Here is a 115343-nt window from a genome sequence, read left to right as displayed (position 1 = left end):
ACAGGACGCAAGCTGCCACCAATGATACGCCAATGACTGCAATGCCTTTTAGCATCAGTGATTTGGCATAGTCGGCATGTTTATGTAGCAGTGAATACGGCAAACCTGCTACCCATCCTGACAACAAGATTGCTATGCCCCAAAGCCAATTGCGATTTCCCAAAGCAGTTAATGCCGCCACCATACTGCCAAATAGCAGCATGGTAAGCCCCGCTGAGAACAATATAATCAGCGGCATTAAAAATAACTGCTGAGATAAGTAAAACTCTACAAACGCTTTTTCTGTCATAAATTGACTCTTCACCCTGCCGGATAAAACCAGGCATTTATTATCAGGCCATCTTGTACTTCGTACACCACTACTACCTGATACGGCTGTTCGGCCATGCCGTATACTTTTTCATGGTCGATAACCTTATTACCCACCACCATGCGCTGCAGCACTTCGGCGCGCAGCGCGGCTATGGTAAAGCGCTCGGCTTTATAAAAAGCGGCCAGAGCTTCACGGCCTGTTAAAGCAGGCTCTGTTGCCGGCATGCGGTAAATAGCAATATCACTGTGGTAGCAGCTTATAAAAGCAGCGAGATCTTTAGCGTTGTAAGCATCCAGCTGGCGTTGTACCGGCAATACTGTTTGTTCGTTATTCATATCGTTAGCCATATCGTTAGCCATAGTATGGCAGCCTTATTCCAGCGTTTTTGTCATAAACGTACTGTTCGGGTCTTCCGGGTAATCGGCGAAGCGGCCGCAGTAATTAAAGCCGGCGCTTTGGTACAAGGTGCGGGCCGGCAGGAAAAACTCCATCGAGCCGGTTTCCAGAAACAGCTGTTTAATACCGCTTTGGCTGGCCTCTTTTAGCAAAAACTGTAATAAGGCGCGGCCTATGCCCTGCCCGCGTGCTTCGGGTGCGGTGCGCATAGATTTAATTTCTGCCATATCGTTGCTGTGTTGTTTAAGCGCCACACAGCCCAGTAAGGTGTCACCCTGCCAGGCGCCCCAGAAACGGATATCCGGCGCCTGTAGTTTACTGATATCCAGCGCGTGCACACTCTCTGGTGGAGAGGTGGCATACATATCGTCTAAATGACCCTGCAATAACTGCCTGACCGCCGGCGAGTCGAGCCGGCCGGGAATAATGTTCATCGTTAATCTACCTGAGAAAATGTGTATAAAGGTACAAGGCCGGTGCGCGCTGTTTTCAGCAACCGGCCTTACTCAGCTGAGAGTAAGCAACTGATAACATGCACTACAGCCTTAATCCGCGCCTGAAAGCGCGGCAAATAAAGTGCTTCGCGGCGATTGTAACTATGCTTTGACAGCATGGATAAAAAATTAGCCGCCGACAACATTTTTTTTCCTGCAAAACGTTTTGAAATCCTGTATATTACCGCACTATTTTCAAACCCTAGCTTATTGAGATTACTATGTCAGCAGATTTATCCTTATACAGAAACATTGGTATCTTCGCCCACGTTGATGCCGGCAAAACCACTACTACCGAGCGTATCCTGAAACTGACCGGTAAGATCCATAAGTTAGGTGAAGTTCACGAAGGTGAATCTACTACCGACTTTATGGAACAGGAAGCCGAGCGCGGTATTACTATCCAGTCAGCAGCTGTTAGCTGTTTCTGGAAAGGCTACCGTTTCAACGTTATCGATACCCCGGGCCACGTTGACTTCACTGTTGAAGTATACCGTTCATTAAAAGTATTAGACGGTGGTGTTGGTGTATTCTGTGGTTCAGGCGGTGTTGAGCCACAATCAGAAACTAACTGGCGCTATGCTAACGATGCTGAAGTATCACGTCTGATCTTCGTTAACAAGCTGGACCGTATCGGTGCTGACTTTATCCGTGTTACTGAACAGGTTAAGAAAGTTCTGGGCGCAAACCCACTGATCATGGTGTTACCAATCGGCCGTGAAGACACCTTCAAAGGTGTAGTTGACCTGTTAACACAGAAAGCCTACATCTGGGATGAAACCGGCTTACCGGAAAACTACACCGTAACTGACGTACCGGCTGACATGGCTGACGACGTTGAAATGTACCGTCAACAACTGATCGAAACTGCTGTAGAGCAAGATGACGACCTGTTAATGGCGTACATGGAAGGCGAAGAGCCGTCTCTGGAAGACATTAAGCGTTGTATCCGTAAAGGCTGTCGCGACCTGGCATTCTTCCCGACTTACTGTGGTTCAGCCTTTAAAAACAAAGGTATGCAATTACTGTTAGATGCGGTTGTTGATTATCTGCCAAGCCCGACTGAAGTTATTCCTCAGCCACTGACTGACGAAGAAGGTAACGAAACCGGCCAACACGCTATCGTGTCTGCTGACGAGCCGTTCCGCGCTTTAGCATTCAAAATCATGGATGACCGTTTCGGCGCCCTGACCTTTATCCGTATCTACTCTGGTGTACTGAACAAGGGTGATACCATCCTGAACTCTTTCACCGGCAAAACCGAGCGTATCGGCCGTATGGTTGAAATGCAGGCGAATGACCGTACCGACCTGACTACTGCTCAGGCGGGTGACATCATTGCGCTGGTAGGTATGAAGAACAACACCCAGACCGGCCACACTTTGTGTGATCCTAAGCACCCTTGTACGCTTGAGCCAATGGTATTCCCGGAGCCGGTAATTTCTATCTCTGTTACGCCAAAAGATAAAGGCTCAGTAGAGAAGATGGGTATCGCTATCGGTAAGATGGTTGCTGAAGATCCAACCTTCCGTGTTGAAACTGACGTTGACTCAGGTGAAACCATCCTTAAAGGTATGGGTGAATTACACTTAGATATCAAAGTAGACATCTTAAAACGTACTTACGGCGTTGAGTTAGTTGTAGGTCAGCCACAGGTTGCTTACCGCGAAACTATTACCCGTGAAATCGAAGACAGCTACACCCACAAGAAGCAATCAGGTGGTTCTGGTCAGTACGGTAAAATCGATTACCGCATTCGTCCGGGCGAGCAAAACTCAGGCTTTAAATTCATCTCTACCGTTGTTGGTGGTAGCGTACCAAAAGAATTTATGCCTGCTATCGAGAAAGGCTTTGAGTCTATGATGTCAACCGGTACCCTGGCTGGCTTCCCGGTATTAGACGTTGAAGTTGAAGTATTCGACGGTGGTTTCCACGCTGTTGACTCATCAGCCATCGCGTTTGAAATCGCCGCTAAAGGCGCTTTCCGTCAATCTATGCCTAAGGCCGGCGCGCAAATGCTTGAGCCAATCATGAAAGTTGACGTGTTTACCCCGGAAGATCACGTAGGTGATGTTATCGGTGATTTAAACCGTCGTCGCGGCATGATCTCTGGCCAGGAAGCAGGTGTTACCGGCGTACGTATCAAAGCTGACGTACCACTGTCAGAAATGTTCGGTTACATCAGTACTCTGCGTACTATGACGTCAGGCCGTGGTCAGTTCTCTATGGAGTTCTCGCACTACTCACCGTGCCCGGCTAACGTAGCAGAAACTGTTATCGCCAAAGAAAAAGAAAAGAAAGCTGCCGCTGCTAAAAACTAAGCAGTAACGCTTTAAAAAAAGCCCCGCCGGTTAACCTGCGGGGCTTTTTTCTGTCTGTTATTTATACTGTGGCATACCCCTTGCTGTATTTATTGTATCAGCCGTGCTGAGTTTAGGGTGCAGTACAAGGAGTTGCCGATGAGTGTAAAAAGTTTTACCCGTGGCGGATATCCGCTAACCGCCAACTGCTTTGATGAATTGGTTCATGACGATGGCAGCGTGCGCCCGCCGGCCGCTGCCATTGCGCGCTTTATTGATAAACATGGTGCTACTGAACTTTGCCAAAGGCAAATTCAGTTAAATCAAACTATTAGCGATATGGGAGTGTGCTTTACGCTGTACAGCGATGGCAGCAATATCGACCGCGCCTGGCCGTTAGATGTGATGCCGCGCACTATTCCCGGCTCCGAATGGCAGCGTACCAGCGCCGGTTTAAAGCAACGTTTAACCGCACTTAATCTGTTTATTGATGACTTATATAACGACCAACAGATCCTTAAAGACGGCATAGTACCGGCTGAGCTGGTGTTGCAATCGAAAAATTATCTTGCACCATGCCAGGGCATTTCGCCCCGTTATGGCGTCTGGGCCAACATTTGCGGCACTGATTTGGTTCGTGACGGGACAGGCCGTTTTCTGGTATTGGAAGATAACCTGCGCGTACCGTCAGGGGTGTCTTACATGCTGGAAAACCGTACCGTAATGAAACGGGTGTTCCCCGAGCTGTTTGCTGACTCAACCATATATCCGGTAGACGATTACACACACCAGCTGTGGCGCATGCTGGCATCACTGGCACCGCGCAGCAGCGATGTACCCTGTATAGTGCTGCTAACCCCCGGCATCTATAACTCGGCCTATTTTGAACACAGCTTTCTGGCGCAGCAAACCGGCATAGAGCTGGCCGAAAACACCGATTTATTTGTCGAAGATGACATTGTTTATTTGAAAAAGCTGCATGGTAAGCAACGGGTTGACGTTATCTACCGCCGTATTGACGATGTGTTTCTTGACCCACAGACGTTCCGTCCCGACTCGGTGCTGGGTGTACCTGGCCTGATTAAGGCGTGGGCTAAAGGCAATGTGGCTATTGCCAATGCGCCGGGATCCGGGGTGGCCGATGACAAAGTTATTTATGCCTATGTACCACAAATTATTCAATATTACTTAGGCGAGCAACCACTTATAGACAATGTAGAAACCTACCTGTGTCTGGAGCCGAAGCAGCGCAGTTATGTGTTAGCAAACCTGGATAAACTGGTGGTAAAACCGGCCAACGAGTCCGGCGGCTACGGCATTTTAATCGGCCCGCGCTCAACATTAGCCGAACAGCAACAGATGGCGGCCGCCATAAAGGCTAACCCACGCAATTTTATAGCCCAGCCTACGCTTAACTTATCTACCGCACCGACACTGTGCGACGGTGCGCTGGAGCCACGTCACCTCGATTTACGCCCCTTTATTTTGCAGGGCAAAGAGCTGTACTGCACCACCGGCGGTTTAAGCCGGGTAGCGCTGACTCGCGGCTCGCTGGTGGTAAATTCATCCCAGGGCGGTGGCAGTAAAGACACCTGGATTATCAACGATGAGGTATAACTTATGCTGCTGAAATCTGTCGATAATATTTTCTGGCTCGGTCGCTACCTGGAGCGGCTGGACGATACCGCAAGGCTGGTAAACGCCACCAGCCACCTGCTGATAGACAGCCACAAAGACACCCGCTTCAGTTGGCCGATACTGCTGGATGTAATGGGGCTGGACAGCAGCAGCACCCTGGCCGACTATCAGCTGCCGCCTGATGCCACGCCGGAACAAGCCAGCATTGAATATGCGGTAATGGCGCATTTAATCAGCAACAACGCCAGCAGCGTGTCTATCCGCCATACCTGCAGCCAACTGAAATACAACGCCCGCTCTGTACGCCAGTTGATCCCGCGTGATATGTGGGAAGAGTTAAATATGCTGGATAGTTTTATTCAACAACATTGCCAACAGCCCGGCGGGCGCCAACAGCGCTATAATCTGATGACAGAAGTAAGCCGGCGCTGTCAAATGGTGGTAGGTGTGTTAGACGGTGTAATGCTTCGCAGCGACGCCTTTGGTTTGTTTAATATGGGCCGCCACGTAGAGCGTGCCGATATGACCACCCGCATTATGGATGTGATGGTGCTGCAACAATTACAACCAACACAAATTAAACGGCCTAAATTTCGCTGGACCTCTATCCTTAATGCATTGGGTGGCATAGAGTCATATCATTATTATCTGGCGCATCAAAGCAGTGATGTTGATGCTATCGACTATCTGCTGACTTTTGCGGATTTCCCCCGCTCTATCGCCTATTGTTTTAACCGTGTTGCCGCTTCAGCCAAAGGCTTACCGCACAGCATCAACATTTTGCAGCAAGTGCATCAGTTGCAGACACTGCTTAAAGCCGCGCCACTAAGCGAGCTGTCAACCGAACAGTTGCATAGCCTGATAGACCAGATCCAGGCCGGTATTATGCAGTTACATCAGGTGATAACTGAGCCCGCTGCTGCGCAGCAGCAACAACTTTCTGCCTGAACTGATTTAACAGGAGCCGTATGTCAGTGAGCGTTACGCCGCACAATTTAGCTGAACAGCAACACTGGCAACAGCTGAAGCCGTGGCAGCATCTGCAGCACTGGTGGCAACAACAAAGCCCTGCCAGGCTGCAGCAACTGCAGGATGAGTTGCAACATCAGCTGCGTGAAAATGGTACCGCGTTTTCACCGGGCCAACAGCCGCAACGTCAGCTGGATTTAATGCCCTGGCTTATCAGCGAGCCACAATGGCTGCAACTGGAAAGCGGCCTGAGCCAGCGGCACCAGTTGTTAAACGCCATTTTACATGACCTTTACGGCCCGCAGCAGTTGTTACAACACGCTATTATTCCGCCGGAAGTGATCTTTTTAAACAAAGATTATCTGTTACCCTGCGTTAACTTAACCGGCAAACAGCCTTGGCTGCCCATGTTGGCCACCGATATCGGCCGCAACAGCGCCGGTAACTTCTGCGCCTGGGGCGATAACAGCCGCTTACCAGCCGGTTTGGGCTATGTACTGGAGCACCGGCTGGCATTTAACAACACCACCGGCGAGTTAAACGCAGGCATTAAAAAAAGCCAGTTAGCCGGCTTTTTCCGCCGTTTACAACAGTTACTGCAGCAAGGCTACCATGGCGATAACAGACAAAAAACCGCCGGCATCTTAACGCACCATAAACGCGATGCAGCCTATTTTGAGCACGCTTTTCTGGCCAACTACCTCGACATTGCCCTGGTACACGGTGCAGATCTGATGTTTAAAGACGGCCAACTGTGGTTAAAAACCTTAAGCGGCCTGCAGCCGTTGCAAAGCCTGCTGCGCTATCTGCCGGACAGCAGTTGTGATTCGCTGGAGCTGGATGCCGCCGGCAGTGGCAGTGCCGGGCTATTACAAAGTATCCGCCAACAACAACTGCTCTGTGTTAACCCACCGGGTACCGCACTGCTTGACTCGGGTGCTTTGTTGCCGTTTTTAGCGCCATGTTGCGAGTTTTTGTTGCAGCAGCCATTACTGTTACCCACTGTTGCGGCGTTGTGGTGTGGTGATAAGCAAGACCTGGCGCAGTTGCAAGCCAATCAACAGCAGTACTGCCTGCAACATTTACTCAGCGGCAAACAATGGTTACTGCCACAGCTTAACGTCGCAGAGCGCGCAGCGTTGTGGCAACAGCTGCTGCTGCAACCGGCGGCGTACATTGCAAGACAGTTATTGCCACTGAGCACTTTGCCGGTAAATAGCTTAGCAGACAGCTCGCCCGCCGATGCGCAGCTGCCACAACAAACGGGGGTATTGCGTCTGTTCAGCTTGCTTGAAAACCAAGCTGAAACCGGCATTGAAGTGCACGTTATGCCGGGCGCCCTGGGCCGTGTCAGTGCAAACGGCAACGCCTTGCAATTGACTGACAGTGCCGGTTTTAATCAGGCTTTCAAAGCCAAAGATGTTTGGGTACTGGCAGACAAAGCTCACGCTGTAAGTTTGCTGCAAAGCGCAAAGCAGCAAGTTACGCTGTCACGCCACTCCGGTTTATTGCCCAGTCGCGTAGCCGACCATTTATTCTGGTTAGGGCGCTACAACGAACGGTTGAACCTGATATGCAGGGCCCTGCGCGCGGCGCTCACCTTACTCAGCAGCAGTGAGCCCGCAACACAACAGGACGCCGCCTGTTTACTGCATTTTTGCCTGCAAGCTAACGGCAGTGGCGATAGCGCTGCACCCGCAAAGATAACTGCAGCACAAGTAACACTGGAAAGCTTATTTAATACCGCCAATCCGCACGGCGTGGCGGCCGTGTTGCAAAACCTGTTGTTTAATGCCCAGTCGGTACGCGAATATTTTAGTGAAGATACCTGGTATGTACTGGATAAACTGCAAACGGCCGTTTATCAGTGGCCGGCCCTCTCTGCTCAGCCGCAAATGGCAACGCTGCAACGTACACTGGACGAGGTAGTGCTGCTGCAAACAGCCATTTACGGCCTGAACAATGAAACCATGAGCCGTACCCAAACGTTGCGTTTTATGGATCTGGGCCAGCACCTGGAACGGGCACTGCAAACCTGCAGCCTGCTACAAGCTGTGTTTACTCATAGGCCACCGGGTGATGCTTTGCTTGAGGCCCTGCTACGCCTGGCGGATACATTACTCACCTACCGCCGGCGCTATCAGGCTGAGCTGTATGCTCCGGCTATTATTGACTTGTTATTGTTGGACGACAGCACGCCGCGTTCAGTAGGTTATCAGTGTGCCAGTCTGCTGCGACAAACCGAAAAACTTCCGGCACTGCAGGCTGGTGTGGGGTTAAAACCCGGCCGCGAGCAACGCCTGGCCATGGAATTGGTAGCCTTGTTACACCAATTAGATCCACAACAACTGTTTGACTCACAGCAACACGCAAAGCCGGATCTCAGTTTACTGCTACATCAGCTGCAACAACTGTTGCGTCAGCTGTCTGACAGCATTACACAGTCCTACTTTAATCATGCTGATTTAAGCAGCCAATGGCAGAGTTTCTAACAGGGTCTGTATACAATGAAATACCAGCTTAGCCACTGCACCGAGTACCGTTATACCCATATGGTAGCTAACAGCTACAACCTGGCCTGGCTAACACCGCGCAACCTGCCGTATCAGCAGGTAGAGCAGTTTGACCTTAGCGTTAGCCCTGCACCGTCTGAACTGCAACAGCACATCGACAGTTTTGGCAATATCCAACATTTTATTCATCTGCAACCACCACACCAACAACTTAGTGTAACAGCCCGCAGTGTAGTGCAGGTGCAGGCACGGCATAATGTATTGAAAATACGCGACGGCGCAGATATCAGCGAACTGACACACTACCTGGCGACCGATAGCAGCAGCGCAGCATTAGCGGCCAGGCTGTGTCTTAATGCCAGCCGGATGATCCCACTGCAGCCTGAAGCTAAAGCTCTGATCTTACCGCTGCTGCAAGCGGAGAAAAATGTACTGCAACTGGCGCAAGCGCTTAATCAGCTGATTTTTAAAGAATTTCAGTATGACCCTGAATTCAGCACTGTCATTACGCCGATTAGCGAAGTATTACAGCATAAAAGAGGCGTATGTCAGGACTTTGCCCAACTTGCCATCAGTTGTCTGCGTTCGGTCGGCGTGCCGGCACGTTATATCAGCGGTTATCTGCAAACGCGGCCACCTGAAGGCCAACCGCGTTTAGTCGGCGCAGATGCATCGCATGCCTGGTTTGCGGTATTTGACCCATCACTCGGCTGGATTGATTTTGACCCTACCAATAACGTGCTGGCCGACGAGCAGCACCTGACCTTAGCATGGGGCCGTGATTATGCCGATGTGGTACCACTAAAAGGCGTACTGCAAGGTAGCGGCGAGCACCAATTGCGTGTCGCCGTTGATGTTATACCTTGTAACCGGACAAAATAGTCACCAGAGTTTCGCACTGGCGCATTAAACCACTGCTGGTTTGCTGCGTCACTTCAGACTGCTGCGCACTGTCTTCTGCTAACTGACTAATTTGACGGGTTTTTTGGTTAATGTTTTCAGCCACTGTACTTTGTTGCTCGGCCGCGCTGGCAATGCCGGCATTCTGGCTTTTAATTTGCTCTACGGCAGCTTGCACCGCGTGCAAAGCCTTACGCGCCGCTTCGGCAAACTTTACGTTATCCAGCACGGTTGATTTATAACGGTTGTTAATCTCAGCCACCGACAACACCCCGGTTTCCAACCCGGCAATCATATGCTTTATCTCACCGGTCGATGCCTGGGTGCGGCTGGCCAAAGAGCGCACTTCATCGGCTACCACGCTAAAGCCACGGCCCTGCTCACCGGCCCTGGCGGCTTCAATGGCGGCGTTCAGCGCCAGCAAATTGGTTTGCTCAGCAATACTGCTGATCACTTCCAGTACTTTGGCGATATCAACGCTGGCTTTAGTTAGCGAGCCGATAGCATGCTCCGACTGATCCACCGCCTGCATTTGCTGTTGTGAATTCGTTACAGTGTTTTCAACCACCTGCATAACCTGCTGTGCCAGCGTAGCGACTTCCTGCGCCGCAGTTTCCGCGTTTAAAGCGCCCTGGGCTACCGCATGCGCCGTTGAGGTCATTTCTTCAATGGCGTGAGCAATCTCTGTTGTTTCCCGCGTTTGCCGGGTAATTTTTTGCAGCACCTGCTTAGCAGCCTGATCCATAGTGTCCGCCGATTGTTTCAAGCCTTTTGACACTTGTTGTACATCTACTATGGTTTGCCGCACACGGCTTAACAGGGCATCGAAACCGGCAGCCATAATGCCGATCTCATCTTTACGGGCAAAATTCAGCCGGGCGGTTAAATCGCCCTCGCCTTCAACAATATTCGCTAAAGAGGCATTAACCTTGTTCAACGGTTGGATCACCACTTTTTTCGTCAGAAAAAACACTAACGCAATCAGCAAAATGCCAAATAACACCACCAACGCAATAATGGGCCCCAGAGTTTGCCACACCAGGCTGCTTCTTTCCGGGTCAGAATATACCAGATGCACTTTGTAACCCCAGGGCGCAAACTCCAGTGTCTGTTGTTGCCAGCCCTCGTTTTTCCCGGCCAAAATTTGCTGCACTGTCTCAGCGGGAATGTTGTCAGAATTAACCCGCACTTTACCGCTGCGATCTTCTATGGCAACAAAACCTTGCGACAATATACGGCTTTGCATCACCAGACGGTTTAACGCATCTAAATCAGCACGATAGCCTACGTAGCTGATACCTATAACTTTGTTGCTGCTATCTTTTATAGGTTCATACCCGGTGACAAAGGGGTTACCTAAAATATCTACCACACCATAAAACGCCTCACCACGCCGGATAGCAGCAATAGCCAGACCCGTTGGCGCTAACACCGTGCCGATAGCCCTTTTGTCGTTGGTAATCACATTGGTAGAAATTCGCACAAAATCTTCATTATCGCGGCTGAACAGGGTTGCGGTTCCGCCCATAATTTCGGTTAGTGAGTCTACTAAGTCAAACCGGTTGGCCTGACCGGTATTATTCAACAGTAAATCGTTTACTTTGCGCCCGGCCACATCTACCGGCGGCCCTACGCTGACGTCACCGCTTTCGCTGATACGTTGATTCAGCAGGCGCATGCTGCTTTTTACCTGTGATAACATCAGATTGTCGGTCAGCGTGAGCAACGCCATGATTTCACGCCCCAACTGCGTGCGTTCTTGCTCCAGTTGCAGGGTGATTTTATCTGTCTCACGGCCGGAAATCAGCGCTATAACCACAATAGCGATGACAACAACCAGGCCGGTAAGCCAGACAATAAAGGTTTTTTGTAAGGTCATGACGTATCTCACTCAAAGTAATGATAGTTGTTGTCTGCTATTGTTAAGGCCAACAATCGGCCGGCCTTGTGTATATCAGGGTTCAATTAATACCGGATACTTCAGGTATTGCCGGTCGTAAAATGGCATTTGACGGTAAAACCAATTATAACGCTCACGCGGGTTTGTGCGCAGCGCCTCATCTTCAGCCAGCGCTTGCTCAAACTGCTGTTGCAGCTCGGGCTGCTGTGTCAGCATTTGTGCAATTAACGGCTCTATGGCATAGGGCTCGAAGTATTCGGTGCGCTCAAACATGCCGGGGAAAAAGCCCCAGCTGAAGAATGAATCCGGTGCTGTTGGCTCCAGCAACGCCACGGCTAAACGCCCCAACGGCTGATCAGTACTGACCTTCACCCAACCGGCAGTCAAATTACGGTTAACGGTGGCGCGGCTAAACACCGCCTCTGTCAGCATAAAGCGGCTTTCAAACGGCTTTTCGGCAAACTTATAGGCGGTTAGGCTAAGCTGCTGCGCACTGACTGTTTGCGGCTTTTCCAACACGCTGAGCTCAATGCCGTGTATTTTAAGCCGCTGTATTACGCTGTGTTGCTCCGGCGGCAGCCAGTAGGCTTGCGGTATGGCAACCTCTTTATCAACCACCTTATCCCAATACACCGGCAACTGCGGATACAGCTGCGGCTTGCCGGTCCAGGCAACATAAGTGTCGCCACTGATGGCCGATTGGCGCAGCTCGTAACTCATGCCTTTAAAATCGATACTATCGGCCTGCTCAGCGGCTTTAAAGCTAAGCGGCATGCGTTTGGGCCTGGCTTGTAAATCGGCCTGGCGGGCTAAAATCAGTGCTTTGCCCTGCTCATTTAACAGCGTTAAGCTTTGCTCCAGCAGCACATAGGTACCCAACACGCGCTGGCGGTAGGGTTTTAAACTGTGGTTTTCTACCAGCACTGTAGGTAAATGGCGCACATCACCATAGCCATTGGAAAAACGCGGGCTGGCAGTCCAGCCGCTGATGCCTTTGCTGAAGTCTTTACTGTCGATGCCAAACACCAGAGGTCCGGCAATATGGCCGGCTTTTGTTAACGCTGCGTTGACCGCCGGGCGATATAACTTTGCCAGCCAGCTGGCGCCATTGGCACTGACAGCAGCAAACGGCTCATTAAAACCATAGGTAATGTCGTACTGATAATCTTCGCCGTCGGTAACATGGACATCGATATACAGATCCGGCTGGTAGCGGTTAATCAGCGTCAGCAGTGCCTGCATTTCCGGCGCGTCAGCTTTGGCGTAATCGCGGTTTAAATTCAGATTTTGCGCGGTAGCACGCCAGCCCTGGTGCAGCGGCCCGCGCTGGTTCATCCGGTTATGCTGCGAACGGCGTTCATGGCCGTCGGGCGACAGCACCGGAATAAACAGTAAATCGGCATTGGCCAGTAAATGCGCTTTATCACCCTGTGCAATATCGCGCAGCAACATTAAGCCGGCATCTTTACCGTCAATTTCACCGCTGTGAATACCGGCCTGCACCAACAGTAACGGACGTTGTGGGTTTTGCGCAATTTTATGCAGTGCCCTGCTGGCTTTCACGACATACAACGGCCGGCCCTGCGCACTGACACCAAATTGCTCCAGCATTAGCAAATCGGAGCTATCCACCAGTGCGCTAAGGTATTTCAACGTGGCGGCATAATCGGGGCTGTCGGTAAGCCCTGTCAGTTCAGCCGGCGTTACCCAGGGCAGCCCCTTGCTTTTAATCAGCGCCTCACTGCTGCCCTGCCACGCCGGTAACGGCGGCAACCAGTCGGCTGCAGCCTGCGACACCGCCGGTAGCAAAATAGCAGCGCTTAGCAATAATGGCGAAAGCTTACTCATAATGATCCCTGAGTTGTTTTAATATTAAATACACTGCAATACAGCACCGGCAAAAACAGCAGAGTAAGTACCGTAGCAAAACCCAAACCAAACATAATCACCACCGCTAAGCTGGCAAAGAACTCATCGCCAAGTAGCGGGATCATGCCCAATATCGTGGTGATCGCTGCCATCGACACCGGCCGTACGCGGCTAACCGCACTGTCGAACACTGCATTAAAGGCGGCCTTGCCCTCTTCCAGCTCTAACTTGATTTGCTCTACCAGCACAATACAGTTTTTAATCAACATGCCGGACAAACTTAAAAAACCGAGCAAAGCAATAAAACCAAACGGCGCGCCCAGTAGCAGTAAACCAAAACTCACGCCGATAATAGCCAGCGGCACACAAGCCCAAATAACCAGAGCACTGCGCATCGAGTTAAACAGCAACACCGTGACGATAAACATCATTAAGTAGCCCAGCGGCAATGAGCTGAACAGCGCCTTCTGCGCTTTTTGCTGCGCTTCATATTCACCGCCCCAACTGAGGAAATAGCCGGTTGGCAATGCTATAGCTTCAATATCAGTTTTTACCCGGGCCAGCAGTGCTGAGGCGGTATCATCCGATAAATTATCGTGATCTGCCATCACTGTAATGGTTCTTTTGCGGTCACGACGCTGAATTTGTGCATCTTCCCATACCAGGTCAAAGCCGGTAACTACCTGAGTTATCGGCACATAGCGCTGCAGCTTGTTGCTGTAGACCTGCAAATCGTACAAGGCATTGGGGTTGTCACGTTCAGCCAGCGGTGAGCGTGCCACTATCGGTAACAAGTGGGTACCGTCACGATAAATGCCTACGGTACGGCCAGACATCGCCGTTAACAGCACATCGTCGATATCCTGCTTGCTGATGCCGGCGCGGCGAGCCATGGCCTCATTAAACAGCGGCCGGATCACTTTAGTGCGCTCGCGCCAGTTATCACGCACACTGACCGCCCGGCCATCGGCTAATAAGATGGTTTTCGCTTGCTCTGCCAGGCTGCGTAACACATCCGGGTCAGCGCCGCTAAAACGCGCTTCAATTTTTGCCGGTGTTGAGGGCCCTACTTCCAAACGTAGCAACTTATACTGCAAACGCGGTAACTGCGCCGTTATATACTCGCGGGTTTGCTGCATCAATGCCGGTAATTGCTCGCGCTGCTCTGCCCGCACTATAAGCTGGCTGTAGGCCGCAAAGCTTTTTTCCGGTTGATAGGTCAACATAAAGCGCTCGGCCCCGCGCCCGCTGGTGGCGGTAACATGGCTGATACCTTCCAGTGACGACAAATAATTCATCAGCGTTACAGCGTCCGCCGCGCTTTGGCGGATATCCGTGCCTTGCGGCTGCCATAAATCCACCAAAAAAATCGGCGTATTCGACGGCGGAAAAAATACCTGCTTTACCTTAGAAAATCCCAGCACCGCGGCGACTAACAGCAGCAGCGTAACGCTGTAGGTCAGCACACGATAACGTAAGGCTGCATTTAACATGATACGGTAGACATTAAACACCACGCCCTGATACAGCGCTTGCGGCTCAGTGTCTTGCTGTAACTGGTCTTTAAATAACATGCTGGCAAAAAACGGCGTTAACGTAATGGCGGTAACCCAACTGAGCAGCAGAGACACCAACAGCACCCAAAACAGACTACCGGCAAACTCGCCTGTGGCATCGCTTGACAGACCAATCGGCGCAAAGGCAGCAATGGCAATAACAGTAGCGCCCAGCAACGGCCACTGCGTTTGCTTAACAATTAACGCCGCAGCATCGGCCAGCTTAAGCCGGCGCTGCATACCGATTAAAATACCCTCGGTAATTACAATGGCGTTATCGACCAGCATACCCAGCGCAATGATTAACGCGCCCAGCGAGACGCGCTGTAATTCAATTTGCATTTGCTGCATAAAGATAAAGGTACCCAGTACCGTAAGCAGCAAAATAAGGCCGATTAAAATACCGCTGCGCAGCCCCATAAACAGCAACAACACCACAATAACAATGGCAACGGCTTCGGCCAGGTTAATAATAAAACCACTGACCGAATTAGCCACTTCATCCGGCTGGTTATAAATAGTGTGCAGCTCTATACCTACCGGTTTGTTGTACTCAAGCTCAGTAAGGCGCTGCTGCACCAGCTCGCCGGCTTCAACCACGTTTACACCGCCGGTAAAGGACACGCCCAGTGTTAAAGCATTTTCGCCATTAAAGCGCAGCAATTGAGTGGGCTCCTCAGCGTTTTCCCGATACACCCGTGCCACATCGCCAAGATAAATTAGTTCTTTCGAGTCCGGACTGGAGATTATCAGGCTCTCCAGCTCTGACACCGATTGAAATTCGCCGGTAGGATAAATACGCAGCCGGTCCGGGCCAACTTTAATCGAGCCGGCATTGGCGACCATATTCTGGCTTTGCAACAGCGAGGCAATGGTTTGCGGCGCAATACCCAGCGCAGTTAAACGCGGCCTGGAAATTTCAACAATCACCTGCTCCTGTTGCACCCCGCCTACCGCTACCTTGCCCACGCCGTTAACCAGCACTAATTCGCGGCGTAAAAAATCGACATAGTCGCGCAGTTCATCATCGCTGTAACCTGCACCGGTCAACGCATATAAAATGCCGTAAACATCGCCGAAATCGTCTTTTACCTGCGGGGTTTGTACACCGGGCGGCAACTGCGGCTGCAAATCGTTAACCTTGTGGCGCAGCTCATCCCATATTTGTTTTAGCTCTTTGGCGCGGTAGGTGTCTTTCATCTCTACCATCAGCTGCGATAACCCGGCGCCGGACACCGAGGTCACATGATTAACATAGGGCAATTGCTGAATGGCATTTTCCAGCGGATACGTCACCTCTTCCTCAACCTGAGTGGGTGACGCGCCCGGATACTGGGTAATGATCAATGCCTGCTTGAGCGTAAACTGCGGATCTTCCAGCCGGCCAAGGCCGAAGTACGACACTATACCGCCAAACAATAAGATAGCGGCAAACAACCATGAAGAGGTACGGTACTGAATAAAATAGCGGGCCACATTCATGCTTACAGCCCCCGCTCACGCACCCAGGGCCTGACCTGTTGCCCTTCCTGTAACTGCTGCACACCGGCGCTGACCACTTGCTCACCGGCAGTTAAGCCGGCGGTTACTGCGGCTCCGGCACTGGTTAAACTGCTAACCGTTACCGCGCGTTTGCTTACCACACCGCTATCGGCGTTATACACCCAAACATAGCTTTGCTGAGCCGCCAGCGCAGTATCATTTGGCATAAAAATAGCCGTGGCCGGAATAAACAGTGCGTCAACATAGGCGGCATTAATTTTACTGACTTCGGCAATCACATTGGCAGTCATGCCGGACAACACGTTAAATTCTTCCGGTGTCGGCATAGTAAACACCACTTTAAAGCTGTTGGTGGCCGGATCGGCGCGGGTATCCCATTCGCGAATGCGCGCGCGGTAACGTTGCAGCGGGTGCGAGTCGAACACCACCTCCGGCTGATAATCAAAGTCTTTGCGAACGTTGGAAATAACATCTTCCGGCACCTGGATCACCACATCGACCTGATCGCGTACCTGCAGCTCCATAATGGCTTGCTGCGCAGCAACGTTTTCGTGGTTCTCAACCAGTAAACGCGAAATATTACCGGCAAACGGCGCTTCTAACCGGGTATAACTCAGTGCCGTTTCAGCGGTGGATAAATCGGCCTGTGCTACCTGTAACTGTGCTTTAGACTCGTCAAATACGGCTTGCGACACCAGCTTTTGCGCCACCAGCTGCTCAGCACGGGTAAATTGGGTTTGCGCCAGTTCAAACCGTGCGCGGGCCTGGTCCAGCTTTAACTTAAAATCGGTGTCATCCAGTCGGGCCAGCAAATCGCCTTTTTGCACCATTTGACCGGGTCTGGCAATCAGCTGCACCAATTTACCGCTAACCCTGAAGGTTAAATTGGCTCGCTCGGTGGGCTCAACCACCGCCGGAAACTGTCGCACAGCCGCTGCAGACTCTGCGCCGACCGTATGCAGTTTAACCGGTCGTATTAAGGTTTCAGCGGTTTGAGACTCCGGCCCGGAGCAACCTGACAACAGTAATAAGGAACACAACAACGACAGAGTTATCGGCGGGACACGCAACATAGTTATCATCCTGAAACGTTAAGAGAACATAAAGGCAGTTAAAGCTTAGCCAAAGCTGAGCATAATGCCTTATTTAACATTAAAATCAGCGTACTAACAGTAAGTATTTTTATCCTGCACCAAAAAATGCCGGCACCACCGCGACAACGCAAAACCACGGTGGCGTGCAGGCTGTGCCCGGCTTTAAATTTCCAGCAGTGCTTGCTTTAGCAGATGCACTTTGTCACGCAGCTGTGCCGCTTGCTCAAATTCGAGATCACGGGCGTGCTGCAGCATTTTTTGCTCTAACTGTTTAATTTCAGCCTCTACCTGATATGGGGTTTTACCTTTAATCAAACGTACTTTTTCCGCCACCATCGGCAAGGCCGGGGCTGCATCCTGGCCCAGGTCCATAACATCGGCGATTTTCTTTTTAATCGCCGTGGGTGAAATACCGTGCTCGGTATTAAACTGCTGCTGCTTGGCACGGCGCCTGTCGGTTTCATCCATCGCCCGTTGCATAGAGCCGGTAATGCGGTCGGCATACAGTATTGCCCTACCGGTTAAATTACGGGCAGCACGACCAATGGTTTGAATTAATGAGCGCTCGGAGCGCAAAAAGCCCTCTTTATCCGCGTCCAGAATCGCCACCAGTGACACTTCCGGAATATCCAAACCTTCACGCAGCAGGTTAATGCCCACCAGCACATCAAATACGCCCAAACGTAAATCGCGGATAATTTCCATCCGCTCTACGGTATCGATATCCGAGTGCAAATAGCGCACTTTAACGCCGTGCTCGTTCAGGTAGTCGGTTAAATCTTCTGCCATACGTTTGGTTAAGGTGGTTACCAATACCCGCTCTTTGCGCTCTGCACGAATAAAAGCTTCTGATAATAAATCATCTACCTGGGTTGCCACCGGCCGTATTTCTATCTCCGGGTCAACCAGCCCGGTTGGGCGCACCACCTGCTCTATTACTTCACCGGCCGATTGCTCCAGCTCATACGCCGCCGGCGTAGCAGAAACATAGATGCGCTGCGGTGCTATGGCTTCAAATTCATCAAATTTCAGCGGCCGGTTATCCAGCGCCGAGGGTAGCCGGAAACCGTAATTCACCAAATTTTCTTTACGCGAGCGGTCACCTTTATACATGGCACCGATTTGCGACACGGTAACGTGCGATTCATCAATAAACATCAGGCCGTCGGCCGGGAAATAGTCCAGCAAGGTTGGCGGGGGCTCACCGTTGGCACGGCCGGATAAATAGCGCGAGTAGTTTTCAATGCCGGAGCAATACCCCAGCTCTACCATCATTTCAATATCAAACAAGGTGCGCTGACTTAAGCGCTGCTCTTCTACCAGTTTATTGTTCGCCAGCAGCTCGTCGCGCCGGTGTTGCAATTCAACTTTAACGTTGTCCACTGCCGCAAGAATTTTTTCCCGTGGCGTAACATAGTGCGTTTTCGGGTATACAGTGTAGCGCGTTACCACTTTTTCCACCGAGCCGGTAAGCGGGTCAAATATACTGATGCGTTCAATCTCTTCGTCAAACAGCTCTACCCGCACGGCGATGTCGTCGGATTCCGCCGGGAAAATATCAATTACATCACCGCGAACCCGATAAGTGGCACGTTGAAACTCGATATCATTACGGCTGTATTGCAGCTCGGCCAGCCGGCGCAAAATAAAACGTTGGTCGACAATATCGCCCACTTTTAAATGCAGCAGCATTTTCATATAGGACTCGGGATCGCCCAGGCCGTAAATCGCCGAGACCGAAGCAATAATCACCACATCGCGCCGCTCCATCAGGGCCTTGGTGGCCGACAGCCGCATTTGTTCGATATGTTCGTTAATAGAGGCATCTTTTTCTATAAAGGTATCGGTAGAGGGCACATAAGCTTCGGGCTGGTAATAATCATAATAAGAAACAAAGTATTCCACCGAGTTGTGCGGAAAAAACTCCTTCATCTCACCGTACAGCTGCGCCGCCAGTGTTTTGTTGTGCGCCATAATCAGCGTTGGCCGGTCTACTTTTGCTATCACATTGGCCATGGTAAAGGTTTTGCCCGAGCCGGTAACACCCAGCAGGGTTTGATGCGCCAGGCCGGCTTCCAGCCCTTCAACTAACTTAGCAATGGCTTGCGGTTGGTCACCGGCCGGCTGATAGTGTGATACCAGTTCGAATGCTCTTGTCATACTGCTGCCTCCTGCTGTGAACGCTGTACCGCACGGTTAAACCAACCCCACGCGATAGCAGCGGTAAAAATATTGCCCAGCACACAACCGATAAATAAGCCGGTAACGCCGAAAAGCTCGCCGCCCAACCAAGCCAGCGGCACATAAAACACAAATAAGCGCACTATGCTTAGCAATAAGGCACTGCCGGGCTGATGCAGCGCATTAAAGGATGAATTGGTTAAAATAATAATGCCCTGTAATCCATAAGACAGCGGTACTATCCAGATAAACCAACAAATAATCCGTATCACTTCGGGTTCATTGCTGAACAGACCCGCCAATGGCTGCGCCAATACAGCCAACAGCAGATACACGGCAAATTGCCACAGCATGACAAAACGGCCGCACAAGCGGTAGGCCTGCTGTACGCGGTGCAATAAACCGGCACCGTAATTTTGACTGACAAAAGGCGGTAAGGTCATCGACAGTGCCAATACCACCAGGCAGGCAATGCTTTCTAACCTGGCGCCGACACCAAAGGCAGCCACAGCCTCAGCACCGTAGCTGGCCATAATGGCGGTAAGCACTGCCATGGCCAGCGGAGTTAACATATTTGCGCCGGCAGCGGGCAAGCCAATACGCAGGATTTTCCGGCATACCGTCAACAGCGCTTGCCATGGGATCCAACCGGTGCTGATAAGGTCACGCTTCACCAGTAAAAACAAGATCAATGCTGAGCCAAACAACCACGATATAACGGTTGCCACCGCCGCGCCCTGCATACCAAATGCCGGCACAGGCCCGACACCGAAAATCAGTATCGGATCCAGCACCGCATTAACCAACCCGGAACAGGCCATAATAATCGACGGCGTTTTGGTATCACCGGCAGCACGCAGCACCGCGTTGCCCACCATCGGCAGCACCAGCAATACCGCGCCGGCAAACCAGATATCCATATACTGGCGAATATACAGTAACACCTCGCCGGCGGCGCCCATGGCACTGAACAGCGGCACGGTAAAGTAATAACCGGCCAATGCCAGCACAGCAACCATAACAGCAGATAAGCCCAGGGCTACCTGGCCGTCGGTGCGGGCTTCGGTTAAACGGCCGGCACCGAGGGCTTTGGCAATCACTGCTGAGGTGCCGATACTAAGGCCGATTGATAAACTGATCAGCGCAAACGACACCGGAAAGGTAAAACTGATGGCGGCTAATTGCGCCGTACCCAGCATACTGATGAAAAAGGTATCCACCAGGTTAAAGGTCATTAAGGTGATCATGCCTACCAACATCGGCAATGTCATGGCGACGAGGGTGGATTGAATATCGTCTTTTGTCAGTGAATAAGCAGCTTTGGTTGAAGTAGTCATAAATACAGGCTTAATAAAGCATGGCGCTATTGTAGAGAAAAGCGCCGACGCGGGCCACGCTATTTTAGTGCAATTGCGCATTATTGCGATTAATACGGCCCATGCTGCGGTATTTACTGCTAAAACAGTTCACAATTACGCCGTGCTTAATTTATGCCAGTTTGAAACAAAACAATATTTAATTTTGCCGACAACAAAATAACTATCTCATTGTTTTATATAGAAAAATATTTTCATCGCAAGTTGCTTGACCTAGTGCCAGGTCAACAGAATCAAGCCTTCCCCCAGGTAACACGCATTAAACTCACAGAGTTATCCACAGTTTCTGTGGGTAACTCTGTGTAATGCCCGCACACTATGGTTTTGCGCGGTTCGGATAAACAGCCGCACCAGGCGCTGCTTTTTTCAGCATAAACTGCTGGTCTAAAGCGCGCTTTGCTTAAACAATATGCAAGTGATTCAACAAGGCGAAAATCCCTGCTGCAAAGTGTTGACAGAGGGTATAGCTGGCATTAGTATTGCGCCCCGTTGAATGCTGTTCCCTAGTAGCTCAGTTGGTTAGAGCGGCGGACTGTTAATCCGTAGGTCACTGGTTCGAGTCCAGTCTGGGGAGCCAACAGCATTAAACAATGTTATATCTGTAGTACAATTCCCTAGTAGCTCAGTTGGTTAGAGCGGCGGACTGTTAATCCGTAGGTCACTGGTTCGAGTCCAGTCTGGGGAGCCAACAGCATTAAACAATGTTATATCTGTAGTACAATTCCCTAGTAGCTCAGTTGGTTAGAGCGGCGGACTGTTAATCCGTAGGTCACTGGTTCGAATCCAGTCTGGGGAGCCAACAGCATTAAACAATGTTATATCTGTAGTACATTTCCCGAGTAGCTCAGTTGGTTAGAGCGGCGGACTGTTAATCCGTAGGTCACTGGTTCGAATCCAGTCTGGGGAGCCAACAGCATTAAACAATGTTATATCTGTAGTACATTTCCCGAGTAGCTCAGTTGGTTAGAGCGGCGGACTGTTACTCCGTAGGTCACTGGTTCGAGTCCAGTCTGGGGAGCCATCCTGCATTACACAGCATCATTTTACCCACTTCCCTAGTAGCTCAGTTGGTTAGAGCGGCGGACTGTTAATCCGTAGGTCACTGGTTCGAGTCCAGTCTGGGGAGCCATCCTGCATTACACAGCATCATTTTACACAATTCCCTAGTAGCTCAGTTGGTTAGAGCGGCGGACTGTTAATCCGTAGGTCACTGGTTCGAGTCCAGTCTGGGGAGCCATCCTGCATTACACAGCATCATTTTACACAATTCCCTAGTAGCTCAGTTGGTTAGAGCGGCGGACTGTTAATCCGTAGGTCACTGGGTCGAGTCCAGTCTGGGGAGCCAGCCTGCATTACACAGCATCATTTTACACAATTCCCTCGTAGCTCAGTTGGTGAGAGCGGCGGACTGTTAAGCCGTAGGTCACTGGTTCGAGTCCAGTCTGGGGAGCCATCCATAGCACGCGTTTTTATTGTTACCCATCGCTAATATATATATTTCTCAGTATTTTTTTGATTTAATTAGCTTTCTATTGCGCGAGCCTAAAACTATAGTAAGCGTTAGGACAAGGAAACTGGTTATATCTGGTGGTCACTGCTTATGAGAATATTCCGAACTTTGCTTATCAGTCAATTGCTGTCTGCCCTTATACTTGCCATGGTGGCGTTGGTAATAATGGTTATTTACACTCAGCAACAACTGATTAGTAGTCAACAAAATGCCCACAAGGCAATCGAACAAATAATCAGTCATCATATTACCGGCGATGGCAAAATTTTAAGCCGGCAGCTTGATCGCAGCTTTGCATTAAAAAGCCTGCGGATCAGTCAACTGGATAACACCATATTGCATGAGCAAAACCTCAGCGGTAATAAAGCCCCGTTGGCGACAACCTTACTGCAATGGTTTGGCACTGAGTTTAAGCCGTATATCATCCGCAACCAGGAGCAGAACATTCAGGTGAGTTATCAGCTGGATTTTACTGAGCGCCTGCAGCAATTTCAGTTGATGCTGCTGGTATTATTTTTATTGCCGTTTATTATTGGCTGGCTGCCGGTATTACTAAGCAAAAGCAGTATTAGCCGCAGTTACCGGCGCACTACCGCCGCAGTAAACGACTTAATTGACCGCTTTATTACCGATCCGCAAAAAGCTGAGCCGGACTGGCAAAAAATACCGCCGGAGTTTTCCGACATTAATACTGCGCTGCAAAAACTGGCCAATTATACCCGCAGTCAGTACAACGAGATGGCATCTAATGCCCATCAGATTGCCGAAGAAGCCTACAAAGATCCGGTTACTGACTTGCCAAACCGTAATCGCTTTGTACAGCACTATGAAGAAAATATCCGCCAGAACGAACAAAATGACTTCGGTGTCTTTGCTATTACCCGCTGTACCGAGTTGCAAACCTTGAACCAAACCCGCGGCTATCAGGAAGGCGACAGTTATATACGAGAGATTGCCGACATACTGAAAAAACTGGCCGGTACCTATAAAGATTACCGGATTTACCGCTTAAACAGTTCAGACTTCGGTCTGTTGCTGCCGCGCGTTACGCCAAAAGAAGCTGAGAACTTTGCCCTGCAACTGCAAAGCCGCTTTAACGAATACCAAAAAACCTCAGAGCTCGACTCCGTTGCCTACACCGGCCTGGTAACTTACGAGTCCGGCAAAGCCCTGGGTGAATTGCTGGCCGTAGCAGATACCTCTATCAGCCTGGCGCAAACTAAACAGCCAAATGCCTGGCATTTGCAAAAAGAATCGGCCGGGCTGGAAATGGCCAGCGGCAGCTACGGTAATCAGAACTGGCGTAATGTGATAGACGATGTGTTAACTAACCATCGTATCAGCCTGTTAGTGCAGCTTATTCAGCCGTCTAACCGCTCTGCCAAAGCCTATTCTGAAATTCTGGTACGGTTTAAAACCCAGGAAGGCCAGATATTGCCTACCGCATCTTTTTTAGCCATGGCCGAAAAACTCGACCGCATCGTTGCTGTGGACAGGTTGATTATCGAAACTGCGCTAACCACAATAAAAAACAAAAACTTACAGGACCAGTATTTTGGCCTTAACCTGTCAGCCCGTTGTGTACATGACGATCAGTTTATTATCTGGCTGGAGCGACGGCTGTTAAAAGATGCGCATATCGCAGCCAAATTAATTTTTGAAGTCACCGAGTTTGGCCTGCAGCAAAATTTGAAAACCAGTAAACGCTTTATTGATATGGTACATCGTGCCGGCGCACGCATTACGGTGGAAAAATTCGGTGTCGGTATTACGTCCTTTAAGTTCTTCCGCGATTTAAAGCCGGATTTTGTCAAAATGGACGGCAGCTATACGCGGCATATTAATGAAGATAAAAATAACCAATACTTTATGCGCTTAATGATTGACCTGGCGCACCGCATTGGCGTTGGTGTATTTGCTGAAAGCGTGGAAACCCAGGAAGAAAAGCATATGCTGGAATCGTTGTTTATTGACGGTAATCAGGGCTACTACGTCGGCAAACCGGCGCCCATTTAAGCGAGGCTGCCATCTTAACGATAGTTAACCGCCGGTATTTCAGCCGGCGGCGGCTATAGCCCCACACTTTATCCGGTTGTGTCCTATCCGGCTTAATTGCATAATATAGCCCTTCTTTTTCCCTGAGCGATACGATGACTGAATTTCTGCTGTTGTTAATCAGTACCGTACTGGTGAATAACTTTGTGCTGGTAAAGTTTCTTGGCCTGTGTCCCTTTATGGGAGTGTCGGGTAAATTGGAAACGGCGATCGGCATGTCACTGGCGACCACTTTCGTTCTGACGCTGGCTTCGCTGTGCAGTTATCTGGTCGATCATTACCTGCTGGCCCCGCTGGATTTACTTTATCTGCGCACCCTGGCGTTTATTCTGGTCATCGCTGTGGTGGTGCAATTCACCGAAATGGTGGTACATAAAACCAGCCCGACGCTATACCGTTTACTGGGTATTTTTCTGCCGTTGATCACCACCAACTGCGCTGTATTGGGTGTGGCTTTGCTTAACGTTAACGCCCGGCATAACTTTGTCAGCTCTGTGGTGTATGGTTTTGGGGCTGCAGCGGGGTTTTCGCTGGTACTGATTTTGTTTGCTGCCATGCGCGAACGTTTAGCCGCGGCTGATGTACCGCTGCCGTTTAAAGGCGCCGCTATCGCGATGATCACCGCCGGGTTAATGTCGCTGGCTTTTATGGGCTTTACCGGACTGGTAAAAGCCTGATGACCTTACTCACTGCCTTAATTGCTATTGGCGTGCTGGCACTGATTTTCGGTGCGGTACTGGGTTTTGCTGCTGTCCGCTTCAAAGTAGAAAGCGACCCGTTAGTAGAACAAATTGACGATATACTGCCGCAAACGCAATGCGGCCAATGCGGCTACCCCGGCTGCAGGCCTTATGCCGAAGCCATTGCCAACGGTGACGACATTAATAAATGCCCACCCGGTGGTGAAAGTACTATCCGTAAGCTGGCCGATTTAATGGGTGTTGAAGCAACGCCACTGAACGAAGCGCAGACTGAAAGCGTAAAACGGGTAGCTTATATCCGCGAGGATGAATGTATCGGTTGCACCAAGTGCATTCAGGCTTGTCCGGTTGATGCTATTGTCGGCGCGTCGAAATTAATGCACACCGTACTGATAGATGAGTGTACCGGTTGCGACTTGTGTGTTGAACCTTGTCCGGTAGATTGTATTGATATGGTGCCGCTGGCCACCACACCAGAGCGCTGGAAGTGGGACCTGGCGGCCATACCTGTAAAGATGGTGGAGTAGTAACATGCCGGGTGTATTTCAACAGATCCAGTCCGGCAAGGTCTGGGATTTTCACGGCGGCATTCATCCGCCTGCGCGTAAAAGCCAAACCAACCAAAAGCCCATTGCGGTGCTGCCGTTGCCGGACCGGCTTTATATACCGCTGCGTCAGCATATTGGGGTGGCAGGACAACTTATCGTCCGCGTTGGTGACAGGGTATTAAAAGGCCAGGCGCTTACCAATGCCGATAATTCCATGGCGGTGCCTGTGCACGCCCCCACGTCCGGCACCGTGCTGAGCATTGAACCGCATACCAGCCCGCACCCTTCTGCCCTGCCCGAGCTCACGCTGGTGTTGGCGCCGGATGGCCTGGACGAATGGCGTCAGCGCGAGCCGTTAAATTTTGCTAACTGCGATAAAATGGCGCTGCTAAACCGGATCCAGGACAGTGGTATTGCAGGCATGGGCGGTGCAGGTTTTCCCACCCATTTAAAAACCGGTGTTGTGCAACCGGTAGACTACCTGATCATTAATGCCGTGGAGTGTGAGCCTTATATCACCGCGGACGATCTGTTGATGCAGGAAGCAGCGACAACCATTGTTAAAGGTATTGATATTCTGTGTCATCTGCTTAACCCCAAAGCCGTATTAATCGGTATTGAAGATGACAAACCCATAGCAAAAGCGGCTATGCAGGCGGCCTGCAGCCAGCGCGAGCATTACTATGTGCGTGCCGTACCCACCAAGTACCCGTCGGGTGGCGAAAAACAGCTTATTCAGTTGCTGACCAATAAAGAAGTACCCAATGGCCGCCGGCCGGTTGATATTGGCATTGTGATGCAAAACGTTGGTACCGCCTTTGCCATCGCCCAGGCAGTATTAGACGATCACCCGCTGATTTCCCGTATTGTTACCGTAGCCGGCGACACCCTGACCCAACCGCAAAATGTACTGGCGTTGCTGGGTACCCCCGTATCGGCAGTGCTTGATGCCTGTGGTTTTGCGCCGCAGCGGCAACAAAGAGTAATTATGGGCGGGCCGATGATGGGCTTTACCCTGCCCGACTTAAGTGTGCCTATCGTTAAAACAACCAACTGTATTTTGGCGCCCACGGCAGAAGAGCTGCCCGCAGCCACAGAAGAAATGGACTGTATCCGTTGCAGTGCCTGCGCCGATGCCTGTCCGGCCAGTTTATTGCCGCAGCAGCTGTTGTGGTACAGCAAAGCCAAAGACAGCGATAAACTGAAACAATATAACCTGGCCGACTGCATTGAATGTGGCGCTTGTGCCTATGTCTGCCCCAGTGAAATTCCGCTGGTGCAGTATTACCGTGTTGCCAAAGCTGATATACGCGAGCAGCAGCGTGAAACCCTGAAAGCCGAACAGGCCAAAGCGCGGTTTGAAGCGCGTAACGCCAGGCTGGAGCAGGAAAAACAACAGCGACTGGAGCGTAACCAGCAATTGGCTGCCGCCAGGCAGCAGCAACAGCAACAAAGCGGTGGCAATACTGCCGTAGCAGAAGCGCTGGCGCGGATCAAAGCGAAGCAGGCTCAGGCAGAAACTCCGGCGGCAGATGCCGGCGAAGCAAACAAAGCGCAAATTTTGGCCGAACGCGAGCTGAAAAAACAGCAAGCGCGCGAATATCAGCAACAAAAAGCACAGGCAGAAGCAAAGCCGGGCAATACTGATAATCAGCAGGATAACGTACCGGCTGCGGCAGGCGACAGTAAAGCTGCCGCTGTTGCTGCAGCATTGGCGCGTGCCAAAGCCAAAAAAGCACAGCAACACACGGCAGCGGCGCCGCAACCGGCCGGTACAACGCCAGACAGCGACAGCAGTGCAACGACAGAAACAACGGTGACGCCGGATGCTGATCCACGCAAAGCCGCCATTGCCGCCGCGATAGCGCGGGCCAAAGCGAAGCAGCAACTTACAGAAAACGCCACAGCTGACAGTTCAGGCAACAGTACTGACAGCGAACAGCCGGCACCTGCCACAGCCGCGGCAGAGCCGGTAACCGACACCAGCGCCGATCCACGTAAAGCTGCCATAGCCGCAGCAATTGCGCGGGCCAAAGCACGCAAACAAGCGGATAGCGAGAACTCATGAGTTTTAAAATTGCCAGTTCACCGCACCAGCATAATCAGCGCAGCACCGCGCAAATTATGTTTATGGTGGCCCTTGCCTGTTTACCCGGCATCGCAGTACAAGCGGTACTGTTTGGCTATGGCGTGCTGGTACAACTGGCTCTGGCCATCGTCACTGCCTGGTGCAGCGAAGCGCTGGTGCTGAAGCTGCGTGGTAAAGCCGTCTTAGTGCGGTTAAAAGATCACAGCGCCTTATTAACCGCAGTATTACTGGCAATTGCTATACCGCCTTATGCGCCCTGGTGGATAATCGTTATCGGCACCGCCTTTGCCATTATTATGGTAAAGCAGCTGTACGGCGGCTTAGGCAATAATCTGTTTAATCCGGCTATGGCAGGCTACGTATTGTTATTGGTGTCCTTTCCGCTGCAAATGACACAGTGGCTACCGCCGTTATCATTACAAAGTATCGAGCTGGCACCATGGGATGCCGTATGTGCCGTGTTCAGCCAATACAGTTGCAGTGGCTTTAGCTTAACTCAGTTGCAAACCAGTATTGACGGCGTAACTATGGCCACACCACTGGATACCTTACGTACTGACTTAAGCCGTGGGTTAACCTTAGATGAAAGCCGGCAAAATCCGGTATTTTATGGCTTTGCCGGTGCCGGCTGGTTATGGCTTAATTTGGCCTATCTGGCCGGCGGTTTGCTGTTAATTCAGCAGAAAATTATCAGTTGGCGTATTCCGGTGGCCGTGCTTAGCAGCTTATTCGTGTTATCCGCTATTGCCGCTCTGGCGACACCCGACACTATCGCCGGCCCACTGTTTCATTTGTTCAGCGGCGGCACTATGTTGGCAGCGTTTTTTATTGCCACCGATCCGGTATCGGCCTCTACCACCAATACAGGCCGGTTATGCTACGGTGCCCTGATTGGCCTGCTGGTGTTTTTAATCCGCAATTTCGGCGGTTACCCCGACGCTTATGCTTTTGCCATATTGCTGGCCAATATGGCAGTACCCTTGATTGATTATTACACCCGGCCGCGCACTTATGGCCACCGTACACGGAGTGAACTTAAATGATCCGTGCTATCAGTAAAAACGCCCTGGCACTGGGCGCAGCCGCCGCAGTCTGTGTTGCCATACTCAGTGTAGTGAACCAGCAAACCGCACCGCGGATCAGTGAGCAGCGGCTGGCTGCCAAGCTGGCAATTTTATCTGAAGTGTTACCCGGCGTTGAGGCCGGCCAAACCTTGTTACAGGATTGCCTGCAGGTAACGGATGAAACGCTGCTGGGTAAAAACACGGCGCAGACGTTGTATCGTTGGCGTCAGGATGGCGAGCTCAGCGCCTATATTATTGAAACCACAGCACCGGATGGCTACAGCGGTAATATAGATTTAATTGTTGCCTTGACCCCTGATGGTACCGTCTTAGGCAGCCGTGTGCTGAACCATAAGGAAACACCCGGCCTGGGCGATAAAATTGAGGCCAGACGCTCAGCATGGATTTTCAGCTTTAGCGGTAAGACCGTAACTGCTGATAATGCCAATGAGTGGGCGGTGCGCAAAGATGGCGGCAACTTTGACCAGTTTACCGGTGCCACTATTACACCGCGCGCAGTCATTAACGCCGTGCGTAATGCCGTGCTGTATGTGCAGCAGCATCCAGAGCTGGCCACCCTGCCGGCTAACTGTACGGATTAATAAGGTACAACACGCTGATGAGCCAATTTAAAGACTTAACCTTACAAGGCCTGTGGAAAAACAACCCGGGGCTGGTGCAATTACTTGGCCTGTGTCCGCTGCTGGCGGTAACCGCTACGGTAACCAATGCGCTGGGGCTGGGTGCGGCTACGCTACTGGTGTTGCTGGGTTCTAATGTCGCGGTATCCTTAGTGCGCAACCATGTCGCCAACGAAATACGCATCCCGGTGTTTGTGTTAATTATTGCCAGCCTGGTTACCGCAGTAGAATTGCTGATGAACGCCTACACCTATGACTTGTATCTGTCACTGGGTATTTTTATTCCGTTAATTGTTACCAACTGCGCCATTATCGGCCGCGCCGAAGCCTTTGCTTCAAAAAATGCTGTACTGCCCTCTGCCATTGACGGCATTATGATGGGGCTGGGTTTTATGCTGGTGCTGCTGGTGCTGGGCGCCATGCGGGAAATACTTGGCCAGGGCACCTTATTTGACGGTGCCGATTTATTACTCGGTGACTGGGCCAAAGCACTACGCATTGAACTGTTCAGTGTCGACAGCCACTTTTTACTCGCCATGCTGCCACCGGGTGCGTTTCTTGGTATGGGGCTGTTAATCGCGCTGAAAAATGTTATAGATAATAAACTTAAACAAAAACAAGCTATTGAAAAAGGCAGTATCGCCCGCGCCCGCGTTACCGGTGCGGCACAGTAACTATAATGAATAAACAAAAACGCATTGAAATCCTCAGCCGGCTGCGGGAAGCCAACCCTACCCCAACTACCGAGCTGGAATACAGCTCGCCGTTTGAGCTGTTAATTGCTGTACTGCTATCCGCTCAAGCCACCGATGTTGGTGTAAACAAGGCCACTAAGCACTTTTTCCCGGTTGCCCGCACGCCGCAGCAAATGCTGGATTTAGGCGTTGACGGCGTAAAGCACTATATTAAAACCATTGGCCTGTTTAATACCAAAGCCGAAAACGTAATTAAAACCTGCCGCATTCTGGTTGAACAACACGGCGGTGAAGTGCCTGAAAATCGCGAAGCCTTAGAAGCCCTGCCGGGCGTGGGCCGCAAAACCGCCAATGTGGTACTTAATACAGCCTTTGGCTGGCCCACCATAGCGGTCGATACCCATATCTTCCGCGTATCCAACCGTACTAAACTGGCACCTGGTAAAAACGTCGACGAGGTCGAACATAAATTACTTAAAGTAGTGCCAATGGAGTTTAAACTCGACGTGCACCACTGGCTAATCCTGCACGGCCGTTACACCTGCGTAGCGCGCAAGCCTAAATGTGGTTCTTGTATTATTGAAGACCTTTGCGAGTTCAAAGAGAAGACTGAATAGTGGCATTGCCGGTAACTTACGATACTCTATATATGCAGCCTTTAAAGCAGGTCAATAGTTGTCACATATTGACCTGAGAATACGTTTAATCTCTGCACAAATATTTATACTATTTTTATCACCACCTTGCCTTTGGCCCGGCCTTGCGCCAGATAGGCCAGTGCATCTTTTGCTTGTTCAAATGCAAACACTTGGTCGATCACTGGTTTAATTTGCTCAGTTTCGAGCAGTTTGCCGATTTCAGTAAGTTGAGCACCATCAGGACGCATAAACAGAAATGCATAGCTGACCTGACGTTTTTTCGCTTGCGCTATGATTTTACGGCTCATCAAACCAAAGACAAATTTCAACACAAAGTTCAACCGCTTGCTTTGCGCAAAGGCTTTATCCAGCGGGCCGACAAGAGAAACAATTTTGCTTCCGGATTTGAGAATGCCGATTGATTTCTCAATCGCATCGCCCTTGATAGTGCCAAGCACCATATCGTAATCCTGCAGCACTTTGTCGAATTCTTGTTGGGTATAGTCAATCACCTGGTCGGCGCCGAGGCTTTTTACTAATGCAACGTTTTTGCTGCTGGTGGTAGTAGCTACTTTCGCGCCAAAGTACTTTGCCAGCTGAATGGCAAAAGTGCCGATACCACCTGAGCCGGCCGGAATAAATACCTTCTGCCCGGGTTTAACTCCGGCCCGCTCTTTTAAGGCTTGCCATGAGGTAAGGCCGACCATAGGAATAGATGCAGCTTGCACAAAATCCAGATTTGCAGGTTTCAGTGCTGCCGCACTTTCAGCTACCACAGCATATTCGGCCACAGCACCAGTGCCGGTATCAAAAATGCTGGCAAATACCGCATCACCCACTTTGAAACGGGTAACCTGACTGCCTACTGCAGTTACCACACCAGCCAGATCGCTGCCTATAGTGGCGGGCAACTGAAAATGCAATACCGGTTTAAACATACCGGTCAGGATCATATTATCAATAGGGTTCAGGGCTGCAGCATGCACCTGTACCAGAATTTCGTTGGCTTTTAATGCCGCAGGGCGGGCAGTCGTGGCCAGTCCGACATCGGGCGACTTGCCATAACGCTTAAAGGTAAAAGCTTGCATGCTTTGATTCGTCATTTATTTATACTCCACAGCTATAGATTAAGCGGGTATGGGTTGAGCTGGCCATTGCTGATTTCGCCCTGTTATTTAGCTTTGTTACTTAGTAAAAACGCTACAGCTAAAAAAGCTTCAAGCACTACAGCGACCAGAATTTGAGCTGTGGCTGAGCCAGATTGCCATTCTAAAATTCCGAGTGTCGCCAATATTAAACAGGTCAGGCTCACCCCTTTAGCCAAAGCAAAGCGCGCTTTGGATGCTTCGGCATTTCTGGCTAGCAGCAGCATCAGAGCTATGCCGGCGTAAAAAGCGGCAGCACGACGACTGACTAAAACAGCGCCATCTGAATACTGCACTCCCCATTGCGTTAACATTAGCTCAGGCGCGGATATCCATACCGCACCTAAACCAAATAACAGCACTGAGCTGAGTATTGCTAAGTGCCGGAATGTCATACACCGTCTTCAACGGTATCAAGTTGCAGATTTTTACGCAGGCCTTTATCCAGTACTGAGGTTGGCGCAAACCGGCGTAGAAACCTGAGCTGACCTGCAGCTTTGCCAGCGGTATAGCGCCTTTTTGGCGTAGTTGCCTGAGCTGCTGTAACGACAACCTCTGCCACTACATCCGGGCTATCTCCGCCTTCCATCGCCTGCGCCACCACTTTAGCCAGCTTGGCGCGGATCTGGTCATACTCTGGTAGTTTGGCATCAGGCTCGACGTTATTGGCCTCAAACTGAGTTTTGGTAAAGGCAGGTTCGATCACTGAAACCCGGATACCACGAGTGCGTAATTCATGATCCAGCGCTTCTGAATAGCCTTCAACCGCATGCTTGCTGGCGGCATAAAGTGCCACGTAGGGCATAGGCACCAGACCGATGATCGAGCCCAGATTAATAATACGGCCGCAGCCCTGGCGACGCATATGAGGCACAACGGCACGGGTCATACGGACTATGCCGAAGAAATTGGTGTCAAAAATACTCTTGGCCTGTTCAAGTGAGCTTTCTTCAGCGCCTGCCGGTGCCACGCCAAAACCGGCGTTATTTACCAACAAATCGATGCGACCTTCCCGTCGTATCAATTCAGCAACCGCTGCTTTAACAGAAGCATCATCTGTGACATCAAGCGCCAGCATAGGGAAAAGCCCTTCGCCTGCTTTGCCACCCCGTCTGCTGGTGCCATACACAGTGTAACCAGCGGCCAGTAACTTTTTGGCCGAGGCTTCACCTATGCCAGAGGATGCGCCAGTAACCAGTGCTACAGCTTTAGTTTTCATAAGGTCTATTCCTTTAATACGTGATTGCTTAAGCAGTTTTGTAGCGCTCAGCGGCTTCTGCTTGTTTAATATCTGACAGCAGCGCCTGGCGTGTTGCATCCAGGTTATCCCAACGTTCAGCCTTGTGTAGTGGCGGTATGGTTACCCCTTCACGACGGTCAAAGCCAACCAGTGCTGCATCAACCAGTTCATCGACATGCATCATTTGGGAGAAATCACTGATGTCGATACCGGCACGTTGCCAAATCTCGGTATAAGTTCCGGCGGGCAGTACAGCCTGAACGTAAACGCCTTTTGCTGATAATTCCATACTCATACCCTGAGACAAGAACAGCACAAAGGCTTTGGTTGCACCATACACCGACATACCGAACTCAGGCGCCAGGCCCACCACTGAACTAATGTTGACGATCGAACCTTTCCCGGCTTGCACCAATCGGGGCGCTACAGCTGCCGCCAGCCGTGTTAAGGCTGTGGTATTCAGTGCAATCAGTTGATCGATGCTGCTTGAGGTTTGCTGAATAAAACCGCCAGACTGCGCTATACCAGCGTTGTTAATCAGAGTATCGATGCGGGGATCGTCTTGTAGCCGTTTTTCTACCTTGGCAAGGTCACCGGCTTTTGTCAGATCGGCCGGCAATACATCCACATGAATGCGGTAGTTTTGTTGTAAACGTGCTGCAAGTGCCTCCAGCTTGGCCTGGTCACGGGCAACCAGCACAAGATCATGGCCACGGCGGGCGAAGCGGTCTGCGTAGACAGCGCCAATACCAGTAGAAGCGCCAGTGATAAGAACGGAAGATGTTGTCATGTTATGTTACTCACAAATAGTTAGTTAAAGGCCAGCTTCGGCCAGTGTTGGGTAGTCTGTGTATCCTTTGGCACCCCCGCCATACAGCGTTGTGGCGTCCAGAGGATTTAAAGCGGCGCCGGTTTTTAATCGCTCGATCAAATCAGGGTTGGCGATAAATGGCCGGCCAAAGGCGAATAAGTCGGCCTTAGCTTCAGCTAGCTGAGCTGCAGCCAGCCCGACGTTGTAACCGTTATTGCCGATATAAGTTTGTTTGAAGCGTTGGCGTAGTGAATCGTAGTTAAAAGGTACGATATCGCGTGGACCACCTGTTGCCCCTTCGACAACATGCAGATACACCACACCCAGAGCACTGAGTTGGTCAGCAACATAATCGTATTGTGGCTGCGGGTTAGTGCATGAAATTGCATTGGCCGGTGAGACAGGAGAAATACGCACGCCGGTGCGTTGTGCTCCAATGGCTTTAATCACGGCCCGAGTCACTTCCAGCAACAGGCGGGCACGGTTTTCAACTGAGCCACCGTAAGCGTCAGTGCGCTGGTTAGCACCGTCTTTGAGGAATTGCTCCAACAGGTAGCCATTGGCGGCATGGATCTCAACACCATCAAAACCTGCGGTGATGGCATTGACAGCTGCCTGACGGAAATCTTCAATAATGCCAGGCAGTTCTGCCAGTTCCAGCGCTCGCGGCACTGAGACATCATGAAAACCGTTATTCACAAAGGTTTTTGTCTCTGCGCGGATCGCTGAAGGAGCCACAGGCGCTGCACCACCAGGCTGTAAATCAACATGAGAGATACGGCCAACGTGCCACAGTTGCACAAATATTTTTCCACCTTCGGCATGCACCGCGTCTGTTACTTTACGCCATGCATCGATCTGAGCCCGGGTGTAGATCCCCGGAGTATCCTGGTAGCCCTGAGCTTGTGCCGAAATTTGCGTTGCTTCAGTAATCAACAAGCCAGCTGATGCACGCTGTGCATAGTAGGTGGCGGCAAGCTCACCTGGTACTAAGCCTGATCCGGCACGATTACGTGTCAGTGGCGCCATCACGATGCGATTGGCCAGTTCGAGCGAACCAAGCATGTAGGGTTGAAATAAACGAGCGTTAGTCATGGTCTGGGTTTTCCATTTGGGTGCTGGTAATGGCCGTTATGATGATACTCATAATCTAAAATGTCAAACACTTTGATTATGATCATAATCAAAGTATACTGCGGCGATGATTTTTCAGAAGGTGCGAAAGCTATGAAAGTGACAAAGGCGCAGGCACGGGAAAACCGTGAGCGTATTGTGGAGACGGCCTCGATGTTGTTTCGCGAACGCGGTTATGACGGTGTTGGAGTCGCCGAGTTAATGGCTGCTGCTGGTTTTACCCACGGCGGCTTTTACAAACACTTTGGCTCTAAGGCTGACTTGATGGCTGAAGCCGCAGCGTGTAGTTTTGCCAGGTCGGCGGAACAAAGTACTGAGCTTAATATCGCCGATTTTATAAAGCAGTACTTGTCCCGTGAGCATAGGGATACGCCAGCCCAAGGTTGCACTATGGCTGCATTATGCGCAGATGCAGGACGTCAGTCAGAAGTGATCAAACAGACATTTGCAGTTGGAATCGAAAATCAACTGGCTACTTTGGCAGACAAAGATGCCGACTTGAGCAAAACTGAACAGCACCAAGCCAGAGCTAACAGAATTGCTGCTTTTGCACAGGTTGTCGGCGCTATAGTGTTGTCACGAGCTTGCCCGGATGACTCAGCTTTAGCGGATGAAATTTTGGATGTTTGCCGGACTAAAATTCTTGGTCAGTATGACCAATAGTTAAGCACTCGTCGCTGCCATGTAAGTCAAGAAAATATGTTAAGAACCGCTACCGCACTGCTATAGTGGGCTGGCCCACTATAGCGGTAGATAGGCATATATTCCGCGTATCTAACCGCACTAAACTGGCACCCGGGAAAAATGTCGACGAGGTCGAGCATAAATTACTTAGAGTAGTGCCGGACGAGTTTAAACTCGACGTTCACCACTGGCTGATATTGTATGGCCGCTACACCTGCGTAGCACGCAAGCCTAAATGTGGTTCTTGTATTATTGAAGACCTTTGCGAGTTTAAAGATAAGACTGAATAGTGACGATTCACACCTTGCCCAAAGATGAACCGATAGTCACTCCAAAACTCATGATAAGAACAGCAGCAACAAATACCGCTAACACGAACAGGCCAGTTTTATGGGCTTTTGGTACAGAGCTATCCTGCAGGGGCAGCAGAATATGTTACCATTGCCCCCTGCACTGCGAGTTGAAAGACAAAACTGATTAGGAGTTTGTATGAGAATGCTACATACCATGCTGCGCGTGGGTAACCTGGAAAAATCCATCGCTTTTTATACCGAAGTGCTGGGTATGAAGCTGCTGCGCCAGTCAGAAAACCCTGAGTATAAATATACGCTGGCGTTTGTCGGCTATGGCGACGAAAGCGAAAATACCGTATTAGAGCTGACCTGGAACTGGGATACCGATAGCTACGATTTAGGCAATGCCTATGGCCATATCGCTTTGGAAGTGGAAAACGTGTACGAGGCCTGCAATAAAATCCGCGCTAAAGGTGGTGTAATTAGCCGTGAACCCGGCCCGGTAAAAGGCGGTACTACAGAAATCGCCTTTGTGCGCGACCCGGATAACTACGCCATAGAGCTTATTCAGAAAAAAGAGCGTTACGACACGCTTTAATACTACGGCTACATCACCAGTATAAAGCCAGCGTCAGCTGGCTTTAGTACTTAGGCTGAGCGGCAAAATCTTCCAGCCGCTGAATAATCGCTTCAGCATACACCGGCTGATATAACTTACGCATAGTGCCATCACGGTAACTTTGCTCTAATGCCTGCTGCCAGCGGGCAATACGCTCATCAGTAATATCACGGGAAAAGGCCAGATAGCGTTTACGTTCGCTCAGGTATTTCACTAATACCAGTTGGCTACCTCCTGCGGCTACTGCGCTGATAAACTCAGGCAGTGACAGCTCATTAACAGCCGTTAAATCGACCCTGCCCAACAATAACATTTCCAGGCAATCGCCGGATTTGCTGGTTAAGATCAGGTTTTTACCTTCGCTAAAGCCCAGCCGCTTTATCTCTTCTACCGTAGCAGAATTGCGGTAACTGCAAGCAGTGTAATGCCGTGCTAACACATTAAGATCCGGTCGCTCACCCAGCCGCTCTTCTAAGCCATACAGCGAAATTTGATAATGCTTCAGCGGGCCAACCCATTTAAACCAATGCTCGCGTTCAGGCGTGCGCACCGTTTCAAACAACGCTGTATTGTTTGTTGTTCGGGCGATGCTAAGTGCCCTGCCCCACGGCATCAGGTGTATATTGCCGGGCTCAGCCAACCGTTGTTGCAGAATGCTGATAAGCTCTGTGGTAACACCGGCTACCTTGCCCTTTTCATTCAGGTATTCGCCGGGTGGATTGTGCTCGGTTAAAAAATGTATCGGCTGCTGCGCATAACAAGCTACAGATAGCAACGCCACAAGTAAACCTTTGCCAGCGTTTGAAAAAAATCGTCTTGCAGACTTCATTCAGCACCATTGGTTAACAGCATTAAACTTTCATAACAGTTTAATAACACAGACACCATTAAAAGAAAACCAAAACAACAACTTAGCTGTAAAGCATAAGGTAAATTAATCCAGTGTGATCCAGACTTTTTCGTTCAGTGACATGGCAAGATTATTATCGTAGTACGCCGCCTCATTGATAAAGGTTGGGTATACAGTAGTGTCACCGTCATAGTAAATCTCGGTGCCGTCAAACAGAGTAAAAATAGGGTCGCCCGGATTTATCGGCTGGTAGTCTTTGTCCTGCACATTTTTATGCACCATACCGAGGCGCTCACCTTTGTCATTCATTGGCAGTTTAATGCTGTGTAAATAACGAAAGGCTTCGGTTTGTTTCGGTAACGCCGGTAAGCTGTTGCTGTTATATAGTTCAGCAAAGTCGAGAATATGCTGTGTCATGCAGTCCATCAGCTCTAATACATCCTGGCGCAGCACTGATTGCGGTTGTGGGCCAACTTCAACTAACACGCCATAACGCCCGACAGTACACATCAGCGCGTGCTCTTCTGCAGCAAAGTGATCTTCATCACGCGAGATAATCGCCTCGGGCATCATCATCTTTACATAGGCCGCCAGTTGATTATAAAACGGGCCGGCTTGGGTCAGAATTAAACAGGCGCCCATATTACTGGTGGTGTTGTGTAAATCAATCAGCAAATCAGTTTTAGCATCGCCTTTGGGGCCTAATTGGGCATTAAGTACTTTAGCGCGGCTTTGCTCGTAATTGGCAAGCCGGGGGTTGGCTAAATCGGTATTTTTAAACTGACGGTTTAAATCACTGTGCAGATAGCGCTTATTGGCATAATGCGCCTCGGGATTGGCCCACACCAGTTCAGTATTAAAGCTGGCGCGACTGGCTAAATCTGGTTTAGCCTGATATTGCTTGATTAAATAAATACCCGAAAATTCATTGCCATGCACGCCACCGACGATGGCAACCTGTTTTATTTTATCCATAACTATGCCTATAACCGCTCTGTTATACCAAGCCTGTGCTTAGCCTAAATCAAGAGCGTTATTATGACCAGTGTGCTGAAGAAAAAGAATAGATTAAGAATTTAAATGCTAAAAATAAGCATATAAATGCACATCAGGCTGCAGGTTGCGCCAGTTCTAAGGAGTTGTCTGAAATATGCACTAATTCGTTATGCAAAATTTGTTGCGCCTGGCAGATACATTTACCACATTGGCTGCCAACACCGGTGCATATTTTCAGTTCGCGCATAGTCGATACACCTTCGGCCACCTTTTGTTTAATGGCTTTGTCAGTAACAGCTTTGCATAAACACACGTACATAACAGCACTCCGGATAACAGTACGCGAGCATTTTAATATTATTAAGAACCATTATCAATAGTATTTGTGAACTTGAATCGTTACTAATAACAACGCCAGCATAAAGCTGGCGTTGTACTGATGTAAAACTGATTCACTGAATTAACGAAACAGCACTTTTTCCTGTTGGAACCAATGTACACAAAAGCCGATAGCTACAGCAGCCAGCACCAGCGTAGAGCCGAAGATCAGCGCCAGCATAGCGTAATCGGCGGTGCCTTTAATCAACTCTTTAATGGCCAATGCCACGTTCATAATAGGTACCAGCGCCGTTTTACCGTTTAACTCAACACCCGGCATCATCGCGGCAACCAGCGGCAAAAAAATCATAATCGACAACGGACTGATATAGTTTTGCGCCTCTTTAAAGGTGCGGGCGTAGATAGAGATGGCCAGCAACAACGCAGCAAATACTGCGGAAATGGGCAGTAGCAGCGAGAAAATCAACAGCAGCTCAGTAATCGCAATGGCAGACATCGCCTCCTGCACCACGGCCATCCCACCAAAAGAGCCGATAATAGCCCCCCAAATCCCGAAGCTGCCCACAGTGATCAACGCCCCGACCAGGCCGGTGGTCAGTACCGTTAAAAACTTACCCAACACTATGCTGACACGGCTTATCGGACAAATCAGTAAGGTTTCCAGCGTGCCACGCTCTTTTTCACCGGCGCCCATATCAATGGCGGGGTAAGACGCGCCGAGCAAACATAGCGGAATTAAAATATAAGCGATAACAGCACCGAATTTTTCACCGATATTCTCCCGCTTCGCCGCGGTATCCACTTTTTGCACATCAACCGGTTTTATAATGGCCGCCAGCTTTGCCGGGTCGACATTTAACTGCGTTAAGGTGTCACGTTGCAGCTGTTCATTAAAATCGGCCAGCAGGTCGGTAAAGTAACGGTACATAAAATCAAATTGTGATGACTGGTTATAAATAACCTGCCACTGCGCTTGCTCAACCAGCTGGCGCTTAGCAGAAAAGTCTGCCGGTACTACTATTGCCACATCAAATTCGTCGTTGCGGATAGCGTCTACCAGCTCGGCTTCTGTGGTTTTGTCTGTCGTTAGCTGTTTAAAATTTTTGTGATAAAACAAGGCATCGGCAAACTCCGGTGCTTGCTGCGCGTTAATAATTACATAGCGGTGCTGCTCTTGCATGGCTTTGTTGGTGGTGCTGGACAACACCAGGCCCATTACGCCAAAGATCACCGGAAAGATAAAGATCGGCAGCAAAATCACAAAGATCAGCGTTTTTTTATCACGCATCAGTTCAGTAAGTTCTTTAAAATAAACCTGCCACATTTATGCTGCTCCTTGCTGTTGTGTGCTGACACTGCCCTGTAACACCGATAAAAACGCTTCGCGTAAATCACCGCTGCCGGACAAAGCTTTAAACTGCTGAATATCGCCGGAAAAGGCGCTGATACCTTTATCAATCACTACCACCCGGTCACACAAGGAGGCCACTTCATCTAAATGGTGGGTAGAAAAAATTACCGGCGTACCGGCTGCTTTTAAGCCTTTAATAAAATCCAGTACCGTTTGCACCGTCATAATATCCAGCCCTGTTGTGGGTTCATCCAGAATAACCACTTTCGGGCTGTGCACTACGGCACGGGCAATAGCAGTTTTTTGTTTCATGCCGGTAGACATATTGTCAGCCCGACGGTTAGCAAAATCATGCATATTTAACAACGTAAACAACTCATCGATGCGCTGCTTTAATGCGCTTTCGCTCATACCGTGCAAACGGCCGAAATAGGCGATATTTTCAAACGCCGTTAACTTACCGTATAAACCGGTATCCGCCGACAAAAAGCCAATTTGCTGCCGCGCTTTTACCGGTTGTTTCAGTACATCGACGCCGTTTAACAGCACAGAGCCGGCATCAGGTTTCAGCGCCGTAGACAGCATACGTAAGGTAGTAGTTTTACCGGCGCCGTTTGGCCCCAACAATCCCAACACCTCACCGCTGCCGCAGCTGAAACTGACATTACGCACTGAGTGAAAGGCGTCTTTGCTGTAACGTACATCTTGTTTTTCAGTATCTGATAACTTGTTGCTTTTACTAAGCACAAAGGCTTTGGCTAAATCCTGAATATCAATCATGCAACCATCCTGTTGTTAAAGCCGCTAAGTGCTGCGCTGCGGCCGGAAGTAGTCAGTATTGTGATAAAAACCGGTGCTTTCATTGTCGTTATACCAGCCCGGAACGCCCAGTAATGGCAAAGGCGTTAGCTGTTGATTATCAAGAAGTACTGCTTCGTTAGCAATTTGTTCATGCAATTTATCATCAACAAAACTGTAAGCAGCTGTTAAAGGCCAGCGGCTAAAACCATCCGGCACTTTAATAAATATCGTTTTAGCGGTTAAGCCGATAAAAGGCAATGTGGCCATCTCGTAAATAGCATGGCCAAATATCATTGGCCTTATACCCTGCCACCAGTCGCTGCGATTTGTGACAAAACTCTGCTGCCATTGGTGTTGGCGCAGCAGGTCAGCATGCTGGCTGGCTTTAGGTTCCAGGCAAATCACTACACCACACTCATCAAACAAGGTGAGTTTATTACGTAATTTACTGCGCTGCTTTAAACCATGCAGAGCAATTTCTGCCATATGTAGCTGATTTAGCAGCGCCTTGGTTTTCGGAAATAAACACCAGATCAGCGCACCAAAAAAGTCGTGCCAGTTGTCTTTGCGGGTAGGTATGCTCCTGGTGGCATAAATATATTCCTCATAATAACGGCCATCGCTACTAAGCGCGTCATTATCAACAAAACATACGCCAGATTGCGCTCTGTACTGATTAAGCCAATCAATATCGGGGTAGTGTGCCAACTGCTCAATAATGAAGTGCTTACAGAGATCAGCAAATATCGGGTTAGTTTGCAGCAGCGCGCTGTCCCAATCTGCAGGAGGCATAAAGCGGATTTTTACTTCAGTTTTTTGCATAAGCAGTCTTATTTGTTGCAGTTGCTGAAAACCCTCAGCATGAATTACTTACAAAAAGCGCGAAAAAGCGCTTGCAATTTTAGCATGGCATGGCACATTCAGGGGGTGCGTTTAGACGTACATACTGCCAAAACTAATTAATAGAGGTTATCATGTGTTCGATATTCGGGGTGCTTGACATCAAAACTGATGTTAAAGCCTTGCGCCAGCAGGCGCTACAGTTATCCAAGTTATTACGTCACCGCGGGCCAGACTGGTCTGGCGTGTGGAATAACGACAATGCCATTTTAGTGCACGAGCGCCTGGCGATTGTAGATACTGAAAATGGTGCCCAGCCTCTGATTAATGATAATCGAAATCACATTCTGGCAGTGAATGGTGAGATCTACAATCACAAGCAGCTCGAAAAGCAGCTGGCAAGCCCTTACCCATTCAAAACCAAGTCAGACTGTGAAGTGATATTACCGCTATATCTGGAGCATGGCGCTGACTTTATTGATCAGCTGCAGGGCATGTTTGCCTTTATTTTGTATGACGCTGAGCAAAATCGCTACCTGATTGCCCGCGACCATATCGGTATTATTCCGCTGTACTACGGTTACGACGAACACGGCCAGCTGTTTGTCGCGTCGGAGTTAAAAGCTTTAGTACCGGTGTGCAAACAAATTAAAGAGTTTCCGCCGGGTCACTACTTCGACAGCAAAATAGGCGAGCTGCGTAAATATTATCAGCGTGACTGGCAAAGCTATGAAGCGGTAAAAGATAACCCGGCCAGTTTAACTGAGTTAAAAGCCGCGCTGGAGCACAGCGTGAAAAGTCACTTAATGTCAGACGTACCCTACGGAGTCTTACTGTCCGGCGGCCTGGACTCTTCGCTTATTTCGGCTATTGCACAGCAATTTGCCAAACGCCGCGTAGAAGATAATGACGAGTCTGAAGCCTGGTGGCCGCGTTTACACTCTTTTGCTGTGGGGCTTGCCGGTTCGCCGGATTTACTTGCCGCGCAAAAAGTAGCCGATGCCATAGGGACAGTGCACCACACGGTACACTTTACTGTGCAGGAAGGCCTGGACGCGCTGCGTGATGTGGTGTATTTCCTTGAGACTTACGATGTCACCACCATTCGGGCCTCTACGCCGATGTATCTGATGGCGCGTAAAATTAAGGCTACCGGCATTAAAATGGTACTGTCGGGTGAAGGTTCTGATGAGCTGTTTGGCGGCTATCTGTATTTCCATAAAGCACCCAACGCCAACGAGTTCCATGAAGAAACCTTACGCAAGTTAGACCGGCTGCATATGTTCGACTGCAACCGTGCCAACAAAGCCATGTCGGCCTGGGGCATTGAAGCCCGCGTGCCCTTCCTCGACAAAGACTTTATGGATGTGGCCATGCGCTTAAACCCACAGGCAAAAATGTGCGGTGGTGGCAAAATGGAAAAACATATTCTGCGTCAGGCATTTGATGGCTTGTTACCGAATGAAATATTGTGGCGTCAAAAAGAACAGTTCTCTGACGGTGTGGGTTACAGCTGGATTGACAGCTTAAAAGCCCATGCGGAAAAAGAAGTGACCGATCAACAAATGGCTACTGCCAGCTTCCGCTTTCCGGTGAACACGCCGGACAGCAAAGAGGCCTATTACTACCGGGTTATTTTTGAAGAGCACTTCCCGCACGCCGGCGCTATCGCCTGTGTACCGGGGGGTAAGTCAGTCGCCTGCTCTACTCCTGAAGCATTAGCCTGGGATGCTAAAATGGCACAAATGACCGATCCGTCCGGCCGTGCCGTGCGCGATGTGCACACTCAAGCCTATTAAGCTGTAAGCTAAAACAAAAAGGCCACGCAATTGCGTGGCCTTTTTATTTCCCTTAACCTCAATACATCAGTCTTGCTGCATCTGCGCTATGCGGGTATCAATTTTGCGCTCTTTACTGCGAAACAGGTTTTTCACATCTTCCAGTATTACATACAGCGCCGGTATCAGTACCAGGGTAATAATGGTGGCGAACAAAATACCAAACGCCAGTGACACCGCCATCGGCACCACAATTTTTGCCTGTAAGCTCTTTTCCAGCACTATCGGCGCCAGGCCGACAAAGGTGGTAAGCGAGGTAAGCAATATTGCACGGAAGCGCTGCGCACCGGCTTGTGAAACTGCCTGACGGATAGATAACCCTTCCTCGCGCGCTTTATTAACAAAGTCGACCATTACCAGCGAGTCGTTTACCACCACCCCGGCCAGCGCTACCAGGCCAAAGATCGACATAATACTCATACTCAGGCCAAGCACCATATGCCCTACTACAGCACCGACTAAACCAAACGGGATCACGCTCATAATAATAAGCGGCTGACTGTACGATTTAAGCGGTACTGCCATTAAGGCATAGATACAGAACAGCGCGAACACACCGGCTTTGAGTAAATCAGCTTGCGCATCCATTTCGTCCTGGCTGGCACCATCGAGCTCACCGGTCACGCCTTCATACTTATCAGTAATTTCTTTAATCACCGTTTTACGCATTTCTCCTACCACCTTACCCGGCTCCACTGTGGTTTTATCGGCAGCTGCGGTAATAGTAACAGCGCGTTCGCCATTTACACGGTTAATGGCACTGAAACTGGGCTGCATAGTATAGCTGGCGACCTGAGCAAACGGGATTTCACCACCGTCTGCGGTGCGAATGCGCATATTTTCCAGGCTGCCGACAGAGCTGCGATCGGTACGCGGATAACGCACCATCACTTTGACTTCTTCGCCGTCGCGCTGCACGCGCTGCGCTTCGGCACCGTAAAAGCCATACCGTACCTGACGCGCCACATCGGCCAGCGTTAAGCCCAAAATATGCGCTTCAGGTTTCAGCTGCAGCACAATTTCGTCATTGCCGCCCAGCAGGTTGTCTTCAATATCGTACACTCCGGCATATTCAGCTAAGCGCGATTTTAACTCTTCAGTTGCCAGCTTCAGGTTGTCCAGATTAGTGCCACGCAGTTGCAGCGCTATATCGGCAGCACCACCACCACCGGTTGAAGCATTAATTTTAAAGGCTTTTAATCCCGGAATTTCCGGCATTTCAGCGCGCCAGCGATTGGCAATTTCAAAGCCGTCAATTTCACGGCCTTCGCTCTTTTCCAGCTCAACCACTAACTGGCCACCGGTATCGCTTTCAAGGAACATTAGCCTGTGCTTGACGATATCTTCGTCGTATTCTGCATTAAGTTTATCATTTGCCCTTACCAGCGCGGCCTCTGCTTCACGCATAGCATTAACCGTAGCCTGATTGGACGAGCCTTCCTGCATAGTCAGGTTAGCATTGATAAAGTCACTGGGAATATTCGGAAAAAATACCCATCGTACCAAACCACCGCCCAGCACGCCAAACATCAGGATCAGCATGGCAAAAAACGCTGCCATGGTGATATAACGATACTGAATACAACGTTCGACAAAAGGTTGATAGCGCTTGGTAACAAAACTCTGCATGGCACGAGCTACGGCTTCGCGCACCGCTTTTAAACCATTACTGCAAGCACGGCCGGCACTGTAAAATAAACCTTTGCGGTTTGGGTCCCACGGCTTGGTGTCCATATTAACAATGTGCGCCGGCAGGATCATTTTCGATTCGACCAGCGAGAAAATCAGACAGAGTACTACCACCCAGGCAATAGAACCCCAAATCGGCGCCTGGGCACCGCCCACCATTAACATCGGTGTAAAAGCCGCGATAGTCGTTAACACGCCGAAGGTGGCAGGCATGGCTACTTTTTTCGCCCCGGCGATAACAGCTTCGGCCGATTTACCGCGTTTCTCAATTTCACTGTAGGCACTTTCACCGATAATAATGGCGTCATCCACCACTATGCCCAGCACTAAGATAAAACCAAACAGGCTGATCATATTGATCGAAACATTAAACAAGGGCAACGGCAGCATGGCCATAGCACCGAGAAAACAAACCGGAATACCCACCATAACCCAGAACGCAATACGAAACTCGAGGAACAATGTTAAGGCCAGCAGTACCAAAAACGCGCCCATCAGCAGGTTATTGCTCATCAAATCCAGCCGGCCCTGCAGGTAGTAACTGGAGTCACCCCAATGGGCGATGGATACCGACGGTGGTAGCTCTTTCTGTTTGCGTTCAACGTAGGCTTTTACCTGTGCGGCAATTTTCAGTGTATTGTCATCGCCGACCGCATCAACACGGATTGATACCGAGTTTTTACCATCAAAGGTGGATAAGTCTTCACGCTCAATAAAGCCATCATTAATAGTGGCAATATCTTTTAAGGCTAAGCGGGTGCCGTCAGCAAATGTCAGCAGGACTATATCTTCAAAGTCCTGCGCAAAGTACGCCTGACCTTTGGTGCGCAGCAAAATATTGCCGCTCTCAGATTTGATAGAACCACCGGGTAAGTCAACCGAACTGCCACGGATGGCCGTGACAACCTGATCAAATGTCAGACCGTACTCTTTTAATTTCAGCTCAGACAGTTCGATAGCAATTTCATAATCACGTGCGCCTACCACATCCACTTTGCTGATGCCGGGCAGCTTTTTCAGCTCATCGCGCACATCTTTTGACAGTTCTTTCAATGTGCGCTCACCGGCATCACCATACAGCGACAACCACATCACATTACTTTGAAACCTTACGCGGTACACCACCGGTTTTTCGGTTTGTTCCGGCAGCGACGATATCGCCGAGACCTGAGTTTTAATCTCGTCCATCACCTCCTGAATATCGTAGTTGCTGGCAATCTCGGCACGTACCGTTGCCAACCCCTCAACCGCAGTAGAGCGGATGCGTTTAATACCGTTAACGCCCCGCAAGCTTTCTTCAATTTTTTCTATAACACCGCTTTCCACCTCTTGTGGTGCTGCGCCAAGATACGGCACACGGATATTGACTTGTTCCAGCACTATTTCGGGGAAAATCTGCTTTTTAATGGTAAAAAGCGATGCCACACCAGCCACCAGAATAATTGCCATCAATAAATTTGCTGCCACGCTGTTGCGGGCAAACCAGGCAATAATGCCCTTATTGGTATCCATGGCTTACTCCTTAACCTGGCTGGTCAGCACGGCAGCATCCGGGTTCGCCGCTTTCTCTGCCAGTTGTGCCGCTTCATCTGCTGCAACCCGCACCAAAGTACCCGCCAGTGGGTTGGCAATAGCAGAGGTAGCTAACCGGTCACCTTCAGTAAAGCCGGAGCGGATATACGCCGAGTGTTCGTCAGCACGTTCTAACACTACCGCGCGAAACTGTAACTGGTTGTCTTTGTCCACCACCAGCACCTGTTGCTGCGCTAACAGCAAATGCCGCGGGATCACCACCACCTGTTCGGTTGCGTCACCCAATATTTGCGCCTGGACGAAACGACCGAAACGCAATGGCGCGTGTTTTTGGTTCACACGTTGGTAAGGGTCGGTTACTTCAGCAACGGCATAAATTACCCGGCTGCGTGCATCCAGTACGCCTTCAGTGCGCACTAATTTTGCCGGCCACTGCATAATGCGGCCGGCTACCGCGGCAGTTAACACTACTTCCGGTTCGATGTTGTCGTTGGTAAAGTCCGGCACCTGTAAAAAAGCCAAATCATTATCGGTTAGCGGTAAACGAATTTCCGCTACGTCAGTGCCGTAAATCATACCGACACTGGTACCGCGGCTGATAAACTGGCCCAGGTTAGCATCGCGGCTTTTTACCATGCCGGCATAGGGTGCGCGAATTTCAGTGCGGGCCAGGTCACGTAATGCCCGCTCCAATTCTGCTTCCGCCGAACGCACTGTCGCAAGGGCACCGGCCAGTTGTGGCCGGCGTAACCCTAATTCCGGAGCTTTACCGGCGGTAAAAGAGCGCCACTCCTCTTCCGCTACACGACCACGGGCTTTTTCCTCTTCCAGGGCTGATTGCGCGTTAGCCAAGCTGGCTTCTGCCGCTTTTACATTGGTTTGATAATCTGCCTGCTCTACCCGCACCAGCAAATCACCTTTGTTAAAAAAGCCACCTTCGATAAAGTTTTCTGCCACTGCCACAATACGGCCATTAACTTCAGAGCTTAAACTGGTTTCCAGTTTGGGTTGCACGGTACCTTGCGATTGAATGCGATACACCAAATCCTGCGGCTTTATCGTGTCGGCGTTCACCAGAATAGCCGGCCGTTGTTCTTCTTTTTTCTCCGGCGGCTTGCGCATACTGGTTAAACTCATTGATGCCACCACGGCCACGGCAATAATGACCACGGGAATAGCGATTTTTATAATTTTTGCTGCCATCTTTTTTGTCTTCCACAATGCTGTTTTACTGCCGATATACTAAAACGCCACCGCAAGAAAGTAACGCTGTGAATGTTACGCTTTGTATCAGTGTAGGTAACAGCCGTTGCAAACACCGCATCTGTGGCAGAAAAAAGCCATTTGGCACACTTAATCGAACGCCCGTGGTTATTAGCTTGCCACTAAATTCAGCTGTTACTAATGCTCAGTTGCATGCTTTTACCAGCAGCCCGACAAGTCAATCGGCATAATATCTTGTTACAACTGCAACACAACTTTACTGCCGGCAAACAAGATCACTTTTGTTATATCAACCTTTAAAAGGATTATTTGCGAAGCAAGAAAAAATTACCTAAGGTGATTCACATAACAAAGTGGTCATTATTTCATCATAAAGACCCGACATGATAGACAAGGTTATAGCGCTTTGAGCACACATTAAGGGAAATACTATGAGTATCAGTAAGCAATATCTGAAGACCAAGCCATTGTGCAAAGTAACGTTTACCTTGCCGGCGCACCGGCTGGAAAATATTGAACAAGTGGCCTTGCTGGGCGAATTTAATGACTGGGATCCGGTCGCGTTACCAATGAAGAAAAGCAAAAGCGGCGATTTTACCGCAACGTTGAATTTAGAAAAAAATAAAGCTTATCAATTCCGCTATTTGGTAAACGGTGGCACCTGGCTGAACGATGACGCCGCTGACAGTTATCAACCGTCGCCGGTATCTTATGATCATAACTCGGTAGTGCTGTTATAAAAGCACAGTTATAACAGAACGGTTGTAACCGACATTTACGGGCAGCCCGCGCTGCCCGTTTGTTTATCACGCTATATCAGCATTTTTGCAGTACTAAACAGCCCACTGAGTAACCCGCACCAAACGAGCACAAAATGGCATGCTCGCCTGAGTTAATACCTTGCTTATATTTATGGAACGCAATAATTGAGCCGGCTGAGGCGGTATTGGCATAGGTATCCAGCACCAGGGGGGCCTCTTCTGGCAGCGGATCGCGGCCGAGAATTTTCTTCGCGGCAAAAATATTCATATTAATATTGGCCTGATGTAGCCACAATCGCTTCAGTTGCTCCGGTTTAACCTGCTGCTCTGCCATTTCGGCCTGAATAACATCAGCCACTATCGGCAGCAACTCTTTAAACACTTTGCGGCCCTGTTGTTTAAAAAACGGTACCAGGGGATCATCCGGTAAACAATGTTCGGTATAACCGACATCGCAACGGATGTTGTTGGAAAACTCTGTTTTCAGCCGCATGCCGTTGATGCGATATGCATTATCCGCTGTGCAGCTGTCTTCTGCTTCAATGATGGTAGCAGTACACACATCACCAAAAATAAAATGACTGTCGCGGCTGCGGTAATTCACCTGTGGCGAGGCAAATTCCGGGTTCACTACCAATACCACTTTAGCCGTGCCGCCACGAATAGCATTTACCGCGTTGCTGATGGCAAAGGTAGCAGACGAGCAGGCCACATTCATATCAAAAGCGTAACCGGCAACACCCAATAGTTGTTGCAGCTCAATTGATAATGCCGGGTAAGGTCGCTGCATATTTGAGGCGGCACAGATAATCAAATCAATATCTGCAGCAGTTTTATTGGCTTGCGCCATGGCTTCACCCGCAGCCGACAGCGCCATCTCTACCATTTCCGGCGCTTGTTCTTCAGTGCGGCGGTCAAATACCGGCCGCATCAGCTCAACGTCTAAAATACCGTCTTTGTACAACACATGCCGCGCTTTAATGCCGGAGGCTTTTTCAATAAATTCGCTGCTGGAGTGCTCCAGCGCCGGCGTTTCACCACGGCCAATAGCGTCGGCATGTTGCGCATTAAACTGGTCTACATACTGGTTGTAGCTGGCTACCAATTCGTCGTTGGTAATAATATGCTGAGGCGTAAACAGGCCCGAGCCGCTGATAACAACACTTTTCATAGTACTGCCCTTGTCAGATGGCGGTTTTACTACCGCTTTACAATGTCGGCAGTATAACTGAAATCAGCCCTTCAGTTGTACCATGCTGTTGTATTATCCGCATATTAGCCTGCCTGTTCAGTCTCGATTTATGCAACACGGTATACATTAGCAAGCTGTGTGAGCCATAATAGCCCCGCATTCAATTTTTTTTCATTTTCTTAATACGGGATTTTTCCACGTCGATGCCAAACCGCGGTTTCCTTATTTCAACAATGCTGGCAGCCATACTAAGCGTTAGTTCTCCCGCGCGTTCAGATACAACATATCAGTTTAAAATCAGCGGTGTGGATGGCGCTTTGCGCGACAATATCGATATTTATCTGCAAAAATATACTGATGCCGACCATACGCCCGGCTTGCGGTTTCAAACCACATTACAGCAGGAAATCCAGACCGCTTTACAGGCGCTGGGCTATTACCACAGCGAAATCAGCATAACCCACGACAAAGCCACACCACGGCTACTGCAAATTAACGTACAAGCCGGTGAGCCGGTGCGTATCAGCGAAAGCGACATACAATTATCCGGCGATGCCACAACCGACAGCGATTTTGCCGCCTTACTGGCAACTCAGGCACCTAAGCAAGGCCAGGTACTGCACCATGGCGCCTATGATGGTTTCAAAAGTGCCTTAAAAAGTCTGGCACTGCGCAAAGGCTACTTTGACGCTGATTTTACCCAAGCCCGGCTTGAGGTCGCGCCTGAGCTTAAACAAGCTTTTGTCCGTTTACACTTTAACTCCGGTACGCGCTACAAATTTGGTGACGTCAGTTTTAGTGGCAACCAAATAGCAGAGCCCGGGCTACGCTCTTTAGTGCCGTTTAACCACGGTGATCATTATCTGGCCAGTCAGTTGGGCGAGTTTAACCAGGCATTAGCCGCTACCGGCTGGTTTTCGTCCATTTTAGTTGAGGGCGACACCACACAGATGCAGGATTTTACGCTGCCGATTAACGTGGCGCTGCAACCGGAACGGCGCAACATTATAGAAACCGGTATCGGCTACTCTACCGATGTAAAAACCAGGTTGAAACTAAACTGGAATAAGCCCTGGCTAAATAAAGCCGGCCATAGTCTGAGCAGCAAGCTGGCGCTGTCCGAGATAGAGCAAAGCGTAGAGGCTGCCTACAAACTGCCTTTGGCCAGCGTTGCCAACGACTTTTATCAGGTACAGCTGGGTTTTAAGAATCGTGATAATCAGGACACGCAAAGCCGTGAGTCTAACCTGGCATTAGAGCGCCACTGGTTGCTGAAAAGTGACTGGTACCGTACAGCGTCTGTACGTTGGTTGTATGAAGACTTTGTCCAGGCAGACCAAAATGACAGCATCAGCCTGATTATGCCGGGGTTAAGTTACAACCGCACCAAACAGTCAGGCGGGCCAATGCCCTCCTCTGCCAACCGCATATTGCTGGGAGTTGAGGTATCAGATGAAGCCTGGGGCTCTGATGCCAGTTTTGTGCGCTTGCGCAGCCGTTTGGGCTGGATTGGCAGTGCCGGTAATAATCATCGCTTTGTTACCCGGCTTGATGGCGGTGCTATTCTGATGGAAGGTTTGTCGCAACTACCGCCTTCACTCCGTTTTTTTGCCGGTGGCGATAACAGTATCCGTGGTTACGGCTATGAAACCGTATCGCCACGTAACAGCGATGATGAGCTAACCGGCGGGCGCTATATGGCAACCGCGGCGCTGGAATATCAGTACCGTGTTAAAGGTAACTGGTGGCTGGCGGCATTCAGTGATTACGGTAGCGCCTGGGATGATAAGCCCGATTGGGTGCAGGGCGTCGGTTTCGGCGTGCGCTGGGCCTCTCCCGTAGGCCCGGTGCGGCTTGACCTGGCCTGGGGACTGGATGGCCCGGACAACGGTTTTCAACTGCACTTTGCCCTGGGGCCGGAATTATGAGCAACCAAACGGCTAAGCATTGGCTAAAACGCGCGTTAAAGTGGCTGCATTGGACACTGGTGCTGCCGTGTGCAGCACTTATTGCCATAGTATTTACATTGCTTTATACCTCAGCCGGGTTAAGTTTTAACCTGTGGCTGGCACAGCATGTGGTCAGTGGTTTTAGTGTTGAGCGCAGCGAGGGTAGCCTGCTCGGTGGTAACACCTTATATGGGCTGCGCTGGCAAGATGATGCACTAACGCTGACGTTAGACCAAAGTACCCTGCAGATTAATAACGGTTGTTTTTTGCGCTTTACCCTCTGTATAGAGCAACTGGCACTGCAAGGCATGCAGCTTACTATTGCTGACAGCGACAATCCGCTGCAGGCAGATCCCCCGCCCCCACCAGCAAGCTTATGGCTACCCCTTGCCATTGATATTACTCAGCTGCAACTGAACGATGCCACAGTGGAAGCTGGCGGCACGACATTAAGCTGGCAACAATTCAGCACTGCCGGCACCCTTTGGGGCAATAAAATACAACTTAATCAGCCGCACTGGCAGCAGGTTGTCCTGACTCTGCCGCAAACTACTGACGCTGCTGATGTCCCCTTTGCCTATCAGGTGCCGCAGCTACAAGATATTTCCTTGCCACTGAGTTTGTTTATCGACCGTTTTCGCCTGACTGATTTCACCCTGCAGCAAGGCGCTGAGCCTGAAGCACACACCCTGAGTGAGCTGGCATTCAGCCTGCAACTGCTGCCACAGCAAATCACGCTGACTCAGTTGGATATCCGCCATCCGCTGGCAACCTTGTATGCCTCAGCCAGGTTAGAGCCGGTTGGCAACTATCCGCTAAAAGCCGATATCCGGCTGTTGCTGCAAGACACAGCGCTGGCCGGTCAGCGCCTGCGCCTGACGCTGGACGGTGATTTAAGTAACTTGCAACTGCAGGCCAAAGCCAGTGCGCTGTTGGATGCTGAATTATCGTTGTGGCTAAACCTGTTAGACAGTGCCCTGCCGGTGAATGCCAGCTTAAATGCCACACAGTTACAATGGCCGCTTAGCGGTGAAGCAGAAGTACAGCTAAGCCAGCTGCAAATAGCCGCCGGCGGCAGCCTGGAGCAACTGTACTTTAATGCCGGATTAGCCCTGAGCGGTAACCAACTGCCAGCCAGCCGTGTGCAATTAAATGGCCATAGCAGCCTGACCGCTGTAACGCTGGAAAACATCGTGGTTAACAGCCTTGGCGGCGAGCTCAGCGGTCAGGCTGAGCTGAATTGGCAGCAACAACTAAGCTGGCTTGGCACAGCGCAGTTAAGCGACATTCAGCCGGGGCAATTCTGGCCGGATTATACCGGTGAACTAAATGGCAATATGCAGTTTAACGGCCGGTTGACGCCGCAAGGCGGCTGGCAGTTAGCCCTACCGGAATTAAACCTTAACGGCACCTTACGTGACTACAAGCTTAAGCTGGACGGCAGTTTAAGCGCTGCTGATAACAGCGGACAAGGCGACTATACATTAGAAACGCCCGGCCTGACGCTGCGCCATGCGCAAAACCAGATCCAACTGACCGGCTCACTGGATAAGCAGTGGCAACTGGCAATGAAGGTTGTTATACCGACATTAGCGCAAAGCATAAGCGGCGCACAAGGCGATATCAGCGCCGACTTTAATATTACCGGTCAACGCCAGACACCAAAGCTGACAGGCACGCTTGAAGCCAACGCCCTCCAATGGCAGGACGCCAGCCTGCAGCAGTTAACGCTTGACACCAACCTTAGCCTGAACAGCGAACGTAATCTCAATACAACGCTATTGTTGCAAGCCAGCAACGCCAAATATCAGCAGCAAAGTGTTGACCAACTGCAGCTGACACTCAGCGGCAGCGAATTACAGCATCAACTGACACTGCAACTGAGCGGTGCTGAGCACAATGCCGCCATAGAACTGACCGGCAGTTTGCAAGCAAACGAGTACTGGCAAGGCACCTTGCTATCCGCCAGGCTGGACAGCCTGGCGGGGCCCTGGCAACTGGTTGACAGCACGGCGCTGAATTACCGCTTTGCCAATACGCAGTTAACTGTGCAGCCGCACTGTTGGCAGCAAGCCCCGGCTGAGCTGTGCGCAGTTAAACCACTGCTACTCAGCGCCGGGCAGATAGCACTTGAGTTTAAACTACAACAGTTTGCTTTATCCGCTCTGGCTGATTTTTTACCCGCGCAGATGGCCTTACAAGGCCATGTTGATGCTTATGTCAGCGCTAACTGGCAACCGGGCCAACAACCGCAGGCACAACTTAAGATTAATGGCAGCAGCGGCGACTGGCGCTATCTGGCAGAACAGCCGCTGACACTGAGTTGGCAAGGCTGGGCGCTGGATGCAGCATTGGCTGACGATACGCTTAACGGCAGCCTGAATTGGCAGTTTGACAGCAACAGCGCATTACAAACTGAAGTCAGCATTAGCGATGTACAATCCGACTCGCGTCAATTGCAGGGTAAGCTGCTGCTACAGCAGTTTAGCCTGGCCTTCCTGCAACCCTTGCTGGAGCAAAGCAGTGAGCTTGCCGGCATGCTGAACAGCGACTTACGCTTTGGCGGTGATTTAAGCAATCCGGACATTAACGGCAAGCTGGCACTAAGCGGCTTTAAACTGGCCGGTAAACAAGCTCCGGTAGATGTAACAGATGCCGACATAGCGCTTAGGTTTAACGGACAGCAAGCCACGCTGCAGGGGTTGGTTAACACCAGCAAAGGCCGGATAGATTTAAATGGTGATGCAAAATGGCCACAGATAGATAACTGGCAAGCAAGCGTTAAAATAAAAGGTGATGAGCTGAGCCTGCAAATTCCTCAGGCACGGTTACAGGTGGCACCGGATTTAACCTTAACCGCCACGCCCGGCCTGACATCGCTTAGCGGCACGGTGCAAATTCCGTTTGCCCGTATCAACATCGACAGCCTGCCGCAAACTGCGGTGGGGTTATCTGATGACCTGGTGTTGCTGGACGAGGCATTGCAGCCGATCCCGACAGAGCAGCAAACGGCTTTTGCGCTGCAAACTGATGTTAATGTCGTGCTGGGCAGGCGGGTACAGTTATCGGCTTTTGGTCTGCAAACCCGTCTCAGCGGTAGCTTAAGAGTGCGCCAGCAGCCGAAACAACAGCCAACGGTTAATGGCGATGTCAGCCTGCAAGACGGTACCTTTCGCGCTTATGGTCAGGACTTACTGATCCGTCAGGGCAAAATGAGCTTTAACGGCCCGGCCGACCAGCCGTTTTTAAATGTTGAAGCCATCCGTAATCCGGCCAATATGGAAGATGATGTTATTGCCGGGATCCGTGTTACCGGCCCGGCAGATGACCCCACTGTCAGCATTTTTTCCGAGCCGGCAAAACCCCAGGCTAATGCGTTAGCGTATTTGCTGATGGGCCGTGATATCGGCAGCGATTCCGGCAGCGCCGGTTCAGCACTTACCACCAGCCTGATTGGTATGTCGATTTCTTCTACCGGCGCTTTGGTCGGCGAGCTGGGAGAAGCCTTTGGTGTGCGCGATCTTACGCTGGATACTGCCGGTGCCGGAGATAACTCGCAGGTAACCGTGAGCGGCTACTTGTCACGCGATCTGCAGGTTAAATACGGCTATGGCATTTTTAATGCTGTTGGCGAATTTACCCTGCGCTACCGCTTAATGCGCAACCTGTATCTGGAGGCGGTAAACAGCTTAGATAACGCTGTTGATTTACTCTACAAATTTGAGTTTGACTAATTCGCTTGTAGTAGCAAATGCTGATAGCGGCCCAGCGATGCATAAGGCTCAGTGCGGTTGTATTGTAATTCCAGCGCCAGCAACTGCTCAAAGTGGCTTTGCTGCTGGCTGCGATCGCGTAAATAATCATGAAAACAGCGCACCCCGGTTTTAGCCAGCACACTAAAGCCGGCTTGTTCACACCAACGCAGCACATCCGTTGGCGCCAACGGATGTTGCGGGTTTAAACTGACCTTTTTCTTCACCTGAAAATCTGCTGCGACATAATCAAAGTTGCCAAACAAAATATTGCCAAAACGCTTGGCATCTTTGTTATAAAACATCAGCGATAACACGCCTCCGGGCGCAACCAACTGCCGCAGTTGCGCAATAGCCAATTCAGGCTGAGCCAACCACTCCAGCATGGCGTGACACAACACCAGCTGATACTGTTGCTGATGCGTGGCCGCCAGCTCCGCCAGACCAACCTGCGCAAAGCTGACGTTATCAGCGCCCTGCTTCAGGGCTTGTTGCTGTGCCAGTTGCAACATGTCGGCAGAAATATCGGTTAAATGCACGAGATGGCCCTGCGCAGCCAGAGCCAATGCTAACTGGCCCTGCCCCGCGCCGACATCGAGGATATGGCAGGGTTGTTGTAACAGTTTAAGTTCGGCTAAATCCCGCAGCAAAACTAATTGGCGCAATTTACCTTTAGTATTGCTGTAAATATTGTGCGCAAATTTGGCCGCGATACCATCAAAGCTGCGATCAGTTTTTTGTGTCATGCCGGATTATCAATATCAATAAACTGCACATCCAACGCAAACTGCTGCGCAATAAATTCGCCCAGTGCTTTGACACCATAACGTTCGGTAGCATGATGGCCGGCGGCGATAAAATGAATACCCAGCTCACGCGATAAATGAATAGTTTGCTCTGATACTTCGCCACTGATAAACAGTTGCGCGCCGGCTGCCGCCGCCTGCTCGATATAGCCCTGACCACCACCGGTGCACCAGGCCAGCTTGCTGACGGCAAGGCTGCCCGCTGCGTGTAACAGAACTTGTCTGCCCAGCACTTGCTCTAAACCGGCGGCAAGCTGTTGTACCGGCGCCGCTTGCACCAGCTCGCCCTGCATCAGCACACCATTGGGCTCGGCTGTGGCAACAGCCGTGATATTTTGCGCCTTAAGTAAGTGGCCTAATTGCGCATTATTGCCAAGCCGGGGATGCACATCCAACGGTAAATGATAAGCCAGCAAATTAATGTCATGGCAAAGCAAGGTTTGCAGACGCTTTTTCTTAATGCCGGTTACCGATGCGGTTTCGTTTTTCCAAAAATAGCCGTGATGGACCAGTATCGCATCAGCGTTCACCGCCACTGCAGCATCCAGTAAGGCCTGGCTGGCAGTAACCCCGGTAACCAGCCGGGCAATGCGTGCCTTGCCCTCTACCTGCAAACCATTTGGGCAATAATCACGAATTTTTTCACTTTGTAACTCGGTATTCAGAAATTCAACTAACTGGTCGCGATCTATCATCGACTGGCTTTCCGCTGTTGTTGGTAGCCGTATTGTACTGCAACAGCTAAAAAAATCAGGCACATTTGTCTAACAGTGGCAAAATGTTGTATAAATAGCGGGCTAGTTGCTTAAATAATGTCTGTTAAGGATCCGTATGAGTAAATTGGACAAAGATCAGGTTGTTGCTGACTTTACCGCAGCCTACACCGCTGCCTTTGGTAAAGCGCCGCAACTGGAACAAAAACCCGGTTGGTTTAGCGTAGATGGTGGTAAGAATATCCGTCTGGCGGAGCTGGCTGAATTAGGTGCCAGCTACAGTGCTGCAAAAGGTACAGCTAAAGCAAAACCGGCAGCAGAAAAGAAAGCCGCTCCGGCCAAAGCAGCAGCCAAACCTGCTGCTGCAAAACCGGCTAAAGCCGCTAAAGCCAAAAGCAGTGGTAATGGCCAGTCTGCAGCTGCAGTTTGGACAACGCGACTGGGCGATAAACAACGCCAGCCAAGAGGTTGTCGTTAATACAGCGTCAGTCTGGCTGTGTTAACGCAGCCAGACGCGTTTTTGCTTCAATCCATTGCCCCATAAATTTGGTACTGCGATAATTATGGTGCCTTAACATCAGCCCGGTAAAATTAGCCTGGCGGTGACTCTCAATTGCTTGCCTTACCGCGTTAAATTGCTGCCAGATCCGTGCTTCATGTTGTGCCAAAGCAAACTTTTGCTGCACGATATCCAAACCTGTTTGCTGTGCCTGGTGCCAACGCTCAGGTTGTTGATACAAACTTACTGCAGCCATAGCAATACTGTCGCTATCTTCTGCTATTACGCCGCCCCAACCGCTTTCTATTGTCATACCCTCAGCGCCCACTGCCGTAGTCACATTGGGGGTACCGCAGCGCATGGCGTCCAGCAACTTGCCCTTTAACCCGGCACCAAACGCCAGCGGCGCCAAACACACCCGCGCCTGCTGCATCACCGCTAAAGCGTCTTCGGCCCAGCCTTTGATAAAAAAACCTTGTTTAGGGTTATGTAGTGCAGTGGCTTTGGGCGGCGGGTAAGCACCGTAAATGTGCAATTCGGCCTGCGGTAACTGTTGGCGGATCAATGGCCAGATTTCCTGTTTTAACCACAATACGGCATGCCAGTTAGGCGCATGACGAAAATTACCGATGGCAATAAAATGTTGCCGCCTTTCATAATCCGGCAACGCAAGCTGTGGCACATCATCAAGCAAAAACGGGCAATAACATAACAGTGCTGGCGGCACTTTATAGTGTTGCTGTAACAACTGCAGTTCATATTCTGAGATCACCAGCGTCAGATCGCAGCGATAAATAGCTGCAATTTCGCGCAGCGCTAATTCTGAGTTCAGATCTTCTGCACCCACAGCCTGGCCGGCGTTAAAACAGCGCTGGCGCGCATCGCGCAGGGCATGGCAGTCTTCCATATCCAATATACGCAGCGCTTGCGGGCACGCCTGCTCTACCCGCCAACCAAATTGCTCCTCCAGCATAAATCGGTCAAACATCACTGCTTGCGGCGCCTGCTGTTGCAGCCAATGCTCAAAGCTGCAGTCATTAAGCAAAATACTATGCTCAGTTACTCCCAGCTCAGCCAGCGGGTAGCGATGCGGTCCGGGTTCTGCCGCACTGGCAAAACTTACCTGCCAGCCTTTAGCCAGAAACAACTTAATTAAACTCAGCATACGGTAACCGGCGGCAGACGAGTTTGGCTCCGGCCAAACATAGCCAATGATAACCAAATGTGGCGATCTGTGCTCAGACATAACTGCTCCCGAGGAAAAAGCAGCATTCTACCGGCAATTCCTGCCGGGTTACAGCTTGGCAGTGCGCGCTATCATGCTAAGATAGCTTGTGTTTCAGCCTGGTAAATTGATATGACAACCACCCATTACTCCGCAGTTGAAGAGTTGCTGCATGCTATTAGCCACGGCATAGGCGCTGTGTTAAGTGTTATTGCACTGGTGCTGATGTTACTGGTATCAGTGCCGGCAGGCGACAACTGGCATCTGGCCAGCAGTATTATTTATGGTAGCAGTCTTATCCTGCTGTATTGCAGTTCGACCTTATATCACTCCATTCACAACATCGACATAAAACGCCGGCTGCGCCAACTGGATCACGCAGCAATTTTTATTCTGATAGCCGGCACCTACACCCCTTTTACGCTGATAAATTTGCGTGACAGCTGGGGTTTATGGCTGTTCGGCCTGATATGGACTGTTGCCTTAGCCGGAGTCATTATTGAACTGGCTACCGGATTGAAATACAAAAAATTGTCTTTGGGTTTGTATCTGGGTATGGGCTGGTTAGTGATTCTGGCTATAAAGCCTATGCTGGAAAATGTAGCGGCGGGCGGTATGTGGCTACTGGTCGCCGGAGGGCTGAGTTATTCGTTTGGGGTGATTTTCTACGCCTGGAAACGCTTATTTTTGCATCATGCCATCTGGCATCTGTTTGTACTGGCCGGCAGCATTTTGCATTTTCTATCGGTGTACTATTACGTCCTGCCGGTTTAGCAGAAAAAACAGGCCGGTTTAACCGGCCTGTTTATACGTATTAGCCTAATCAGTATTGGTAACTGAAGGTTACACCGCTAAAGGCAGTATAAGCACGAACACCAACATGCCAGGTACCGGCTTGCGGATTGTTAATAGTGCAAACTTCATTGTTACCGTTCAGGTAAGGCCGGCAATTGTATGCTGTTGTTGTCGGCTCACTGCCATAACGCACATACAAGTCAGCATCACCTGTGCCACCGGAGATTTGGAAGGTTACCGTTGCGACACCCGACGGAATGGTGTAGCTGCCTCTTAACCACTGACCACTGGTTGCGGACAAGTCAGGGAAAGTCGCACCGCCGCCCGGTGGAGGTGGTGGTGGTTCGCCGCCACCCGAGCCATCACAGCCATTGTTGGTTAAATAATCATGAGCAGCTTTGGCTTTTACAATACCCCAGCCATAGGACGTATCACGCCCTGCTGCACCACGGTCTTCTGCCGTTGCATTAAGCGCACTACGAATTTGTGCCGCAGTGCACTGTGGATGGTTACTCCAAACCAAGGCTGCAACACCGGCTACATGAGGCGACGCCATTGATGTACCGCTGATGCTGTTATAGCCGCCATTGTTCCAGGTTGAGTTTACGCTTACCCCCGGGCCTGCAATTTCAACTTGCGAGTTCCGCTGTGAAAAGCTGGCTAACGCAGCAGAAGAGTTTACCGCCGCCACCGACACTACCGCATTATATGAAGCAGGATAGGAAAAGCTGGTGTTCCCCCCATTACCCGCAGCCGCTACCAACAGCATGCCGCCATTGTAGAAGTTGGTCATGGCATTATTTTCTGTTTGGTTAGACGAACCGCCGCCCAAACTCATATTGACCACTTTGGCGCCGGCATCTTTACAAGACTGAATAGCCGTGATCAAATTCGACGCTGTCGTCCAGTTACCGGAGTTATTGAAAATTTTAACAATGTGAACGCCAGCCTGGCCGGAGCCAATAACACCGACTACGCCGCTGTTATTGTTTAGCGCTACCATAGTACCGGCAACATGGGTACCGTGGCCGTTACCATCCTGATACCAATTACCATGACCGGAAAACGAATAACCGGTTACGCCGGAGCTTTGTAAATCCTCATGGCCGGACGTCCAGCCGGTGTCAATAACACACACTTTGGTATTACCGGCGCTGCCATCGCTTACCTGATTAGCCTGCACCATGTTGATACCATAAGGCGTGGTTTGTGCCATAGGCGTGATCACATCCATTAAATAACGCTTATGATCTTCCTCGATATATTCAACGTTAGGATCACTTTGCAGCAGCATGCGCTGCTTCGCCGTTAACTCTGCTACACTGGCATGCACAGATTTAAGATGCGATAACGCATTAACATTGGCTTTTTGTAACACCTGCTGTGCCCGCAATGTTGAAAACTCTGCCCGCTTGGCGCTGCCGTCAACATTCATTGTTGCCACAGGTTCTTTGAATTTAATGATATAGCGGGTGGTTTTATCGCTTGCCAACTCAGCCAGGCTAAGTTTTGGTTCTGGTTTTTTCATGCCATCAGCAACAGCGACGGAAGTCAGGCTTAGTGCAAAACAACCGGCAGAAGCAGCTGCCAGTATCGTAGTCATCTTTTTCATTATATTACCCTTGGTTAATTTTTATGGTCCTTGTTGTAACTGCGGCATCCTGCTGCACAAAAAATAACCACGGCCATAGCAAAAGGCCATTACAATAGTATTATAAATTCTTTACAAATGTATGAGACAAACCCATTACAGGAAAAATAGATAACTATCAGAAACAAATTGATTTATTCGGGAACAGGCCGCCACAGAAAAACACAAAGTTACCTATGTTAACGTTTTATTGGCCGTTATATTGCTGGCGGAGATCAAGGTTAACTTAAACCAAAAGATACTGCCCTCGCCCGGGCTTGTACTGAAATTGATCTGCCCCTGATGATTCTCAATAATTTTTTTGCAGATGGCTAAGCCCAGCCCGGTACCCTCTTTTAGCCTGCTGTCAGAACCATCCGCCTGAGAAAACTTTTGGAAAATCTGTGATTGAAATGCTTCGGGTATACCGTTGCCATGATCTTCCACTTCAAAACGAGCGTCATGCTCGCTGCGGCTTAACCGCACCACAATCACCGCATCAGGCGGCGAAAACTTTACCGCATTAGAAATCAGGTTATCCATCACCTGGCGTAACCGTAAGGTATCGGCCAACACCCAAAGCGCTTCGTCGGTGCCGGGGGAAAACACCAAATCTATCCGGTACCGGGTAGCATAGGGCTGCATTGCCAACACCGCTTGCTGTGCCAAATCGTATAAATTTATTTTGGTTAAATTAAGTGTAAAGGTACCGGCAGAGAACTTCTGCAGATCAAGTAAATCATTAATTAAATTTGATAATCTTTCACTACTGCTTTGCGCAGTTTGCAGCATGTTATTATAAACCGCGGTGTCCGGAGCCACGACCTTCTGGGCAATCAGGCCTATGGCGCCGCGTATTGCCGTCAACGGGGTTCGCAACTCGTGGCTTACCGTTGCAATAAATTCATCTTTTAGTTTATCTAAGCGCTTTAGCTCGCGGTTGGTTTTGGCCAGCTCAGCCAGGCTGTGCTCTAACTGTTTGGTACGAAGCGATAACGTAACCGAGCTTTCTTCCAATGCTCTGGTGCGCTCTGTTACGCGGGTTTCTAAAATTAACTGTGCTTTGGCTTTGTTTTCCATCGCAGCTTGCAACAAGCGGTTAATTTGCCGGATGTGGCGCAGCCGGTACTGATGCAGCAACCATAACATGGCAACCAAAAGCAGCACGATAATAAATATTACCCAGGGTTGCTGCCACCAATGTGGCAATACTAATAAAGTGGCAACTTGTTGCTCTTTACTGAACACGCCATGATTATTCGATGCCTTTAACCACAATGGATAAGTGCCCGGCGCCAGGTTAGCATAATAAGCACGGTGTCCCTGCGCCAGCACCCAATCTTGCTCAAGTCCTTCAAGCCGGTAATAAAACCGGTTACGCAACGGATCCTGAAAATCCAGCGCACTGAATTCAAACATCATGCTGTGCTGTGTCGGCAAAACTTCTATCAGCGGCCAGCTCTGCTGATGTGGTCTGAACTGCAGGGGTTGCTGCTCAATCATCAGCGCCGACAATACCGGCTGCGGTTGTTGCCGGTTGCTTTGCAGTAGCTCCGGTTTAACAACGACCAAACCACTGACAGCACCAAAATAGAGCCGGTCAATATCGCCATACACCGCATTGGCATTCAGCTCTGAGCTCACCATGCCATCCTGACTGTTGTAATGAATAAAGCGCTGTTGCTGCGCCGGGCGCAAACTCAAACCATGTGCCGTCATCAGCCACAGCTGATGTTCATCTTGTTGATAGCCGCCGAGCACATTATTATCAGGTAAGCCGTCAGCCATGGTAATCAACTGATGCTGACCGGTTTTACGGTTATATAATACCGCTCCCGCTTTGGTGCAAACCAGCAACTGCTGTGCATACTGACGCACACATTGCACATCATCGTCAGGCAGCTGCAACGCCGTTGCTGTAACGGTACTGTGCCGGACAATGTTACCGGCGGTTAAGTCTATCTGATACAAACCACTGTAGCGGGTTGCCACCCATAGTTGCTGATCAGCACTGACAAAAATATTCTGTACCGTATTACCTGGCCGCTCTTTGGCTAAGTTTTCTAACCAACGCCGGGTCTGTTGCAACTTTGGTTGCCAGGCAATAACTCCCTCGCCCCATAAACCAAGATAAAAAGTACCGTCTGGTGCAATATGCAAATCTCTGACATTACGGTTGGCAACGCCGGCCAACACAAAAGGCGTATCAACCCGCTCTAACCGCACACCATCGCTGTAACGAAACAAACCATTGTCAGTCGCGATATATATCTGCTGATCTGCGCCGCGTTCAATGGCATTAACCCTGCTTCGGGTACTTATTTGTTGATAGGCACCACTATCAGTATCCAGCACGATAATTTTATCTGTACTTCCCAGCCATAATTGTTGCTCTGACTTAAACACAGCCGTTACGGAAAAGCTCGTTGCAGCAAGCTCTGCAGCATAACCGGCAATACCGCTGAAAGCTTTGCTGGTGATAATACCGCGATAAAGCCCGCCCTCGCGTGAACCGAGCCAGATAACACCGGTTCTGTCTTGCAAAATACTGCGCACATTAACCTGTGCCAACTGAGCGGCAGCAGATACCTGAGCTTCCCCCTGCGCTTCAGTGCGGTTATAGCGATGCAAGCCGGTATAGCTGCTGATTAGCAGGTCGTTATTGCTACGGTCAAATGCTAATACATTAATCAACAATGCCGCAGTGCCTGGTGTAACATCCGGGTTTAAGCGGTTATCAGCCAAAGAATAACGATACAAGCCACTGCGGCTGCCAATCCACAATGTGTTGCCATCCGCCAATAACGCCCGAATTTCATTGGCACGGCTTAAACGGTCTGCCCCCGGCGCCAACTCAATCACCTTACTTAAACCGCTGTCAGCTTGCCAACGGTGCAATCCGGCAGAGGTACCAATCCAGATACTGCCGTCCTCTGACTGGCTAAGGCTCCAAATCCGCGGCTCAACCAGCGCTTGCGCCGTGTTCGCTGCACCAACAGTAGTTATACGAAAATCTGCGCTAATCACACTTAAACCGTTGGTAGTGCCCACCCAGATATTACCGGCATTATCCTGTAACAAGGCCTGCACTTCGTCACCGGCTAAACCGTCTGCTGCAGTAAAACGTCGCAAAGTACCGCTTTGCGCCTCCAGAACCGATAAGCCCAACCCCCAGGTTCCTGCCCACAGGTTATTGGCTTTATCGAATAAAATGACACCGACATCGGGGCTTTGATGCTGTAATTGCTCAGCCGCGGTAAGTAAGGCAAAAGAGCCAAAACGATAACCATCGAAACGTAACAAGCCGGAATTGGTAGACCCCAGCCAGATAAAGCCGGTTTGATCCTGCGCCACACTGTAAATTGTGGCATTGGGCAAGCCGTCGTCAACGCCGATACGTTGAAAACGCTCAACACTAAGTGCTAAATGGCTTACCGGCAACAACAATATGGCAGTAAGCTGCACCACAAAAATCATCCATTTCCTGCAGTAGTGCAATACAACCTCGGGTTTGGTTGTGGCCTGAATTATAAACCGGTTAACAACAGCAGATTTAAACAATAGCATAGCAAGCAAGGCTTTACAGCACAGCACAGATTAAATGTCCGGCAGCACTTTCGCTTGGGGTTGCATTCTTTTAGAATCGTCGCCATTACCGCTGTTAATTAAGTTGTTTTCGGAGAAATGAATGTCAGATATCAAACACAGTCGGCTGCTTATTTTAGGCTCAGGCCCTGCCGGCTACACTGCTGCTGTCTATGCAGCCCGTGCAAACCTGAATCCGGTGTTACTCACCGGCATGCAACAAGGCGGCCAGCTGACAACCACGACAGAAGTGGAAAACTGGCCGGGTGATGCGCATGGTTTAACCGGTCCGGCCTTGATGGACCGCATGCGTGAACACGCCGAAACCTTCAATACCGAAATTGTGTTTGACCATATTCACACAGTTAACCTGCAACAGCGCCCCTTTACCCTCACCGGTGATAATGGCGTCTACAGCTGTGATGCGTTAATTATCTGTACCGGCGCTTCCGCCAAATACCTGGGCCTGCCATCTGAGCAGGCTTACAGCGGTCGGGGCGTATCTGCTTGTGCTACCTGTGACGGTTTCTTTTACCGCAACCAAAAGGTGGCCGTTGTCGGTGGCGGTAATACGGCGGTGGAAGAAGCCCTGTACTTATCTAACATTGCCGCTGAAGTGCATTTAGTGCACCGTCGCGACAGCTTTAAAGCAGAAAAAATTCTGGTTGACCGTTTAATGGCTAAAGTCGCCAACGGCAATATCGTGCTGCACACCCACCGCGAGCTGGACGAAGTGCTGGGCGATGATATGGGCGTAACCGGTGTACGGTTAAAGTCGACCAAAGGCGAAGCAGACGAACAGTTAGCACTGCAGGGTGTGTTTATCGCCATTGGTCATCAACCGAATACCGATATCTTTAAAGGCCAATTGGAGATGAACGGCGGCTACTTAAAAGTGCACAGCGGCAGCGAAGGCAATGCTACCCAAACCAGCATTGCCGGTGTGTTTGCCGCCGGCGATGTATCTGACCATATCTACCGCCAGGCTATCACCTCTGCCGGCACCGGTTGTATGGCGGCGCTGGATGCCGAGCGCTATCTGGATGCGCTGAGCAAGTAATCAGCGCCGGCCATGGCCATTTACCTGCCTGAGTTGTCAGCGCACGATGTCAGCTTTCCACCACTGCATCGCGCGCTGAGCAATCCTGATGGCTTATTAGCTATGGGGGGCGATTTAAGCCCGGCCCGCCTGCTCAGTGCGTATTCACAAGCAATATTCCCCTGGTTTAGCGAGGGCGATCCCCTGCTGTGGTGGAGCCCGTCACAACGCGCCATTTTTGCGCCAGACACCCTGAAGCTTAACCGCACCTTGAGAAAACAACTGAAGCGATACCGCTTGGATTTCAGTGTTAATAAAGCGTTTGCTCAGGTAATGGCACACTGCGCTGCGCCACGCGCAAAACAGCCCGGCACCTGGATCCTGCCTGAAATGCAACAAGCCTATCTGCAATTGCATTTACAAGGCTACGCGCACAGTATTGAAGTGTGGCAACAGGATAAACTGGTTGGCGGTTTATATGGTGTGTTAGTGGGCAGCCTGTTTTGTGGCGAGTCAATGTTTAATCTGTTACCGGACACCGCCAAACTGGCATTGGTTGCCCTGCAACAACATTTGCAACAGGTAGCACCGGGTTGGATTGACTGCCAGTTACCCAACCCGTTTTTGTTGCAGTTAGGTGCTACACCATTACCACGCGAAGAGTACATTATGTTGTTGCAACATTATGCAGCAAAACTTACCCCAACATCACATTGGCAGGCGAATACACTGCTATTGGACAGCGGTGATGCATGAACTACGCTTTGGCCTGACGGCACCGGCGCAGTGCAGTTATCTGGCAACACAGCAGGAACAACTGGTGTTTTTGCTGCCGGAACAGCCACTTGATGCGCAATTATATCAACAATTACTGCAACTTAATTTTCGCCGCAGTGGTGAGCAACTGTACACCCCACACTGCCCGGCTTGTCGCGCTTGTCACTCTGTACGCATTAATCCTGCAGCTTTTAAAGCCAGCCGCAGTCAGCGTCGCTTACTGAAAACCGCCGCCCGCGCCGGCTGGCAGTATAAGTTGAGTGACAATATCAGCACAGATTACTTTCCGCTGTTTGCCAGCTACATAAATCATAAACATGCCGACAGCAGTATGTTTCCGCCGGCACGGCAACAGCTCGATGCCATGCTCAACTGCAGTTGGTTAAAAGTGCACTATCTGGAGCAATATTATCAACAAAAATTAGTCGCCGTCAGCATAGTGGACGAAACAGCAGACGCTTATTCGGCGGTATATACTTTTTTTCATCCGGATGTCAGTGCTTTTTCGCCCGGCTTGCTGGCGATATTATATTTACTGCAATGCACAGCGCAGCAGCAAAAAGATTGGTTGTATCTGGGTTATCAAATTGATGAATGCAGGAAAATGGCTTATAAAGCCGCTTTTTTACCGCAGCAACGATTTATTCAGGGACAATGGCACTCATTTGGCTAAAAAAGCGCTTGCCGCTTTACTTATGCTGATGATTTCGGCACAATCTGCGCAGTTTTTTTATGGTTCACCCAAATTTAAGAGGCAAGTGCGCTGAATGGCGAAGGAAGACGTAATTGAAATGCAAGGTACCATTTTGGATACCCTGCCAAATACCATGTTCAAAGTTGAACTGGAAAACGGCCATGTCGTTATCGCTCATATTTCAGGTAAAATGCGTAAGAACTATATCCGTATTTTAACCGGCGATAAGGTAACCGTAGAGTTAACACCATACGATCTGAGCAAAGGCCGTATCGTGTTCCGCCAGCGTTAAGCCGGCCCGAATAACCTTACTGATAATACAAACCCGGCAAATGCCGGGTTTAGTGTTTTAACTTAAGCCATTACCATTCGCTTAATCTGCCAGCGCGGCTTCTTTTGCGGTTTGATATTCAAAGCTAAGCTGATCATTGACCAGTTCAACCCGCACATCACCACCATGTAGTAGACGGCCGAACAGAATTTCATTTGCCAACGGTTTCTTCAGTTGCTCCTGAATCACCCTTGCCATTGGTCTGGCACCCATAGCATGGTCGTAACCTTTATCTGCTAACCATTGCCTTGCAGCACTGCTGAGCTCCATCGACACCTGCTTTTTATCCAGCTGGACCTGCAAGTCACACACAAACTTGTCCACAATCTGCAGAATAATGTCCGCCGCCAGGTGTTGAAACCAGATAATGCCATCCAGCCGGTTTCTGAACTCCGGACTAAAAGTACGGTTTATTTCCGACAACGCATCATGGCTGTGATCCTGCTGTTTAAAGCCTATCGACTTACGGATGGTTTCCTGCACCCCGGCATTGGTTGTCATTACCAGCACTACATTGCGAAAATCAATTTTGCGGCCGTTGTTATCGGTTAAGGTACCGTGGTCCATCACCTGCAGCAAAATATTATAAATATCGCTGTGTGCTTTCTCGATTTCATCCAGTAACACCACTGAGTACGGATGCTTGGATACCGCATCAGTCAGCAAGCCGCCCTGCTCAAAGCCAACATAACCCGGCGGTGCACCAATTAACCGGCTGATAGCATGGCGCTCCATATACTCCGACATATCAAAACGCAGTAACTCAACGCCCAGGGCTTTTGCCAGTTGCTTGGTTACTTCAGTTTTACCTACCCCTGTCGGTCCGGCAAACAGGAAGTTACCTATTGGCTTTTCTTCGTTGCCCAAACCAGAACGTGATAAACGAATGGCCGAGGTTAACACTTCAATCGGTTCGTTCTGACCAAACACCACCAGTTTTAAGTTGCGGTCCAAATTAGCCAACACATCTTTATCCGAGGCCGACACCGACTTCTCCGGAATACGCGCCATCTTGGCAATAACATGCTCAATTTCCGGCACATTAATGACTTTTTTTCGTTTGGACGACGGCAACAAACGCTGGCTGGCGCCGGCTTCGTCGATAACGTCTATGGCTTTATCCGGTAAATGCCGTTCATTAATATACTTAGCAGACAGCTCCGCAGCCGCCCGAATAGCTTTTTGCGTATAGCGCACGTTATGGTGTTGCTCGTAGCGCTCTTTTAAGCCCAACAGAATACGGGTGGTGTCTTCCACGCTGGGCTCTGCCACATCAATTTTTTGAAAACGACGCACCAGCGCGGTGTCTTTCTCAAAAATACTTTTAAATTCCTGATACGTGGTTGAGCCCATGCAGCGCAAACGGCCACTGGACAACAGCGGTTTAATTAGGTTGCTGGCATCCATTACGCCACCGGAAGCCGCACCGGCACCAATTACGGTATGAATTTCATCAATAAACAAAATAGCGTCTTTTTCCCGCTCCAGCTCTTTCAGTAAGGATTTCAACCGTTTTTCAAAATCGCCGCGGTATTTGGTACCGGCCAACAGGGCACCCATATCCAATGAGTATATGGTGGCGTTGGCAATCACGTCCGGCACTTCGTTGTGTACAATACGATACGCCAGCCCTTCGGCAATGGCGGTTTTGCCCACGCCGGCCTCACCGACTAACAGCGGATTATTTTTCTTGCGCCGGCACAATACCTGAATAGCACGCTCAACTTCATGCTCGCGGCCAATCAGCGGATCAATGTGGCCGTTTTTGGCCTGCACATTCAGGTTTGCGGTGAAGTTTTCCAGATACTTACTGTCATCAGCAACCGATTCGGTACCTTCTTCCTGTGCATGTTCGTCGTGTTGCTCAAGTTTTTCAGTTTTGGTTACACCGTGGGAAATAAAATTCACTACGTCCAGCCGGGTAATGTCGATTTTCTTCAGCAAATATACCGCTTGTGATTCCTGCTCGCTGAAAATAGCCACCAACACATTGGCACCGGTTACCTCAGATTTACCGGATGACTGCACATGAAACACCGCGCGTTGTAATACACGCTGAAAACCCAGTGTAGGTTGGGTATCGCGCTCTACTTCACCGTCCGGCAACACCGGGGTGGTGGAATCGATAAAACTGGCCAGTTCCAGCCGCAGTTTTTCTATATTGGCACCGCAAGAGCGCAGTGCATCGCCGGCCGCCGGATTGTCCAGCAAGGCTAATAATAAATGCTCTACGGTCATATATTCATGACGACGCTCACGCGCAAACCTGAAAGCCAAATTCAGAGTTAACTCAAGATCTTTATTTAACATACACCACTCCTAATCCACCTGAGTAACGACACCAGAATCATGCAAAGACTTACCTTATGCGCGCTCCATGGTACATAGCAACGGGTGTTGATGCTCTTTCGCGTATTGCGTCACCTGCTGCACTTTGGTCTCCGCGATCTCCGCGGTAAAAACACCACAAATTCCTTTCCCCTCATAATGTACTTTTAACATCACTTCGGTTGCCTGCTCATACTGCATATTAAAAAAGCGACTTAATACATCGATAACAAAATCCATCGGTGTGTAATCGTCGTTATGCAATACCACTTTGTACATTGGCGGCGGAGCAACACGTTGCCGTGTTAATTCCTCTAAACCACCATGTTGTACGTTGTCATCTTTATTCCCGCTCATAAACTATAGCCATGCCTGTGTATTCCATCAAAGGAGCTTTAGGTTAATTATTGGTAAAATTTAAGTTTAATTTTGCAAATAACTTGACTGTATGCTCAAATTATCTACATTAGTTGTTGGGATCAACAACAATCCCACCATCGAGACTAGAATACAGAATTTAGCTAACTTAGAGAAGGAAGTAAGTTGTATGGCTACCGGTAAAGTAAAATGGTTCAATAATGCCAAAGGATTTGGATTTATTCGTGAAGATGGCCGTGATGAAGATATCTTTGCTCATTATTCAACCATTAGCATGGACGGCTACCGCACGCTAAAGGCCGGACAAGATGTCGAATTCGACTTGTCTGAGGGCCCTAAAGGTTTACACGCCGTGAATATTAAAGTGCCCGACGACCTGATAGAGTAATTATTCGCACAACAGATATTCGCATAGTGCTAAGCTAATTGACGGCACAAAAAAGCAGGCGTAATGCCTGCTTTTACTTTTTGCTTAACACCGGTTTAATTTAAGCGTTGGCTAACGCCTGATTAAAGGTGTGGCTCGGGCGCATTGCTTTAGCGGCCAATTGCGGATTTGGCTTGTAGTAGCCACCAATATCCACTGCCTTACCCTGGGCACCGTTTAACTCTGCAACAATAGTCGCTTCCTGTTGCTGCAGTACTGTTGCCAGTTTAGCAAAACGGGCCTGTAGCTCAGCGTCAGCCGTTTGCGCGGCCAGGGCCTCTGCCCAGTACATAGCCAGGTAGAAATGGCTGCCACGGTTGTCCAGCTCGCCCAGCTTACGCCGCGGCGACTTATCGTTATCTAAAAACTTCGCCGTTGCCGCATCCAGTGCATCAGCTAATACTTTGGCTTTATTATTGCCGGTAACCTGGCTTAAATGTTCCAATGAAGCAGCCAGTGCTAAAAACTCACCCAGCGAATCCCAGCGTAAATAGTCTTCTTCGATAAACTGCTCTACGTGCTTCGGTGCAGAGCCACCGGCGCCGGTTTCAAACAAGCCACCACCGTTCATCAGCGGCACAACTGACAACATTTTAGCGCTGGTGCCAAGTTCCAAAATCGGGAATAAGTCAGTTAAATAATCCCGCAGTACGTTACCGGTAACTGAAATAGTATCCAGCCCCTGTTTCATGCGCTGCAGTGATAAACGCGTGGCTTCTACCGGTGCCAGAATTTGAATATCCAGGCCACTGGTGTCATGTTCTTGCAGGTAACTTTTCACCTTAGCAATCAACTGAGCATCATGTGCACGGGCACTGTCTAACCAGAACACTGCCGGCGTATTGCTTAACCGGGCACGGTTTACCGCCAGTTTTACCCAGTCACGAATTGGCGCATCTTTTACCTGACACATACGCCAGATATCGCCCTGCTCTACAGCATGCTCAAACACCACGTCACCTTTGCTGTTCAGCACCTGCACTTTACCGTCAGCGGCAATTTCAAAGGTTTTATCGTGTGAACCGTATTCTTCTGCTTTTTGCGCCATCAAGCCAACGTTCGGTACTGAGCCCATAGTACGCGGGTCAAAAGCACCATTTTTACGGCAAAAATCTATCGTTTCCTGATATACACCGGCATAACAACGATCCGGGATCATGGCTTTGGTATCTTTTAACTTACCATCCGTGCCCCACATCTTACCGGAGCTTCTGATCATTGCCGGCATAGAGGCATCAATAATCACATCACTCGGTACATGCAGGTTGGTAATGCCCTTGTCAGAGTTAACCATAGCCAACTCAGGTTGGGCGGCGTAACACGCTTTTATATCAGCCAACACAGCATCTTGTTTCGCCTGTGGCAAGCCGGCTACTTTGGCAAACATATCGCCGGCACCGTTGTTTACATCTACACCCAGCTCAGCAAACAACGCGGCATGTTTTTCAAATACCGGTTTAAAAAACACGGTAACCGCATGGCCGAACAAAATAGGATCAGACACCTTCATCATGGTGGCTTTTAAATGCAGCGATAACAGCACATCTTGTTGCTTAGCTGCAGCAATTTCCTGCTGATAAAACGCCCGCAGCGCATTTTTACTCATCGTAGCGGCGTCAACCACTTCGCCTGCCAGTACTGCAACCTTGTCTTTTAATACCGACACAGCGCCGTCTTTAGCAATATGCTGAATTTTCAGCGTATCGGCTTGAGCAAAAGTCGCTGATTTTTCGCTACCGTAAAAATCGCCTTGTGTCATGTGCGCGACATGAGATTTAGAATCAGAAGCCCATGCCCCCATGCTGTGCGGGTTTTTCTTCGCGTATTGTTTAACAGAAGCCGGTGCACGACGGTCGGAGTTGCCTTCACGCAGCACCGGGTTTACCGCACTGCCTTTAATTTTGTCATAGCGCGCTTTAACATCGCGCTCTTGTTCGGTTTTTGCTTCGGCCGGATAGTCAGGCAGTGCATAACCTTGTTGTTGCAATTCTTTGATCGCTGCTTTTAACTGTGGAATAGACGCACTGATATTCGGCAGCTTAATGATGTTGGCGTCCGGTTGATTCGCCAGGGTGCCCAGTTCAGTTAAGGCATCAGCAATACGTTGTTCAGGCTTTAAGAAATCCGGAAAGTTGGCAATAATACGGCCGGAAAGAGAAATATCACGGGTTTCTACCGCAATACCGGCAGCAGCAGAAAAAGCCTGTACTATAGGCAGTAATGAATAAGTCGCCAACGCCGGCGCTTCATCGGTTTCAGTGTAGATAATTTTTGCAATTTCTTTTGACATGTTAGTTCCTGTAATGTGTTCGCGATCAGCTGGCTTATGCTGGCCAGTTCGCACCTTCATCCGGGCGATGTTGATGTTTTAAACGCATTTGTTGCAAAGCGGCGGTAGTATAGCAGCATGACATTCAATAAAATAGGCAGCCGGCAGAGCAACCCGGCCGGATACAGTAGCTGCAATGGCCGGACAACACGCTTTGTTAAGCAATACTGACAGCAACTGTAAAGCCACAGGATGCTATGAATTTCAGCCATAAAAAGACAGAGAAACCTGTGCGCAGCAGACAGAATTTACAAAATAATCCATATACGAAAAAACGCAATGCGACCAAAGTCGCGCATCCGGTAATAGTGCTGTTTAACAAACCCTTTGACGTATTGTGCCAGTTTACCGACAACAGTACGCCACCGCGCACTACCCTGGCTGATTTTATTACTATTCCCGACGTGTACGCCGCCGGCCGGCTCGACCGCGATAGCGAAGGCTTGTTGTTGTTAACTAACTGCGGCCAAACACAGCACCGCATCAGCGATCCTAAACACAAAATGGCCAAAACCTATTGGGCACAGCTTGAAGGTGAAATAACCGACGCAGCGCTGGCACAATTAACGGCAGGGGTACAATTAAATGATGGCTTAACCTTGCCGGCGGTGGCACAGCGTTTGGCTGAACCTGCGGTTTGGCCACGCCAGCCGCCGGTACGCCATCGCGCTAATATACCTACCTGTTGGATAAGTCTGACTATCACTGAAGGCCGTAACCGTCAGGTAAGACGCATGACCGCCGCGGTCGGCTTTCCTACTTTGCGCTTAATCCGCGCCCGGATAGGTGATTGGACTGTTACAGATTTAGCGCCCGGCCAATATAAAGTGTTAACGCTGAAATAAGGATAATACTGACTCCATGAGCAGAGAAAAGCTACACCTTACCGTTGCCGCCATAGTGTGTTTTGAGCATAAGTTTTTGCTGGTAGAAGAAATTGACAAACTCACCGGCAAGCGGGTACTTAATCAGCCCGCCGGCCATGTTGAACAAGATGAGGACTTGCTCAGTGCAGCAAAACGCGAACTGTTTGAAGAAACCGGCCTGACGCTTGAACCTTCAGCCTGGCTGGGTATTTCGCAGTTAACCGCCGCTAACGGCCATCGCTATGTGCGGCTGAATGTGGTGTTTGAGCCGGCAACACTGCCGGTGCAATATCAACCGCAAGATAGCGATATTCTGGCGCTGCATTGGTACGGAGCCACTGAACTGGCAAATGCCGGCTTACCGCTGCGCAGCCGCCTGGTCAGTGATGCGATCACGCTATACAACGACGGTGTTCGCTTGCCGCTGTCGCTTATTCAACCAACGCGATAGCATGCGCAGCCGATAAATTTAATGTATAATCCGCGCCTTGTTTTTTAAGCCTTTAAAAGTGCAGTGCTATGCCAGATACCCGCTCAGCTGACAGCTCAGCCAACAACAGTAAAAAAGTCATCGTCGGTATGTCCGGCGGCGTAGATTCTTCCGTCTCAGCCTATCTGCTGCTGCAGCAAGGCTATCAGGTTGAAGGCCTGTTTATGAAAAACTGGGAAGAAGACGACAACGACGAATACTGCGCGGCAGCTGAAGACATGCGCGATGCGCAGGCGGTTTGCGACAAACTGGGTATTGTGTTGCACAAAGTAAACTTTGCTGCCGAATACTGGGACAACGTATTTGAATACTTTCTGGCTGAATATAAAGCAGGCCGCACGCCCAACCCCGACATTATGTGCAACAAAGAAATTAAATTTAAAGCCTTTTTGGAATTTGCAGCCGAAGCGCTGGGCGCTGATTATATTGCTACCGGCCATTATGTACGCCGGCGTCAACAAAACGGCCATTGGCAATTATTACGCGGGTTGGATACCAACAAAGACCAAAGCTACTTTCTCTATACCATAGGTGAAGAGCATGTAGCACAGACACTGTTCCCTGTTGGTGAGCTGGAAAAGCCGGCAGTGCGTGCAATCGCAGAACAACAAGGCTTAATTACCCACGATAAAAAAGACAGTACCGGCATCTGCTTTATCGGCGAGCGCAAATTTAAAGACTTTCTGCAACAGTATTTACCGGCACAACCGGGTGATATTGTCTCGGCAGACGGTGATATTATCGGCCGGCATGAAGGCCTGATGTACCACACCCTGGGCCAGCGTAAAGGCTTAGGCATCGGTGGCCTGCGCGATGGCGGTGACGAGCCTTGGTATGTTATCGGCAAAAATCTTGATAGCAATCAGTTAATTGTCGCCCAGGGCCATGATCATCCAGGGTTATTGTCTAAAGGTTTAGTTGCCAATCAACTGCATTGGACTGACCGTAAAGGCCCGCAACAAGCGTTACGCTGCACCGTTAAAACCCGTTACCGGCAAACAGATATTCCCTGCAGTTTAACTCCCAATGCCGATGGCACTGTTACCGTGCTGTTTGATACGGCGCAAAAGGCCGTAACACCCGGCCAGTCGGCCGTGTTTTATCTGGACGACGTTTGCTTTGGCGGCGGCATTATTGATATGGCATTAAACTAAATATGCAATATTCCCTTTCTACCCAAATTATTGCTCTGGCCGGCTTATGTCAGGCACTGAAACTGGTGCAAAACGTAGCCCGCAGCAGCGAAACAGATAAAGCAGCGTTGTCAGTCATGTTAAACAGCGTAGCCGTGATTGATGCGCAGGAGCCTCTGCAAATTTACGGTAATGCTCAGGCTAACCTGCAAACCGGCTTGCAACTTATTATCGACCAACTGGGCGATAAACCGCAAAAAGATGTCGAGCTGACCCGCTATATTGTTGGTGTACTGGCATTGGAGCGCAAACTGAACAAAACACCGGCCAATATGAACAAACTCGGTGGCAAGTTGCAGCATTTAGAACGCCAGCTGCAGCATTTCAGTATTACTGATGACAATATGCTGGCCAATCTGGCTGATATCTACAGCGACTGTATCAGCAGTTTAGGTGGTCGCATTCAAATTTATGGCCAACCGGATTTATTAAAACAACCCACCGTGCAGCATAAGGTGCGGGCGTTGCTACTGGCTGCTGTGCGCTCCGCGGTGCTCTGGCGCCAGGCGGGCGGCAGCAGGCTGAATTTTATCTTTAAACGTCGCAAGTTGGTGGCGCAAGCACAACAGATGCTGGCGCAACTACCCTCATCAAGCTTATAGGAGCCTGTATGCAACTGAACGCCCTTACCGCTATTTCTCCCGTTGACGGGCGCTATGGCAGCAAAACCACAGATTTACGTAACTATTTCAGTGAGTTCGGCTTAATTAAATACCGGGTGATGGTAGAAGTACGCTGGCTGCAAAAAATGGCTGCGACCGCAGGTATTGCCGAAGTGCCGCCGCTGTCAGCTGACGCCAACCGAGTGTTAAATGATATTGTCGACAATTTCAGCTTAAGCGATGCTGAGCGGGTAAAAGAAATTGAACGCACCACAAACCATGACGTTAAAGCAGTGGAATACCTGCTGAAAGAAAAAGTGGCCGCTAACAGCGAACTGGCCGCCATAAGCGAATTTATCCATTTTGCCTGTACCTCAGAAGATATTAATAATCTTTCGCACGGCCTGATGCTGAACGAAGCACGCGCGCAAGTGTTACTGCCACAATGTGATGCCTTACTGGAGGCTATTCAGCAATTAGCTAATGCCCATAAAACGGTGCCAATGATGGCGCGCACCCACGGCCAGCCCGCCTCACCTACTACCATGGGTAAGGAAATGGCTAACGTTTACATGCGCTTAAAACGTCAGCGCGAGCAGATTGCCAAAGTAGAGATCCTCGGTAAATTTAATGGTGCTGTCGGTAACTACAACGCCCACTTATCGGCGTATCCGGACCTTAACTGGCATCAGCTGTCAGAGCAATTTGTTACCGGTTTAGGCCTGAGCTGGAACGCCTTTACCACCCAGATTGAACCGCATGATTACATTGCCGAGCTGTTTGACGCTGTAGCCCGCTTTAATACTATTTTGTTGGATTTTGATCGGGATGTTTGGGGCTATATTGCACTGGGTCATTTTAAGCAGCGTACTATTGCAGGTGAAATCGGCTCTTCTACTATGCCGCATAAAGTTAATCCTATCGACTTTGAAAACTCAGAAGGTAATCTGGGTATTGCCAATGCCTTGTTTAACCACTTGTCAGCCAAGTTACCGGTATCGCGCTGGCAACGTGATTTAACCGACTCTACCGTACTGCGTAATTTAGGTATGGGTTTTGGCTACACCCTGATTGCGTACCAGGCAACGTTAAAAGGCATCAGTAAACTGGAAGTGAATGAAGCCAACCTGCGCGCCGAGCTGGATGCTAACTGGGAGCTTTTAGCTGAACCGGTACAAACCGTGATGCGCAAATACGCTATCGAACAGCCATACGAGAAGTTGAAAGAGCTAACCCGTGGCAAACGTATTACCCAAGCCGACCTGCATGTGTTTATTGATAAGCTGCAACTACCGGACCAGGTGAAAGCACAGTTAAAACAGCTTACGCCGGCCAACTACATTGGTGCAGCCGTCGGTATCACCGACACGCTGAAATAACGGCATTACATTAAGGCGCTGAATTCAGCGCCTTTTTTCTCAGGAAACACTTATGTATCAACTGAATTTAGGCTCGCTCAGCCTGACTGAGTTTCTCAATGACTACTGGCAAAAAAAGCCACTGTTGCTCAAAGGTGGTTTTAAACAATTTACTGATCCGTTGACAGCTGACGAATTGGCAGGGCTGGCACTGGAAGAGGAAATTGAGTCACGTATCGTCAGTTGCGTAAATAAACAGTGGGATATGCAAACCGGCCCCTTTGAGGACTTCAGCGTCTTTGGCGAAACAGACTGGACCCTGTTGGTGCAAGCTGTCGATCACTGGCACCCTGATGCAGCGAAACTGCTGGATCCGTTTCGCTTTATTCCGAACTGGCGTATAGATGACTTAATGGTCAGTTTTTCAACGCCTGGCGGCGGTGTCGGCCCACATCTGGATCAATATGACGTATTTATTATCCAGGGCGAAGGCAAGCGCCATTGGCGTGTTGGTATGCCGGACAGCAACTTGCAGCAAATGTGCCCTCACCCGCGATTGTTACAGGTAAGCCCCTTTACGGCGTGCATAGATGTTATAACGGAGCCCGGTGATATTTTGTATATCCCGCCAGGGTGCCCGCACGACGGTATCAGTATAGAGAACAGCCTGAATTATTCGGTTGGTTTTCGGGCGCCGGCACAAAAAGACTTACTCACCGGGCTGGCGGATCACTTAATTGACCATGATGTAACCGGCAAACGCTTCAGCGACAATGGCCGCAGCGCAGCAAAGTCAGTTGGCGCTATCAGTGATACTGATCTTAACCAGGTGCAACAGCTGTTACAGCAATTGGTTAATGACAAAACCATGTTGCCACACTGGTTTGGCAGTTTAATTACCCGCGCCAAACATGAGCTGGATATCAACGAGCCCGACCCGCACTACAGCAATGAGGAAATTGCTGAATATCTGGACGAGGGTTCGGTATTAAGCCGCTGTGGCGGTTTACGTTGTTGCTACTATCAGCAAACGCCTGACAGCGATATTTTGCTGTTTATCAATGGCGACCAGATCACCTTACCGGCCAATGAGTTGACGACGGCGCAGTTAGTGTGTGATTTCACAGCACTTGCACCGGAGCAAAACCTGCACTTTACTCACTCAGCAGAGCGCCTGATGCTGCTAACCAGCTTGATAAACCAGGGCTACTGGTATTTCAGCGAGTAACTGCATTTGTCTGCCCGATAATAAAGAACCGCACTAAGTGCGGTTTTTTATTTATTGTAAAGCAAAGACTACACTTAGCTAACTGCTTCAGCCTGCCACAACTCGTCTTTACTAAACATTTCATACAAGCCATGCGCGCGATTGATCAACAGATTGGCAAAATCCTGCTTGGTTTTATCAGTAATGCCTGAATCGATAATCTGTTGAGCCTTTAATTGCCATTGCATTGAAAATGCCCGTACAGCCTCTCTGGCGTTTGCCGCCGCAGAAAAAGCCATATGGTCTGTCGGTACATCACCACTTATTACCCAATATGACTGTTTATCTTTAGTATTTAGCTTCCACACCGCCATAAAAGGCGGTAAGTAGCGGCTTTCTGTGGCAGCAACATTGTCCGGTATAATGCCTTTACCGGCCAAGTGTTCATTTGCCTTTTGAAATTGTGCTCTTACCCATTCTGCACGGGCTTGTTCAATTTGTTGCTGAGTTAACTGCTCACTCATTTTACGACTTCCTGCTGTAGTGTTTTTGCTACTTTAGGTGACTCATTGCTGACAATCAAGTGTTAGTAAAGATTGTCGACAATCACCTGGACAGACCAGATTATTTTTTCCGGCCTTTCTGGTGTAACTCCGGTTGAAATGTTACATTTCGCGGCGCAAAAATGCCGCCATAACAGCGGCGGTTAACCAGGCAGACTTAACGTCCTGAAGCATTCAGGCAGTCATTAAACGGAGAAATCAGTCGTGGCCGTATTTAATCATTCTGAGTTCGATAATCATGAACAAGTGGTATTTTGCAGCGATGCAGAAACCGGTTTAAAAGCTATTATCGCTGTACACAGCACCGCTCTTGGCCCTGCTGTTGGTGGTTGCCGTTTGTGGGATTATGTCTCAGATGACGCCGCGTTAAACGATGTATTACGTTTAGCTCGTGGTATGACTTATAAAAACGCCATGGCGGGTCTACCGCTGGGCGGTGGTAAGTCCGTTATTATCGGTGATGCCAAGAAAATTAAATCTGAAGCTCTGTTCCGTGCCTTTGGCCGCATGATCCATCGCTTATCCGGCAGCTATTACAGTGCTGAGGACGTTAATATCACGACCGGTGATATTATGATCGTAAATAAAGAAACGCCTTTTGTCGCAGGTTTAGAGGGAAAAAGCGGTAACCCTGCACCTTTTACAGCACTGGGCACATATCGCGGTATAAAGGCAGCCGCTAAACATCAGTTCGGCTCAGATGATTTGAACGGTAAAACAGTTGCGGTTCAGGGCCTCGGCAGTGTCGGCTTCTATTTGTGTGAACACCTGCACAAAGAAGGCGCCAAATTAATTGTGACAGATATTAATCAGGACGCAGTTCAGCGCGCGGTAAGCCGGTTTGGCGCTACCGCCGTGGCACTGGAAGATATTTACGCCGCTGACGCTGATATCTATGCACCTTGCGCTTTAGGTGCAACTATTAACGACGACACTATTGCGCAACTAAAAGCGCGTATTGTTGCAGGCTGCGCTAACAATCAGTTAAAAGAAGCACGTCATGGCGAAGTGTTACGTCAGAAAGGCATACTGTACGCACCTGACTACGTAATAAATGCCGGTGGCATTATTAATGTCGCATCAGAAATGCGTCCGCAAGGCTATTCAGAAAGTGAGTCGACAGCCAAGGTCATGGCCATTTATGACACCCTGTTAACTATCTTCCAACGGGCAGATGCTGAACAACAACCCACCAGCCTGGTTGCTGATTTAATGGCGCAGGAAATTATCCGCCGCGGCAAAAACTGATACTTTTACCGCTAAAAACACCGCGCCATGCGCGGTGTTTTTTTATACCGCAGTAAATAACGCCCCCAACTTTAAGGGCACTATGCTCATCGCGGTTTCATAGCCGGTATTAAACAACTGCTGTTTTTGCTGCTGACTCATGGCAAAGTCAACCGATGACACGGCGCCGGTGTTTATCACTATGGTATTGTGCCAATGTTCAGCATGAACATATTCCCGTGACACTGCACTCATAAAAGTTCTGATTAACATATAAATATAAGACACCAACGGAAAATACCGACTGGTTCTGACCGGTTGGGCTTCAGCGTCGCTTTTCAGCCGGAAACAAATCAGCGGTATACCACAGCCGGACCAGTCATGGTGCAGGGCATCTTCAGATAAAATGACGCCATCTGTCATAATATGATTTTCAAACGCCTGAAAAGAGAAAAATAGCGGAATTGACATCGAGAAGCGGATTGCTTTGGAAACCTTCAGTGTGGGTGTCAACAGGCGGTTAAACACCACTGGCCCGCCCCCGTTAATGTCAGTCGCCAATATATGTAAATCATGTGGCAACTCGGCAAACGTAACCCCTTGCAATTGCTTATCCAACCAGGTTTCAAGCTTATTGCCGTTACACAAACCGCCGGTGCGCAGCAACGAAGTGAAAGAAAAACTCCAGAATTGCTTAAAGTCTGTTTGTAACGCCAGCGCTTTTATATCTGTCAAACTCCAACCGGCGGCATACAGTGCCGCGACAATACTGCCGCCGGACACCCCGACCAGATGACGGAAGCGGAAACCCATATCCAGCAATGCTTGTAGAATACCGATGTAACAACTTAGCCGGGTGCCACCACCGGAGAATATCGGTACAATTTCTTTATCTGCTTTACTTAACATATCAGCACCATCCCTGGCCGGTTACACAACCTTGTTAGTATGAAGCAATTTCTAAGGCTTGCCATTAAATGGCTGCAGCTATTTTGTACGATTTGCGCTAGTATAATGTCATTACACAATAACTTAGATATGGATTGTCTTAAGTATGTATAAAATTCTGTTCTGTTTGGCAGTGCTGTATCATCCCTTGCTTCCTGCCCTGGCGAACCTGAGTAACAGCATAGAACAGATAAAACCGTCTGTCGTGGCATTGGGTGTCTACAGTCCATTGGCCTCCCCCAGAATAAAACTCATTGGCAGTGGTTTTGTTGTTGCACCGGGTAATCAAGTCGTCACCAATTACCACGTAATAGCCAGGCCTTTGAGTTCACAACGTAATGAAAGCTATGTGGTATTGTCCGGCAGCGCAGAGAAAGTCAATGTTCATCAGATCATCAGCAGCAAAAAACAACCTGAGCATGATTTAGCGGTACTGAAAATCGATGCCAAGCTGCCGGCAGTAGTACTTGGCGACAATAAACTGATTGCTGAGGGCAGCGAAATTGCCTTTACCGGTTTTCCGATCACGGCGGTATTGGGGCTTTACCCGGCTACGCATCGCGGCATTGTATCGGCAATAACACCTATTGCCATACCGGCAGATAATTCAGCCCAACTGCAAGCATCAGCGCTGCGTCAGCTCAGACAACCTTTTATGGTGTACCAACTTGATGCAACAGCATACCCGGGTAACAGTGGCAGCCCGTTATTTGATGCTAAAACAGCAAAAGTTATCGGTATTATCAATCAGGTATATGTGAAATCGACACGGGAAGCGGTACTGCGCGACCCCAGCGCTATCAGCTTCGCAATACCAATATCTCTGCTGCTACCGATGTTAGATAATTAAGCCTTAGCATGATAACGCGACACCTCTGCATGGATGCTGTTTAATGGACCTACTTAGCCAACTTGCGTTGGACAAAATTGGTTTTGCTTTAGCGGCTCTGGCCAATCTGGTGTTTTTCTTGCTGATAGTGGTGACACGCGTTAAAAACCTGCCGCGTTTCCTGCTGCTATCCTGGGCGTTGATTAGCATAGTCTGGTCGGTGTTTTATATGCTGAGCAAAGCGCCGGCTTACTCCAACACGGCCTCTTTAATACTGGAATCAAGCCGAAACCTTATACTACTGCTGTTTTTGTTATCCGCATTAGGGCAAAAGAATCAGCGTTTTTGGCAGCTGTTGCAGAGTCAAAGCGTTATAACATTAATTCTGCTAAGCAGTATTTGGCTTGTATTAAGCAAATGGCAGCTGATTTCAGTAAATTTAATGTTTACCGGCAGCCTGGCACTGTATATTTTCCAACTGGCGCTGCTCGAAGCGCTGTACCGAAAAGCGGCAGAAAACCGTTGGCAATACAAACCGCTGGTGCTAAGCATCTCTGTCTGTACCTTGTTCGATTTTATTTTATTAGCAGAAGCGGCGCTGTTTGGCCAGATTGATGCGCAAATGTGGGCCGCCAGAGGCTTTATTTGCGCTGCGATGATACCTTTTCTGGTGATAGCGATACGTCGTATTCAGGCGTGGGGGATCAGTGTCTATGTATCAAGAGACATCGTGTTGCAAAGCACCTTGGTATTAACAGCCGGCCTTTATTTGTGTCTGATTGCTATAGCCGGCTTTTACATCCGTTATATCGGCGGTCAATGGTCAAACCTGGTACAGGCCATATTTCTGGTATTGGGCTTCGCTATGCTTGCCGGTATGTTATTGTCAGGCGCTTTTCGCCGACGCTTAAAAGTGTTTATTGAAAAACACTTTTTTGCCAATAAGTTTGACTATCGCATAAAATGGCTGGAGCTGACGCGACAACTTCGCCTGGTAGATATCAGTAAACCAGAGCAATACGACACTATCTTACATGCCTGGCTTAATGCTATTGGCTACAACAGAGGTTGCTTGCTTCGTGTAGGCAACAACGCCGATGTAATACCATTAGCCTGCGTTAACCGCGTATCGCTGTCCGGCAGTGAAAAAGCACTGGTACAGCGTTATATTGAAAAATTTGCCCATCAACATTGGATAGTCGATTTAACTGACTACACCGACCCGTTTACACAGCAACATCTAAACCAGCGCGATGTTGATATTCAGTTAATCCTGCCAATTCATTCCGAGAGTAAGTTATGGGGGCTATGCCTGATAAACACCCCCGAAGTAGACAGACAAAAACTTAATTGGGAACTTCGTGATTACCTGATGCTGGTTACGGAGCAGATCGCTAACTACCTGATGTTAATGCAAGCCAGTAAAACACTCAGCGAAAACGCCCAGTTCGCCGCGTTTAGCCGCATGTCTGCCTTTGTATTACATGATTTAAAAAACGTGAAAGCACAAATAGATTTAATGCTGCAAAACAGCGTAAAACACAAAACAAACCCTGAATTCATTAATGACAGTTTCGACACCTTAGCCGCTATGCAGCAAAGGTTGGCCAATATGCTATCGCAGTTAGGCAATAAGCGCAGCGCAAGCGCTGATCAAACCATATTTAAAGCTGCTGACGTGGTACAACAAATTATCAACCAACGTTGTGCAGCAAAGCATCCGATACCACAGCTAACTATTGACAGCGATGCACAGCTGTCCGTAAACAAAGAACGTTTTGCCAGCGTTGTCTATCACCTGATAGACAACGCGCAACACGCCACGCAAGCAGATGGCTGGGTTAGTGTAACCATCAGTAGCGATGCCTTATACCTGACATTGGAAATTGCAGATAATGGCTGTGGTATGTCGGCAGACTTTATCAATCAGCGCTTATTTAAACCTTTTGATTCCACTAAAGGCAACGCGGGTATGGGCGTTGGCGCCTACGATGCGCTACACTTTGCAGAACAACACAGCGGGCAACTGCATGTCAGCAGTAAGGAAGGCGCAGGTTCAACCTTCACGCTGAAACTGCCGCGGTATCAGCCTGTAAAAAGCAGTAACAACAAGGACTGTTAAATGAAAACTGTATTAGTCATAGAAGACGATATCGGCATCCAGAAACAACTGAAATGGAGTTTGCCTGATTATGAATTAGTATTCGCGCAGGACAGAGCTTCAGCACTAACGCAGTTAAGACGCTACGAACCTGAAGTGGTTACATTAGACCTTGGCTTACCACCGGACCCCGCCAATGCTAGCGAGGGGCTAGCTTGTCTGCATGAAATACTTACGTTGCAACCGGGCTGTAAAGTAATAGTGGTTACCGGCAGTAATGACAATGAACATGCGTTAAAAGCGATAGCGCTTGGGGCTTACGATTATTACCAAAAGCCGATAGATACCGCTGTATTAACCGTGATCCTTGACAGAGCATTTAAGCTTAGCCAGCTTGAGATTGAGAATAAAGCACTACGGGCAGCCAACCTGAACAATGCCGATATTATCGGTAACAGTGACGCAATGGCAAAGGCCTGTCGTACAGTTGAAAAAATTGCACCAACGGAAATTACCACACTATTGCTGGGTGAAAGCGGCACCGGTAAAGAAGTATTTGCCCGTGCTATTCACCGGCAAAGTCCGCGTAATAACAAAGCCTTTGTAGCGATAAACTGTGCATCTATTCCGGAAAATCTGCTGGAAAGCGAGTTGTTCGGCTATGAAAAAGGCGCTTTTACCGGCGCCAACAAAACCACCTTGGGTAAAATTGAGTGCGCCAACGGCGGCACCCTGCTACTGGATGAAATTGGTGATATGCCGCTAAGTTTGCAGGCCAAAATGCTGCGCTTTCTGCAAGAAAGAGTTATTGAACGGGTTGGCGGCCGCCAGGAGATTGAAGTTGATGTCAGGGTAATATGTGCAACTCACCGCAACCTGGCAGAGATGGTAACAGAGCAAAGCTTCCGCGAAGACTTATACTACCGGATCAGTGAAATAACTCTGCTTATTCCACCATTACGTCAACGCGGCCACGATATTGTGGTTATCGCCAAAGCCTTGCTGAATAAATTTAATCATGAATTTAATACACAGATCCAAGGGTTTACCGAATCAGCTATGCAAGCAATGCTGCAATACAATTGGCCGGGCAATATCAGAGAATTGCAGAATAAATTAAAATCTGCCGTGATCCTGGCAGAAAGTAAGTATATTTCAGCAGAAGATATTGGTTTATCTGAGCAGCACAGCAAAACCGACACATTACGAAAAGTACGTGAGCAAGCAGAAACAGGGGCCATTCGCCATGCTTATACATTGGCAAATGGCAACTTATCTAAAACGGCAGATGCCTTGGGTATTACCAGGCCAACGCTGTATGCACTTATAGATAAGTACCGCTTACACGACTTACGCAGTATTGAGGCTGAAACCTGACATAAAGCGATAAAAAAACCCCACCGAAGTGGGGTTTTTTCTTACAGGCTAATGCCTTTTTGTTTTGCTTTGTCTTTGATGTAAGACTCCCAGCCACGTACCTGACGTGACATACCGGGGTCCTTCTTCGCATTCATCAATGCAGCATAAGCTTCTCTGTACTTTTGCTGATAGAAATATGCATCCACCAAGCTCATGTAAACGCCGGAAGGTTTGTCTACATTCATCGATAACGCTTTGTCATACGCTGCTATAGCCTCGTTATAACGCTGTACAGCGGAATAAGCAGAGCCCTGACGGCGATAAGCATCAGCATCATTTGTCAGCTTAGCAACTTCGCCATAGTACTCAGCAGCTTTGAGGAACTCACGGGCAGACTGATAGTTAGAAGCAATAAAATTAAGATTGGTTTTGTCGCGCTTCACCAACCCGCTTTTCATGTGCTTTTCCATCGTTACAGCTGCTTTGTAAGGGATGTTATTATTCGCATACATTTGCGCTAACATTCTTACTTCAGAGTCTTTCTCCAGATAGCCTTGCGAGTATGCCAATTGCAATGTTGAAAGCGACTTGGAAAACTCTTCAGTTAAGGTATAAAAATTACCTAAGTATACCCAAAACTGTTTATTTTCCGGAAACAGTTGCACCATAGTTTCAACCACAGTAATCAACTCTTTATAACGCTTGGTTTCATACAATGCTGCCATTTTAAGCTGATAAGGACCTTCAATGGGCTTAGGTGAAAAACGGATAGCATCATCAGCCGGCGCTAACACTTTATCATACTGATTCATCAGATAATAAGCGTTAGCTATACGCATATAAGCATCTGAGTTCTGCTCACCGGTGAACATTATCCAACTCTCATAGGCTTTAATGGCTTTCTGGTACTGCTTATCCTGCAACAACATATCAGCCAGCAACTTTAAAGAGCCTGCTTGATCATTAAATGTCAGTTCGTCAGGCGCTACCGCCAACGTCAGATATTTAATGGCCTGCTTCTCATCTTTAGTCGCATACAGATTGCCGAGAAAACGGTTTAATGTCGCTGTATCAAAAGCGTTACTGGACTTAGCTTCAAGTAATATAGCGATAGCTTCATCAAGCTTTTCTTCGTTATAAAGCTCAAAGGCTTTAACCAAGACTTTACCAACCCGCTCACCCACGATCTGAGTTTTGCGTGCCTTACGCTCTTCAACCTTTGCCATATCCGGCTGTACGGCTGCAGAAACAGGGGCAATGGCTACACCAAGTGCGGTCAGGATTATTAATGCTGAACTAAGTGTTTTAAACTTTTTCATATCAACCTCCCGCCATGTCTAAAGTGAAATCCAACTGAACCTGCATGCCTGTCTGTTTTAACGGCTTGCCATCAACAACCTTAGGGCTGTACTTCCAGCGACGTAAGGCGCGGATCGCTTCACGGTCAAATACACGGCGCGGCTCAGCTTCGATAACTTCTACCTCATCTACGCTGCCATCTTCCATGATACTAAACCGCAATTTAACCCAGCCTTGTAAGCCATCACGGGCAGCCTGTACCGGATACCTTGGCTCAATACGCACGATAGGCGTTGCATCACCGTCGCGCATCATACTGGATGGGTCACCTAAACCACCGGCACCAGAACCCAAGCTCAAACCCGGCATATTAAAACCAATCGCACCGGCAGCATTAGCTGACTCAGGCTCAGGTTGAGGCGCCTTAGGCGGTTGAGCCGGCGGCGGCGGCGGCGGCGGTGGCGGTGGCCGACGTGTCTGCGTATCTGAATCAGGTGGCGTAGTGTTGAGCTCAATTACTATACGCTCTTGGTCAACCACCCGACGCTCTCCGGAACCTTTAACCAGAAGGGCCATAATCAGAAACAACACGAACGTTACCACCGCACCGATAATTAACGATGTTAGGAAACGTGCCATAGTTACTTAGTCTCCCCGGCGATACTGATCACCAGCGTTGGATCAGCAGCTTTAATCTGATCCATTACTTCCATCACTGTACCGTGCTTCGCTTCTTTATCCGCTTGCACAATAATAGTGTCGGTTGGTGATTCGGCTCTTAACCGTTCAATATTCGCAGATACACGCTCAACATCAACCGTACGCTTATCCATCCAAATTTCGCCATTCGCACGAATAGCGATAAAGATAGTTGCCGTAGGTTTTTTCTGAGCTTGTGCTGCTTCAGGTTTATTTACATCAATACCGGCCTCTTTCACGAAAGAAGTCGTAACGATGAAGAAAATCAACATAATGAATACGATGTCCATCATCGGCGTAATGTCGATTGCGGCCTCATCGTCTTCACGAATACGTTTACGTGCCATAAAAATCTCTCTTAATGATGCGGTAAGCTGTCAACGAGATCTGCTTTTTCCCGTTTAACTTTTACTTCCAGCCGCGAACTGAAAAATACGCCTGATAATGCTGCAACCATACCCGCCATCGTCGGAATTGTTGCCATCGAAATACCTGCTGCCATAGTTCTCGGATTACCTGTGCCAGTCGTCGCCATAATATCAAATACAGCGATCATACCGGTAACAGTACCCAACAAACCAACCAGCGGACACATAGCAACAAGCGTTTTTATCAGTAACATTCTTTGATCTAACTGAAGCGTCGCTTCGGAAATCCAGGTATCACGGATTTTATGTGCATACCAAGAGGTAGTATCTGCACGGGCGTCCCAACGGGTAATAATATCCCGCTTAATTTTCGGAAACACCCAGCTAACGTACCAGTAGCGCTCTAACATCATAAACCACATGACGAAGAGCACCAGGGCGACAACATACAATACGTTGCCCCCGGTATGAATAAAATCCTGTACCGATTCCCACAGCTCAATAAGCTGGAGCATCATCAGGCTTTCTCCTTCTCCGCATGAGCAGCAACAATACCTGCGCTTTGCTCATCCAGCACGTGTAAAACAGTTTTCGCTTTAGAAGCAACAATGCTGTGTACGAAAATCAACGGTAATGCCGCTATCAGACCTAACGCAGTGGTTACAAGCGCCAGAGAGATATCGCCCGCCATCAGTTTCGGATCGCCGGTACCGTATAATGTAATGGTTTGGAAGGTTAAGATCATACCGATAACGGTACCTAACAGACCCATTAGCGGTGCTACTGCCGCAAACAACTTGATCATACCGATACCACGGTCAACTTTCGGCGTTTCACGCAGAATAGCTTCATCCAGTTTCAGTTCCAGGTTTTCTACGTCAGCAGACATATTCTGATGGTATACCGTCAGAATACGGCCCAATGGATTGTCTTTTGATGGATTGGCCAGATTCTTCAGCTGGGCACGGATTTTACCACCCACTACAGTCAGCACAATAAAACGCTCAAGAGCAATCAGGAAACCGATAAACAGCAATAAAGTGATCAGATAACCTACAGTGCCGCCCTGATGGTAGTATTCCATCAACGTGCTGCGTTGCTGGTTTAAGCGTAGTAATGAGTTGCCTTTTGTCGGGTCCAGGTAGAAACCAACTAACTCACCAGGCGCTGCATTGTTAAATGCGGCTACTGAATTATGAATTTTTGCCTGTGGCGCACGGCCTAACGGCTGTAACTGGTCCGTTGTATCATTGCGTAACAGATACTCATCTGCGGTAGTAACGTGGAAAGTACCGAAACGGGTAACGCGCTTAGTTTCAACGCCGCCATCTAATTTAACCACTTCAGCATCAAACTTAGCCACTTTGCCGGATTCGGTCATTTCAGTCAGCATCGCTAACCATAAATCTTCCATTTCCTGCAACGTAGGTAATTCTGTCGCTTCTGCGATTTTACGCAGTGGAACATCACGATCAGGATATTGCGAGCTGACCACTGAGCTGGAGATAGTACCGATCGCCTGGTTGGCTGATTGACGTACTACACCAAATACTTCACCCATAGTACCTAAAGCACTTTCAAGTTCAGTTTGCTTTTGAGCGATAAGAATATCGTTATCCGCATATTGCTTTTGCAAACGCTTACCACGAGCTTCTTCATCAGCAAATTGCTTTTTAGCAGTGTTCAGCAATGCTTGCTTATCTGCACGCTCTGCCAGGAATGCACGCTCACGTTCCTGGTTAGCACGCCCTTCAATAGCACGCTCTTTTTTAATTTGCTCTAATAATTGGTCCAGTTTAGCGGTGTCAGCCGCTGCACCAAAAGCCATAGTTGCAGAAAGTGTTACTGCCGCAGCTACGACGAAAGATTTCATTTTCATTCTCATTTACTCTTACTCCGCTGCGAATAGTGGTACGCGATCCATTTCAAGCTGGGCTTCACGACGCGCCATCTTGATGAAACTGGTCACTGAATTCATAAACGAATCGGGTAATTCGTCCCAGCTTTGAGTTGTTTTGTTCCACACCCAACCGGCTTCACCGTCTAACGACTGTGCCATCAGCGCCAAACGGCCTAAATGCACATAGTCAACCGTCATTTCGTTGCCACCGACGGTTAAAGTCCCCTGGAAGGCAGCAAGCTCTGAGCCGTAGCCCATTTCAATGCTGTATGCTTCAAGAATTTGACGGAACTGCTCTGAGCGCTGAACATCTGACCGGCTCATCAATTCACGTAAGTTTTCTACGCGAGCGGTACGACGTTCTGTACGCAGTGGAATATCAGCTTTGATAAACTGTTCCAACGCATCAATCATGCGGAACATCAGAGGCACAGTGCCTTTGTTGGTATTTTCCAGGCCATCAATTTGACGCTGAATAGAGTTAATTTGCCGTTGTTGGTCAGCAACCAGAGTCGCCAGAAAGTCGTTATACACTTTCAGGTTCTCAGTCTGGTCGGTAACCTGACGGTACTCACCCAGCAGTTCCTGAGACTGTTCATATATAGTGTTAATTTTTTCTTGAGACTGCACAGCTGCGCGCTGGATTTGACTACCTTCCTGATGCAAAGCTTTTAAATCTGTAGCCAGAACATTCGCCGACAGAGCGAAAGTACCGGTCAGAGCTGTTGCAACAAGACTCTTGCGAATTTTATTGTTAAACATAGTTCCCAACCAATTATTGCTGATTAACGTAACCTGAAGTTGCAAGGGCCAAACTGTTCTTGGAGACAGAGGCGGCCCTCAGTTAGAGGGTAAACCGTCCGCATCATTACAGGTAAAAACGCCCTTGTCAAGACAACGCAGGCGTCCGGAGGTCTGCTCAGATGCGGCTATTTATGCGGTTTTTCACCCGATTTATGCGCTATTAAACAAATGAAATGAATTTGTTATAGCTCATTAATTTTTTTGCTTATTTTATGTTCGGCGTTAATTTCCCCGCCGCATATAATGCCACCATATCATCTAACGATATGGCTTTAATTTTACTGCCATGGCCGGCAGCATTAAAGGCTTCATAACGGGCAATGCAAACTTCCGTCATCGCCTTTACCGATTCTTGTAAATACTTGCGTGGGTCAAATTCAGCCGGATGCTGCGTCATATAACGACGAATAGCACCTGTAGAAGCTAAACGTAAGTCAGTGTCGATATTAACCTTACGCACACCATACTTAATACCCTGCTGAATTTGCTCTACCGGTACACCATAGGTTTCAGGGATCTGGCCGCCGTTATCATTAATGATTTTCAGCCATTCCTGTGGCACAGAAGACGAACCGTGCATTACCAAATGGGTATCCGGAATACGCTGGTGGATCGCCTTAATCCGGTCAATCGCCAGAATATCGCCTGTCGGTGGACGGCTGAACTTATACGCACCATGTGAGGTACCACAAGCAATAGCCAACGCATCTACCTGCGTTTCCCGCACAAACTGTGCCGCTTCTTCCGGGTCAGTCAGCATTTGATCATGGCTTAATATGCAATCTGCACCTATGCCATCCTCTTCGCCGGCTGCGCCGGTTTCCAGTGAGCCTAAACAACCTAACTCGCCCTCTACCGACACACCACAGGCATGCGCTATTTCTACAACTTTACGGGTTACATTAGCATTGTATGCATAGTCCATCGGTGTTTTACCGTCTTCACCCAAGGAGCCGTCCATCATTACCGACGAAAAGCCCAATTGAATGGAGCGCTGGCATACTCCCAACGACGTACCGTGATCCTGGTGCATTACCACCGGGATATGCGGAAACTCTTCTACCGCCGCCAGAATTAAATGGCGCAGAAAAGGCGCACCGGCGTATTTACGCGCACCGGCAGATGCCTGCACTATTACCGGACTGTCGGTTTTATCGGCAGCCAACATAATAGCGCGCATTTGCTCAAGGTTGTTTACGTTAAAAGCCGGTATGCCGTAGCCGAATTCGGCAGCATGATCCAGCATTTGACGCAGGGAAATAAGGGCCATGAAATCCTCTCTTAATCTTTTAGGGTACAGTTGTAATATGAGATTTTTATTATTGTGTTATTGCGCGTTGTTCCAGTATAGCTACTGCCGGCAGAGTTTTACCTTCAAGAAACTCAAGAAAGGCACCGCCGCCGGTAGACACATAGGACACTTTGTCAGCAATATTGTACTTGTCGATAGCGGCCAGGGTATCGCCACCACCGGCAATTGAAAAAGCATCACTGTCAGCAATCGCTTGTGCCAGCGCTTTGGTCCCTTCTGCAAATTGATCAAACTCAAATACGCCGACCGGACCGTTCCAGACAATGGTACCGGCTGATTTTAAGATATTAACCAGCTGAGCTGTGGTATCCGGGCCAATATCAAAAATCATATCGCTATCGTCAACCGCGGATACCGGTTTTAATGTTGCTACTGCCGTTTCGCTGAACACTTGCCCCACAACCACATCAGTAGGTACCGGGATATTACCGCCGCGGCTTTTAGCCTGTGCCATCAGACGTTGTGCTTCAGGAACTAAATCGGCTTCGAACAGTGATTTACCTACATTATTGCCATTAGCCGCAATAAAGGTGTTAGCAATGCCACCGCCAACGATAAGCTGATCAACGATGCCGGATAACGACTCCAGCACGGTAAGCTTGGTAGAGACTTTAGAGCCACCAACAATTGCCACCAGAGGTCGTTTCGGATTTTTCAGCGCCGCTGCTAAAGCATCCAACTCTGCTACTAATAAAGGGCCGGCACAGGCTACCGGCGCAAATTTCGCTACGCCATGGGTTGAAGCCTGAGCACGGTGTGCGGTGCCAAAGGCATCCATGACAAAAACATCGCACAATGCCGCCAGCTTTTGCGCCAATGCATCGTCGTTTTTGCCTTCACCTTTATTAAAGCGCACATTTTCAAACACTACGACTTCACCGGCATTGATGTCGATACCATCCAGGTAACCAGCCGCTAAACGCACGGGAGCTGCCAATACCTGCGAAAGATAATCCACTACCGGCTGCAGCGATGACTCTGCATCGTATTCACCCTCTTGTGGCCGGCCCAGGTGCGACATCACCATCACTTTTGCGCCCTTGCTCAAAGCCAACTCAATTGTAGGTATGGCGGCTTTTAACCTGGCATCTGAAGTTACCTTGCCGTTTTTTACCGGCACGTTTAAGTCTTCGCGGATCAGTACACGTTTGCCGTTAAGATCCAAATCGCTCATGCGAATAACAGACATTTCTTGCTCCTTGTATTAAATTCGTTTACATCATCGCCCGTGCAGTATCAAGCATACGGTTTGCAAAGCCCCATTCGTTGTCACACCACACCAGGCATTTTACCAGCCGTTTGTGACTAACACGGGTTTGCGACCCGTCAACAATGCAAGAATGCGCATCGTGGTTAAAATCCACTGACACCAAGGGCTCTTCGGTGTAGTCCAGAATACCGGCCAATTCACCAAAGCGCGCTTGTTGCAGCGCCTTGTTAACCGCCGCAATGCTAACGTCCTGATGCAGGCTGACACTTAAATCCATTGCCGTCACATTAACGGTGGGTACCCGCACCGCTATGGCTTCAAAGCGGCCGGCAAATTTCGGTAATATGCGCTCTATGCCCAACGCCAACTTAGTATCGACCGGGATAATAGACTGGCTGGCCGCGCGGGTACGGCGTAAATCCGGATGGTAGGCATCTATTACCTGCTGATCATGCATCGACGCATGGATAGTCGTAATAGTACCGCTTTCAACGCCAAAATGCTGATCCAACACCTGGATCACCGGCACGATACAGTTAGTGGTGCAAGACCCTGCAGATACCACTGTCATATCTGCTGTTAAACTGCTCTGGTTAATGCCGAAGATAATAGTGGCATCAATGTCGGTGTCAGCAGGGTGCGAAAACAGCACTTTTTTCGCGCCAGCGGTCAGATGCCAGTTAGCGTGCTCGCGGCTGTGAAATACACCGGTACACTCCAGTACCACATCAACTGCCAGCTCACTCCAAGGCAGCTCCAGCGGATCAGCCTCTGAAAACAAGGCTATTTTATGTTCAGCTACCGTGATGCCGCCGTCGTAAGCGCCAACACTAAAACCAAAACGACCATGTGATGTGTCATATTTCAGCAGATGCGCGACACCTTTGGCATCGGCCAGCTCATTAATAGCCACCACCTGCAGCTCATGTTGCCAACCATTTTCATAAATAGCGCGTAAAATATTGCGCCCGATACGGCCAAAGCCGTTTATTGCAAGTCTGATTGCCATAACACCACACTAAAATATGACATAAGAAAATGGGACCTGACACGGTCCCATTGTATTGAATATTACGCCAGCAACTGCTCAGCTGCTTCAAGCACTTTTTCAGTGGTAATACCAAAGTGAGCAAACAACTGCTCAGCCGGTGCCGACTCACCAAAGCTGGTCATGCCGATAATTTTACCGGTTAAACCAACATATTTATACCAACAATCGGTAATGCCGGCTTCAACCGCAATACGTTTGCTTACTGCAGAAGGCAACACTGCTTCACGATAAGCGGCATCTTGTTGTTCAAACACATCGCTGGAGGGCATTGATACCACCCGCACCGCCTTGCCCTGTTCTGCAAGTTTAGCGGCAGCTTGCATCGCCAGCTCAACTTCAGAGCCGGTAGCAATAATAATCAGCTCTGGTGTACCTGTGCAGTCACGCAGAATATAACCACCGCGGGCAATATCAGCCAGTTGCTGTGTACTACGCGCTTGCTGCGCCAGGTTTTGCCGCGTAAAAATTAATGTTGTCGGGCCATCAGTGCGCTCAATCGCCGCTTTCCAGGCTACAGCCGACTCTACCTGGTCGCACGGGCGCCAGTTCATCAGGTTTGGTGTAGCACGCAGCGCTGCCAGTTGCTCTACCGGCTGGTGCGTAGGGCCATCTTCGCCTAAACCGATAGAATCATGGGTGTAGACGAAAATGACCCGCTGCTTCATCAGTGCGGCCATGCGCACCGCATTACGGGCATATTCCATAAACATTAAAAAGGTTGCGCCATACGGCACAAAACCACCGTGCAGTGCGATACCGTTCATAATGGCCGACATACCAAATTCACGTACGCCGTAATAAATGTAATTACCGCTGGCATCGCTAGCGTTAAGTGGCTTGCTGCCGGACCAGATAGTCAGGTTAGAACCAGCTAAGTCCGCGGAACCGCCCATAAATTCAGGTAACAGCGGGCCAAAAGCATTTAATGCATTTTGTGAGGCTTTACGGCTGGCAATATTAGCCGGGTTGGCCTGTAACTGTGCAATATATGCCTGTGATTGCTCAGCCCAGTTTGCCGGTAGCTGGCCGGCTACACGACGGCTGAATTCAGCGGCCAGCTCAGGAAATGCTGCACTATAGCGGGCAAACAGTTGCTGCCAGTCTTGTTGTTGCGCACCACCTTTGGCTTTGGCATCCCAATCAGCGTAAATATCGGCCGGAATGTCAAACGGCGCGTGCGGCCACTGCAGAAAATCACGCGCGGCAGCAATTTCGGTATCACCCAGCGGTGCACCGTGGCAATCATGGCTGCCGCCTTTATTCGGCGCACCATAGCCGATAACAGTGCGGCAACAAATTAATGTCGGCTTAGTGGTGTCGGCTTTCGCTTGTTTAATAGCGGCCTCAACAGCTGCAGCGTCATGGCCGTCAACATTGCTGATGACTTGCCAGCCATAGGCTTCAAATCGCGCCGGTGTATTGTCGGTAAACCAGCCTTCAACATGGCCATCAATTGAAATACCGTTGTCATCCCAAAAGGCAATTAATTTACCCAACCCTAAAGTACCGGCCAGTGAACAAGCCTCGTGCGAGATACCTTCCATTAAACAGCCATCACCCAAAAAGGTGTAAGTGTGGTGATCAACAATGTCGAACCCGGGCTGGTTAAACTGCGCGGCCAAAGCTTTTTCAGCAATCGCCATGCCTACCGCATTGGTAATACCTTGTCCGAGCGGACCTGTAGTAGTTTCCACACCCGGCGCGTAACCGTATTCCGGGTGGCCCGGCGTTCTGGAGTGCAACTGACGGAACTGTTTTAAATCGTCAATGCTTAAATCGTAACCGCTTAAATGCAACAAAGAATACAGCAGCATAGAGCCGTGGCCGTTAGACAAAATAAAACGGTCGCGGTTTGGCCACTGTGGGTCTTGTGGGTTATGTCTGAGAAAATCGCGCCATAACACTTCGGCAATGTCAGCCATGCCCATAGGGGCACCCGGATGTCCTGATTTAGCTTTTTGCACCGCATCCATGCTAAGCGCACGGATAGCATTGGCGAGTTGTTTACGAGATGGCATGTTCACTCCTGACATTGCGCGGCTTCTGGTAACGAAGCTGATTATTATTAAGCTGAAATGTTAAGGCCCAACGTGGCGCTATTTTCACAGAGCCCCCGCCGGATGGCAAATTTAAATCCGCCGGCAGAAACAATTTTCAACCGCTCAGATCTAACTGGCTGTACTAACGTAATATGCAACGTAAAATAGCATTAAAGACGTCTGGGTGGCAGATTTTTCTGGCAAAGGCAGCACACTTTATCTAGAATAGCCGCCTATTTTTTGGGTTCGTCATGGCATTTTTCTGCAGAACGAACTTAACTGCATTAACCTTATTTTGGAATACAACCGATGGCACAACACATTTTTACTTCTGAGTCAGTATCTGAAGGACATCCGGATAAAATTGCTGATCAGATTTCTGACGCCGTATTGGATGCAATCCTGGAACAAGATCCAAAAGCCCGTGTGGCCTGCGAAACCTTCGTTAAAACCGGTATGGTATTAGTTGGCGGTGAAATCACTACTACTGCCTGGGTTGATATTGAAGAAATTACCCGTAAAACCGTGCGCGAAATTGGTTACGTACATTCAGATATGGGCTTTGATGCCGACTCTTGTGCCGTATTAAACGCCATTGGTAAGCAATCACCGGATATCAATCAGGGTGTAGACCGTGCCGATCCGAAAGAGCAAGGCGCCGGTGACCAGGGTTTAATGTTTGGTTACGCCAGCAACGAAACAGACGTGCTGATGCCAGCCCCTATTACCTATTCACACCGTTTGGTGCAGCGTCAGGCACAAGTGCGTAAAGACGGTACCCTGCCATGGCTGCGTCCGGATGCTAAATCTCAGTTAAGCTTTATTTATGAAGACGGCAAGCCGGTAGGTATTGATGCCGTAGTATTGTCTACCCAGCACTGCGATACCATCAGTACGGCAGATCTGCGTGAAGCGGTAATGGAAACCATCATCAAACCAGTATTGCCGGCAGAGTGGTTAACAGCTAAAACCAAATTCTTTATCAACCCAACCGGCCGCTTTGTTATCGGCGGTCCTATGGGTGACTGCGGCTTAACCGGCCGGAAAATTATTGTCGATTCCTACGGTGGTATGGCGCGTCACGGCGGTGGTGCTTTCTCCGGTAAAGATCCGTCAAAAGTGGATCGCTCAGCTGCATACGCCGCACGTTATGTGGCGAAAAATATCGTTGCTGCCGGCCTGGCGGAGCGTTGTGAGTTGCAGGTGTCCTACGCTATCGGTGTAGCAGAGCCTACCTCTATCAGCCTGGAAACCTTTGGTACCAGTAAACTGAGCGAAGATCAGCTGATTAAGCTGGTGCGCGAACATTTTGACCTGCGCCCTTATGGCCTGATTGAAATGCTGCAACTGGAACGGCCGATTTATCTGCCAACAGCAGCCTACGGTCACTTTGGTCGCGATGAGTTCCCGTGGGAGCAAACCGACAAAGCGGACATTCTGCGTCAGTACGCAAAATAAACAACGTTTGTTAATTACCTAAAAAGGAGAGCCCGGCTCTCCTTTTTCACACCTGTAGTTATTAACCAGGCGGATAATTTCGCCTTATCATCCCCGGCTTTTTGTGTATTATAAGCCGTTGTGTTGTATCCGGGGTCCTCTGTCTGTGAGCAGAGCGAAACAAAACTATAAGAAAGGAACATGTATGTCTGAACAAACTGCCAACGCCGCTAAAGCCGGCTGGCTTAACCGTGCGCTTAATGCCATAGAAGTGGTCGGTAATAAATTACCCGATCCGGCCGTACTATTTGCTCTGCTGATGGTAGTGGTCTGGGTAGTATCCTGGGCTCTGGCCGGAGTCAGCTTTAATGAAGTTGACCCGCGCACCGGCGCGGCTATTCAGGTAAATAATCTGTTGGCCGCCGATTCCATGACTACCTTTATGGCCAAAATGGTCAATACCTTTGTTACTTTTGCCCCGCTTGGCGTGGTGTTGGTGGCCATGCTGGGTTTAGGTGTCGCCGAGCATACCGGCTTTATTAATGCCGGTTTACGCTCTGTACTGTCGGTAACACCGAAGATGCTGTTAACGCCGGTACTTATCGCGGTCGGTGTTGCCAGCCATATGGCGGTAGATGCCGGTTATGTGCTGGTAATTCCGCTGGGCGCCGTTATTTTCTATGCCGCAGGTCGTCATCCGCTGGCCGGTATTGCGGCTGCCTTTGCCGGTGTATCCGGCGGGTTCTCTGCCACTATACTGCCATCCAGTCTTGACCCGCTGTTATCCGGCCTTACACAGGTATCGGCGCGTTTGTCCTCAGATCCAGCTGCAGCGGAGCTGTTTGTCAGCCCGATGAACAACTACTACTTCACCACCGCATCAACCTTTTTGGTCGTCATTGTCGGTTGGATAATTACCGACAAATTTATTGAGCCACGGCTAAAAGCTACACGCGTTGATGGCGATCCGGCTGATATGCCAAAAATGGATGACTTAAAGCCGAACGAGCGTAAAGGTCTGCGTTGGGCCAGCTTTTCTATGCTGCTAAGCATAGTACTGTTAATTGTATCGGCATTACCGGAGACTTCCGCCTGGCGTGCACCTGCAGGTACTGTGCTGGCTGAAGGTCAGAGCAACCTGCTGGTTTTCGCCGCGCCGTTAATGCAATCTATTGTCAGCATTATCTTTGTGTTCTTTTTAATTCCGGGCGTGGTATACGGCTATGTGTCCGGTAATGCCCAAAACCATCGAGATATTATCAAGGGCATGAGCAAAGCCATGAGTGGCATGGGCTACTACATAGTAATGGCGTTTTTCTGTGCTCAGTTTATCTATGCTTTCGGCCAGTCTAACCTTGGTGCTTTGCTTGCCATTAAAGGCGCTAACTGGCTGCAGGAAATGGCGTTCCCTATGGGATTTACGCTGATTGGTATCGTGTTTTTATCCGGCTTTGTTAACCTGTTAGTTGGCTCAGCGTCAGCTAAATGGGCGCTGATTGGCGCCATTATGGTACCTATGCTGATGGAGCTTGGCGTATCACCCGACTTAACCCAAGCGGCTTACCGTGTAGGTGACTCTTCTACCAATATTATTACGCCGCTGCTGCCGTACTTCCCGCTGATCGTAGTGTTCTGTCAAAAGTACGTCAAGTCTACCGGTATTGGTACGCTGATCGCGCTGATGTTGCCTTATTCCATTGCTATGTTGGTATTGTGGACAGCCTTCCTGCTTGGTTTCTGGGCGCTGGATATTCCACTGGGTGTCGGTTCAAGCTACAGCTACCCTGCCAGCAATTAAGTCTGGTTTAAATAACAACAACCCTGCTACGGCAGGGTTTGTTTTTTCTGTCGCTTGCCTTTGCCGCCTGCTACCATAACGGCATTATTCAGTTGCAGAAGTTTCTATGCGTATTCCAAGAATTTATCACCACGGTGCTATTGCACTTAACCACGAGTTTGCCCTTGATGATGATGCCGCCAACCATGTCGGGCGTGTGCTACGTATGCCTGTTGGCAGTGAACTTGTGTTGTTTAACGGCGATGGCTTTAACTACCCTGCCCGTATCAGCAGCAGCGATAAAAAACGGGTTTATGTGATTGCGGGCGTGCAACAGCCAAACCCGGTTGAATCACCACTGAAAATTCATCTGGGCCAGGGTATATCACGTGGCGACCGGATGGATTTTGCCATTCAAAAAGCGGTAGAGCTGGGTGTGACTGAAATTACGCCATTATTTACCGAGCGCTGCGGTGTAAAGCTGGACGGTGAGCGTTTAGCCAAACGCAATGAGCAATGGCAAAAGATCGCCATCAGTGCCTGCGAGCAAAGTGGCCGCAGTGTAGTGCCTACGGTGCATCCGGCTGTTTCACTCGATAGCTGGCTGGCTCAAGACACAAAAGAATTAAAATTAACCTTGCATCCTTGGGCTAAAGACACCATTAAGACGCTTATACCCAACCCTGATATCCGGTTAGTAATAGGCCCTGAAGGCGGCTTTAGTGAACAGGAAATGGCACACACCACTGCGGCCGGTTTTAACGGCATTCAGTTAGGGCCACGGGTACTGCGCACCGAAACCGCCGCACTTACCGCAATCAGCGCATTACAACTGCAATTTGGCGATCTGGCCTGAGGACACAAGATGAGTAAACCCGTTAAGCTTGGCATAGTGATGGACCCGATATCGGCTATCAATATCAAAAAAGACTCCAGTTTTGCCATGTTGTTGCAAGCGCAGCAGCGCGGTTATCAAATCCACTATATGGAAATGGCCGACTTATATTTACTTGAGGGCCAGGCCCGCGCAGCAACTAAATTATTGACAGTGCAGGAAGATCCGGCCGCTTGGTATCAGTTTGGTAGCGAACAGGACATCGCCCTCAGCGAGCTGGATGTGATCTTAATGCGTAAAGATCCGCCGTTTGATACCGAATATATCTATGCCACCTACATGCTGGAGCGGGCTGAAGATGAAGGTACCTTAATTGTTAATAAACCGCAGAGCCTGCGCGATGCCAACGAAAAGCTGTACACCAGCTGGTTTAGCCAACATACGCCGAAAACCCTGGTTAGCCGCGATGCCAAACGCTTAAAAGCCTTCTATCAGGCCGAGCAAGATGTGATATTAAAGCCGCTGGATGGTATGGGTGGCGCTTCTATTTTCCGCTTAAAGCCGGGTGATGCCAATGTCAGTGTTATTATTGAAACGCTGACCGAACATGGCAGCCGCTATGCCATGGCGCAGCGCTTTATCCCGCAAATCAGTGACGGTGATAAACGAATTCTGGTGGTAAACGGTAAACCCGTGCCATACTGTTTAGCACGCATACCGGCCAGCGGCGAAACCCGCGGCAACCTGGCAGCCGGCGGCCGTGGTGAAGCCAGACCCTTATCCGCGTCTGATCTGGCCATTGCCAATGCGGTAGCACCAACACTAAAAGCCAAAGGGTTAATTTTTGTCGGCCTGGATGTCATCGGCGACAAGCTAACCGAAATAAACGTTACCAGCCCAACTTGTATCCGCGAAATTGAAGCGGCGTTTCCAATCAGCATCACCGGTTTGTTATTTGATGAAATTGAGCAGCTGCTGGCAGCACGCCAGTGACAACCACGTTGTAACGAGGTCACTATGCAGAATTTTCAGAATCATTTTTTAATTGCTATGCCGTCGTTAGATGACCCGCTGTTTAAACGCAGTGTTGCCTATATTTGTGAGCATAATGATGAAGGGGCGATGGGTATTGTTATTAACCACCCGTTGGAAGTAAAAGTAGCCGATTTGCTGCAACAGCTGCAGATTGAATTTGATGCCACAAGCTCTGCCGCTACCGCACACGTTTGTGCCGGCGGCCCGGTACAGCACGACAGAGGTTTTGTGCTGCACACCGCCAAAGAAGGCTACAGCAGCAGTATGCGGCTAAACGACGAGCTGATGGTTACCACCTCAAAAGATATTTTGTTTGATTTAACCACCAATAACGCCCCGGAAAAATTTATTCTGGCGCTGGGTTATGCCGGCTGGACCGCCGGCCAGTTAGAGCAGGAAATCGCCGACAACGCCTGGTTAATTATTCCGGCCGACAGCGGTATTATTTTTGATCTAAGCCATGCCGAAAAATGGCAAAGTGCCACCGCAAAAATTGGCATTAAGCCTTGGCAGCTAACCAATGAGGCCGGTCACGCTTAATGAGTCGCACCATTTTAACCTTTGATTACGGTACCAAAAGCATCGGCGTGGCGGTAGGTCAGGAACTTACCGGCACCGCCTCATTGCTTAGCGCCTTAAAAGCACAGGACGGCACGCCCGACTGGACGCAACTGGAAAAACTGATTGGCGAATGGCAGCCGCAGTTATTGCTGGTAGGCCTGCCGCTGAATATGGACGGCACCGAGCAGCCGTTTACTGTGCGTACACGTAAATTTGCCAACCGCCTGCACGGCCGCTTTGGCTTGCCGGTAGAGCTGCACGACGAACGCCTGACCACCACAGAGGCACGCAGTATGCTGTTTGCCGAAGGTGGCTATCGCAACCTGGCGAAAGATAAAGTAGACAGTTTATCGGCAAAAATTATCTTTGAGAGCTGGTATGAACAACGCAGTTAAACCACCACTTGAACCCGGTTATTATCAGCACTACAAAGGGGCTTATTATCAGGTAATTGACTGTGCCCGCCACAGCGAAACCGAACAATGGTTAGTGATTTACCGCGCGCTGTACGGCGATTTTGGCCTCTGGGCACGGCCGCTTGAGATGTTTACTGAAAACGTGGAAATTGCCGGCGAACTGCTGCCGCGCTTTTTGTTTATCAGCCAAAACAAACCCGACGCCGTTACGGAAAATCTGCCGGATTAACCTCTTGCGCCAGAAGCAGTGTAATGTCCTGCTGCGATAACCAGCTGCGCAGCTGCACCGCACCGGCCTTTAGCTGCTCATGCCGGCCAATTAGTTGCCACAATTGCTGCACAAAGCTGTCAAAACCTGCCGCAGCATCGTAATGCAGCGCCCCGCTCTGGCTGATCACGCTGAGCAAATGCCGTATCAACTCAGCGCTCTGTTGCAGCTTTTGCTGATACGGCGTCAGCGTTTGCTGCAGGCATTGTTGCAACGGGTACAACATCTCTACCGCTTCGCGTAATTGCTGTTTACGTAATTGGCCGCGATGCTCATCACGGTGCACCGGTGCGGTGAGCTTGCTGCGCAATCCGGCCAATTCAGCACTGGCTACCAAGCCGTAACTACTCAGCAGTTGCTCAGCTGCAGCAATCCAACTTTGCAATGCCACCAACGCCTGCGGCTGCTTGCGTTCAAACCCGGTTACCAATGACGGAAACTGCAACAGCAAGTCAGTTAGCGCGTTAACCAAATGGACAGTCGACTTTTGCATGGCGGCTATTCCGGTAATAACCGGCGGCTGATTTCGCCGCTGCTGCTTTCCATCTGCTGCCACTCCATGCCATCTTCAGAGATTTTCAGCTTGATATAAATAATGTTCTCCGGCTTTTCTTCGCGCAGCTTATGCGACTCGGCAATCACATTTAAATTTTCAATCACCTTACGCTGGCTCAGCACCTTAATTTCCTGTGTCGCAGCCGCCACGACTCTGGATGTGATCTGCTCAATATTGAGCTTCGGCAGGCTTTCACGGCTTACCAGCTGATACTCCTCTGCCAGTTGTACTAATTGACGGGCTGCCAATTGGCTGTACTCCTCAACCGGCGCCATATCCTGTTTAATGCGCAGCGACTGCTCCAGATTATGTGTTTGCTCAGTGAGTGCCGCACGTAACGCCTTAGACGCTTTGGCCGGCAAACTGGTGCGGCCCAGGCTGTTAGTCAGCTCTTTGTACATTACACTGTTAAATTTAGTATTATCAATCGGTTGATACTGAGTTTCGGTTTTTTCTGTCAACACATCCAGTGCCACCGGAATAGTAAGTTCAACATCGCCTACGCGCATATGCGGTACAGCGAAATGCTTCAGTAAGTCATGTTTGGCATACTCTTCAGCCACTTTTACCGTTTGAATATCCGCCATCACTCTGGCATTGGTAATGCTGCTGATAATACTGCCCAGGTACTCGTTTAAATTCGGCATGCTGATATCCCTGTTAAAAAGGCCGGCAGCAGCGCCACCGGCCCAAACCTGTGCTAATGCCAATCAGGCACTGACAATACTGTCTTCCAGCATCGTCAGGATCCGGTCTAACCCCGCCGGAATTTCGTCATTCAGTGCCGTTACCTTAACGCCGAGGTTATAAGTTTTCTCTACACTTACCCCGCGGGTCGACGAGCGCTTATATGACGCAGAAGCTTTAAAATTAACGATTTTGTAGTTAATGCCCAGCTCAGCACTGGCAGCAAACTCACTGGATACATTTGAGGTTTCGGTCGAGGTAAGCTTGGCGTTAAAATCGATAGTAATTTCTTCAATTCTAAGCGCCGGTATCGTCAGCATGGTTAAAAACGGCACCTTTATCGACACTTCTGTCGAGATAAAGTTACTGCTGACATCGGTGCCGGGCGGTAATCCCTCGTCGGTTAATTGCTGTGCGGTCTTACCAACATGCGGGTTGGGTGTTGACTTGGTAAAGTCAAAGTCGACATAACGTAAGGCTTTGCTGCCGCCGTTATCTTCAAACCCTACCGCCTGAATAAAGCTCACCTGCGACATCGACGCCGCGTGCTGGGCCTGCACTGCCGCCTGCAACGGCCCGCCGATATAGACACTGAAGTCTAAACTATTGAGTTCCTGTACCAAATTTGGCATGACTCTCTCCCTGCTAGCTGTACCTACTCTGTTAAGGCTTTTCGGTTGCCGCCGACTACTAACTCGCCGGCTGTTAACCACAGCTACTACAGACGGTACATCAGCACCAGCCCGGCAGTGTTATATAGCCTGGCAGGCGCTTGCAGAATAACCAGCAACAAAATGGGGAATTCCGTTACGTTTTACTGATAAATACCTGACAAAATCTACAGCTTTTGCACCGCTCGTCACCGTTTAAGACCGTTACTCACTTTTAACCGCTGCACCTTGAAACTTACGCCTATATTGTCACGGTCATCACTAACAACAGGACAGCACCATGTTTGAACAAACCGAGTTTTTTCACCAATTAAGTCAAATGAACCCGCTACTCTGGGTCGCCTTTATCCCCGCGTTTCTGGCGATTTATTTTTTACCCAGCATTATTGCCGGCTTTTGTAACCGCCGGCATCTGGGCAAGATATTTCTGGCTAATATCCCGGCCGGTTTCTCCCTGATAGCCTGGATGGCACTGATTGTTTGGGCCTTTACCGGCAAACAGAAGAAACCGGCTGAACAAACAAGCCAATAGATAGTACACTGTGTTTAATCAGTTTTTTGCTTGCGCGGGTATTACGACAGCAGCTATGACAATACTAAACACATTTCGCCGCAGCATCGCAGCAAACAGTTGCAGCAGCGCCTATTTATGGGCGCAACTGTTCACCATGTTGATTTATGCCGGCTATTTTATGGCCTACACCCTGCCCTTGCTAACGCCGGAGCAACCGCGCTTATATTGGCTGTTTTTAGTAAAATACAGCATTGAAGCCGCCTGTTTTGTGTTGCTAAGCCATGTGTTGCTGCGTCCGGTGCTGAAAGCCGACAATATCACCACGCTAAAGCGCTGGTCAGTATTTGTTTTACTGTTGCTGGTGGCGGCAATAGCTCAAACCATTATTTCCTATTATCTATCCAGCATTGAAGTACTGAAAGATACCGATATGAGCAAGGTAAACGTAATAACCGACAAGAGCGATACGCCATTACAAATGAACTTTAGCACCAGCTTTATGTTGGTGGCACTGATGACCTCGTTTAGTGTGATGTATCTGGTATGGGGCGCCGGTTATATTGCGTGGCAAAGCCGCCAGGCGCGTAAAGCATTACAACAGCAAATGCTGCAAGCACAGCTACAACAACTTACTAATCAGCTTAGCCCGCACTTTTTATTTAATGCTTTTAACAGTATCCGCGCGCTGATTTTTGAAGATCAGCATAAGGCAGCTGATACCGTAACGCGGTTATCAGAATTATTCCGCTTTCACCTGCAGGCGCATTTACAGCCGGAATCTACGCTGCATCAAGAGTGGCAGTTAACAGAGCAATATCTGGCCATTGAACAGGTGCGGTTGGAGCAGCGGCTGCAATTTAGCTGTGCTATAGCTGATGACGTATGGCAAAACCCGTTACCCACGCTAAGCCTGCTTACGCTGGTTGAAAACGCGGTTAAGCATGGTATAGCACCTAATGTTGCTGCCGGGCAATTGCACATCAGCGCTACCGCTGTGGATGATGGTTGGCAGTTAACGGTAACCAACAGCGTACAAGCCAATACGGCTCAGGCCGGCACGGCCACCGGTCTGGCTAATTTACGCAGCCGGCTGCAATTGATGTATGGCAACAATGCCAGGCTAAAACTGACACAAAACAGCACTCAATTTAGCGTACAGCTGGAGTTTCAACATGTATAACTGCCTGCTGGTAGATGACGAGCGCTTAGCACGCAGCGAATTAAAACGCCTGCTAAAAGCGCATCCGCAATGCATAATCGCCGCGGAGGCACAAAGCGGCGAAGAGGCTCTGCAGCAGCTGGCTCACAGCAAAATTGATTTGGTGTTTCTTGATATCCAAATGCCCGGCTTAACCGGCTTACAACTGGCAGAGCATATTCCGCCAGGTACGCAGTTTATCTTTTGCACCGCCTTTAACAGCTTTGCTTTAGATGCATTTGAGCTAAATGCGGTAGATTATCTGTTAAAGCCGATAGCGCCGGAACGGCTGGCTAAAGCGCTGCAAAAGCTACGCCCGGCAAATGCCGATGCAGCGCCGCACTTTTTAGCGGAACAACATGGTATTTTGCTTAAATTCGGTGACAGCCAGCGTGTGGTAAAGCTAAACGAAATCAGCCGCTTTGAAAGCATCGGTAACCATGCGGCGGTATATACCCCCTATGGCAAAAGCTTTATTCACAGCTCACTGGCGAAGATTGAACAAAAGCTCGACCCGGCACTTTTTTTCAAAGCCAGCCGCGCCGATATAGTACGCATCAGCGCCATCAGCCAGATTGAGCCGGCAATAGCCGACGGTGGTTTAATTGCCGTGTTGCAAGACGGCCAGCAGGTAGATGTCAGCCGGCGTCAGGCACAGCAGCTAAAACAGCAGTTTAGTGCCTTTTAGCCGCTAATGTCTTAATCGTTATAACTGCTGGCGGTACCATTCGCCTAAAATCAGGCTGGCAGCTACGCTAACGTTCAGCGATTCCACCTTGCCGGAGCCCGGTATTTGCAGTGCAATATCGGCGCTTTTAGCCACGTTTTGCGACACGCCAAACATCTCTTCGCCAAACACCACCACCACTTTGGCCGGCAATGCCGTGTTATACAATGAGCTGCCGCCATGGCTGGAGGTGGTAATAAGCATATAGCCGGCTTCTTTGCACAGCTGTAATGCCAGCGGCAGGTTATCGCAGCTTAAGCCAGCAACAAATTCACCGCCACCTTCAGCCGTGCGCAGTGCCGCGCCCGATTGCAGCAGCTCAGGTTGCTTCATAATAATGCCGCCCACGCCAAAATGCGCACAGCTGCGGGTTATGGCACCCAAATTATGTGCATTTGAGACGCCATCAAAAGCCATCAGACAGTCTGTTTTAAGCCCTTTCTTTTGCAGATAATGCGCCAGAGATTGTATCGGTTTACGTTTAACCAGCATTACCACGCCACCATGATGTGTACTGGCAGACACCTTCTCCAATTCCGCATCGTCGACAATGTGATAGGCTTTTTTCGCCGCGGCTAAATACTTCATCACGTCAGCAAACTTAGCCGCCATTTTGTCCGATACATATAGCCGGATCACAGCATCAGGCCGCTGTTCAAACAACACCCGACAAGCGTTGGCACTGTATACTTTGATTTCATCGTTCTGCACCGACTTAACCGCTTTCGCTGTCTGAGGTTTTGCCGTTGCCGCATTGCGCTTTGGCTTGTTAGCTGAAGACTTATCCGTTTTAGTCCACGGCTTGTGCAATGGGTTGGCCGCTTTGCCGCCTTTGGGCTTGTGTTGTGACATAGAAAATCCTGCGTGCGCCGCATGGCGGCAGTAAATCAATAATGCGGCGGATTTTAGCAGCTGCGCGGCAACAATACTTGTATTTTTCTGCCTGCGCAGTATGCTGACGGCCTTTAAATTTGCTGCTACAGGCCGTGTTTATGCTCAGTTATCGCCACAGTTATCATGCCGGAAATCATGCCGATGTGGTTAAACATCTGGTACAGGTTGCTATTGTTGACTACCTGCTGCAAAAAGATAAACCCTTTTGCTACCACGACAGCCATGCCGGTGCCGGCTTATACAGCTTGCTGGCCGAAAAGGCGCAAAAAACCGGCGAGTATCAGGGTGGTATCGGCAAACTGTGGCAGTATCAGGCGACAAGCCCGGCACTGGCGCACTATATCGCGCTGATAAAACAGCTGAACCCCGATGGCGAGCTGGCGTTTTACCCCGGCTCACCGAAAATTGCCGCCATGCTGCTGCGCGCGGGCGACAGCATTCAGGCCACCGAGCTGCACCCGACCGACTACCCTATTCTGGCCAGCCAGTTTGCCCGCAGGCGCCACAGCCGGATAGAGCATATGGATGCCTGGGCCGGTTTTAAAGCCATGCTGCCGCCGCTGCATAAACGCGGCCTGGTATTAATCGATCCGCCATATGAGCTGAAAACCGAATACCAGGATGTGGTTGCCGGTTTACAAAGCGCTTATCAGCGTTTTCCGCAGGCGACCTATGCTATCTGGTATCCGGTTATCGAGCGTGCTGCAGTAGAGGCTTTTATCAGCGCCATTGTCGCCACCGGCATTAAAGATCAGCTACGCATTGAATATTGCCCACTGCCGGACAGCAGCGGCTTTGGCATGACCGGCAGCGGTATGTTAGTGATTAACCCGCCTTACACCCTTGCGAATGATATGCGTGCAGCACTTAATGAACTGGCACCACTGTTAAGTGCCGAAGGTGAATTTCAGGTGCATCAACTGGTACCGGAGTAAGCTATGCGTATTGTTATCGCTGTAGCCTTATTGCTGTTAAGTCAGCCGCTGTACGCTTTTAGCAAAACCGGCCATCAACTGGTGTGTGATATGGCCTATCAGTTGGTAAGTGACAACACACAACAGCGGTTAGACGCGCTAATTGCTAAAACACCATACCCGCATTTTAGCCAAAGCTGCAGCTGGGCCGATGAAATGCGCGCCGACCCGGCGTTTAGCTATGCTTCAGTACTGCATTTCGTTAATTTCCCGCGCGATAAACAGCAGCTAAGCGCAGCAGATTGCCCGGCGCACGGCTGTATTTTATCCGGCATTGCCGATATGCAGCAGCGTTTAACGCAACACCGTGACGATTGGCAGGCCTTGCTGTTTCTGGCACATTTTATTGCCGATTTACACCAGCCGTTACATGTCAGCTATGCCGATGATTTAGGCGGCAACCGCACGGCAGTGTATTTTTATGGCTTACCGAATAACCTGCACGGCGTGTGGGATTTTGCGCTGCTAAAACAGCTGGGCTATGAAACCGATGCCAGTAAAGCCGCTGCGCTGTTTAACCGTATCAGTGCTAAGCAGCTTTCAGCCTGGCGGCAAAGCGATGTACTTAGCTGGGCTAATGAATCGGCTGCGCTGACACTGCAGATTTATCAGGGTTATACACCCGGCATGTTAATTGACGACAACTATGTGCAACGTTATCAGGCGATAGTAGAGCAACGCTTACAGCAAGCCGCTGTGCGACTGGCACTGGTGCTGGATCAGTCCCTTAGCGCCAATTGAGCCGCTAACCAGTTAAACACCTGCTGTTGCTGCTCTGCGTTAAACTCATGGCCATAGTGCGGATACAGTGTCGTCGTCAGCTTATCGGCTGCGCCATGCGCCTGCCACACTGTTGCCAGTTGCGCATAGGCATAGTCTACGCCGGCACTGGGCATTAGCTTGTCTTTGCCGCCGTTAATAAACAGCATCGCTTTGGGGGCTGCAAGCGCCGCAATATCGGGAATATCCAGTTTTGCCGCCAGGCCCGGGTGCAACATATAAAACGCCGACTGGCCTTTGAGGATATTATTGCCGGGCGTAATTAAATGCCGGTAGCTGTTTAACCAGGCTATCGCTACCCCGGCCTTAATATCGTCGGTTAATGCCGCCAGTTGCCAGGCGCGAAATGCCCCCATCGAAAAACCCAGTACCGCCAGCCGGCTGCTGTCGGCCTGTGGCAGCTGCTTTAAATACTGTAGCAAACGTAAATCTTCATAAGCGGCCATACCGGCCAGTGAACGGCCCAGCATAAACATATTGCCGGCCAGCGCCTGCTGGGCGTTAAATTCTACCGGCCCGCGATCGCTCCAACCAAAAGTATCGGCCGCCAGCACCAGATAGCCTTGCTTGGCCAGTGCATCGCCGACAAAGTTACTGCTGAAATATTTAGCGGCCCACTGCTGCGCCGAAGGCAAGCGCTCGTCAGTTGCAAACGGCTGGATCCATTTTTCTTTGCCAATATCAAAGCGGGCGCCATGATCATGTAGCAGCAATACCGCCGGGGCAGGCTTAGCAGTATCAGGTTGCAACAGCATCAGCTGCACCCGGCTTTGTTTTGTTAGCTGCACCGACCAGAGCTGGGCGCTGTAGCCGTCGCGCTGTTCGGTTTTAAGCAGTGTTGCGGCAAACTCAACCGGCTCATCCGGCCATAACAAAGCTTCGCGTAGCGCTGCCCGGCCCTGTGCCCGCCAATGCTGAATATCGTTAAAGTGCTCTGGTTGCCAGCTCAGCGGATAGGATCTTTGTGGTAGCAGTTGCTGATAAAAATCCGGCAATTGCTGGTCAATCAGCGTATCGGCTTGCAGTGGCAGCGCCAAAAATAGCAATAACCAGCAACAGCGCATTAGCGGATCCAGCCTTTACTGATCTGGCGGAAGGTATCAGTGCCGCAATACTGCAGCCATTCAAACGCCAGCATTTCTTTACTGATAACTTGTGCGCCGGCCTGCTGCATGCGGTTTAAGGCCAGTTGCTTATTTTGCTCAGTGCGCGAACCCACGGCTTCCACTACCACAAACACCTGATAGCCCAGCGCCAATAAATCCATAACCGACTGCAGCACACACACATGGGCTTCGGTGCCCAGCACCACTATCTGCTTACGTTCAGTACAGGCCAGGCTGCTGGCAATATGCGGCTCTTTAAGCGCACTAAAATGCATTTTTTGCAGCACCTGCGCTTCGGGTATCAACTCTGCCAGCGCCGGCAAGGTCGCACCTATACCTTGCGGGTATTGCTCGGTGGCCCACACCGGCACGTCCAGTTGCAATGCTACCTGCAGCACCCAGGCTGCGGCCTGTTCAACTTCTTTGCAGTCAAAAATAGCCGGTGCCAGTTTTTGCTGCATATCAATCAGTAATACCAGGCTTTGTGAGGCTTGCAATAACATAGCAGTTCCCGTTAATGAAAATCACGTGACGACAGCCTAAGTTCAGCCAAAAGCGCCGATAAGTCAACCAGCTTGCCGGCGATAATATGGGTTACCTCACCCTCGCGCTGCAAAATACCGTCTACCTGTAAAATAGTGGCGGTTAAAAAGCTCTTTTGCTGTGCCTGCGCTGTGGCCAGCCACACCAGCACATTTGCCGTGCCGGTTTCATCTTCCAGCGACATAAAGGTTACGCCGGCAGCGGTGCCCGGCCTTTGGCGCAACGTTACCAGGCCGCTTACCCGCACCGGGCTGTTATGCCGCACCCGATGCAGCTCTTCCACCGGCACGCTGCGCGGTAACTTGCCGGCCTGGCGCAGCAATGCCAACGGATGGGTTGACAGCGTAAGGCCGGTGGCCGCGTAGTCCTCCAGCATTTCTTCTACTTTACCCGGTGGCGTTAAATAAGCCGGCGCCGTTTGTGCTACCTGTGCCACCTTTGATAACGGCTCTGGCTCTGTGGCAAACAGCGGCAGGCTGTGCTGCGTATCCAGCAATTGCCAGCGACTGTTGTAACGGTCGCCACTGATACTGCTCAGCGCATTGGCACTGGCCAGCGCCTGTAAGTCGCTGCGGCTAAGCCCGGTTTGGCGCAATTGTTGTATATCACGATAGCCGCCGGCCGGGCGCAGCTTCAGCAATAACTCTGCCCCGGCCGAAGATAAGCCCTTAATCTGCCGTAAGCCCAGCCTGATAGCCTTGCCCTGCTGTTGCAGGCTGTGATCCCACTGCGACTGATTAACACACAACGGCAACACGCTAACCCCATGGCGCCTGGCATCCTGCAGCAGCTGCGCCGGGCTGTAAAACCCCATCGGATAACTGTTAAGCAAGGCGGTACAAAAGGCCGCCGGATAGTAGTATTTCAGCCAGGCTGAAACATAAGCCAACACCGCAAAACTGGCCGAATGTGACTCGGGGAAACCGTATTCACCAAAGCCGCAAATTTGCTGATAAATACGCTCAGCAAATTCCAGCGCATAACCGCGGCTTTGCATGCCATCAATCAGCTTGTGCTTAAATTGCAGCAGCTCGCCGGTTTTCTTCCAGCTCGCCATAGCCCGGCGCAGCTGATCGGCCTCGCCCCCGCTAAAACCGGCGGCCACCATCGCCAGAGCGATAACCTGCTCCTGAAATATCGGCACGCCCAAGGTGCGCTGCAGCACCGTTTTTACCGCCTCAGACGGATAGTCCACTGCTTCTTTGCCATCACGGCGTTTTAAATACGGGTGCACCATATCGCCCTGAATGGGCCCGGGCCTTACTATGGCAATTTGTACCACTAAATCGTAGTAACAGGCCGGTTTAAGCCTGGGCAGCATGCTCATTTGCGCCCGGGATTCAATTTGAAACAGCCCGACGGTGTCGGCTTTTTGGATCATCTGATACACCGCAGCATCATCACCCAGCGCGCTAATGCCGGCGATGCTTAAATCCTGCTGTTCGTGTTGTTTCAGCAGTGTAAAACACTTACGGATAGCGGTAAGCATGCCAAGCGCCAACACATCCACTTTTAGCAACTCCAGCGTTTCCAGATCATCTTTATCCCATTGGATCACAGTTCTGTCGGCCATAGCGGCGTTTTCTACCGGCACCAGTTCATACAAGGGCCCTTGTGAGATCACAAAGCCGCCGACATGCTGCGATAAATGCCGCGGGGCGCCGCGCAGTTGCTCCACCAGCGTAATAAGCTGCTGTGTGGTTTGGCTATTGCTGTTAAGCCCCAGCGCACTAAGCTGCTGCTGCCAGCTTAGTGCCGGGTCGCGGCGCTGGATGTTTTTCACTAAAAAATCCAGCTGGCTAATCGGCAACCCCAACGCTTTACCGACATCACGCAGCGCACTTTTAAAGCGATAGCTAATGACCGTAGCGGCCAGCGCTGCGCGTTCGCGGCCGTATTTCTGATACAGATACTGGATCACTTCTTCGCGCCGCTCGTGCTCAAAGTCGACATCGATATCCGGCGGCTCTTTGCGCTCCCGCGATAAAAAGCGCTCAAACAGTACCTGAATTTTCTCCGGGTCTACCGCTGTTATTTCCAGGCAATAACACACAACCGAGTTGGCCGCCGAGCCGCGGCCCTGATACAAAATGCCGCGGCTTTTGGCAAACTGCACCACATCATAAATGGTGAGAAAAAAGTATTCGTAGTTAAGCTCGGTGATAAGCGCCATTTCTTTGTCGATAATGGCCTGCACCCGATCAGGTACACCGCCGGGAAAACGTAATGCACTGCCGGCAACGACCAGCCTTGCCAGATAACCGGCAGCCGTTTCGCCCTCTGGCACCAGCTCGCTGGGGTACTGGTATTTCAGCTCCTGCAGCGAAAAAGTGCAGCGCGCGGCAATCACACCGCTTTGCTGCAGTAACTCAGCGCTAAACAGTTTTTCCAGCTTCGCCAGCGGGCGCAGTGCGCGCTCGGCATTACTTAATAACTGCCGCCCCAGTTCAGCTATAGGTTTACCGGCTTTAATCGCCGTTATGCAGTGCTGCAGCGCCAAGCGCTGTGGGCTATGCATCAGCACTGCACCACAGGCGACGGCCTTTAGCTGATACTGCTGAACCAACTGCCGGCAATAGTGGTTAAAAGCCGCTTCGTTATGGCTAAGCTCGCGGCGCAGCGCCAGCCACAGCCGCTCACTATGATATTTTTGCAGCCAGTTGGCCCAATGCGTATCGCTGTCGTTATCGCCGGTGGGTAACCACAGCAGCAGACAGTGCTGCAACGACATAAGATCCCATTCGGTTAAGCAATATTCGCCCTTAGTGCTGCGCCGCCTGGCGTTACTGATCACGCGGCACAGCTCGGCGTAAGCCGCCTTATCCGGGCACAGTAAGACCAGTTCAAGCTTATCCAGCTTAAAATAACTGCCGACAATCAGCTTAATATTCAGCGCTTGCTCGTTAATCTGCCGGTAGGCCCGTACTATACCCGCCACCGAGCATTCATCGGTCAGTGCCAGCGCGCTGTAACCCAGCTCTGCCGCTTGCTGCACCAGCTCCTGCGGGCTGGACGCGCCATGCAAGAAACTAAAGTGGCTTTGACAAAACAGTTCAGCGTAACTCATAGGCGGCTAACTAAACAAACCGTGCACAAACCATTGTTGCTGCGCAGTGCGATACAGCCACAACCACTGGCCTTTGCTATTGCGGCCAATAAAGTAATCACGCTGGGCAGCCAGTTGCCAGCCATCGGGACACAAGCGCTCGGGGCCGCTGCTAATCTCTACCGCCTCTTGCAGTGGCCGCGGCTGTGGCAATATAAATGCCGGCCGTTGCAACAAAGCCCCGGTCAGCGATCTCGTTTGCAATAATGGCAGCGGCCGGCTGCTGGCTTGCTCGGGTAAATGCTGATTTTGCAGGCTAAGGCCACTTACCGCATTGCGGCCTAACCTGGCCT

General features: G+C 49.8%; 99 protein-coding genes, 9 tRNA genes and 1 pseudogene (2 of these 109 only partly in view). 58 read left to right on the top strand and 51 right to left on the bottom strand.

The annotated features are described in order from the left end of the window. The 3 genes in view from HRH59_RS03220 to HRH59_RS03210 are tightly spaced (at most 12 nt apart) and all read right to left on the bottom strand, a layout consistent with a single transcriptional unit that may run on beyond the window. Window positions 1-289: the 5' portion of a hypothetical protein gene (locus tag HRH59_RS03220; RefSeq protein ID WP_173499815.1), read on the bottom strand. Its footprint begins 17 nt before the window's first position; the window shows 289 of its 306 coding nt (coding positions 1-289); the start codon lies at window positions 287-289; the stop codon falls past the left edge of the window. An 11-nt stretch (window positions 290-300) separates the two neighbouring features. Then, entirely contained in the window at window positions 301-672 is a 372-nt protein-coding gene (locus HRH59_RS03215; RefSeq protein ID WP_231702379.1) for a nuclear transport factor 2 family protein, read from the bottom strand. 12 nt (window positions 673-684) lie between these two features. Next, window positions 685-1143, bottom strand: coding sequence for a GNAT family N-acetyltransferase (locus HRH59_RS03210; protein ID WP_173499814.1), 459 nt, complete (start codon window positions 1141-1143; stop codon window positions 685-687). Window positions 1144-1418: 275 nt separating this feature from the next. Here HRH59_RS03210 and fusA point away from each other — a divergent pair, with 275 nt between their 5' ends. From fusA to HRH59_RS03185, 5 genes are all read left to right on the top strand, one after another. Then, the gene (fusA, locus tag HRH59_RS03205; protein ID WP_408015040.1) at window positions 1419-3524 is read left to right on the top strand and encodes an elongation factor G; all 2106 of its coding nucleotides are present in this window, start codon (window positions 1419-1421) and stop codon (window positions 3522-3524) included. Between the two features lie 138 nt (window positions 3525-3662). Next, complete coding sequence (locus HRH59_RS03200) at window positions 3663-5120, top strand: circularly permuted type 2 ATP-grasp protein (RefSeq protein WP_173499812.1); 1458 nt, start codon at window positions 3663-3665, stop codon at window positions 5118-5120. Between the two features lie 3 nt (window positions 5121-5123). Next, on the top strand, window positions 5124-6089 hold the full coding sequence (locus HRH59_RS03195; RefSeq protein ID WP_173499811.1) for an alpha-E domain-containing protein: 966 nt from the start codon (window positions 5124-5126) through the stop codon (window positions 6087-6089). A gap of 20 nt (window positions 6090-6109) precedes the next feature. Continuing rightward, window positions 6110-8602 carry a circularly permuted type 2 ATP-grasp protein gene (locus HRH59_RS03190; RefSeq protein WP_173499810.1) on the top strand — a complete coding sequence of 831 codons (2493 nt, stop codon included), beginning with the start codon at window positions 6110-6112 and terminating at the stop codon, window positions 8600-8602. Window positions 8603-8617: 15 nt separating this feature from the next. After that, window positions 8618-9505: a transglutaminase family protein gene (locus HRH59_RS03185; protein ID WP_173499809.1), complete on the top strand. Its 888-nt coding sequence runs from the start codon at window positions 8618-8620 to the stop codon at window positions 9503-9505. Here the strand turns inward: HRH59_RS03185 and HRH59_RS03180 are convergent. The 6 genes from HRH59_RS03180 to HRH59_RS03155 all read right to left on the bottom strand — a co-directional run bounded on the left by HRH59_RS03180 (window position 9480) and on the right by HRH59_RS03155 (window position 20963). Continuing rightward, the gene (locus HRH59_RS03180; RefSeq protein WP_173499808.1) at window positions 9480-11402 is read right to left on the bottom strand and encodes a methyl-accepting chemotaxis protein; all 1923 of its coding nucleotides are present in this window, start codon (window positions 11400-11402) and stop codon (window positions 9480-9482) included. The two genes, HRH59_RS03185 and HRH59_RS03180, sit on opposite strands and share 26 nt — an antisense overlap. Before the next feature lie 75 nt (window positions 11403-11477). Then, a complete protein-coding gene (locus HRH59_RS03175; protein WP_173499807.1) occupies window positions 11478-13271 on the bottom strand; it encodes a M14 family metallopeptidase in 1794 nt (597 codons plus the stop codon). Further along, window positions 13268-16330, bottom strand: a complete 3063-nt coding sequence (locus HRH59_RS03170; RefSeq protein WP_173499806.1) for an efflux RND transporter permease subunit — start codon at window positions 16328-16330, stop codon at window positions 13268-13270. The genes HRH59_RS03175 and HRH59_RS03170 overlap by 4 nt, the downstream gene beginning before the upstream one ends. Before the next feature lie 2 nt (window positions 16331-16332). After that, the gene (locus tag HRH59_RS03165) at window positions 16333-17424 is read right to left on the bottom strand and encodes an efflux RND transporter periplasmic adaptor subunit (RefSeq protein ID WP_173499805.1); all 1092 of its coding nucleotides are present in this window, start codon (window positions 17422-17424) and stop codon (window positions 16333-16335) included. Window positions 17425-17607: 183 nt separating this feature from the next. Continuing rightward, the gene (gene uvrB, locus HRH59_RS03160; protein WP_173499804.1) at window positions 17608-19605 is read right to left on the bottom strand and encodes an excinuclease ABC subunit UvrB; all 1998 of its coding nucleotides are present in this window, start codon (window positions 19603-19605) and stop codon (window positions 17608-17610) included. Then, window positions 19602-20963: an MATE family efflux transporter gene (locus HRH59_RS03155; RefSeq protein WP_173499803.1), complete on the bottom strand. Its 1362-nt coding sequence runs from the start codon at window positions 20961-20963 to the stop codon at window positions 19602-19604. Before HRH59_RS03155 ends, uvrB begins: the two co-directional genes overlap by 4 nt. 539 nt (window positions 20964-21502) lie before the next feature. On the opposite strand from HRH59_RS03155, the gene HRH59_RS03150 reads away from it, so the two are divergent. From HRH59_RS03150 to nth, 17 genes are all read left to right on the top strand, one after another. Beyond that, window positions 21503-21579: transfer RNA gene (locus HRH59_RS03150), tRNA-Asn, on the top strand. Between the two features lie 34 nt (window positions 21580-21613). Further along, window positions 21614-21690, top strand: a tRNA-Asn gene (locus HRH59_RS03145). A gap of 34 nt (window positions 21691-21724) precedes the next feature. Beyond that, a tRNA-Asn gene (locus HRH59_RS03140) sits at window positions 21725-21801 on the top strand. 34 nt (window positions 21802-21835) lie between these two features. Next, window positions 21836-21912 (top strand) — tRNA-Asn (locus HRH59_RS03135). Between the two features lie 34 nt (window positions 21913-21946). After that, window positions 21947-22023: transfer RNA gene (locus HRH59_RS03130), tRNA-Asn, on the top strand. A 31-nt stretch (window positions 22024-22054) separates the two neighbouring features. After that, a tRNA-Asn gene (locus tag HRH59_RS03125) sits at window positions 22055-22131 on the top strand. 31 nt (window positions 22132-22162) lie between these two features. Continuing rightward, window positions 22163-22239, top strand: a tRNA-Asn gene (locus tag HRH59_RS03120). A 31-nt stretch (window positions 22240-22270) separates the two neighbouring features. Next, window positions 22271-22347, top strand: a tRNA-Asn gene (locus HRH59_RS03115). A gap of 31 nt (window positions 22348-22378) precedes the next feature. After that, window positions 22379-22455 (top strand) — tRNA-Asn (locus tag HRH59_RS03110). A gap of 147 nt (window positions 22456-22602) precedes the next feature. Next, window positions 22603-24528 carry an EAL domain-containing protein gene (locus tag HRH59_RS03105; protein WP_173499802.1) on the top strand — a complete coding sequence of 642 codons (1926 nt, stop codon included), beginning with the start codon at window positions 22603-22605 and terminating at the stop codon, window positions 24526-24528. Window positions 24529-24662: 134 nt separating this feature from the next. Then, a complete protein-coding gene (gene rsxA / locus HRH59_RS03100) occupies window positions 24663-25244 on the top strand; it encodes an electron transport complex subunit RsxA (RefSeq protein WP_173499801.1) in 582 nt (193 codons plus the stop codon). Beyond that, window positions 25244-25795: an electron transport complex subunit RsxB gene (gene rsxB / locus HRH59_RS03095; RefSeq protein ID WP_173499800.1), complete on the top strand. Its 552-nt coding sequence runs from the start codon at window positions 25244-25246 to the stop codon at window positions 25793-25795. The genes rsxA and rsxB overlap by 1 nt, the downstream gene beginning before the upstream one ends. A gap of 4 nt (window positions 25796-25799) precedes the next feature. Then, window positions 25800-27884 (top strand): electron transport complex subunit RsxC, encoded by a 2085-nt coding sequence (gene rsxC, locus HRH59_RS03090; protein WP_173499799.1) that lies wholly within the window; start codon window positions 25800-25802, stop codon window positions 27882-27884. After that, window positions 27881-28948, top strand: a complete 1068-nt coding sequence (rsxD, locus tag HRH59_RS03085; protein WP_173499798.1) for an electron transport complex subunit RsxD — start codon at window positions 27881-27883, stop codon at window positions 28946-28948. The genes rsxC and rsxD overlap by 4 nt, the downstream gene beginning before the upstream one ends. Continuing rightward, entirely contained in the window at window positions 28945-29571 is a 627-nt protein-coding gene (gene rsxG, locus HRH59_RS03080; RefSeq protein WP_173499797.1) for an electron transport complex subunit RsxG, read from the top strand. The genes rsxD and rsxG overlap by 4 nt, the downstream gene beginning before the upstream one ends. Before the next feature lie 17 nt (window positions 29572-29588). Then, entirely contained in the window at window positions 29589-30284 is a 696-nt protein-coding gene (locus HRH59_RS03075) for an electron transport complex subunit E (protein WP_173499796.1), read from the top strand. Between the two features lie 5 nt (window positions 30285-30289). Further along, window positions 30290-30922, top strand: coding sequence for an endonuclease III (gene nth, locus HRH59_RS03070; RefSeq protein ID WP_173499795.1), 633 nt, complete (start codon window positions 30290-30292; stop codon window positions 30920-30922). A 104-nt stretch (window positions 30923-31026) separates the two neighbouring features. Here the strand turns inward: nth and HRH59_RS03065 are convergent, their stop codons facing one another. The 5 genes from HRH59_RS03065 to HRH59_RS03045 form a co-directional block, all read right to left on the bottom strand. Then, entirely contained in the window at window positions 31027-32046 is a 1020-nt protein-coding gene (locus tag HRH59_RS03065) for an NADP-dependent oxidoreductase (protein WP_218573447.1), read from the bottom strand. A 68-nt stretch (window positions 32047-32114) separates the two neighbouring features. Beyond that, the gene (locus HRH59_RS03060; protein ID WP_218573446.1) at window positions 32115-32402 is read right to left on the bottom strand and encodes a hypothetical protein; all 288 of its coding nucleotides are present in this window, start codon (window positions 32400-32402) and stop codon (window positions 32115-32117) included. 77 nt (window positions 32403-32479) lie between these two features. Further along, the gene (locus HRH59_RS03055) at window positions 32480-33307 is read right to left on the bottom strand and encodes an oxidoreductase (protein WP_173499793.1); all 828 of its coding nucleotides are present in this window, start codon (window positions 33305-33307) and stop codon (window positions 32480-32482) included. 28 nt (window positions 33308-33335) lie between these two features. Next, on the bottom strand, window positions 33336-34118 hold the full coding sequence (locus tag HRH59_RS03050; protein ID WP_173499792.1) for an SDR family NAD(P)-dependent oxidoreductase: 783 nt from the start codon (window positions 34116-34118) through the stop codon (window positions 33336-33338). A gap of 24 nt (window positions 34119-34142) precedes the next feature. Further along, window positions 34143-35234, bottom strand: coding sequence for an alkene reductase (locus HRH59_RS03045; RefSeq protein WP_173499791.1), 1092 nt, complete (start codon window positions 35232-35234; stop codon window positions 34143-34145). Between the two features lie 78 nt (window positions 35235-35312). Between HRH59_RS03045 and HRH59_RS03040 the strand changes: the two genes are divergently transcribed. The 3 genes and pseudogenes from HRH59_RS03040 (at window position 35313) to gloA (ending at window position 36848) form a co-directional block, all read left to right on the top strand. After that, a complete protein-coding gene (locus HRH59_RS03040; RefSeq protein WP_218573445.1) occupies window positions 35313-35936 on the top strand; it encodes a TetR/AcrR family transcriptional regulator in 624 nt (207 codons plus the stop codon). A gap of 11 nt (window positions 35937-35947) precedes the next feature. Next, a pseudogene (locus HRH59_RS03035) lies at window positions 35948-36247 on the top strand (endonuclease III); the annotation flags it as partial. Window positions 36248-36446: 199 nt separating this feature from the next. Further along, window positions 36447-36848, top strand: coding sequence for a lactoylglutathione lyase (gene gloA, locus HRH59_RS03030; RefSeq protein ID WP_173499790.1), 402 nt, complete (start codon window positions 36447-36449; stop codon window positions 36846-36848). A gap of 43 nt (window positions 36849-36891) precedes the next feature. Here the strand turns inward: gloA and HRH59_RS03025 are convergent, their stop codons facing one another. From HRH59_RS03025 to HRH59_RS03000, 6 genes are all read right to left on the bottom strand, one after another. Continuing rightward, complete coding sequence (locus HRH59_RS03025; protein WP_173499789.1) at window positions 36892-37650, bottom strand: substrate-binding periplasmic protein; 759 nt, start codon at window positions 37648-37650, stop codon at window positions 36892-36894. Between the two features lie 153 nt (window positions 37651-37803). Continuing rightward, window positions 37804-38694: an aspartoacylase gene (locus tag HRH59_RS03020; RefSeq protein WP_173499788.1), complete on the bottom strand. Its 891-nt coding sequence runs from the start codon at window positions 38692-38694 to the stop codon at window positions 37804-37806. Window positions 38695-38827: 133 nt separating this feature from the next. Continuing rightward, window positions 38828-39034, bottom strand: a complete 207-nt coding sequence (locus HRH59_RS03015) for a bacterioferritin-associated ferredoxin (RefSeq protein ID WP_173499787.1) — start codon at window positions 39032-39034, stop codon at window positions 38828-38830. Window positions 39035-39175: 141 nt separating this feature from the next. Next, window positions 39176-40378: an ABC transporter permease gene (locus HRH59_RS03010; protein ID WP_173499786.1), complete on the bottom strand. Its 1203-nt coding sequence runs from the start codon at window positions 40376-40378 to the stop codon at window positions 39176-39178. Next, complete coding sequence (locus HRH59_RS03005) at window positions 40379-41185, bottom strand: ABC transporter ATP-binding protein (protein ID WP_173499785.1); 807 nt, start codon at window positions 41183-41185, stop codon at window positions 40379-40381. It lies immediately after the preceding gene. A gap of 24 nt (window positions 41186-41209) precedes the next feature. Next, window positions 41210-42028: a DUF3025 domain-containing protein gene (locus tag HRH59_RS03000; RefSeq protein ID WP_173499784.1), complete on the bottom strand. Its 819-nt coding sequence runs from the start codon at window positions 42026-42028 to the stop codon at window positions 41210-41212. A gap of 152 nt (window positions 42029-42180) precedes the next feature. Here HRH59_RS03000 and asnB point away from each other — a divergent pair, with 152 nt between their 5' ends. Further along, window positions 42181-43845: an asparagine synthase B gene (gene asnB / locus HRH59_RS02995; protein ID WP_173499783.1), complete on the top strand. Its 1665-nt coding sequence runs from the start codon at window positions 42181-42183 to the stop codon at window positions 43843-43845. A gap of 66 nt (window positions 43846-43911) precedes the next feature. Here asnB and HRH59_RS02990 read toward each other — a convergent pair whose 3' ends face one another. Together HRH59_RS02990 and HRH59_RS02985 are read right to left on the bottom strand one after the other, a co-directional pair. Next, complete coding sequence (locus HRH59_RS02990) at window positions 43912-47085, bottom strand: efflux RND transporter permease subunit (protein WP_173499782.1); 3174 nt, start codon at window positions 47083-47085, stop codon at window positions 43912-43914. Between the two features lie 3 nt (window positions 47086-47088). Further along, complete coding sequence (locus HRH59_RS02985; protein WP_173499781.1) at window positions 47089-48309, bottom strand: efflux RND transporter periplasmic adaptor subunit; 1221 nt, start codon at window positions 48307-48309, stop codon at window positions 47089-47091. A gap of 452 nt (window positions 48310-48761) precedes the next feature. Between HRH59_RS02985 and HRH59_RS02980 the strand changes: the two genes are divergently transcribed. Beyond that, a complete protein-coding gene (locus tag HRH59_RS02980) occupies window positions 48762-49070 on the top strand; it encodes an isoamylase early set domain-containing protein (RefSeq protein WP_173499780.1) in 309 nt (102 codons plus the stop codon). 76 nt (window positions 49071-49146) lie between these two features. Here the strand turns inward: HRH59_RS02980 and HRH59_RS02975 are convergent, their stop codons facing one another. Further along, a complete protein-coding gene (locus HRH59_RS02975) occupies window positions 49147-50262 on the bottom strand; it encodes a beta-ketoacyl-ACP synthase III (protein WP_173499779.1) in 1116 nt (371 codons plus the stop codon). A gap of 224 nt (window positions 50263-50486) precedes the next feature. Here HRH59_RS02975 and tamA point away from each other — a divergent pair, with 224 nt between their 5' ends. Then, complete coding sequence (gene tamA, locus HRH59_RS02970; protein WP_231702378.1) at window positions 50487-52211, top strand: autotransporter assembly complex protein TamA; 1725 nt, start codon at window positions 50487-50489, stop codon at window positions 52209-52211. Continuing rightward, window positions 52208-55966, top strand: a complete 3759-nt coding sequence (gene tamB, locus HRH59_RS02965; RefSeq protein ID WP_173499778.1) for an autotransporter assembly complex protein TamB — start codon at window positions 52208-52210, stop codon at window positions 55964-55966. Before tamA ends, tamB begins: the two co-directional genes overlap by 4 nt. Here tamB and HRH59_RS02960 read toward each other — a convergent pair. Then, window positions 55963-56730 (bottom strand): methyltransferase domain-containing protein, encoded by a 768-nt coding sequence (locus HRH59_RS02960; RefSeq protein WP_173499777.1) that lies wholly within the window; start codon window positions 56728-56730, stop codon window positions 55963-55965. The genes tamB and HRH59_RS02960 overlap by 4 nt on opposite strands. Beyond that, window positions 56727-57485, bottom strand: coding sequence for a Nif3-like dinuclear metal center hexameric protein (locus tag HRH59_RS02955; RefSeq protein ID WP_178089461.1), 759 nt, complete (start codon window positions 57483-57485; stop codon window positions 56727-56729). The genes HRH59_RS02960 and HRH59_RS02955 overlap by 4 nt, the downstream gene beginning before the upstream one ends. 136 nt (window positions 57486-57621) lie before the next feature. Between HRH59_RS02955 and HRH59_RS02950 the strand changes: the two genes are divergently transcribed. Then, window positions 57622-57981: a hypothetical protein gene (locus HRH59_RS02950; protein WP_173499776.1), complete on the top strand. Its 360-nt coding sequence runs from the start codon at window positions 57622-57624 to the stop codon at window positions 57979-57981. Window positions 57982-57988: 7 nt separating this feature from the next. On the opposite strand, the gene HRH59_RS02945 is transcribed toward HRH59_RS02950, so the two are convergent. Then, window positions 57989-59248 carry a glycosyltransferase family 4 protein gene (locus HRH59_RS02945; protein ID WP_173499775.1) on the bottom strand — a complete coding sequence of 420 codons (1260 nt, stop codon included), beginning with the start codon at window positions 59246-59248 and terminating at the stop codon, window positions 57989-57991. A 111-nt stretch (window positions 59249-59359) separates the two neighbouring features. On the opposite strand from HRH59_RS02945, the gene trhA reads away from it, so the two are divergent. Beyond that, window positions 59360-60001, top strand: coding sequence for a PAQR family membrane homeostasis protein TrhA (gene trhA / locus HRH59_RS02940; RefSeq protein WP_173499774.1), 642 nt, complete (start codon window positions 59360-59362; stop codon window positions 59999-60001). Window positions 60002-60050: 49 nt separating this feature from the next. On the opposite strand, the gene HRH59_RS02935 is transcribed toward trhA, so the two are convergent. Continuing rightward, the gene (locus HRH59_RS02935; protein ID WP_173499773.1) at window positions 60051-61634 is read right to left on the bottom strand and encodes a S8 family serine peptidase; all 1584 of its coding nucleotides are present in this window, start codon (window positions 61632-61634) and stop codon (window positions 60051-60053) included. A 213-nt stretch (window positions 61635-61847) separates the two neighbouring features. Further along, a complete protein-coding gene (locus HRH59_RS02930) occupies window positions 61848-65129 on the bottom strand; it encodes a sensor histidine kinase (protein WP_173499772.1) in 3282 nt (1093 codons plus the stop codon). A gap of 211 nt (window positions 65130-65340) precedes the next feature. Between HRH59_RS02930 and trxB the strand changes: the two genes are divergently transcribed. The 4 genes from trxB to infA all read left to right on the top strand — a co-directional run bounded on the left by trxB (window position 65341) and on the right by infA (window position 68039). Further along, window positions 65341-66297, top strand: a complete 957-nt coding sequence (gene trxB, locus HRH59_RS02925; RefSeq protein WP_173499771.1) for a thioredoxin-disulfide reductase — start codon at window positions 65341-65343, stop codon at window positions 66295-66297. Between the two features lie 12 nt (window positions 66298-66309). Further along, a complete protein-coding gene (gene aat, locus HRH59_RS02920; protein ID WP_173499770.1) occupies window positions 66310-67032 on the top strand; it encodes a leucyl/phenylalanyl-tRNA--protein transferase in 723 nt (240 codons plus the stop codon). Further along, window positions 67025-67726: an arginyltransferase gene (locus HRH59_RS02915; protein ID WP_173499769.1), complete on the top strand. Its 702-nt coding sequence runs from the start codon at window positions 67025-67027 to the stop codon at window positions 67724-67726. The genes aat and HRH59_RS02915 overlap by 8 nt, the downstream gene beginning before the upstream one ends. A gap of 94 nt (window positions 67727-67820) precedes the next feature. Next, entirely contained in the window at window positions 67821-68039 is a 219-nt protein-coding gene (infA, locus tag HRH59_RS02910) for a translation initiation factor IF-1 (RefSeq protein WP_019676586.1), read from the top strand. Between the two features lie 81 nt (window positions 68040-68120). Here infA and clpA read toward each other — a convergent pair whose 3' ends face one another. Both clpA and clpS read right to left on the bottom strand, forming a co-directional pair. Continuing rightward, window positions 68121-70388 (bottom strand): ATP-dependent Clp protease ATP-binding subunit ClpA, encoded by a 2268-nt coding sequence (gene clpA / locus HRH59_RS02905; protein ID WP_173499768.1) that lies wholly within the window; start codon window positions 70386-70388, stop codon window positions 68121-68123. A gap of 54 nt (window positions 70389-70442) precedes the next feature. Further along, window positions 70443-70763 (bottom strand): ATP-dependent Clp protease adapter ClpS, encoded by a 321-nt coding sequence (clpS, locus tag HRH59_RS02900; RefSeq protein WP_173499767.1) that lies wholly within the window; start codon window positions 70761-70763, stop codon window positions 70443-70445. Between the two features lie 190 nt (window positions 70764-70953). Between clpS and cspD the strand changes: the two genes are divergently transcribed. After that, on the top strand, window positions 70954-71172 hold the full coding sequence (gene cspD / locus HRH59_RS02895; RefSeq protein WP_173499766.1) for a cold shock domain-containing protein CspD: 219 nt from the start codon (window positions 70954-70956) through the stop codon (window positions 71170-71172). Window positions 71173-71272: 100 nt separating this feature from the next. Here the strand turns inward: cspD and HRH59_RS02890 are convergent, their stop codons facing one another. Continuing rightward, on the bottom strand, window positions 71273-73501 hold the full coding sequence (locus HRH59_RS02890; RefSeq protein WP_173499765.1) for an NADP-dependent isocitrate dehydrogenase: 2229 nt from the start codon (window positions 73499-73501) through the stop codon (window positions 71273-71275). 344 nt (window positions 73502-73845) lie between these two features. Between HRH59_RS02890 and HRH59_RS02885 the strand changes: the two genes are divergently transcribed. The 6 genes from HRH59_RS02885 (at window position 73846) to HRH59_RS02860 (ending at window position 79277) form a co-directional block, all read left to right on the top strand. Further along, window positions 73846-74385, top strand: a complete 540-nt coding sequence (locus HRH59_RS02885; RefSeq protein ID WP_456239044.1) for a pseudouridine synthase — start codon at window positions 73846-73848, stop codon at window positions 74383-74385. A gap of 16 nt (window positions 74386-74401) precedes the next feature. Next, window positions 74402-74857 (top strand): NUDIX domain-containing protein, encoded by a 456-nt coding sequence (locus HRH59_RS02880; RefSeq protein WP_173499763.1) that lies wholly within the window; start codon window positions 74402-74404, stop codon window positions 74855-74857. Between the two features lie 68 nt (window positions 74858-74925). Continuing rightward, window positions 74926-76050 carry a tRNA 2-thiouridine(34) synthase MnmA gene (gene mnmA / locus HRH59_RS02875; protein WP_173499762.1) on the top strand — a complete coding sequence of 375 codons (1125 nt, stop codon included), beginning with the start codon at window positions 74926-74928 and terminating at the stop codon, window positions 76048-76050. A gap of 2 nt (window positions 76051-76052) precedes the next feature. Then, the gene (hflD, locus tag HRH59_RS02870) at window positions 76053-76691 is read left to right on the top strand and encodes a high frequency lysogenization protein HflD (RefSeq protein ID WP_173499761.1); all 639 of its coding nucleotides are present in this window, start codon (window positions 76053-76055) and stop codon (window positions 76689-76691) included. A gap of 8 nt (window positions 76692-76699) precedes the next feature. Further along, window positions 76700-78070: an adenylosuccinate lyase gene (gene purB, locus HRH59_RS02865; protein ID WP_173499760.1), complete on the top strand. Its 1371-nt coding sequence runs from the start codon at window positions 76700-76702 to the stop codon at window positions 78068-78070. Between the two features lie 52 nt (window positions 78071-78122). Next, the gene (locus HRH59_RS02860) at window positions 78123-79277 is read left to right on the top strand and encodes a ribosomal protein uL16 3-hydroxylase (RefSeq protein ID WP_173499759.1); all 1155 of its coding nucleotides are present in this window, start codon (window positions 78123-78125) and stop codon (window positions 79275-79277) included. Between the two features lie 74 nt (window positions 79278-79351). On the opposite strand, the gene HRH59_RS02855 is transcribed toward HRH59_RS02860, so the two are convergent. Continuing rightward, window positions 79352-79780 carry a DUF4826 family protein gene (locus tag HRH59_RS02855; RefSeq protein WP_173499758.1) on the bottom strand — a complete coding sequence of 143 codons (429 nt, stop codon included), beginning with the start codon at window positions 79778-79780 and terminating at the stop codon, window positions 79352-79354. A 243-nt stretch (window positions 79781-80023) separates the two neighbouring features. On the opposite strand from HRH59_RS02855, the gene HRH59_RS19530 reads away from it, so the two are divergent. Continuing rightward, a complete protein-coding gene (locus HRH59_RS19530; protein ID WP_173499757.1) occupies window positions 80024-81067 on the top strand; it encodes a Leu/Phe/Val dehydrogenase in 1044 nt (347 codons plus the stop codon). Between the two features lie 42 nt (window positions 81068-81109). Here HRH59_RS19530 and HRH59_RS02845 read toward each other — a convergent pair whose 3' ends face one another. After that, window positions 81110-81955 (bottom strand): patatin-like phospholipase family protein, encoded by an 846-nt coding sequence (locus HRH59_RS02845; protein WP_173499756.1) that lies wholly within the window; start codon window positions 81953-81955, stop codon window positions 81110-81112. Window positions 81956-82100: 145 nt separating this feature from the next. On the opposite strand from HRH59_RS02845, the gene HRH59_RS02840 reads away from it, so the two are divergent. Genes HRH59_RS02840 through prsR form a run of 3 tightly spaced genes read left to right on the top strand, consistent with a single transcriptional unit; the run spans window position 82101 to window position 86301 of the window. Continuing rightward, a complete protein-coding gene (locus HRH59_RS02840; protein ID WP_173499755.1) occupies window positions 82101-82844 on the top strand; it encodes a S1 family peptidase in 744 nt (247 codons plus the stop codon). A gap of 43 nt (window positions 82845-82887) precedes the next feature. Further along, window positions 82888-84945, top strand: coding sequence for an XrtA/PEP-CTERM system histidine kinase PrsK (gene prsK / locus HRH59_RS02835; RefSeq protein ID WP_173499754.1), 2058 nt, complete (start codon window positions 82888-82890; stop codon window positions 84943-84945). After that, window positions 84946-86301 (top strand): PEP-CTERM-box response regulator transcription factor, encoded by a 1356-nt coding sequence (gene prsR / locus HRH59_RS02830; RefSeq protein ID WP_173499753.1) that lies wholly within the window; start codon window positions 84946-84948, stop codon window positions 86299-86301. Between the two features lie 41 nt (window positions 86302-86342). Here prsR and HRH59_RS02825 read toward each other — a convergent pair whose 3' ends face one another. The 10 genes from HRH59_RS02825 to tkt all read right to left on the bottom strand — a co-directional run bounded on the left by HRH59_RS02825 (window position 86343) and on the right by tkt (window position 96944). Next, window positions 86343-87602, bottom strand: coding sequence for a tetratricopeptide repeat protein (locus HRH59_RS02825; RefSeq protein WP_173499752.1), 1260 nt, complete (start codon window positions 87600-87602; stop codon window positions 86343-86345). Between the two features lies 1 nt (window position 87603). Then, on the bottom strand, window positions 87604-88221 hold the full coding sequence (locus HRH59_RS19415) for an energy transducer TonB (RefSeq protein WP_173499751.1): 618 nt from the start codon (window positions 88219-88221) through the stop codon (window positions 87604-87606). A 2-nt stretch (window positions 88222-88223) separates the two neighbouring features. Beyond that, on the bottom strand, window positions 88224-88628 hold the full coding sequence (locus tag HRH59_RS02815) for an ExbD/TolR family protein (RefSeq protein ID WP_173499750.1): 405 nt from the start codon (window positions 88626-88628) through the stop codon (window positions 88224-88226). Between the two features lie 11 nt (window positions 88629-88639). Continuing rightward, window positions 88640-89167: a MotA/TolQ/ExbB proton channel family protein gene (locus HRH59_RS02810; RefSeq protein ID WP_218573444.1), complete on the bottom strand. Its 528-nt coding sequence runs from the start codon at window positions 89165-89167 to the stop codon at window positions 88640-88642. Continuing rightward, the gene (locus tag HRH59_RS02805) at window positions 89167-90522 is read right to left on the bottom strand and encodes a MotA/TolQ/ExbB proton channel family protein (RefSeq protein WP_231702377.1); all 1356 of its coding nucleotides are present in this window, start codon (window positions 90520-90522) and stop codon (window positions 89167-89169) included. The genes HRH59_RS02810 and HRH59_RS02805 overlap by 1 nt, the downstream gene beginning before the upstream one ends. A gap of 18 nt (window positions 90523-90540) precedes the next feature. Further along, the gene (locus HRH59_RS02800; protein ID WP_173499748.1) at window positions 90541-91311 is read right to left on the bottom strand and encodes a DUF3450 domain-containing protein; all 771 of its coding nucleotides are present in this window, start codon (window positions 91309-91311) and stop codon (window positions 90541-90543) included. 247 nt (window positions 91312-91558) lie between these two features. Beyond that, window positions 91559-92623 carry a class II fructose-bisphosphate aldolase gene (gene fba / locus HRH59_RS02795; protein ID WP_173499747.1) on the bottom strand — a complete coding sequence of 355 codons (1065 nt, stop codon included), beginning with the start codon at window positions 92621-92623 and terminating at the stop codon, window positions 91559-91561. 49 nt (window positions 92624-92672) lie between these two features. Then, entirely contained in the window at window positions 92673-93854 is a 1182-nt protein-coding gene (locus tag HRH59_RS02790; protein WP_173499746.1) for a phosphoglycerate kinase, read from the bottom strand. A 25-nt stretch (window positions 93855-93879) separates the two neighbouring features. Beyond that, complete coding sequence (gene epd, locus HRH59_RS02785; RefSeq protein WP_173499745.1) at window positions 93880-94884, bottom strand: erythrose-4-phosphate dehydrogenase; 1005 nt, start codon at window positions 94882-94884, stop codon at window positions 93880-93882. A 62-nt stretch (window positions 94885-94946) separates the two neighbouring features. Next, a complete protein-coding gene (tkt, locus tag HRH59_RS02780; RefSeq protein ID WP_173499744.1) occupies window positions 94947-96944 on the bottom strand; it encodes a transketolase in 1998 nt (665 codons plus the stop codon). A gap of 330 nt (window positions 96945-97274) precedes the next feature. Here tkt and metK point away from each other — a divergent pair, with 330 nt between their 5' ends. From metK to HRH59_RS02745, 7 genes are all read left to right on the top strand, one after another. Next, window positions 97275-98423, top strand: a complete 1149-nt coding sequence (metK, locus tag HRH59_RS02775; RefSeq protein WP_173499743.1) for a methionine adenosyltransferase — start codon at window positions 97275-97277, stop codon at window positions 98421-98423. Window positions 98424-98607: 184 nt separating this feature from the next. After that, the gene (locus HRH59_RS02770) at window positions 98608-100200 is read left to right on the top strand and encodes an AbgT family transporter (protein ID WP_173499742.1); all 1593 of its coding nucleotides are present in this window, start codon (window positions 98608-98610) and stop codon (window positions 100198-100200) included. 106 nt (window positions 100201-100306) lie between these two features. After that, entirely contained in the window at window positions 100307-101035 is a 729-nt protein-coding gene (rsmE, locus tag HRH59_RS02765; RefSeq protein ID WP_173499741.1) for a 16S rRNA (uracil(1498)-N(3))-methyltransferase, read from the top strand. 9 nt (window positions 101036-101044) lie between these two features. Then, complete coding sequence (gshB, locus tag HRH59_RS02760) at window positions 101045-102007, top strand: glutathione synthase (protein WP_173499740.1); 963 nt, start codon at window positions 101045-101047, stop codon at window positions 102005-102007. Between the two features lie 24 nt (window positions 102008-102031). After that, window positions 102032-102589 (top strand): YqgE/AlgH family protein, encoded by a 558-nt coding sequence (locus HRH59_RS02755; RefSeq protein WP_173499739.1) that lies wholly within the window; start codon window positions 102032-102034, stop codon window positions 102587-102589. Next, window positions 102589-103005, top strand: coding sequence for a Holliday junction resolvase RuvX (ruvX, locus tag HRH59_RS02750; protein WP_173499738.1), 417 nt, complete (start codon window positions 102589-102591; stop codon window positions 103003-103005). The genes HRH59_RS02755 and ruvX overlap by 1 nt, the downstream gene beginning before the upstream one ends. Continuing rightward, window positions 102989-103255, top strand: a complete 267-nt coding sequence (locus tag HRH59_RS02745) for a DUF1653 domain-containing protein (protein WP_173499737.1) — start codon at window positions 102989-102991, stop codon at window positions 103253-103255. Before ruvX ends, HRH59_RS02745 begins: the two co-directional genes overlap by 17 nt. Here the strand turns inward: HRH59_RS02745 and HRH59_RS02740 are convergent. From HRH59_RS02740 to HRH59_RS02730, 3 genes are all read right to left on the bottom strand, one after another. Beyond that, the gene (locus HRH59_RS02740) at window positions 103233-103787 is read right to left on the bottom strand and encodes a hypothetical protein (RefSeq protein WP_173499736.1); all 555 of its coding nucleotides are present in this window, start codon (window positions 103785-103787) and stop codon (window positions 103233-103235) included. The genes HRH59_RS02745 and HRH59_RS02740 overlap by 23 nt on opposite strands. Before the next feature lie 5 nt (window positions 103788-103792). After that, window positions 103793-104497 (bottom strand): hypothetical protein, encoded by a 705-nt coding sequence (locus tag HRH59_RS02735; protein WP_173499735.1) that lies wholly within the window; start codon window positions 104495-104497, stop codon window positions 103793-103795. A gap of 63 nt (window positions 104498-104560) precedes the next feature. Further along, window positions 104561-105169, bottom strand: coding sequence for a DUF2589 domain-containing protein (locus tag HRH59_RS02730; protein ID WP_173499734.1), 609 nt, complete (start codon window positions 105167-105169; stop codon window positions 104561-104563). Between the two features lie 319 nt (window positions 105170-105488). On the opposite strand from HRH59_RS02730, the gene HRH59_RS02725 reads away from it, so the two are divergent. From HRH59_RS02725 to HRH59_RS02715, 3 genes are read left to right on the top strand one after another with little or no spacing between them, the layout of a single operon-like run. After that, a complete protein-coding gene (locus HRH59_RS02725) occupies window positions 105489-105740 on the top strand; it encodes a superinfection immunity protein (protein WP_173499733.1) in 252 nt (83 codons plus the stop codon). Between the two features lie 55 nt (window positions 105741-105795). Continuing rightward, complete coding sequence (locus tag HRH59_RS02720) at window positions 105796-106902, top strand: sensor histidine kinase (RefSeq protein WP_173499732.1); 1107 nt, start codon at window positions 105796-105798, stop codon at window positions 106900-106902. Beyond that, window positions 106895-107608: a LytR/AlgR family response regulator transcription factor gene (locus tag HRH59_RS02715; protein ID WP_173499731.1), complete on the top strand. Its 714-nt coding sequence runs from the start codon at window positions 106895-106897 to the stop codon at window positions 107606-107608. Before HRH59_RS02720 ends, HRH59_RS02715 begins: the two co-directional genes overlap by 8 nt. Window positions 107609-107626: 18 nt before the next feature. Here the strand turns inward: HRH59_RS02715 and HRH59_RS02710 are convergent, their stop codons facing one another. Continuing rightward, the gene (locus HRH59_RS02710; protein WP_173499730.1) at window positions 107627-108499 is read right to left on the bottom strand and encodes a tRNA/rRNA methyltransferase; all 873 of its coding nucleotides are present in this window, start codon (window positions 108497-108499) and stop codon (window positions 107627-107629) included. Window positions 108500-108639: 140 nt separating this feature from the next. Here HRH59_RS02710 and HRH59_RS02705 point away from each other — a divergent pair, with 140 nt between their 5' ends. Both HRH59_RS02705 and HRH59_RS02700 read left to right on the top strand, forming a co-directional pair. After that, the gene (locus HRH59_RS02705; protein ID WP_173499729.1) at window positions 108640-109476 is read left to right on the top strand and encodes a 23S rRNA (adenine(2030)-N(6))-methyltransferase RlmJ; all 837 of its coding nucleotides are present in this window, start codon (window positions 108640-108642) and stop codon (window positions 109474-109476) included. A 3-nt stretch (window positions 109477-109479) separates the two neighbouring features. Next, window positions 109480-110256 carry a S1/P1 nuclease gene (locus HRH59_RS02700; protein ID WP_173499728.1) on the top strand — a complete coding sequence of 259 codons (777 nt, stop codon included), beginning with the start codon at window positions 109480-109482 and terminating at the stop codon, window positions 110254-110256. On the opposite strand, the gene HRH59_RS02695 is transcribed toward HRH59_RS02700, so the two are convergent. The 4 genes in view from HRH59_RS02695 to HRH59_RS02680 are tightly spaced (at most 11 nt apart) and all read right to left on the bottom strand, a layout consistent with a single transcriptional unit that may run on beyond the window. Further along, on the bottom strand, window positions 110235-111359 hold the full coding sequence (locus HRH59_RS02695) for a dienelactone hydrolase family protein (RefSeq protein ID WP_173499727.1): 1125 nt from the start codon (window positions 111357-111359) through the stop codon (window positions 110235-110237). The genes HRH59_RS02700 and HRH59_RS02695 overlap by 22 nt on opposite strands. Then, a complete protein-coding gene (locus HRH59_RS02690) occupies window positions 111359-111904 on the bottom strand; it encodes an isochorismatase family protein (protein ID WP_173499726.1) in 546 nt (181 codons plus the stop codon). Before HRH59_RS02690 ends, HRH59_RS02695 begins: the two co-directional genes overlap by 1 nt. Window positions 111905-111915: 11 nt before the next feature. Next, complete coding sequence (locus HRH59_RS02685) at window positions 111916-115011, bottom strand: error-prone DNA polymerase (protein WP_173499725.1); 3096 nt, start codon at window positions 115009-115011, stop codon at window positions 111916-111918. Between the two features lie 6 nt (window positions 115012-115017). Further along, window positions 115018-115343: the 3' end of a Y-family DNA polymerase gene (locus HRH59_RS02680; RefSeq protein WP_173499724.1), read on the bottom strand. 1072 nt of this gene lie beyond the right edge of the window; only the last 326 of its 1398 coding nucleotides appear in the window; its start codon lies off the right edge, out of view; it ends in the stop codon at window positions 115018-115020.

Origin of the sequence: Rheinheimera lutimaris, from assembly GCF_013283795.1 — a bacterium.
Classification (GTDB): Bacteria; Pseudomonadota; Gammaproteobacteria; order Enterobacterales; family Alteromonadaceae; genus Alishewanella; species Alishewanella lutimaris.
Note: the sequence above shows the minus strand (reverse complement) of the source record. Positions and strands in the feature narration are given on the sequence as shown.

What these genes read in the sequence shown, in the direction of transcription:
- metK (WP_173499743.1), top strand. Translation starts at nt 97,275, where the DNA reads ATGGCACAACACATTTTTACTTCTGAGTCAGTATCTGAAGGACATCCG.
- HRH59_RS02815 (WP_173499750.1), bottom strand. Translation starts at nt 88,628, where the DNA reads ATGGCACGTAAACGTATTCGTGAAGACGATGAGGCCGCAATCGACATT.
- HRH59_RS02690 (WP_173499726.1), bottom strand. Translation starts at nt 111,904, where the DNA reads ATGTTATTGCAAGCCTCACAAAGCCTGGTATTACTGATTGATATGCAG.
- HRH59_RS03020 (WP_173499788.1), bottom strand. Translation starts at nt 38,694, where the DNA reads ATGGATAAAATAAAACAGGTTGCCATCGTCGGTGGCGTGCATGGCAAT.
- HRH59_RS03210 (WP_173499814.1), bottom strand. Translation starts at nt 1,143, where the DNA reads ATGAACATTATTCCCGGCCGGCTCGACTCGCCGGCGGTCAGGCAGTTA.
- tamA (WP_231702378.1), top strand. Translation starts at nt 50,487, where the DNA reads ATGCCAAACCGCGGTTTCCTTATTTCAACAATGCTGGCAGCCATACTA.
- HRH59_RS02860 (WP_173499759.1), top strand. Translation starts at nt 78,123, where the DNA reads ATGTATCAACTGAATTTAGGCTCGCTCAGCCTGACTGAGTTTCTCAAT.
- HRH59_RS02985 (WP_173499781.1), bottom strand. Translation starts at nt 48,309, where the DNA reads ATGGCAGCAAAAATTATAAAAATCGCTATTCCCGTGGTCATTATTGCC.
- HRH59_RS03105 (WP_173499802.1), top strand. Translation starts at nt 22,603, where the DNA reads ATGAGAATATTCCGAACTTTGCTTATCAGTCAATTGCTGTCTGCCCTT.
- HRH59_RS02930 (WP_173499772.1), bottom strand. Translation starts at nt 65,129, where the DNA reads ATGATTTTTGTGGTGCAGCTTACTGCCATATTGTTGTTGCCGGTAAGC.
- HRH59_RS02695 (WP_173499727.1), bottom strand. Translation starts at nt 111,359, where the DNA reads ATGCGCTGTTGCTGGTTATTGCTATTTTTGGCGCTGCCACTGCAAGCC.
- HRH59_RS03040 (WP_218573445.1), top strand. Translation starts at nt 35,313, where the DNA reads ATGATCATAATCAAAGTATACTGCGGCGATGATTTTTCAGAAGGTGCG.
- HRH59_RS02800 (WP_173499748.1), bottom strand. Translation starts at nt 91,311, where the DNA reads ATGTTTAACAATAAAATTCGCAAGAGTCTTGTTGCAACAGCTCTGACC.
- HRH59_RS03045 (WP_173499791.1), bottom strand. Translation starts at nt 35,234, where the DNA reads ATGACTAACGCTCGTTTATTTCAACCCTACATGCTTGGTTCGCTCGAA.
- HRH59_RS02790 (WP_173499746.1), bottom strand. Translation starts at nt 93,854, where the DNA reads ATGTCTGTTATTCGCATGAGCGATTTGGATCTTAACGGCAAACGTGTA.
- HRH59_RS02730 (WP_173499734.1), bottom strand. Translation starts at nt 105,169, where the DNA reads ATGCCAAATTTGGTACAGGAACTCAATAGTTTAGACTTCAGTGTCTAT.
- HRH59_RS03155 (WP_173499803.1), bottom strand. Translation starts at nt 20,963, where the DNA reads ATGACTACTTCAACCAAAGCTGCTTATTCACTGACAAAAGACGATATT.
- HRH59_RS02805 (WP_231702377.1), bottom strand. Translation starts at nt 90,522, where the DNA reads ATGAAATCTTTCGTCGTAGCTGCGGCAGTAACACTTTCTGCAACTATG.
- gloA (WP_173499790.1), top strand. Translation starts at nt 36,447, where the DNA reads ATGAGAATGCTACATACCATGCTGCGCGTGGGTAACCTGGAAAAATCC.
- HRH59_RS02990 (WP_173499782.1), bottom strand. Translation starts at nt 47,085, where the DNA reads ATGGATACCAATAAGGGCATTATTGCCTGGTTTGCCCGCAACAGCGTG.
- HRH59_RS02745 (WP_173499737.1), top strand. Translation starts at nt 102,989, where the DNA reads ATGAACAACGCAGTTAAACCACCACTTGAACCCGGTTATTATCAGCAC.
- trxB (WP_173499771.1), top strand. Translation starts at nt 65,341, where the DNA reads ATGTCAGATATCAAACACAGTCGGCTGCTTATTTTAGGCTCAGGCCCT.
- HRH59_RS02825 (WP_173499752.1), bottom strand. Translation starts at nt 87,602, where the DNA reads ATGAAAAAGTTTAAAACACTTAGTTCAGCATTAATAATCCTGACCGCA.
- HRH59_RS02880 (WP_173499763.1), top strand. Translation starts at nt 74,402, where the DNA reads ATGAGCAGAGAAAAGCTACACCTTACCGTTGCCGCCATAGTGTGTTTT.
- HRH59_RS03175 (WP_173499807.1), bottom strand. Translation starts at nt 13,271, where the DNA reads ATGAGTAAGCTTTCGCCATTATTGCTAAGCGCTGCTATTTTGCTACCG.
- HRH59_RS03050 (WP_173499792.1), bottom strand. Translation starts at nt 34,118, where the DNA reads ATGACAACATCTTCCGTTCTTATCACTGGCGCTTCTACTGGTATTGGC.
- nth (WP_173499795.1), top strand. Translation starts at nt 30,290, where the DNA reads ATGAATAAACAAAAACGCATTGAAATCCTCAGCCGGCTGCGGGAAGCC.
- HRH59_RS03015 (WP_173499787.1), bottom strand. Translation starts at nt 39,034, where the DNA reads ATGTACGTGTGTTTATGCAAAGCTGTTACTGACAAAGCCATTAAACAA.
- rsxA (WP_173499801.1), top strand. Translation starts at nt 24,663, where the DNA reads ATGACTGAATTTCTGCTGTTGTTAATCAGTACCGTACTGGTGAATAAC.
- HRH59_RS02725 (WP_173499733.1), top strand. Translation starts at nt 105,489, where the DNA reads ATGTTTGAACAAACCGAGTTTTTTCACCAATTAAGTCAAATGAACCCG.
- HRH59_RS03010 (WP_173499786.1), bottom strand. Translation starts at nt 40,378, where the DNA reads ATGTGGCAGGTTTATTTTAAAGAACTTACTGAACTGATGCGTGATAAA.
- ruvX (WP_173499738.1), top strand. Translation starts at nt 102,589, where the DNA reads ATGAGTCGCACCATTTTAACCTTTGATTACGGTACCAAAAGCATCGGC.
- clpA (WP_173499768.1), bottom strand. Translation starts at nt 70,388, where the DNA reads ATGTTAAATAAAGATCTTGAGTTAACTCTGAATTTGGCTTTCAGGTTT.
- rsxD (WP_173499798.1), top strand. Translation starts at nt 27,881, where the DNA reads ATGAGTTTTAAAATTGCCAGTTCACCGCACCAGCATAATCAGCGCAGC.
- HRH59_RS02810 (WP_218573444.1), bottom strand. Translation starts at nt 89,167, where the DNA reads ATGATGCTCCAGCTTATTGAGCTGTGGGAATCGGTACAGGATTTTATT.
- HRH59_RS02890 (WP_173499765.1), bottom strand. Translation starts at nt 73,501, where the DNA reads ATGTCAAAAGAAATTGCAAAAATTATCTACACTGAAACCGATGAAGCG.
- asnB (WP_173499783.1), top strand. Translation starts at nt 42,181, where the DNA reads ATGTGTTCGATATTCGGGGTGCTTGACATCAAAACTGATGTTAAAGCC.
- rsmE (WP_173499741.1), top strand. Translation starts at nt 100,307, where the DNA reads ATGCGTATTCCAAGAATTTATCACCACGGTGCTATTGCACTTAACCAC.
- HRH59_RS02855 (WP_173499758.1), bottom strand. Translation starts at nt 79,780, where the DNA reads ATGAGTGAGCAGTTAACTCAGCAACAAATTGAACAAGCCCGTGCAGAA.
- trhA (WP_173499774.1), top strand. Translation starts at nt 59,360, where the DNA reads ATGACAACCACCCATTACTCCGCAGTTGAAGAGTTGCTGCATGCTATT.
- mnmA (WP_173499762.1), top strand. Translation starts at nt 74,926, where the DNA reads ATGCCAGATACCCGCTCAGCTGACAGCTCAGCCAACAACAGTAAAAAA.
- cspD (WP_173499766.1), top strand. Translation starts at nt 70,954, where the DNA reads ATGGCTACCGGTAAAGTAAAATGGTTCAATAATGCCAAAGGATTTGGA.
- tkt (WP_173499744.1), bottom strand. Translation starts at nt 96,944, where the DNA reads ATGCCATCTCGTAAACAACTCGCCAATGCTATCCGTGCGCTTAGCATG.
- infA (WP_019676586.1), top strand. Translation starts at nt 67,821, where the DNA reads ATGGCGAAGGAAGACGTAATTGAAATGCAAGGTACCATTTTGGATACC.
- HRH59_RS02735 (WP_173499735.1), bottom strand. Translation starts at nt 104,497, where the DNA reads ATGCCGAATTTAAACGAGTACCTGGGCAGTATTATCAGCAGCATTACC.
- HRH59_RS02705 (WP_173499729.1), top strand. Translation starts at nt 108,640, where the DNA reads ATGCTCAGTTATCGCCACAGTTATCATGCCGGAAATCATGCCGATGTG.
- HRH59_RS02715 (WP_173499731.1), top strand. Translation starts at nt 106,895, where the DNA reads ATGTATAACTGCCTGCTGGTAGATGACGAGCGCTTAGCACGCAGCGAA.
- fba (WP_173499747.1), bottom strand. Translation starts at nt 92,623, where the DNA reads ATGGCCCTTATTTCCCTGCGTCAAATGCTGGATCATGCTGCCGAATTC.
- uvrB (WP_173499804.1), bottom strand. Translation starts at nt 19,605, where the DNA reads ATGACAAGAGCATTCGAACTGGTATCACACTATCAGCCGGCCGGTGAC.
- HRH59_RS03180 (WP_173499808.1), bottom strand. Translation starts at nt 11,402, where the DNA reads ATGACCTTACAAAAAACCTTTATTGTCTGGCTTACCGGCCTGGTTGTT.
- rsxG (WP_173499797.1), top strand. Translation starts at nt 28,945, where the DNA reads ATGATCCGTGCTATCAGTAAAAACGCCCTGGCACTGGGCGCAGCCGCC.
- HRH59_RS03215 (WP_231702379.1), bottom strand. Translation starts at nt 672, where the DNA reads ATGGCTAACGATATGGCTAACGATATGAATAACGAACAAACAGTATTG.
- HRH59_RS02960 (WP_173499777.1), bottom strand. Translation starts at nt 56,730, where the DNA reads ATGACACAAAAAACTGATCGCAGCTTTGATGGTATCGCGGCCAAATTT.
- HRH59_RS02975 (WP_173499779.1), bottom strand. Translation starts at nt 50,262, where the DNA reads ATGAAAAGTGTTGTTATCAGCGGCTCGGGCCTGTTTACGCCTCAGCAT.
- HRH59_RS02845 (WP_173499756.1), bottom strand. Translation starts at nt 81,955, where the DNA reads ATGTTAAGTAAAGCAGATAAAGAAATTGTACCGATATTCTCCGGTGGT.
- HRH59_RS02770 (WP_173499742.1), top strand. Translation starts at nt 98,608, where the DNA reads ATGTCTGAACAAACTGCCAACGCCGCTAAAGCCGGCTGGCTTAACCGT.
- prsR (WP_173499753.1), top strand. Translation starts at nt 84,946, where the DNA reads ATGAAAACTGTATTAGTCATAGAAGACGATATCGGCATCCAGAAACAA.
- gshB (WP_173499740.1), top strand. Translation starts at nt 101,045, where the DNA reads ATGAGTAAACCCGTTAAGCTTGGCATAGTGATGGACCCGATATCGGCT.
- tamB (WP_173499778.1), top strand. Translation starts at nt 52,208, where the DNA reads ATGAGCAACCAAACGGCTAAGCATTGGCTAAAACGCGCGTTAAAGTGG.
- HRH59_RS03055 (WP_173499793.1), bottom strand. Translation starts at nt 33,307, where the DNA reads ATGAAAACTAAAGCTGTAGCACTGGTTACTGGCGCATCCTCTGGCATA.
- prsK (WP_173499754.1), top strand. Translation starts at nt 82,888, where the DNA reads ATGGACCTACTTAGCCAACTTGCGTTGGACAAAATTGGTTTTGCTTTA.
- HRH59_RS02955 (WP_178089461.1), bottom strand. Translation starts at nt 57,485, where the DNA reads ATGATAGATCGCGACCAGTTAGTTGAATTTCTGAATACCGAGTTACAA.
- HRH59_RS02720 (WP_173499732.1), top strand. Translation starts at nt 105,796, where the DNA reads ATGACAATACTAAACACATTTCGCCGCAGCATCGCAGCAAACAGTTGC.
- rsxC (WP_173499799.1), top strand. Translation starts at nt 25,800, where the DNA reads ATGCCGGGTGTATTTCAACAGATCCAGTCCGGCAAGGTCTGGGATTTT.
- HRH59_RS02950 (WP_173499776.1), top strand. Translation starts at nt 57,622, where the DNA reads ATGAGTAAATTGGACAAAGATCAGGTTGTTGCTGACTTTACCGCAGCC.
- HRH59_RS03190 (WP_173499810.1), top strand. Translation starts at nt 6,110, where the DNA reads ATGTCAGTGAGCGTTACGCCGCACAATTTAGCTGAACAGCAACACTGG.
- HRH59_RS02755 (WP_173499739.1), top strand. Translation starts at nt 102,032, where the DNA reads ATGCAGAATTTTCAGAATCATTTTTTAATTGCTATGCCGTCGTTAGAT.
- rsxB (WP_173499800.1), top strand. Translation starts at nt 25,244, where the DNA reads ATGACCTTACTCACTGCCTTAATTGCTATTGGCGTGCTGGCACTGATT.
- HRH59_RS03170 (WP_173499806.1), bottom strand. Translation starts at nt 16,330, where the DNA reads ATGAATGTGGCCCGCTATTTTATTCAGTACCGTACCTCTTCATGGTTG.
- HRH59_RS19415 (WP_173499751.1), bottom strand. Translation starts at nt 88,221, where the DNA reads ATGGCACGTTTCCTAACATCGTTAATTATCGGTGCGGTGGTAACGTTC.
- clpS (WP_173499767.1), bottom strand. Translation starts at nt 70,763, where the DNA reads ATGAGCGGGAATAAAGATGACAACGTACAACATGGTGGTTTAGAGGAA.
- HRH59_RS02740 (WP_173499736.1), bottom strand. Translation starts at nt 103,787, where the DNA reads ATGCAAAAGTCGACTGTCCATTTGGTTAACGCGCTAACTGACTTGCTG.
- HRH59_RS03165 (WP_173499805.1), bottom strand. Translation starts at nt 17,424, where the DNA reads ATGTTGCGTGTCCCGCCGATAACTCTGTCGTTGTTGTGTTCCTTATTA.
- purB (WP_173499760.1), top strand. Translation starts at nt 76,700, where the DNA reads ATGCAACTGAACGCCCTTACCGCTATTTCTCCCGTTGACGGGCGCTAT.
- HRH59_RS03005 (WP_173499785.1), bottom strand. Translation starts at nt 41,185, where the DNA reads ATGATTGATATTCAGGATTTAGCCAAAGCCTTTGTGCTTAGTAAAAGC.
- HRH59_RS02945 (WP_173499775.1), bottom strand. Translation starts at nt 59,248, where the DNA reads ATGTCTGAGCACAGATCGCCACATTTGGTTATCATTGGCTATGTTTGG.
- HRH59_RS02915 (WP_173499769.1), top strand. Translation starts at nt 67,025, where the DNA reads ATGCATGAACTACGCTTTGGCCTGACGGCACCGGCGCAGTGCAGTTAT.
- HRH59_RS02700 (WP_173499728.1), top strand. Translation starts at nt 109,480, where the DNA reads ATGCGTATTGTTATCGCTGTAGCCTTATTGCTGTTAAGTCAGCCGCTG.
- HRH59_RS02685 (WP_173499725.1), bottom strand. Translation starts at nt 115,011, where the DNA reads ATGAGTTACGCTGAACTGTTTTGTCAAAGCCACTTTAGTTTCTTGCAT.
- HRH59_RS03200 (WP_173499812.1), top strand. Translation starts at nt 3,663, where the DNA reads ATGAGTGTAAAAAGTTTTACCCGTGGCGGATATCCGCTAACCGCCAAC.
- HRH59_RS03060 (WP_218573446.1), bottom strand. Translation starts at nt 32,402, where the DNA reads ATGTTAACGCAATGGGGAGTGCAGTATTCAGATGGCGCTGTTTTAGTC.
- HRH59_RS02710 (WP_173499730.1), bottom strand. Translation starts at nt 108,499, where the DNA reads ATGTCACAACACAAGCCCAAAGGCGGCAAAGCGGCCAACCCATTGCAC.
- epd (WP_173499745.1), bottom strand. Translation starts at nt 94,884, where the DNA reads ATGGCAATCAGACTTGCAATAAACGGCTTTGGCCGTATCGGGCGCAAT.
- HRH59_RS02980 (WP_173499780.1), top strand. Translation starts at nt 48,762, where the DNA reads ATGAGTATCAGTAAGCAATATCTGAAGACCAAGCCATTGTGCAAAGTA.
- HRH59_RS03185 (WP_173499809.1), top strand. Translation starts at nt 8,618, where the DNA reads ATGAAATACCAGCTTAGCCACTGCACCGAGTACCGTTATACCCATATG.
- HRH59_RS03075 (WP_173499796.1), top strand. Translation starts at nt 29,589, where the DNA reads ATGAGCCAATTTAAAGACTTAACCTTACAAGGCCTGTGGAAAAACAAC.
- HRH59_RS03000 (WP_173499784.1), bottom strand. Translation starts at nt 42,028, where the DNA reads ATGCAAAAAACTGAAGTAAAAATCCGCTTTATGCCTCCTGCAGATTGG.
- HRH59_RS02840 (WP_173499755.1), top strand. Translation starts at nt 82,101, where the DNA reads ATGTATAAAATTCTGTTCTGTTTGGCAGTGCTGTATCATCCCTTGCTT.
- HRH59_RS02935 (WP_173499773.1), bottom strand. Translation starts at nt 61,634, where the DNA reads ATGAAAAAGATGACTACGATACTGGCAGCTGCTTCTGCCGGTTGTTTT.
- hflD (WP_173499761.1), top strand. Translation starts at nt 76,053, where the DNA reads ATGCAATATTCCCTTTCTACCCAAATTATTGCTCTGGCCGGCTTATGT.
- aat (WP_173499770.1), top strand. Translation starts at nt 66,310, where the DNA reads ATGGCCATTTACCTGCCTGAGTTGTCAGCGCACGATGTCAGCTTTCCA.
- HRH59_RS03065 (WP_218573447.1), bottom strand. Translation starts at nt 32,046, where the DNA reads ATGACGAATCAAAGCATGCAAGCTTTTACCTTTAAGCGTTATGGCAAG.
- HRH59_RS03195 (WP_173499811.1), top strand. Translation starts at nt 5,124, where the DNA reads ATGCTGCTGAAATCTGTCGATAATATTTTCTGGCTCGGTCGCTACCTG.